Source organism: Pseudomonas sp. 51_B (assembly GCF_017491595.1).
Lineage (GTDB): Bacteria > Pseudomonadota > Gammaproteobacteria > Pseudomonadales > Pseudomonadaceae > Aquipseudomonas > Aquipseudomonas promysalinigenes.
The window spans coordinates 1-110,992 of sequence record NZ_JAFGYW010000016.1; the positions used below are offsets into that span (position 1 = coordinate 1).

General features: G+C 61.8%; 86 protein-coding genes. 38 read left to right on the forward strand and 48 right to left on the reverse strand.

Features of this window, described 5'->3' with window-relative positions:
• Positions 1 to 3,583, forward strand: a 3,583-nt coding sequence (locus J5M56_RS16800) for an NEL-type E3 ubiquitin ligase domain-containing protein (RefSeq protein WP_207937341.1), incomplete at its 5' end; no start/stop codon positions are given.
• Between the two features lie 21 nt (positions 3,584 to 3,604).
• Here J5M56_RS16800 and hutG read toward each other — a convergent pair.
• From hutG to hutC, 7 genes are all read right to left on the reverse strand, one after another.
• Complete coding sequence (hutG, locus tag J5M56_RS16805) at positions 3,605 to 4,408, reverse strand: N-formylglutamate deformylase (protein WP_207937342.1); 804 nt, start codon at positions 4,406 to 4,408, stop codon at positions 3,605 to 3,607.
• A 10-nt stretch (positions 4,409 to 4,418) separates the two neighbouring features.
• On the reverse strand, positions 4,419 to 5,624 hold the full coding sequence (gene hutI, locus J5M56_RS16810; RefSeq protein WP_207937343.1) for an imidazolonepropionase: 1,206 nt from the start codon (positions 5,622 to 5,624) through the stop codon (positions 4,419 to 4,421).
• Positions 5,625 to 5,639: 15 nt separating this feature from the next.
• Positions 5,640 to 7,031 (reverse strand): amino acid permease, encoded by a 1,392-nt coding sequence (locus tag J5M56_RS16815; RefSeq protein ID WP_207937344.1) that lies wholly within the window; start codon positions 7,029 to 7,031, stop codon positions 5,640 to 5,642.
• A gap of 118 nt (positions 7,032 to 7,149) precedes the next feature.
• Positions 7,150 to 8,682: a histidine ammonia-lyase gene (gene hutH, locus J5M56_RS16820; RefSeq protein WP_060479938.1), complete on the reverse strand. Its 1,533-nt coding sequence runs from the start codon at positions 8,680 to 8,682 to the stop codon at positions 7,150 to 7,152.
• Between the two features lie 66 nt (positions 8,683 to 8,748).
• Positions 8,749 to 10,422 (reverse strand): urocanate hydratase, encoded by a 1,674-nt coding sequence (gene hutU, locus J5M56_RS16825; RefSeq protein ID WP_060479939.1) that lies wholly within the window; start codon positions 10,420 to 10,422, stop codon positions 8,749 to 8,751.
• Positions 10,423 to 10,597: 175 nt separating this feature from the next.
• Positions 10,598 to 11,170, reverse strand: coding sequence for a HutD family protein (locus J5M56_RS16830; protein WP_207937345.1), 573 nt, complete (start codon positions 11,168 to 11,170; stop codon positions 10,598 to 10,600).
• A complete protein-coding gene (gene hutC, locus J5M56_RS16835; protein WP_186476463.1) occupies positions 11,167 to 11,877 on the reverse strand; it encodes a histidine utilization repressor in 711 nt (236 codons plus the stop codon). Before hutC ends, J5M56_RS16830 begins: the two co-directional genes overlap by 4 nt.
• 144 nt (positions 11,878 to 12,021) lie before the next feature.
• On the opposite strand from hutC, the gene J5M56_RS16840 reads away from it, so the two are divergent.
• Positions 12,022 to 13,386 (forward strand): formimidoylglutamate deiminase, encoded by a 1,365-nt coding sequence (locus J5M56_RS16840; RefSeq protein WP_207937346.1) that lies wholly within the window; start codon positions 12,022 to 12,024, stop codon positions 13,384 to 13,386.
• A gap of 36 nt (positions 13,387 to 13,422) precedes the next feature.
• On the opposite strand, the gene J5M56_RS16845 is transcribed toward J5M56_RS16840, so the two are convergent.
• Both J5M56_RS16845 and bamE read right to left on the reverse strand, forming a co-directional pair.
• The gene (locus J5M56_RS16845; protein ID WP_060479943.1) at positions 13,423 to 13,995 is read right to left on the reverse strand and encodes a lipocalin family protein; all 573 of its coding nucleotides are present in this window, start codon (positions 13,993 to 13,995) and stop codon (positions 13,423 to 13,425) included.
• Positions 13,992 to 14,246 carry an outer membrane protein assembly factor BamE gene (bamE, locus tag J5M56_RS16850; protein ID WP_207937347.1) on the reverse strand — a complete coding sequence of 85 codons (255 nt, stop codon included), beginning with the start codon at positions 14,244 to 14,246 and terminating at the stop codon, positions 13,992 to 13,994. The genes J5M56_RS16845 and bamE overlap by 4 nt, the downstream gene beginning before the upstream one ends.
• 225 nt (positions 14,247 to 14,471) lie before the next feature.
• Between bamE and J5M56_RS16855 the strand changes: the two genes are divergently transcribed.
• Positions 14,472 to 16,364 carry a methyl-accepting chemotaxis protein gene (locus J5M56_RS16855; protein WP_207937348.1) on the forward strand — a complete coding sequence of 631 codons (1,893 nt, stop codon included), beginning with the start codon at positions 14,472 to 14,474 and terminating at the stop codon, positions 16,362 to 16,364.
• Between the two features lie 47 nt (positions 16,365 to 16,411).
• Here the strand turns inward: J5M56_RS16855 and J5M56_RS16860 are convergent, their stop codons facing one another.
• From J5M56_RS16860 to J5M56_RS16870, 3 genes are all read right to left on the reverse strand, one after another.
• Positions 16,412 to 17,008, reverse strand: coding sequence for a DUF924 family protein (locus J5M56_RS16860; protein WP_207937349.1), 597 nt, complete (start codon positions 17,006 to 17,008; stop codon positions 16,412 to 16,414).
• Between the two features lie 3 nt (positions 17,009 to 17,011).
• Positions 17,012 to 18,022, reverse strand: a complete 1,011-nt coding sequence (locus J5M56_RS16865; protein WP_009681216.1) for a class 1 fructose-bisphosphatase — start codon at positions 18,020 to 18,022, stop codon at positions 17,012 to 17,014.
• Between the two features lie 240 nt (positions 18,023 to 18,262).
• A complete protein-coding gene (locus J5M56_RS16870) occupies positions 18,263 to 20,713 on the reverse strand; it encodes a glycogen/starch/alpha-glucan phosphorylase (protein WP_186476297.1) in 2,451 nt (816 codons plus the stop codon).
• A gap of 187 nt (positions 20,714 to 20,900) precedes the next feature.
• Between J5M56_RS16870 and J5M56_RS16875 the strand changes: the two genes are divergently transcribed.
• Positions 20,901 to 21,305, forward strand: a complete 405-nt coding sequence (locus tag J5M56_RS16875; RefSeq protein ID WP_003259873.1) for a YkgJ family cysteine cluster protein — start codon at positions 20,901 to 20,903, stop codon at positions 21,303 to 21,305.
• Positions 21,306 to 21,500: 195 nt separating this feature from the next.
• On the opposite strand, the gene J5M56_RS16880 is transcribed toward J5M56_RS16875, so the two are convergent.
• The 3 genes from J5M56_RS16880 to thiI form a co-directional block, all read right to left on the reverse strand.
• Complete coding sequence (locus tag J5M56_RS16880) at positions 21,501 to 22,922, reverse strand: PhoPQ-activated protein PqaA family protein (protein WP_279381829.1); 1,422 nt, start codon at positions 22,920 to 22,922, stop codon at positions 21,501 to 21,503.
• A 183-nt stretch (positions 22,923 to 23,105) separates the two neighbouring features.
• Positions 23,106 to 24,926 (reverse strand): translational GTPase TypA, encoded by a 1,821-nt coding sequence (typA, locus tag J5M56_RS16885; RefSeq protein WP_060480640.1) that lies wholly within the window; start codon positions 24,924 to 24,926, stop codon positions 23,106 to 23,108.
• 127 nt (positions 24,927 to 25,053) lie between these two features.
• Positions 25,054 to 26,508: a tRNA uracil 4-sulfurtransferase ThiI gene (gene thiI, locus J5M56_RS16890; RefSeq protein WP_060480641.1), complete on the reverse strand. Its 1,455-nt coding sequence runs from the start codon at positions 26,506 to 26,508 to the stop codon at positions 25,054 to 25,056.
• Between the two features lie 425 nt (positions 26,509 to 26,933).
• On the opposite strand from thiI, the gene glnA reads away from it, so the two are divergent.
• From glnA to ntrC, 4 genes are all read left to right on the forward strand, one after another.
• A complete protein-coding gene (gene glnA, locus J5M56_RS16895) occupies positions 26,934 to 28,340 on the forward strand; it encodes a type I glutamate--ammonia ligase (RefSeq protein WP_060480427.1) in 1,407 nt (468 codons plus the stop codon).
• A gap of 150 nt (positions 28,341 to 28,490) precedes the next feature.
• Positions 28,491 to 29,033 carry a chorismate mutase gene (locus tag J5M56_RS16900; RefSeq protein ID WP_207937350.1) on the forward strand — a complete coding sequence of 181 codons (543 nt, stop codon included), beginning with the start codon at positions 28,491 to 28,493 and terminating at the stop codon, positions 29,031 to 29,033.
• 265 nt (positions 29,034 to 29,298) lie between these two features.
• Positions 29,299 to 30,384: a nitrogen regulation protein NR(II) gene (gene glnL, locus J5M56_RS16905; RefSeq protein WP_186476293.1), complete on the forward strand. Its 1,086-nt coding sequence runs from the start codon at positions 29,299 to 29,301 to the stop codon at positions 30,382 to 30,384.
• Complete coding sequence (gene ntrC / locus J5M56_RS16910; RefSeq protein WP_207937351.1) at positions 30,381 to 31,817, forward strand: nitrogen regulation protein NR(I); 1,437 nt, start codon at positions 30,381 to 30,383, stop codon at positions 31,815 to 31,817. The genes glnL and ntrC overlap by 4 nt, the downstream gene beginning before the upstream one ends.
• A 357-nt stretch (positions 31,818 to 32,174) precedes the next feature.
• On the opposite strand, the gene J5M56_RS16915 is transcribed toward ntrC, so the two are convergent.
• On the reverse strand, positions 32,175 to 32,612 hold the full coding sequence (locus J5M56_RS16915; protein WP_186476291.1) for a hypothetical protein: 438 nt from the start codon (positions 32,610 to 32,612) through the stop codon (positions 32,175 to 32,177).
• Between J5M56_RS16915 and trmL the strand changes: the two genes are divergently transcribed.
• Positions 32,611 to 33,072 carry a tRNA (uridine(34)/cytosine(34)/5-carboxymethylaminomethyluridine(34)-2'-O)-methyltransferase TrmL gene (gene trmL / locus J5M56_RS16920; RefSeq protein ID WP_060480432.1) on the forward strand — a complete coding sequence of 154 codons (462 nt, stop codon included), beginning with the start codon at positions 32,611 to 32,613 and terminating at the stop codon, positions 33,070 to 33,072. The genes J5M56_RS16915 and trmL overlap by 2 nt on opposite strands.
• Before the next feature lie 74 nt (positions 33,073 to 33,146).
• Here trmL and secB read toward each other — a convergent pair whose 3' ends face one another.
• The 3 genes from secB to J5M56_RS16935 are packed head-to-tail and all read right to left on the reverse strand — an operon-like array spanning position 33,147 to position 34,341.
• Positions 33,147 to 33,632: a protein-export chaperone SecB gene (gene secB / locus J5M56_RS16925; RefSeq protein ID WP_186476290.1), complete on the reverse strand. Its 486-nt coding sequence runs from the start codon at positions 33,630 to 33,632 to the stop codon at positions 33,147 to 33,149.
• Between the two features lie 39 nt (positions 33,633 to 33,671).
• Positions 33,672 to 33,926 (reverse strand): glutaredoxin 3, encoded by a 255-nt coding sequence (grxC, locus tag J5M56_RS16930; RefSeq protein ID WP_060480434.1) that lies wholly within the window; start codon positions 33,924 to 33,926, stop codon positions 33,672 to 33,674.
• Between the two features lies 1 nt (position 33,927).
• Positions 33,928 to 34,341 (reverse strand): rhodanese-like domain-containing protein, encoded by a 414-nt coding sequence (locus J5M56_RS16935; protein WP_186476289.1) that lies wholly within the window; start codon positions 34,339 to 34,341, stop codon positions 33,928 to 33,930.
• A gap of 205 nt (positions 34,342 to 34,546) precedes the next feature.
• On the opposite strand from J5M56_RS16935, the gene gpmI reads away from it, so the two are divergent.
• The 4 genes from gpmI to J5M56_RS16955 all read left to right on the forward strand — a co-directional run bounded on the left by gpmI (position 34,547) and on the right by J5M56_RS16955 (position 39,699).
• Positions 34,547 to 36,082, forward strand: a complete 1,536-nt coding sequence (gene gpmI, locus J5M56_RS16940; RefSeq protein WP_207937352.1) for a 2,3-bisphosphoglycerate-independent phosphoglycerate mutase — start codon at positions 34,547 to 34,549, stop codon at positions 36,080 to 36,082.
• 122 nt (positions 36,083 to 36,204) lie between these two features.
• Entirely contained in the window at positions 36,205 to 37,500 is a 1,296-nt protein-coding gene (locus J5M56_RS16945) for a murein hydrolase activator EnvC (RefSeq protein ID WP_060480437.1), read from the forward strand.
• Positions 37,501 to 37,579: 79 nt separating this feature from the next.
• Positions 37,580 to 38,923 (forward strand): S41 family peptidase, encoded by a 1,344-nt coding sequence (locus J5M56_RS16950; protein WP_060480438.1) that lies wholly within the window; start codon positions 37,580 to 37,582, stop codon positions 38,921 to 38,923.
• A gap of 8 nt (positions 38,924 to 38,931) precedes the next feature.
• A complete protein-coding gene (locus tag J5M56_RS16955) occupies positions 38,932 to 39,699 on the forward strand; it encodes a divergent polysaccharide deacetylase family protein (RefSeq protein ID WP_207937353.1) in 768 nt (255 codons plus the stop codon).
• A gap of 5 nt (positions 39,700 to 39,704) precedes the next feature.
• On the opposite strand, the gene J5M56_RS16960 is transcribed toward J5M56_RS16955, so the two are convergent.
• The 3 genes from J5M56_RS16960 to J5M56_RS16970 all read right to left on the reverse strand — a co-directional run bounded on the left by J5M56_RS16960 (position 39,705) and on the right by J5M56_RS16970 (position 51,286).
• Positions 39,705 to 44,375: a DUF6543 domain-containing protein gene (locus tag J5M56_RS16960; protein ID WP_207937354.1), complete on the reverse strand. Its 4,671-nt coding sequence runs from the start codon at positions 44,373 to 44,375 to the stop codon at positions 39,705 to 39,707.
• Between the two features lie 144 nt (positions 44,376 to 44,519).
• A complete protein-coding gene (locus tag J5M56_RS16965; protein ID WP_207937355.1) occupies positions 44,520 to 49,202 on the reverse strand; it encodes a DUF6543 domain-containing protein in 4,683 nt (1,560 codons plus the stop codon).
• 137 nt (positions 49,203 to 49,339) lie between these two features.
• Entirely contained in the window at positions 49,340 to 51,286 is a 1,947-nt protein-coding gene (locus tag J5M56_RS16970) for a BCCT family transporter (protein WP_288440402.1), read from the reverse strand.
• Positions 51,287 to 51,821: 535 nt separating this feature from the next.
• Here J5M56_RS16970 and betI point away from each other — a divergent pair.
• The 7 genes from betI (at position 51,822) to trxC (ending at position 63,052) form a co-directional block, all read left to right on the forward strand.
• Entirely contained in the window at positions 51,822 to 52,478 is a 657-nt protein-coding gene (gene betI, locus J5M56_RS16975) for a transcriptional regulator BetI (RefSeq protein WP_060480469.1), read from the forward strand.
• Between the two features lie 37 nt (positions 52,479 to 52,515).
• A complete protein-coding gene (gene betB / locus J5M56_RS16980) occupies positions 52,516 to 53,988 on the forward strand; it encodes a betaine-aldehyde dehydrogenase (RefSeq protein WP_207937357.1) in 1,473 nt (490 codons plus the stop codon).
• A 77-nt stretch (positions 53,989 to 54,065) separates the two neighbouring features.
• Positions 54,066 to 55,763 (forward strand): choline dehydrogenase, encoded by a 1,698-nt coding sequence (gene betA / locus J5M56_RS16985; protein ID WP_060480467.1) that lies wholly within the window; start codon positions 54,066 to 54,068, stop codon positions 55,761 to 55,763.
• Between the two features lie 245 nt (positions 55,764 to 56,008).
• Positions 56,009 to 57,751, forward strand: coding sequence for a potassium/proton antiporter (locus J5M56_RS16990; protein WP_207937358.1), 1,743 nt, complete (start codon positions 56,009 to 56,011; stop codon positions 57,749 to 57,751).
• Between the two features lie 35 nt (positions 57,752 to 57,786).
• Positions 57,787 to 61,095: a mechanosensitive channel MscK gene (gene mscK, locus J5M56_RS16995; protein ID WP_207937359.1), complete on the forward strand. Its 3,309-nt coding sequence runs from the start codon at positions 57,787 to 57,789 to the stop codon at positions 61,093 to 61,095.
• A gap of 45 nt (positions 61,096 to 61,140) precedes the next feature.
• Positions 61,141 to 62,601 (forward strand): protein adenylyltransferase SelO, encoded by a 1,461-nt coding sequence (gene selO, locus J5M56_RS17000; RefSeq protein ID WP_207937360.1) that lies wholly within the window; start codon positions 61,141 to 61,143, stop codon positions 62,599 to 62,601.
• A 16-nt stretch (positions 62,602 to 62,617) separates the two neighbouring features.
• Positions 62,618 to 63,052: a thioredoxin TrxC gene (gene trxC / locus J5M56_RS17005; protein WP_186476278.1), complete on the forward strand. Its 435-nt coding sequence runs from the start codon at positions 62,618 to 62,620 to the stop codon at positions 63,050 to 63,052.
• A gap of 37 nt (positions 63,053 to 63,089) precedes the next feature.
• On the opposite strand, the gene J5M56_RS17010 is transcribed toward trxC, so the two are convergent.
• Both J5M56_RS17010 and J5M56_RS17015 read right to left on the reverse strand, forming a co-directional pair.
• A complete protein-coding gene (locus J5M56_RS17010; protein WP_186476277.1) occupies positions 63,090 to 63,863 on the reverse strand; it encodes a ParA family protein in 774 nt (257 codons plus the stop codon).
• 96 nt (positions 63,864 to 63,959) lie between these two features.
• Positions 63,960 to 64,859: a LysR family transcriptional regulator gene (locus J5M56_RS17015; RefSeq protein WP_207937361.1), complete on the reverse strand. Its 900-nt coding sequence runs from the start codon at positions 64,857 to 64,859 to the stop codon at positions 63,960 to 63,962.
• 164 nt (positions 64,860 to 65,023) lie between these two features.
• Between J5M56_RS17015 and J5M56_RS17020 the strand changes: the two genes are divergently transcribed.
• Positions 65,024 to 66,211 (forward strand): MFS transporter, encoded by a 1,188-nt coding sequence (locus tag J5M56_RS17020; RefSeq protein ID WP_243430812.1) that lies wholly within the window; start codon positions 65,024 to 65,026, stop codon positions 66,209 to 66,211.
• Between the two features lie 37 nt (positions 66,212 to 66,248).
• Here the strand turns inward: J5M56_RS17020 and J5M56_RS17025 are convergent, their stop codons facing one another.
• The 11 genes from J5M56_RS17025 to pilM all read right to left on the reverse strand — a co-directional run bounded on the left by J5M56_RS17025 (position 66,249) and on the right by pilM (position 81,199).
• A complete protein-coding gene (locus J5M56_RS17025) occupies positions 66,249 to 66,596 on the reverse strand; it encodes a NirD/YgiW/YdeI family stress tolerance protein (RefSeq protein WP_060480556.1) in 348 nt (115 codons plus the stop codon).
• Positions 66,597 to 66,713: 117 nt separating this feature from the next.
• A complete protein-coding gene (hemE, locus tag J5M56_RS17030) occupies positions 66,714 to 67,778 on the reverse strand; it encodes a uroporphyrinogen decarboxylase (RefSeq protein ID WP_207937363.1) in 1,065 nt (354 codons plus the stop codon).
• Between the two features lie 128 nt (positions 67,779 to 67,906).
• Positions 67,907 to 69,325, reverse strand: a complete 1,419-nt coding sequence (locus J5M56_RS17035) for an FAD-dependent oxidoreductase (RefSeq protein ID WP_060479893.1) — start codon at positions 69,323 to 69,325, stop codon at positions 67,907 to 67,909.
• 107 nt (positions 69,326 to 69,432) lie between these two features.
• Positions 69,433 to 73,878, reverse strand: a complete 4,446-nt coding sequence (gene gltB, locus J5M56_RS17040; protein ID WP_207937364.1) for a glutamate synthase large subunit — start codon at positions 73,876 to 73,878, stop codon at positions 69,433 to 69,435.
• A 372-nt stretch (positions 73,879 to 74,250) separates the two neighbouring features.
• Entirely contained in the window at positions 74,251 to 75,864 is a 1,614-nt protein-coding gene (locus J5M56_RS17045) for an AAA family ATPase (protein WP_186476271.1), read from the reverse strand.
• Positions 75,865 to 75,879: 15 nt separating this feature from the next.
• A complete protein-coding gene (aroB, locus tag J5M56_RS17050; RefSeq protein WP_207937365.1) occupies positions 75,880 to 76,977 on the reverse strand; it encodes a 3-dehydroquinate synthase in 1,098 nt (365 codons plus the stop codon).
• A 94-nt stretch (positions 76,978 to 77,071) separates the two neighbouring features.
• A complete protein-coding gene (aroK, locus tag J5M56_RS17055; RefSeq protein WP_060479889.1) occupies positions 77,072 to 77,590 on the reverse strand; it encodes a shikimate kinase AroK in 519 nt (172 codons plus the stop codon).
• Between the two features lie 4 nt (positions 77,591 to 77,594).
• Positions 77,595 to 78,860 (reverse strand): type IV pilus secretin PilQ family protein, encoded by a 1,266-nt coding sequence (locus J5M56_RS17060; RefSeq protein ID WP_207937366.1) that lies wholly within the window; start codon positions 78,858 to 78,860, stop codon positions 77,595 to 77,597.
• On the reverse strand, positions 78,787 to 79,803 hold the full coding sequence (locus J5M56_RS17065; RefSeq protein WP_207937367.1) for a pilus assembly protein PilP: 1,017 nt from the start codon (positions 79,801 to 79,803) through the stop codon (positions 78,787 to 78,789). Before J5M56_RS17065 ends, J5M56_RS17060 begins: the two co-directional genes overlap by 74 nt.
• Positions 79,800 to 80,336 (reverse strand): PilN domain-containing protein, encoded by a 537-nt coding sequence (locus J5M56_RS17070; RefSeq protein WP_207937368.1) that lies wholly within the window; start codon positions 80,334 to 80,336, stop codon positions 79,800 to 79,802. The genes J5M56_RS17065 and J5M56_RS17070 overlap by 4 nt, the downstream gene beginning before the upstream one ends.
• On the reverse strand, positions 80,336 to 81,199 hold the full coding sequence (pilM, locus tag J5M56_RS17075; protein ID WP_207937369.1) for a pilus assembly protein PilM: 864 nt from the start codon (positions 81,197 to 81,199) through the stop codon (positions 80,336 to 80,338). The genes J5M56_RS17070 and pilM overlap by 1 nt, the downstream gene beginning before the upstream one ends.
• A gap of 178 nt (positions 81,200 to 81,377) precedes the next feature.
• On the opposite strand from pilM, the gene J5M56_RS17080 reads away from it, so the two are divergent.
• The gene (locus J5M56_RS17080; protein ID WP_207937370.1) at positions 81,378 to 83,831 is read left to right on the forward strand and encodes a penicillin-binding protein 1A; all 2,454 of its coding nucleotides are present in this window, start codon (positions 81,378 to 81,380) and stop codon (positions 83,829 to 83,831) included.
• A 138-nt stretch (positions 83,832 to 83,969) separates the two neighbouring features.
• Here J5M56_RS17080 and J5M56_RS17085 read toward each other — a convergent pair whose 3' ends face one another.
• The 3 genes from J5M56_RS17085 to rpmE form a co-directional block, all read right to left on the reverse strand.
• Entirely contained in the window at positions 83,970 to 85,238 is a 1,269-nt protein-coding gene (locus J5M56_RS17085) for a malic enzyme-like NAD(P)-binding protein (protein WP_207937371.1), read from the reverse strand.
• Positions 85,239 to 85,406: 168 nt separating this feature from the next.
• Positions 85,407 to 86,237, reverse strand: a complete 831-nt coding sequence (locus J5M56_RS17090; RefSeq protein WP_207937372.1) for a thermonuclease family protein — start codon at positions 86,235 to 86,237, stop codon at positions 85,407 to 85,409.
• Positions 86,238 to 86,239: 2 nt separating this feature from the next.
• The gene (gene rpmE / locus J5M56_RS17095; protein ID WP_054884221.1) at positions 86,240 to 86,455 is read right to left on the reverse strand and encodes a 50S ribosomal protein L31; all 216 of its coding nucleotides are present in this window, start codon (positions 86,453 to 86,455) and stop codon (positions 86,240 to 86,242) included.
• Positions 86,456 to 86,622: 167 nt separating this feature from the next.
• Between rpmE and J5M56_RS17100 the strand changes: the two genes are divergently transcribed.
• The 3 genes from J5M56_RS17100 (at position 86,623) to J5M56_RS17110 (ending at position 91,390) form a co-directional block, all read left to right on the forward strand.
• Entirely contained in the window at positions 86,623 to 88,842 is a 2,220-nt protein-coding gene (locus tag J5M56_RS17100; protein WP_207937373.1) for a primosomal protein N', read from the forward strand.
• Positions 88,843 to 88,950: 108 nt separating this feature from the next.
• Positions 88,951 to 90,687, forward strand: coding sequence for an arginine--tRNA ligase (gene argS, locus J5M56_RS17105; protein ID WP_060479880.1), 1,737 nt, complete (start codon positions 88,951 to 88,953; stop codon positions 90,685 to 90,687).
• Between the two features lies 1 nt (position 90,688).
• On the forward strand, positions 90,689 to 91,390 hold the full coding sequence (locus J5M56_RS17110) for an SPOR domain-containing protein (protein ID WP_207937374.1): 702 nt from the start codon (positions 90,689 to 90,691) through the stop codon (positions 91,388 to 91,390).
• 52 nt (positions 91,391 to 91,442) lie between these two features.
• Here J5M56_RS17110 and J5M56_RS17115 read toward each other — a convergent pair whose 3' ends face one another.
• On the reverse strand, positions 91,443 to 91,862 hold the full coding sequence (locus J5M56_RS17115) for a TM2 domain-containing protein (RefSeq protein WP_060479878.1): 420 nt from the start codon (positions 91,860 to 91,862) through the stop codon (positions 91,443 to 91,445).
• A 166-nt stretch (positions 91,863 to 92,028) separates the two neighbouring features.
• On the opposite strand from J5M56_RS17115, the gene J5M56_RS17120 reads away from it, so the two are divergent.
• Positions 92,029 to 92,658 carry a C40 family peptidase gene (locus tag J5M56_RS17120; protein ID WP_186476262.1) on the forward strand — a complete coding sequence of 210 codons (630 nt, stop codon included), beginning with the start codon at positions 92,029 to 92,031 and terminating at the stop codon, positions 92,656 to 92,658.
• 74 nt (positions 92,659 to 92,732) lie between these two features.
• Here the strand turns inward: J5M56_RS17120 and J5M56_RS17125 are convergent, their stop codons facing one another.
• Complete coding sequence (locus J5M56_RS17125) at positions 92,733 to 93,731, reverse strand: PilT/PilU family type 4a pilus ATPase (RefSeq protein WP_207937375.1); 999 nt, start codon at positions 93,729 to 93,731, stop codon at positions 92,733 to 92,735.
• Positions 93,732 to 93,797: 66 nt separating this feature from the next.
• On the opposite strand from J5M56_RS17125, the gene J5M56_RS17130 reads away from it, so the two are divergent.
• The 9 genes from J5M56_RS17130 to J5M56_RS17170 all read left to right on the forward strand — a co-directional run bounded on the left by J5M56_RS17130 (position 93,798) and on the right by J5M56_RS17170 (position 100,369).
• Complete coding sequence (locus J5M56_RS17130) at positions 93,798 to 94,484, forward strand: YggS family pyridoxal phosphate-dependent enzyme (RefSeq protein ID WP_207937376.1); 687 nt, start codon at positions 93,798 to 93,800, stop codon at positions 94,482 to 94,484.
• Between the two features lie 38 nt (positions 94,485 to 94,522).
• A complete protein-coding gene (gene proC / locus J5M56_RS17135) occupies positions 94,523 to 95,341 on the forward strand; it encodes a pyrroline-5-carboxylate reductase (protein WP_207937377.1) in 819 nt (272 codons plus the stop codon).
• 10 nt (positions 95,342 to 95,351) lie between these two features.
• Positions 95,352 to 95,942, forward strand: a complete 591-nt coding sequence (locus J5M56_RS17140; protein ID WP_207937378.1) for a YggT family protein — start codon at positions 95,352 to 95,354, stop codon at positions 95,940 to 95,942.
• 98 nt (positions 95,943 to 96,040) lie between these two features.
• Positions 96,041 to 97,180: a homoserine O-acetyltransferase gene (locus tag J5M56_RS17145; RefSeq protein ID WP_207937379.1), complete on the forward strand. Its 1,140-nt coding sequence runs from the start codon at positions 96,041 to 96,043 to the stop codon at positions 97,178 to 97,180.
• A 7-nt stretch (positions 97,181 to 97,187) separates the two neighbouring features.
• The gene (metW, locus tag J5M56_RS17150) at positions 97,188 to 97,808 is read left to right on the forward strand and encodes a methionine biosynthesis protein MetW (RefSeq protein ID WP_186476258.1); all 621 of its coding nucleotides are present in this window, start codon (positions 97,188 to 97,190) and stop codon (positions 97,806 to 97,808) included.
• A 22-nt stretch (positions 97,809 to 97,830) separates the two neighbouring features.
• Entirely contained in the window at positions 97,831 to 98,268 is a 438-nt protein-coding gene (locus tag J5M56_RS17155; RefSeq protein WP_060479870.1) for a DUF4426 domain-containing protein, read from the forward strand.
• Positions 98,265 to 98,861 (forward strand): RdgB/HAM1 family non-canonical purine NTP pyrophosphatase, encoded by a 597-nt coding sequence (rdgB, locus tag J5M56_RS17160; RefSeq protein WP_186476257.1) that lies wholly within the window; start codon positions 98,265 to 98,267, stop codon positions 98,859 to 98,861. Before J5M56_RS17155 ends, rdgB begins: the two co-directional genes overlap by 4 nt.
• Before the next feature lie 32 nt (positions 98,862 to 98,893).
• Positions 98,894 to 100,033: a radical SAM family heme chaperone HemW gene (gene hemW / locus J5M56_RS17165; RefSeq protein ID WP_225915554.1), complete on the forward strand. Its 1,140-nt coding sequence runs from the start codon at positions 98,894 to 98,896 to the stop codon at positions 100,031 to 100,033.
• Positions 100,034 to 100,042: 9 nt separating this feature from the next.
• Positions 100,043 to 100,369: a DUF3392 family protein gene (locus J5M56_RS17170; RefSeq protein ID WP_027920975.1), complete on the forward strand. Its 327-nt coding sequence runs from the start codon at positions 100,043 to 100,045 to the stop codon at positions 100,367 to 100,369.
• A gap of 162 nt (positions 100,370 to 100,531) precedes the next feature.
• Here J5M56_RS17170 and trmB read toward each other — a convergent pair whose 3' ends face one another.
• The 4 genes from trmB to J5M56_RS17190 form a co-directional block, all read right to left on the reverse strand.
• Complete coding sequence (gene trmB, locus J5M56_RS17175; protein ID WP_186476255.1) at positions 100,532 to 101,254, reverse strand: tRNA (guanosine(46)-N7)-methyltransferase TrmB; 723 nt, start codon at positions 101,252 to 101,254, stop codon at positions 100,532 to 100,534.
• 9 nt (positions 101,255 to 101,263) lie between these two features.
• The gene (locus J5M56_RS17180) at positions 101,264 to 102,076 is read right to left on the reverse strand and encodes a thiazole synthase (protein ID WP_027920973.1); all 813 of its coding nucleotides are present in this window, start codon (positions 102,074 to 102,076) and stop codon (positions 101,264 to 101,266) included.
• A 53-nt stretch (positions 102,077 to 102,129) separates the two neighbouring features.
• Positions 102,130 to 102,330, reverse strand: a complete 201-nt coding sequence (gene thiS / locus J5M56_RS17185) for a sulfur carrier protein ThiS (RefSeq protein WP_060480087.1) — start codon at positions 102,328 to 102,330, stop codon at positions 102,130 to 102,132.
• Positions 102,331 to 102,432: 102 nt separating this feature from the next.
• Complete coding sequence (locus tag J5M56_RS17190) at positions 102,433 to 102,804, reverse strand: DUF423 domain-containing protein (RefSeq protein WP_207937380.1); 372 nt, start codon at positions 102,802 to 102,804, stop codon at positions 102,433 to 102,435.
• 64 nt (positions 102,805 to 102,868) lie between these two features.
• Between J5M56_RS17190 and mtgA the strand changes: the two genes are divergently transcribed.
• Complete coding sequence (mtgA, locus tag J5M56_RS17195) at positions 102,869 to 103,579, forward strand: monofunctional biosynthetic peptidoglycan transglycosylase (RefSeq protein WP_207937385.1); 711 nt, start codon at positions 102,869 to 102,871, stop codon at positions 103,577 to 103,579.
• A 150-nt stretch (positions 103,580 to 103,729) separates the two neighbouring features.
• Here mtgA and rpoH read toward each other — a convergent pair whose 3' ends face one another.
• From rpoH to ftsY, 4 genes are all read right to left on the reverse strand, one after another.
• Positions 103,730 to 104,584 (reverse strand): RNA polymerase sigma factor RpoH, encoded by an 855-nt coding sequence (gene rpoH, locus J5M56_RS17200; protein WP_060480079.1) that lies wholly within the window; start codon positions 104,582 to 104,584, stop codon positions 103,730 to 103,732.
• A 111-nt stretch (positions 104,585 to 104,695) separates the two neighbouring features.
• Entirely contained in the window at positions 104,696 to 105,721 is a 1,026-nt protein-coding gene (gene ftsX / locus J5M56_RS17205) for a permease-like cell division protein FtsX (protein WP_207937381.1), read from the reverse strand.
• Positions 105,718 to 106,389: a cell division ATP-binding protein FtsE gene (ftsE, locus tag J5M56_RS17210; protein WP_060480077.1), complete on the reverse strand. Its 672-nt coding sequence runs from the start codon at positions 106,387 to 106,389 to the stop codon at positions 105,718 to 105,720. The genes ftsX and ftsE overlap by 4 nt, the downstream gene beginning before the upstream one ends.
• A 2-nt stretch (positions 106,390 to 106,391) precedes the next feature.
• Positions 106,392 to 107,918, reverse strand: coding sequence for a signal recognition particle-docking protein FtsY (gene ftsY, locus J5M56_RS17215; protein ID WP_207937382.1), 1,527 nt, complete (start codon positions 107,916 to 107,918; stop codon positions 106,392 to 106,394).
• A 231-nt stretch (positions 107,919 to 108,149) separates the two neighbouring features.
• Here ftsY and J5M56_RS17220 point away from each other — a divergent pair, with 231 nt between their 5' ends.
• Together J5M56_RS17220 and J5M56_RS17225 are read left to right on the forward strand one after the other, a co-directional pair.
• Positions 108,150 to 109,505, forward strand: coding sequence for a pitrilysin family protein (locus tag J5M56_RS17220; protein ID WP_207937383.1), 1,356 nt, complete (start codon positions 108,150 to 108,152; stop codon positions 109,503 to 109,505).
• On the forward strand, positions 109,498 to 110,982 hold the full coding sequence (locus J5M56_RS17225) for a pitrilysin family protein (RefSeq protein WP_186476251.1): 1,485 nt from the start codon (positions 109,498 to 109,500) through the stop codon (positions 110,980 to 110,982). The genes J5M56_RS17220 and J5M56_RS17225 overlap by 8 nt, the downstream gene beginning before the upstream one ends.
• Positions 110,983 to 110,992: the final 10 nt, after the last annotated feature.

The window sequence follows — 110,992 nt, forward strand, 5'->3', positions numbered from 1 at the left end:
TTTGAGTGCGCATTTCGATGAAACGACACTGCAACGCATCCTCGATATCAGCGCCACCGAGCAAAGCACCTTACGCCGGGTGCTCGCGCAGAATCTAAGGCTGCCGGCGTTGCTCGAAGACACGCTGCAACGCTTCAAGCTCGACCAGGGCGTGCGTCAGACGCCAGGCAACCCAGCCTTGCCTGCACTGTTCACCCAGGCCTACGAGCGTCTTCAGCCATCCCTGCCCCTTCACGGCGAGCTCATCCAGCGTGTCTACCCCGCCCTACCCGGCCTGGTTATCGAGGAATTGCTGGGCAATGCCAATGCCCAGGAACTGCAAGCGCTAGCCTCGGGCAAGGTGCCCCTACGCCTGGCCGAAGAAATCCGCGTGTATCAGCAACAGGTGCGGCTTGCCCGCGCCTACGAGGGCCTGCACCTGGCCGGGGTACAAAGCTGGGACAGTGACCGGCTGATCCTGCAAACCCTGACACAGCTGCCGGGCTGGCCCGTCGAAACCAAACTCAAGCTCCTGCAGCGCAGATTCTGGCCAGATCAACACCATGCCATCGGCCCGCAGGACACCCGGCCCTATATCACCCTGACCCACGCACACGCAGGTTATCTGGTCACCGATACCAGCCAGCCTGGGGCAACGGTGCCCATTCACCCAGACATCTATGATGCCTTGCACCAGGCGCTGCCCCAAGCCATGGCTCAGCTTGGCGCAACCGACGGCAAAGCCCTCCAGCAACTTATGCAGCAGAGCCCACTATTACCCCGCCAAGCCCTGCGCCGGGCGCTGGGCATGCAGCCTGTTCGCCCAGGCTACCGCTCGCCCATGCGCCTTGCCGATGGGCGGCTGGGGTACCCACTGAGCAGCGGCGACGACCAAGCCCAAGGCAGCACACGCCAGCATTTGCTGGCCACCCTCAGAGCAACGGGCATACCGGAGCGCACTGGCAGGCCAGCCGAGCAGCTTCTGTCATCCATTGCCAGCAATGGCCGCAATCGGCTGCAGATTCTTGAATACCTGACCACGCTGCTGGACGAGCGCAACGAACTGCAAAGCCGCCTGGACGACTGGAGCGAAGCCATTTCGCCAGCCTCCGACCAAGCGGCTCGCGCCTATGACGCTCTGCGCGAATCGATCATGCAGCACTGGTACGACACCGCTCTACAAGATGACGCCTCGCGCAGCGCCGAGCTTAGCGTGCAGGGCGTGCCACTGACCGATATCCCGATGACCCTGCCTGGTTTTTTCTATCAGCGTATACACAACCTGCACCTGCTCGATTTGCCAAGTGGCCCGCTCGCGGGCTGGGGGCAGAGTGAGCGCTTGATGCAGCGCTTGTTCCGGTTGATGCCGCAGCTCGAATCGCTGGAAATCAGCAGGCCCTACAATCCTCGCGCCACCCCTTCGCTACTGCAGGCCAGTGTATCGAGCATCCCCACTGCCTTGCCCAACCTGCGTAGGTTGGCGCTGACCAATCAGAACATCGCCCTGACCGGCAGCCATCTGACCGAGCTGGCAGGGCTGGCTCAGCTCAGCCATCTGGACCTCAGTGGCAACCGCCTGCAGCAAAGTGGTGACCGGCCAAGCTTCCATTTGTTTTCCTTGGACTATCTAGGGCTTAACCGAATGCAACTGAGCCAATGGCCGCTGGGTATCGGCAGCGATGCCCTGGCACGCATCGGCCATCTTTCCCTTCAGGAAAACAACCTGACTTCATTGCCCTCGTTCCTGATCACTGAAACCCAAACACTCATCCGGCCACCAGTTATCTCGCTGCAAGGCAACAACATCAATGAAACGCACCTACAGCGCTTACTGCTGAGCGAGCATCCGGCCACTGCACAGGTAGCGCTGGACCAAACCCCGGCACTCGATCAGCGCCTGGCACGCATCCGCAACGAGCGACAACAGTTGCGCGAAGCGATCGACGGCTGGGCCCAAGCGTCGAGCTCGAGCCAACCACTGACCCAAGCCACCCTGGCAGACCGGCAGCGAATAGCCACGGCGATCAACGAATTCTGGGAGCGACAGGAACGTGGTCAGCAGTACCTGCGCCTGGTACTGGAAGACGTGGCGCTGGAGAACTTCCCCCGGCGGCTACCAGCGTTTTTCGGTGAGCGTGTGACGTCGGTGGTGCTCACCCGCCTGCGCGGCGATGCTTCGCAGCTCGACCAGCTGCTCGGGCGCTTTCCCAACGTTACCCGGCTTGTCATCGATGCCCATCAAGGTGCCAACGGCTCGCTGGCCACAGCGCTGCTGCGCCTGCCTCGGCTGGTACACCTTGAGGTTCGCAACATGGGCCTGGAAGTCGACCAGGCCATGCTGGACACCCTGGCCCAGCTGCAGCACCTGACATCGCTCGACCTGTCAGGCAACCGCATCGGCAACATAACCCAAGCCCCTGCAAGCCTGGCCGCGAACCTGACCTCACTGGGGCTGACCAACATGAACCTGCAAGCTTGGCCTGCGTGGTGCAACGACTTGCTGCCTCTGGAACTGTTGGACTTGAGCGCTAACAGCATCACCGAGCTGCCCGAACACATCCTTTCGAACCTGAACAACGCACTGCCGATTTCCTCGATTTCGCTGTTCGACAACCCTCTGCCCATGGAGACCATCTTGCGTGTGCGCGCTTTCTCCGATAGCCAACGCAGCTATTCCTTCGCGCTGGACATTCCGGATAACCTGCTGCTGGCCAGCTCCTCCAGTGAGGGTTCGCTGGACCACCCGCACTTCCCCATGCTCAGCGACGACACCCCAAGGATGGCCGACTGGATGCTGGGCAATGCCGCTCAAAACGAGGCATTGCAAGCCTGCTGGGAACAACTCGAAGGCAGCGACCTGTTGCGCCTGGTTGGCCGTTTGCACAATGCTGCGCCATTCGTCGACCTCACCACCCGGGCCAGCTTCACTGAGCGCGTTCGGCTGATGCTGGTGGCTGCGGTAGCCAACCCCGAGGAGCGCCCACTGCTGGAGAGCATTGCTGCAGCCGCCCTGCCCGACCCCGAAACCGGCTCGCAGACCTGCCACGACGGCGCCCTGCAAGAGTTCAACAACATTGAGCTCTACCTGTTGAGCAAACGCGTGCTGATTGATGCAGGCGATACCCTGCAAACCCTGCGCAGGCGGCTATTGCAGCTGTTTCGCATGGGCCAGCTGGAGAAGCTGGCCAGCACTCGCACGGGCTCCGGCGACCTGGTATCGGTGCGCCTGGCCTACCGCCGTGAACTTGCCAAGGAACTGGACTTGCCGATTGCCGACAGCATGCGCTTTCGAGGTGCAGCCAACCTGGCCCGTGGCGAGCTGTCCAGCGTGCTGGAGCATGTGCGCCAAAGTGAACACGGTGATGCGTTCATCGACTACCTGCTGGCTAACGCCGATTGGACGGCGCGCCTGCGGGCCGAAAACGCGCCCCGCTTCGATGAAGTCGAAGCACGTTTTCGCCAGCGGGTGCTGGACCTTGCCAGCGCCGACCACCCTCTTCAGGTAGAACTCGACCTGCAGCAGGGCCTGCTGGCGGATAAGGCGCAGGAAGAGCAGCAATTGCTGCGCGAGCTGACCATCACCTTCGTGAACAACGACGACTGATCGCCACGCCCTGGCCTGGGTTCAGTGCGCATAGCGCGCCTGGCCCCAGGCCAACAGTGCCTGCAGCAAGGCCTTGAGCACCTGTTGTGTTGGCAGTGCAAGGTCTTCCCGGTAGGTGAAGGGCGCGAATTCATCCATGTAGGTACTTTGCGCCAGCTCCAGCTGCACCGCATGGATGTGCTTGGCCGGGTCGCCGTAATGCCGGGTGATGTGCCCGCCCTTGAAGCGGCCGTTGAGCACATGACTGTAGCCCGCGGCCTGCTCGCATACCGCCCGCAGACGCTCGGCCAGTACTGGATCGCAACTTGCACCGTTGAAGGTGCCCAGGTTGAAGTCGGGCAACTTGCCCTCGAACAGGTGCGGGATCCGCGAACGAATCGAGTGGGCATCCCAAAGCAGGGCGTAGCCGAACTGTTCGCGCAGGCGGTCCAGTTCGCGGCGGAGGGTGTTGTGGTATGGGCGCCAAATCTGCTCCAGGTACCGTTCCCGCTCCTCAGGCGAAGGCTGCAAACCAGCCTTGAACAGCGGCTCTCCTTCGAACAGGGTCGCCGGGTACAGGCCGGTGGTGGCACCGGCATACAGCGGTTTATCGTCGTCCGGGCGGTTCAGGTCGATGACGAAACGCGAGTACTGCGCAGCCAGCACACTGGCGCCCATGTCACGGGCAAAGTCGTACAACCTAGGAATATGCCAATCGGTGTCAGGCAGCCCTTGCGCCTGCTCGACCAAGCCGTCGCGCACCGTATCGCTCAGGCGCAAGCCTGCATGGGGCATGCTGATCAGCAGTGGCAGGCGGCCTTGATGGAAACTCAGTACGTTGTCCATGGCACCTCGCTCAAATACAGATTTCGTGACCCTTGCGCACCACGCGCTTGGGCAGATCGCCGCCTAGCCAGTAGGCCAGGTCGGCAGGACGATCGATTTGCCAGGCAACGAAGTCGGCCACCTTGCCAACTTCAAGGGAGCCGTGGCTGCCCTCCAGGCCCAGGGCAGCGGCTGCGTGTAGCGTGACGCCGGCCAGGGCTTGTTCCGGGGTCATCCGGAAACAGGTACAACCCATGTTCAGCATCAGGCGCAGCGACAAACCTGGCGATGTGCCAGGGTTGAGGTCACTGGCCAGGGCCATCTTCACGCCGTGCCGACGCAGCGCGTCCATTGGCGGCAGCTGGGTTTCACGCAGGAAATAGAACGCCCCTGGCAGCAGCACGGCCACGGTGCCTGCGGCGGCCATGGCGATCGCGTCCTGCTCGGTCATGAACTCCAAATGATCGGCCGACAGCGCCTGGTAGCGCGCTGCCAGGCTGGAGCCATGCAACGAAGACAATTGCTCGGCATGCAGTTTCACCGGCAGGCGCAGCTCATGGGCTTTGATGAACACTTTCTCGACCTGCTGCGGGGAAAACGCCAAGTGCTCGCAGAACGCGTCCACCGCATCCACCAGGCCTTCGGCGGCCAATGCCGGCAGCATGTGATCGCAAATATGCGCGATATAGTCGTCCGCCCGGCCGGCGTACTCCGGCGGCAGGGCATGGGCGGCCAGGCAGGTGGCGCGCACGGTGAGCGGCAGCTCGTCAGCCAGGCGCCGAGCGACGCGCAGCATCTTGCGTTCGTTTTCCAAGTCCAGGCCGTAACCGGACTTGATCTCCAGGGTCGTCACACCGTCGCGCATCAATGCTTGAACGCGCTGGCGCGCACTGGCGAACAGTTCATCCTCGCTTGCCGCACGGGTGGCCCGCACGGTGCTGGCGATACCGCCGCCCTGGGCAGCGATTTCGGCGTAACTGACACCCTGCAGGCGCTGTTCGAACTCATCGCTGCGGTTACCGCCGAATACCACGTGGGTGTGGCAATCGATCAGGCCCGGAGTGACCCAGGCGCCGTCCAGATCCACGGTGCGTTCAAGCGCCGATATCTGCAATTGAGCGCGGGGGCCGATCCACTCGATAAGCCCGGCCTGGGTGACGATGGCCGCATCCTCGATGATCGAGTAACGGCCTTCTACCATGGTTGCCGCTTGGCAGTTATGCCAGAGGGTTCTCATGAGCAATCTCCTTGACTAGCGGTGCAGCTCAACTGGGGTGTGCTTGCCTGCACGGGGCTTGCACCACAGCAGGTAGGACGCCACCAGGAACACCACCCAGACTACACCGACCAGCAAGGCCGCCTGAGTGTCCGGGAAGTAACCGAGCACAGCAAAAATGAACACCATGAAGGCAATGGCCATGGCCGGGCCGTAGGGCCAGAACGGGACCGGGAACTTCAACCCCGCTGCCTCTTCACGGCTCATGCTGCGGCGCATGGCGACTTGGGTGACCAGGATCATCAACCACACCCACACGGTGGCAAACGTCGCGATGGAGGCGATCAACAGAAACACGTTTTCCGGGATCAGATAGTTGAGCAACACACCGATCAGCAACGCCGAGCCCATCACCACTACGGTCATCCACGGTACGCCGTGTCTGGACAGCTTGCCGAAGCTACGTGGCGCATGCCCTTGCTGGGCCAGGCCGTACATCATGCGGCCAGCGCCGAAGATGTCGCTATTGATGGCTGAAACAGCAGCCGAGATCACCACGACATTGAGCACGGCAGCTGCCGAGCCGATGCCCAGATTGTTGAAGATTTGCACGAAAGGGCTGCCTTCGTTGCCGATCTGCGGCCACGGGTACAGGCACATCAGCACGAACAGGGTCAGTACGTAGAACAGCAGGATGCGCAGGGGCACGGCGTTGATCGCTTTGGGGATGACACGCTGTGGGTCCTTGGCCTCACCTGCAGTCACGCCGATGATCTCGATGCCACCAAAGGCGAACATCACCACGGCGAACGAGGCGACCAGTCCGGTGACGCCATTGGGCATGAAGCCGCCATGCGCGAACAGGTTGCCGATGCCCGCTGCATGCTCCCCACTCACCTGGCTGAAACCAAACGCCATGATGCCAAGGCCTGCCAGGATCATCGCCACGATGGCGCCCACCTTGAGCAGCGACAGCCAGAACTCCATTTCGCCGAACACTTTGACGTTGCACAGGTTCAGGCCACCAATCACGAAGACGATGCCCAACACCCAGATCCAGCGCGCCACCTCGGGGAACCAGAAGCCCATGTAGATCCCGAAGGCAGTGACATCGGCGATGGCGACGATGACCATCTCGAAGGCGTAGGTCCAGCCGAGGATGAACCCGGCCATGGGCCCGAGGTAGGTGGTGGCGTAGTGGCCGAAGGAACCCGCCACCGGGTTGTGCACGGCCATTTCGCCCAGTGCACGCATGACCATGAATACCGCCGCGCCGCCGATCAGATAGGCAAGCAGTACCGCTGGGCCGGCCATTTGAATGGCCGAGGCGGAGCCGTAGAACAAGCCAGTGCCGATGGCAGAACCAAGGGCCATGAAACGAATGTGGCGGGCCGTGAGCCCGCGTTTTAGACCTTGAGCTTGTTGCATGTCACGTCCTTGAATTGTTTTTGTGGTCGTGAGGTGGAAGTTCGCGGCTGAAGTCGCTCCTACGCTAATCGTGGGGGCGACTTCAGCCGCGAAAAGGCCGCATGGCGACTCAGGGGCATCACAGGCTAGGCAGTACACCGGCAGGCAGCAGCCCGGTCAGGCTACCTTTGGCCAACAGCTCCACAGCGGCCTCGATATCCGGCGCGAAGAAGCGGTCACGGTCGTAGTGCGGCACTTCACGGCGCAGCGCCTGGCGCGCCTGCTCCAACTTCACCGAGGTCTTCAGGCCTTTGCGCAGGTCCAGCCCCTGGCATGCACCCAGCCATTCGATGGCCAGCACACCACGGGTGTTCTCGGCCATTTCCCACAGACGCTTGCCTGCGGCCGGGGCCATCGACACATGGTCTTCCTGGTTGGCCGAGGTCGGCAGGCTGTCGACGCTGTGCGGATGGGACAAGGCCTTGTTCTCGCTGGCCAGGGCGGCAGCAGTCACCTGGGCGATCATGAACCCTGAGTTCACCCCGCCGTTTTCCACCAGAAACGGCGGTAGCTGCGACATGTGCTTGTCCATCATCAACGAGATACGACGCTCGCTCAGCGAGCCAATTTCGGCGATCGCCAGGGCGATGTTATCAGCAGCCATGGCCACCGGCTCGGCATGGAAGTTGCCGCCGGAGATCACATCACCTTCAGCGGCGAACACCAGCGGGTTGTCCGATACCGCGTTGGCCTCGATGCCCAGCACTTCGGCTGCCTGGCGGATCTGGGTCAGGCAGGCGCCCATGACCTGCGGCTGGCAGCGCAGCGAGTAAGGGTCCTGAACCTTGTCGCAATTTTTGTGCGACAACGACACTTCACTGGCATCGCCCAGCAGGTCACGGAAGCAGGCGGCGGTGTCGATCTGGCCACGCTGACCACGCACTTCATGAATACGCGCATCGAACGGCGAGCGCGAACCCAGCGCTGCCTCAACGCTCAGCCCGCCACAAGCGATGGCCGCGGCATACAGGTCTTCGGCCTGGAACAACCCGCGCAGGGCGTAGGCGGTGGACGCCTGGGTACCGTTGAGCAGGGCCAAGCCTTCCTTGGCGGCCAGGGTCAGCGGCTCGAGGCCAGCCACTGCCAGGGCCTCGGTGGCCGACAGCCACTGGCCCTGATGACGGGCCTTGCCTTCGCCCAGCAGCACCAGCGACATATGCGCCAGCGGTGCCAAGTCGCCGGAGGCGCCGACCGAACCCTTGAGCGGGATGTGTGGGTAGACTTCGGCATTGACCAGGGCGATCAGCGCATCGATGACTTTGCGGCGGATACCGGAGAAGCCACGGCTCAAGCTGTTGATCTTGAGCACCATGATCAGCCGCACCAGGGCGTCGTCGAGCGGCGCGCCGATACCGGCGGCGTGGGACAACACCAGCGAGCGCTGAAGGTTTTCCAGGTCATGGCTGGCGATGCGGGTCGACGCCAGCAGGCCGAAACCGGTGTTGATACCGTAGGCGGTGCGGTCTTGGGCAATGATCTGCTCGACACAGGCAACGCTGGCTTCGATGGCCGCAGCGGCGCTGGCATCGAGCTGCAGGCGTACAGGTGCGGCGTGAATGGCGCGCAGTTGGGCCAAGGTCAGGGTGCCGGGCTTGAGAGTCAATTCGGTCACTTCGCTACTCCAATTCTGTCGGGGCCGCAGCCCCTCTTGTTATTCAGTATCAACCAAGCGCAGCGATCAGCCGGTGATCATCGGCAGGTCCAAGCCCTGCTCCTTGGCGCAGTCGATGGCGATGTCGTAACCGGCATCGGCGTGGCGCATCACCCCGGTACCCGGGTCGTTGGTCAACACCCGGGCAATTCGCGCCGCCGCTTCGTCGGTGCCGTCGCAAACGATGACCATGCCTGAGTGCTGGGAGAAGCCCATGCCCACCCCGCCGCCGTGGTGCAACGAAACCCAGGTAGCGCCGCCTGCGGTATTGAGCAAGGCGTTGAGCAGCGGCCAGTCGGAGACCGCGTCGGAGCCGTCGCGCATGGCTTCGGTTTCACGGTTGGGACTCGATACCGAGCCGGAGTCCAGGTGGTCGCGGCCGATGACCACGGGCGCCGAGAGCTCGCCGCTGCGGACCATTTCGTTGAACGCCAGGCCCAGCTTGGCGCGCAGGCCCAGCCCAACCCAGCAGATACGTGCTGGCAAACCCTGGAAGCTGATGCGTTCGCGAGCCATGTCCAGCCAGCGGTGCAGGTGCGCGTCGTCGGGGATCAGCTCTTTGACCTTGGCGTCGGTCTTGTAGATGTCCTGGGCATCACCGGACAACGCCGCCCAGCGGAACGGGCCGATACCGCGACAGAACAGTGGGCGGATGTAGGCCGGGACGAAGCCTGGGAAATCGAATGCATTGGCCACGCCCTCTTCCTTGGCCATCTGGCGAATGTTGTTGCCGTAGTCGAAGGTCGGGATGCCCTGCTTCTGGAAGTCGAGCATGGCTTGCACGTGCACGGCCATCGACTGCTTGGCAGCCTTGACCACTGCTGCAGGCTCGGTCTGAGCACGGTCACGGTACTGCTCCCAGGTCCAGCCAGCAGGCAGATAGCCGTTGAGCGGGTCGTGGGCACTGGTCTGGTCGGTGACCAGGTCCGGGCGCACGCCACGCTTGACCAGCTCGGGCAGAATTTCGGCAGCGTTGCCGTGCAAGGCGATGGAGATCGCTTTGCCTTCGGCGGTGTATTTGGCGATGCGGGCCAGGGCGTCGTCCAGGTCGTTGGCCTGCTCATCGACGTAACGGGTTTCCAGGCGGAAGTCGATGCGGCTCTGTTGGCATTCGATGTTCAGCGAGCAGGCGCCTGCCAGGGTTGCGGCCAGTGGTTGGGCGCCGCCCATGCCGCCAAGGCCAGCAGTCAGGACCCACTTGCCTTTCAGGCTGCCGCCATAGTGTTGGCGACCGGCTTCGACGAAGGTTTCGTAGGTGCCCTGAACGATGCCCTGGCTGCCGATGTAGATCCAGCTGCCGGCGGTCATCTGGCCATACATGGCCAGGCCCTTGGCATCCAGTTCGTTGAAGTGTTCCCAGTTCGCCCAGTGCGGCACCAGGTTGGAGTTGGCGATCAATACGCGCGGGGCGTTGCTGTGGGTTTTGAACACGCCAACCGGCTTGCCCGACTGCACCAGCAGGGTTTCGTCGTCTTCCAGGCGGGTCAGGGTTTCGACGATTTTGTCGTAGCAGGCCCAGTTGCGCGCGGCGCGGCCGATACCGCCATACACCACCAGCTCTTTGGGGTTTTCCGCAACTTGTGGGTCGAGGTTGTTCATCAGCATGCGCAGCGGCGCTTCGGTCAGCCAGCTTTTGGCGGTCAGCTTGTTACCACGTGGGGCACGGATTTCAACGTCACGGTATTTGTTGTTGTCGGTCACGGGAAGGTCCTTGGCGGTTGTCCGCGGGCAGATGTGTCGTGAGCGATAGATAAACACATCTTTACTTGTATGTACAAGCATGGACAACCAAAATTCACGGACCTCGCCACTGGCCAGGGAAAGGATGCTGGTGCAGGGAACGGGCGGTGCGCATCGTCCCAGGCGCTGTATGACCTTAACGCAGCATCAGTTCGATCAGGCAGAACCGCCCTTGAATACACAGTTCCAGCAACCGCTGGTTACCGTCCACCCGCAAGCAGTCGTACACCCCCAACCGTTGTATATCGTGCCCTGCCACCGCCACCTCGACCTGCCCGCTGGCGGCGAACAGCAACAGCGTCGGTGCCGAGCTATAGACGCGGCTGGTACCGTCGAACCACTGCAAGCGCGCCCGATAGCGCTGCGGTGCATAGATGAGGTTGAAGTCACGGATCGGCCCGCCCAGCAGGTTGCAGCTCACCTGGCTCTGGCCATCGAAGGCATAAGCATCGAACGGCAGCAGGGGCCGGCTCTGCTCACCCTCCACCGTGAGGCGCATGCCCTCACCCTGCAGCACCGTGATGATCCGCTGGTAGCCGGTGAATACTGAAAACCCGCCCGATTCCTCGATATCGGCAATCGACAGACGCCAGCCAAAACCATCGAGCCCTTCGCCATTGTCCCGGGTGATTTCTTCGGTGAAGCCGCCACCGTTCTTCCACGCCATGCGCGGGTAATCCTGGGCACGCAGCAGCTGCATTTGGGTCATTTGCTGAAGCGTCCTTCGAGGCGGTGACGGGAGCCTGGATGAATCAAGCGTGCGGCAGTAACCGGCTGGCGGCCAGACCATGTGCGCCGGCGGATCAGCAGGCAAGGCTCGCCACGTTCGATCTGCAGCAGGCGGCACTCTTCAGGCTCGGCGAGAATCGCCTCGACCACGTGCTCGCCCTCGGTCAACGGCGCAACCTGGGACAGGTAGGCATAGGGCGTCTGCCGGGTGAAGTCCTGCTTGAGGTAATCCGGGGCAATCGAAGCGTTTACGAAACGGTCCTCGATCTGCACCGGCACGCCGTTTTCGTAGTGCACGATCAGCGAATGAAACACCCGCTGCCCCTCACGCATGTCCAACGCCAAAGCGCGCTCCGAGCCTGCCGCTTCCTCGGCCAAGGTGATTACCTGGCAGCTATGCTGGTGGCCACGGCCGGCGATCTCGTCGGCGATATTGTTGACCTCGAACAGCGCAGAGCGGCTTTTGGGTTCGGCCACGAAGGTGCCTACACCCTGCATGCGCACCAGCAGGCCTTCGGCGGTCAGCTCACGCAAGGCGCGGTTGATGGTCATGCGGCTGAAGCCCAGCTCGCTGACCAGTTCACTCTCCGACGGCACCCGGTGGTGCGGCGGCCAGCTGCCGTTTTCGATCTGCTGGATGATCATCTGCTTGACCCTGGCGTACAGCGGCGCCGGGCCCTCGCCCATCTGGGCAACCAGCGCGGAGACAGGAGGTGTCGGCACGGCATTGAGTCCTTAGGCTATGGGGTGAGCGGTAGCTTGCCGCAGTTTACCCGGCAGGCAAACGCCTGTATATGTATATACAAGTTAACAATAACAGGATATTTGCCGATGCCCGCCTATTTCGCCGAACGCGCCCTGCTGCCTACAGGTTGGGCCCGTGATGTGCGCCTGGAAGTGTCCAGCGACGGCTTGCTCAGCCACGTGCAAACCGGCGCCTCGCACGAGGGCGCCGAGCGCCTGGCCGGGCCATTGCTGCCAGGCATGCCCAACCTGCATTCCCACGCGTTTCAACGGGCCATGGCGGGTCTGGCGGAAGTCGCTGGCAACCCTAACGACAGTTTCTGGACCTGGCGCGAGCTGATGTACCGGCTGGTCGGCAAGATCACCCCGGAGCAACTGCAGGTGATTGCCCGCCAGCTGTACATCGAAATGCTCAAGGCCGGGTACACCTCGGTGGCCGAATTCCACTATGTGCACCATGACCCTTCAGGCAAGGCCTACGCCGACCCTGACGAGCTGTCGCGGCGCATCAGTGCGGCCGCCGCCAGCAGCGGTATTGGCCTGACCCTGCTGCCGGTGCTGTACAGCCACGCAGGCTTTGGTGGTCAGGCGCCAAACGATGGGCAACGGCGCTTCATCAATTCCCAAGATCAGTATCTGCACATGCAGGCACGCCTGGCTCCCATCCTGGCGGCCCAGCCGGCACAGCGCCTGGGCTTGTGCTTCCACTCGCTGCGGGCGGTCACCCCCGGCCAGATCGCTGAAGTACTGGCGGCCAGCGACCGGCAAAGCCCGGTGCATATCCATATCGCCGAACAGCAGAAGGAAGTCGATGACTGCGTGGCCTGGAGCGGGCTGCGGCCTCTGCAGTGGTTGTATGAACATGTCGAGGTTGGCCCGCGCTGGTGCCTGGTGCATGCCACCCATGCCTTGGCCGATGAGGTCACGGCCATGGCACGCAGTGGCGCGGTGGCCGGGCTGTGCCTGACCACCGAAGCCAACCTGGGCGACGGCATATTCCCGGCCGTGGATTTCCTGGCCCAGGGCGGGCGCATGGGTATCGGTTCCGATAGCCATGTGTCGCTGAGCGTCGTTGAAGAGCTGCGCTGGCTGGAGTATGGCCAACGCCTGCGGGACCAGCGGCGCAACCGCCTGTACCGCAATGATCAGCCGATGGTCGGGCGCACGCTCTACGATGCGGCGTTGGCTGGCGGGGCACAGGCGCTGGGGCAGCCGGTTGGCGAACTCGCCGTGGGCAAGCGGGCGGACTGGCTGGTGCTCGATGGGCAGGACCCTTACATCGCCATGGCTGAAGGCGATGGCGTGCTCAACCGCTGGCTGTTCGCCGGCGGCGACCGCCAGGTGCGCGATGTGATGGTCAACGGGCATTGGGTGGTGCGCCAGGGCCACCATGCAGATGAAGCGCAAAGCCAGCAGGCATTCACCGAGGTGTTGCGCACGCTTCTGGCCTGAAACCGATCGGGGCCGCCTTCAGCGCCCCCTCGGTTATCAATGCATTTGCACGATCTGCTTGTCGGGTGTCCGCCAGATCAGCCGGCTGGTGTCATAGCCCTGCTGCCGGGCCTTGGCCATGAGGCTCTCGCGCTGCCACTGCGCCAGGGTCGGCGTGCGCGACAGTAGCCAGAGGTACTTGCGATCCGGGCTGCCGACGATCGCCGTACGGTAGTGCTCATCGACGTACAAAATCCAGTAATCGCCCCGGGCGACCCCTGGGACCAAGCGGGTGAACCAGTTGTCGAACTCTACCCACAGCTTGTCGGTGTGCCCCGGCTCCTGGATGTTGGCATGGCCCTCGGCGCGCAGCCACTCGTCACCCAACGTACGGCAGCGGTTGAGCACACCGAACGAGCCATCGGGCTTGAGGTTGTAGTGCGCCTCGGATTGCGCGCAATCGGCCTGGTATTTCATCGGCAGCCGCGCCAGTTCGTACCACTTGCCCTGGTAGCGTTTGAGGTCGACGTTGCCTGCGGTCTTCGGTGCCAGTGGGTCGGTGGAGGTACTGGCGCAGCCACCCAGCAGCATGGCCAGGCACAGCCCCAGCAGTAGGTGCAGACGCCTCATTTAAGGCCCTGCCCGGAGTACATCAATACTTTGTCGGAGGCGTATTGCACGCTGATGAAGCTCTTCTCGTCGCCCCAGGTGCAACTGCTCATACCCAGCGCGCCGGAGCACTCGGTGGGCGTGCCGAGCAGCTGCTCGACCTCGGCCTTGTTCATACCGGCCTTGAGCTTGGAATAGTTTTCCTGATTGATCTTGCTGCACGCAGTCAGCACGACGCACAACGACAACAGGGCGAGGGAACGCAACGACATGAAGGCACACTCCTGGATAGTAGACACAGGCGAGTGGCCTGCAGTGACCTTCGACGGGAAAATCCCTCCCTGGTTCCCCGGCAATTGCGCTTTAGTGGTACGCCGTTGGTCGGCCGGCCGTGGGTATACGATTAATGTTTTGCCCGGATCAGACGACACAGCGAGCACGCTGTGGCCGCGTGGCCCCTGCGCCCTCCTTTGCCTTGCCTTGTGCAGACCAGAAAAATGACCAAGAACCTCAAGTTCAGCCACAAGATCCTGCTGGCCGCCGCCCTGGTGGTGGCCGTTGCCTTTACCTGTTTCGTACTGTTCAACGACTATCGCCAACGCCAATCCCTGCGCAGCGATACACAAACCAACCTGCAGAACCTGGGCACCCTTACCGCAGGCAACATCCGCAACTGGCTCGACAGCCGTATCCAGCTGCTCGACTCCCTGGCCCAGCAAATAGCACTCGACGGGCCAGGCAAAGCCAGCCTTAGCCGTAGCTTGGCCCTGCCCGTGTACAGCAAGAACTTTCAACTCACCTATTTCGGGGGCCAGGACGGCAGCATGCAGTCGGTGCCTGCGGGTAACCGCGCTGCCGATTACGACCCACGGGCTCGCGGCTGGTACAAGGCTGCCACTGCCAGCGGCCAGACCATCGTTACCGAGCCCTACCTTTCGGCATCGGCCGGCAAGCTGGTGATCACCCTGGCGACACCGGTGCAGCAAGCCGGGCGACTGGTGGGGGTCAGTGGTGTGGATACTGACCTGAAGACCGTCAGCGACCTGATCAATGCGCTGAACTTCAACGGCCAGGGCCATGCCTTCATCGTCAACGGCCAGGGCAAGGTCATGATTCACCCCGACGCCGAGCTGGCCTTGAAAACCCTGGCCGATATCTACCCCCAGGACACTCCTCGAATCGGCAGTGGCCTGAAGGAACTCGAAGCAGGTGGGCGCAAGCAGTTCATCAACTTCACCCACATCGACGGAGTGCCTTCGGCCGACTGGTACGTCGCCCTGGTACTCGACCAGGACGCAGCCTTCGCCATGCTGGGCGATCTACGCACCTCAGCGGTGGTCGCTACGCTGATCGCGGTGGTGGTGATCATCGCCCTGCTGGGTTTGCTGATCCGCATGTTGATGGCGCCATTGCACCTGATGGGCCGCGCCATGCATGACATCGCCGAAGGCGAAGGCGACCTCACCCGGCGCCTGAGCATTCATGCACACGATGAGTTCGGCAGCCTCGGCCAGTCATTCAACCGCTTCGTCGAGCGTATCCACCAGTCGATTCGTGAGGTAGCCTCGGCCACCAGCCAGGTCAATGCCGTGGCAGCCCAGGTGGTGAGCGCGTCGAATGCGTCGATCGACAAAGCCGATCAGCAGTCCAGCCGCACCAGCAGCGTGGCAGCCGCGATCAACCAGTTAGGCGCCGCCGCGCAGGAGATCGCCCAGAATGCCGCCCAGGCCTCGCAGCACTCCAGCGAGGCGCGGGGCTTGGCCGAAGATGGCCAGCAGGTGGTCGGCCGCACCATTGAGGTGATGAACCAGCTATCGGCGCGCATCAGCGATTCGTGCGGCAATATCTCAACGCTCAATGAGCACACCGCCAACATTGGTCAGATCCTCGATGTGATCAGCGGCATATCCCAGCAAACCAACCTGCTGGCGCTCAACGCCGCGATCGAGGCGGCCCGTGCCGGCGAGGCCGGGCGCGGCTTTGCCGTGGTGGCGGACGAAGTGCGCAACCTGGCGCACCGTACACAGGAGTCGGCGCAGCAGGTGCAGCGCCTGATCGAAGAACTGCAGGCAGGCGCGCAGATGGCCGTCAGCACCATGAACCAGAGCCGTGAGCACAGTGACCACAGCGTTGGTATCGCCAACCAGGCCGGCGAGCGACTAGGCAGTGTGACCCAGCGCATTGGTGAGATCGATGGCATGAACCAGTCGGTGGCCACCGCCACGGAAGAACAAACGGCAGTGGTCGAGTCGATCAATATCGACATCACCGAAATCAACACGTTGAATCAGGAAGGCGTGCAGAACCTGCAGAGCACCTTGCGCGCCTGCAATGACCTTGAACATCAGGTCGAACGGTTGAAGCACTTGGTGGGTAGTTTCAGGATCTGAATGCGGCGGCGCCTCTTCACGGGTTCACCCGCGAAGAGGCGCTCTGATCAGAACCTGGACCCAGGCTCCAGCAGGAAGTCCATCTCCTCACTGGTACTCGGCCGCCCCAACACCAGGTTACGGTGCGGGAAGCGGCCGAACCGCGCGATCACCCGCTGGTGCTGCTCGGCGTAATCAAGGAAGCCTTCAAACAAACGCCGGTGCTCGTCGGGCTGTTCCTGCAGCAGCGCCTGATAGCGCTCGACACACAGGTTCTGCCAGTCCAACACCTCGGCATGCTCCAGCACCAGCAGCACGAACACCCGCTGGATCGGCAGCAACTGGTAATCCCAGTGCTTCTGCAGGCCCTGCAGAGCCACTACCTGGGCCCGCCGGTCGCCCTCGAAGGCGCGCGGCGTGTCTCGGTAAAGCATGCGCGGCAACTGGTCCAGCAGGATCAACAGGCCAAGCCAGCCTTGCGGGCTCTGCTGCCATTCGTCGAGCCCACCGGCCAGGGCGTGCTCGACCAGGTCGCCGAACAGCGCTTGTGCCTCGGCATCGTAGTGCTTACCGAACCACAGCGTGCTCTTCTCGTCAGCCACGGCCTGGGGACTGGTGCCCCAACCGAACCACCACTCCAGCAACGGCTGCCAAGGTGCGAGCATGATTTACTCCTTGTGGTAGGCGGTGACGCGCTCGACCTCTTCCTTCGAGCCAAGGATTACCGACACGCGCTGGTGCAGGCTCTCAGGCTTGATGTCGAGGATGCGATCGTAACCATTGGTCGAGGCGCCGCCAGCCTGTTCGATGATGAACGACATCGGGTTGGCTTCGTACATCAGGCGCAGCTTGCCCGGCTTGCTCGGCTCACGGGCATCGCGCGGGTACATGAACAGGCCACCGCGGGTCAGTATGCGATGCACATCGGCGACCATCGAGGCGATCCAGCGCATGTTGTAGTTCTTTTTCAGCGGGCCGGTCTCGCCTGCCAGCAGTTCGCCCACGTATCGCTGCACTGGCGCTTCCCAGTGACGCTGGTTGGACATGTTGATGGCGAACTCGGCGGTGGTTTCCGGGACGCGGATGTTTTCGTGGGTCAGGACGAAGCTGCCCAGTTCGCGGTCCAGGGTGAAGCCCTTGACGCCATTGCCCAGGGTCAGGATCAGCATGGTCTGCGGGCCATAAATGGCATAACCGGCGGCGACCTGCTGGGTGCCTGGCTGCAGGAAGGCGTTTTCGTTGAGGGTTTCGTTCTGGCTCAGGTATTCGTTAGGGCAACGCAGTACCGAGAAGATGGTGCCGACCGAAACGTTGACGTCGATGTTCGACGAGCCGTCCAGTGGGTCGAAGACCAGCAGGTAGGCACCCTTGGGATACTTGCCCGGGATCTGGTAGGCGTTGTCCATTTCCTCGGAGGCCATGCCGGCCAGGTGGCCGCCCCACTCGTTGGCTTCAAGCAGGATATCGTTGGAGATCACGTCCAGTTTCTTCTGGACTTCGCCCTGCACGTTTTCAGTGCCCATGCTGCCCAGCACGCCACCCAGGGCGCCTTTGGACACGTGATGGCTGATTTCCTTGCACGCACGCGCCACCACTTCGATCAGGAAGCGCAGATCGGCAGGGGTATTGTTGCTGCGGGTCTGCTCAATCAGATAGCGACTCAGGGTAACGCGGGACATGTATGGCTCCGAAAGGATAGGGGGAGGTAAACCCCCGCAGTTTACAGTGAGAGTGGCGAGCTAGCGAGTGATGAGACTCACCACGGCTCTCTGACGGCACAATAGGTCGGTAGTTCAGCCTGCGCCAGGCAGGTGGTCGGCCCAAGGGCCATTGGCGGATGAACACGCTCCCACCAAGCAGCCGGAGATTGCTGATGGTAGGAGCGGGTTAACTGGCGAAGGTGCCAGCACGGGCTTATATCAATCCAGAGCCTTCCAGATTTCGGTGGCATATTCGCGAATGGTCCGATCCGACGAGAACCAGCCCATCTTGGCCGTATTGAGCACGGCCATGCGCCACCACTGCTCCGGGGTGTGCCACAGCTCTTCGACCCGCTGCTGGGCATCCCAGTAGGCATCGAAGTCCGCGCACACCAGGAAGCGATCATAGGCGACCAGCCCGTCGATCAGCCCGCTGTAACGCGACGGATCGTCAGGTGAGAACACCCCGCTACGGATGGCTTGAAGCACGTCGTTCAGCCGATTGGAGGCGGCAATCGCGGCGCTGGCGCCGAAGTCGTTGGCTTTGCGGCGCGCCTCTACCTGCTGGGCGGTGAGGCCGAAGATGAACATGTTGTCCGCACCCACGTGTTCGCACATTTCGACGTTGGCGCCATCGAGCGTGCCAATGGTCAGCGCGCCATTGAGGCCGAACTTCATGTTGCTGGTACCGGATGCCTCGTAACCGGCCGTGGAAATCTGCTCGGACAGGTCCGCCGCCGGAATGATGCTCTCGGCCAGGCTGACGTTGTAGTTGGGCAGGAATACCACCTTCAGCAGGCCGCGCACGGTCGGGTCATTGTTCACGACCCGCGCGATGTCGTTGGCTAGCTTGATGATCAGCTTGGCCTGTTGGTAGCTGGCAGCGGCCTTGCCGGCGAAGATCTTCACCCGTGGTACCCAGTCGGTGCCGGGGTCGTTGCGCATGGCCTGGTACAGCGCCACGGTGTGCAGCAGGTTGAGCAACTGGCGCTTGTATTCGTGAATCCGTTTGACCTGCACATCGAACAGCGCCTCGGGGTTCACCGTGACCCCGATGCGGTCCTGGATGATGCTGGCCAGCGCACGCTTGCTGTGCAGCCGCTGGGCAGCGAACGCCTTGCGGAAGCTGGGCTTGTCAGCAAACGGCAGCAGCCCGGCCAGGCGGCCTTCGGGGTCGTCCAGCAGCTCTGGGCCAAGCGCTTCGGTCAGCATCGCGGTCAATTGCGGGTTGGACTGGAACAACCAACGGCGGAAGGTGATGCCGTTGGTCTTGTTGTTTATGCGCTCGGGGTAAAGCTTGTGCAACTCGGAGAACACCGTGCTTTTCATCAGCTTGCTGTGCAGCGCCGACACACCGTTCACGCTGTGCGACCCGAGGAACGCCAGGTTACCCATGCGCACCCGGCGGCCGTTGTCCTCTTCGATCAGCGACACGGCGCGCAGCACGTCGAAATCGTGCTGCCCTTTGGCGCGCAGAGCGTCGATGTGATAGGCATTGATCAGGTAAATGATCTGCATGTGCCGCGGCAGCATGCGCTCCATCAGCGCCACCGGCCAGGTTTCCAGCGCCTCCGGAAGCAGCGTGTGGTTGGTGTAGGCCAGGGTGCCGACGGTTAGCGACCAGGCGGTGTCCCAGGGTATTTCATGCTGATCGACCAACAGGCGCATCAGCTCGGCCACAGCAATCGAGGGGTGCGTGTCGTTGAGCTGGATGGCGGCCGCGTCAGGCAGGTTGAGCAGGTCTTTGTGCATGTTAAGGTGACGGCGCAGCAAGTCCTGCAGCGATGCCGACACGAAGAAGTACTCCTGGCGCAGGCGCAACTCCTGCCCAGCCTCGGTGCTGTCGGCTGGGTAGAGCACGCGCGAGATGCTCTCGGCCCTGGCCACTTCGGCGACAGCGCCCAAATGGTCGCCGGCATTGAAGCGTTCCAGGTGCAGCTCTTCCAGTGCCCGCGCACGCCAAAGGCGCAGGGTGTTGACGCTCGAGCCACGCCAGCCCACCACCGGGGTGTCATAGGCCACTGCCCGCACGGTCTCGCCCGGCCACCACACCTGACGCTGTTCGCCATGGGCGTCGTGCACCGTTTCGACGCTACCGCCGAAGCTGATGGGGTAGATCACCTCTGCCCGCTCGAACTCCCAAGGGTTGCCGAAATCCAGCCAGTTCTCGGTCTGCTCCTGTTGCCAGCCGTCGACCACGGCCTGACGGAACAAACCATGCTCGTAGCGGATGCCGTAACCGTGGGCGGCAATGCCCAGTGTCGACATGCTTTCCATGAAGCACGCGGCAAGACGTCCCAGGCCACCGTTGCCCAAGGCCGCATCGGGTTCGAGCAGGCGAATGCGCTCAAGATCCACGCCCAGGCCTTGCAGCGCTTCACGGGCGATCTCCAGGTACCCGAGGTTGCTCAGGCTGTCGTACAGCAGCCGGCCGATGAGAAACTCCAGAGAAAGGTAATAGACCCGCTTCTGGCTGCGACGGTAAGCCTGGCGGGTGTGGTCCATCCAGTGGTCGACCATGTGGTCGCGCGCAGCCAGGGCGATGGCTTCGAACCAGTCATGGTCGAAGGCATGCTCTGGGTCTTTGCCGACCGCGTAGGTCAGTTTGCTCAGCACCGCGGCGCGAAAATCGGCCACCTCGGCGTCACGTGGGTTGGTTTCCTGGGACATACGGCATCCTCGGGCAAATGGACGAATCACAGGGAGAGTGTTGAGACTAGCCACTTCGACACAGAGTGACAGATGACGTTCGCAGTTTTCATGCCCGATTGCCAAATCCGGCAAAAGGTTGTTCACAATTTGAACAACTCCGGTATCATCGCGCGCCCCAAGACCGTGATTCACCTCTTATAAAACGATGAAAACGACCCTGATCGCCGCGGCCGAAGTCGACCGCCTGGAGACTTGGCAGCGCTACACCAGCAATATGTGCCATGGCTGCCATTCGACGTGCTGCACCCTGCCGGTAGAGGTGAAGATCAAGGATCTGATCCGCATCGGCGTAGTGGATGAGTTCGAGAAAGACGAGCCGCCGAAGAACATCGCCAAACGCCTGCAGAAAGACGGCATCATCGAGCGCTTCAACCAGAAGTCGGGGATCTTCACCCTGACCCGCATGAGCAACGACGATTGCCTCTATCTGGATCGTAAAAGCCGGCTTTGCACCATTTATGACAAACGCCCGGACACCTGCCGCAATCACCCCAAGGTTGGGCCGCGGCCGGGTTATTGTGCGTACAAGCCGAAGGTGGTTGGGCGCTGACGCTATTGGCTTGGTTGTGGTGGTGCGGCGCTCGATCTCACAGGCGCTGAAAATGCCGAGGCGAACCCACGCTGGCCTACCCGCAACCTCAAAATAAACCCACCCCGGCACCTGAGGCCAGGCGGATGCGCTGCCGCACCCCTGGCAGCGAACCGGCACCAGCCATCGCCCCACAGCGCCAGCCTCTGAAGCGATCTACGCGGGGAAGCTGCGGCAAGCCCCCCCCTGATCCATCGGAGGGTGCTCGGGGTAGCTCTGCGGCAATACGCTGACCGGGCTGGTTGCGATGAAGCCATCAGCGAACTTCGCTTCGACGAACTGCGCTTGCCACCCAGTAGCTGGCGCCGTACGTTGCAGAACGAAGTGTTGCTCGGGCGCGAGCGTCTCGGACAGGTAACGCACCCCGCAGGCATAGCGGAAATCTCGGTCCCGACTGTTGCTCGCCGTCCATACCTTCACCGCCACTGGCGGTTCGGAAAAGTCGACCAACATCTGCCCGGCCTGCCCGCTTGCTGTCACCTTCACACTAGGCAGTGGCTTGCCATCGCGCAGGCGCGTAACAAGCGGCACCAAGGTGCTGACCACCGCTTTTCGCACCCCACCATGGTCAGAGTTAGGCAACACCCTCAAACTGGTCACGCCAGGTAGGCGCTGCTGATAATCAGTGACCGGGTCAGGTGCGAAGAAGTCGTCGCCGCTGGCGGACACCAGATATTTGGGAATGGCCAGCCGCTGCCCCTCCTCGCCCAGGTACTGCATCGGATCCATCATCATCATCAGCCGCTCGAATGCTGGGGTGCCCAGTTGCTGCAGAACACCGGCCTGCTGGTAAGCACCCAGCGCCAGAGGCCAGTGCCCCCCATAACGCTTGCGCAATCCGCTCAGCATTCCCGAAACGTCCGCGATGTCGATCACACTGGGCACGATGGCCATCACGCGCTCATCGGCCAGTGCCGTCAGCCACGCACTCCAGCCGCGCTTGGAAGCACCGGTGATGATGAAACGCTCCACCGTGAGGCCCTGCTTTCCCAGTTCCTGCTGGGCCAAGTCCATCGCCCGGCTCGCCGCCGCAGCCATCGGCACATGCAGCGGCAGTTCCGGCGCAGCCCCGCGCAATGAGTGGGCCCAGGTGTGGGCCACGGCGTCATCTTCGCGCAATGGCTTGTCGACATCGCTAAAGGTCACGTACTGGTTGGGTACATCGCTGATCATGACCACGGCCATCTGCGCCTTGAGGGCGATTTCGCGCAACGCTTCTCGAGCATAGTCGGGGACTTGCGCCGGCCCGTGCCGCACGCCGTTGTTCACCACCAGCAAGGCTTTGCCAGGCACTGCGTTGTCGGGAATGTGCAGCTCGACATTGTGCACCCAGCGGCGCGGCTCCAGCACCGGGGCTGGCTCCCACACCTGCGAAACCATCTGCAGACGACGCAATGCATAGCCAGGCTCGGAGGCCTGTTCCAACAGTTCTGCTTCCAAGGGTGCCTGGCGCACCTTGTCCATGTGGCACTGGACGACATCCTGCGGTCGCGCATTGGCGCATTCGCGCCCGGTGCAAGCCTGCAGGCCAACCATCAGGCAGGGGATGGCCATTGCCAAGCGGTAATTCATGGTCATGCTTCCTCTCCAAGAAAATGCACGCCACGCTAGGCATGACCAAAAGCGCCCACAAGTCGCAAAATGCACTGGCAGATGCAAACTACACAACCTTGAGACATCAGCTACAAAAACCGCGCACCCTCAAAACAAAAACGCCCCCGGCCTTTCGACCGGGGGCGTTTTCATTCAGCCTGAGCTAACTCAGTTCTTGGCTTTCTTGGCAGCGCGGGTACGCTCGCCTTCGTCCAGGATCTTCTTGCGCAGACGGATCGACTTCGGCGTCACTTCGCACAGCTCGTCGTCCTGGATGAACTCCAGAGCCTGCTCGAGGGTGTGGCGAACTGGCGGTACCAGGGCGATGACTTCGTCTTTGCCCGAAGCACGCATGTTGTCGAGCTTCTTGCCCTTGGTCGGGTTAACGCCCAGGTCGTTGTCGCGGCTGTTCAGGCCGATGATCTGACCGTTGTAGATCTCCTGGCCGTGTTCGACGAACAGCTTGCCACGCGCCTGCAGAGTTTCCAGCGAGTAGGTCAGCGCCTTGCCAGTTTCGACCGAAACCAGAACGCCGTTCAGACGGCCGGACATCTGGCCCGACTTCATGGTGTCGTAGCGATCGAAGATCGAAGTCAGGATGCCTGCACCGTTGGTCAGGGTCAGGAACTGGTTACGGAAACCGATCAGACCACGGGCTGGAATGTTGTACTCCAGGCGGACACGGCCCTTGCCATCCGGAACCATGTTGGTCAGGTCGCCCTTACGCAGGCCCATCTCTTCCATCACCTTGCCCTGGGATTCTTCAGGGATGTCGATGGTGACGTTCTCGAACGGCTCCTGCTTGACGCCGTCGACTTCGCGGATGATCACTTCAGGACGGCCCACGGCCATCTCGAAGCCTTCACGGCGCATGGTTTCGATCAGTACCGACAGGTGCAGTTCACCACGGCCCGATACCTTGAACTTGTCTGGGGAGTCGGTTTCCTGAACGCGCAGAGCTACGTTGTACAGCAGTTCCTTGTCCAGACGGTCCTTGATGTTACGGCTGGTGACGAACTTGCCTTCCTTACCGCAGAACGGCGAGTCGTTGACCTGGAAGGTCATCGAAACGGTTGGCTCGTCAACGGTCAGCGGCTTCATCGCTTCGACCGCATCTGGGGCGCACAGGGTGTCGGAGATGAACAGCTCGTCGAAACCGCTGATGCAGACGATGTCGCCAGCCTGGGCTTCTTCCACGTCGACGCGGTGCAGGCCGTGGTGGCCCATCAGCTTGAGAATACGGCCGTTACGCTTCTTGCCATTGGTGTCGATGGCGACCACTGGCGTGTTCGGCTTGACGCGACCACGGGCGATACGGCCAACGCCGATAACGCCGAGGAAGCTGTTGTAGTCCAGAGCGGAGATCTGCATCTGGAACGGGCCTTCACGGTCAACCGATGGCGCAGGTACGTTGTCGACGATCGACTGGTACAGGGCGGTCATGTCTTCGCCCATGGCGGTGTGGTCCAGGCCGGCAATGCCGTTCAGGGCCGAGGCGTAGACGACTTTGAAGTCCAGCTGTTCGTCGGTGGCACCGAGGTTGTCGAACAGGTCGAAGATCTGGTCCAGTACCCAATCAGGGCGCGCACCCGGACGGTCGACCTTGTTGATCACGACGATTGGCTTGAGGCCGGCTTCGAACGCTTTCTTGGTTACGAAGCGGGTTTGCGGCATTGGGCCGTCTTGGGCATCGACCAGCAGCAGCACGGAGTCGACCATCGACATTACACGCTCAACCTCGCCACCGAAGTCGGCGTGGCCGGGGGTGTCGACGATGTTGATGTGGTAGCCATTCCAGTTGATGGCGGTGTTTTTCGCCAGAATGGTAATACCGCGCTCTTTTTCCTGGTCGTTGGAGTCCATGACGCGCTCGTCGTTGAGCTCGTTACGCTCCAGAGTGCCGGACTGACGCAGGAGTTTGTCGACCAGGGTGGTTTTACCATGGTCAACGTGGGCGATGATGGCGATGTTACGCAGATTTTCGATCACAACTGTATCTCGATCAGAGGATTCGGTTGCCGCCAGTGTAGGCGGCGAATATGTAGAGTTTGAGGCTCAGCGGGCCCGATGGTCGGGAGGGCGATGGCGGATGCTGCCGCCATACAGCCCTGGCGTCTTATGTCGGACGATAAACACGCACATTGGCATGTCCCTCACTGAGCAGGTGGTGTGCGTGCAAACGGCTCATCACACCTTTGTCGCAGTACAGCAAGTACTGGCGTGTAGGGTCCAGATGCTTGAACTTGCTGTTGATCGCGTAGAACGGCATGGCCTGCACATCGACCCCGTCCAGCACCAGAGGTTGGTCTTCCTGGGCATCGGGGTGACGGATGTCGATGACGATCTGGCCCGGCAACGCCTCGGCCACTTCCTCGATTTCGATGTCCTTGCCCAACTCGTCGATCACATGGTCGATGGAGATGAACTTGGCGCGCTCCAAGGCACGCTCCAGCACGGCCATGTCGAACTGCTTTTCTTCATGTTCCATGCGGTGACGCTTGGCATGGGTGGTCGGGTTCACCGAGATGACGCCGCAGTATTCGGGCATGTGCTTGGCGAAGTCGGCCGTGCCGATTTGCGTGGCCTGGTCGATGATGTCTTGCTTGTGGCTGGCCAGCAATGGGCGCAGCACCAGCTTGTCGGTGGCCGAGTCGATGATCGACAGGTTCGGCAGCGTCTGGCTGGAGACCTGGGAAATCGCTTCCCCAGTGACCAGCGCATCGATCTGCAGGCGCTCGGCCATGTGCGCGGCGCCGCGCAGCATCATGCGCTTGAGGGTCACGCCCATATAGCTGTTGTCGACCTTGTTGAGAATCTCGCCGACCACTTCTTCGAACGGCACGCTGATGAACAGCACCCGCTGGCTGCTGCCGTACTTTTTCCACAGATAATGCGCAACTTCCATTACCCCCAACTCGTGGGCACGGCCCCCAAGGTTGAAGAAGCAGAAGTGGGTCATCAGGCCGCGGCGCATCATCTGGTAGGCGGCCACGGTGGAGTCGAAACCACCGGACATCAGTACCAACGTCTGCTCAAGAGCGCCAAGCGGGTAACCGCCAATGCCGTTGTGCTGGTTGTGAATGACGTACAGGCGCTGGTTGCGAATTTCGATACGCACCATTACCTCTGGCGCCTTCAGGTCGATGCCGGCGGCGCCGCATTGCTGGCGCAGCTGGCTGCCGACGTAACGATCGACGTCCATCGAGGTGAAGTCGTGGTGCCCGCCACGTTTGCAACGTACGGCAAAACGCTTGCCTGCCAGCAGATGGCCGAAGTGGTGCTTGCACTTGGCGACGATGTCGTCGAAATCACCCAGCGGGTATTCTTCTACCTGCAGGAAGTGGGTGATACCCGGTGTGCAGGTCAGGCGCTCGATCATCTCGCGCTGAACCTTCTCGTCCTCGACGCGGGTGACCACTTCGAGATTGTCCCAGACACCATCGACCGCGAGCTCGGGATCCAGATCCTTGAGCACGTTGCGGATGTTCTTGCCGAGCTGGCGGATGAAGCGCTTGCGCACCGGCCGGCTTTTGATGGTGATTTCTGGGAAGACTTTGACGATGAGTTTCATTGGTTAACAGCGCGCGCAGGGCCTGCCGAAAATGAGGGGCGCGAATTATAGCGGAAATTGCTCAGGATTTGAGCAACTTTTGATCAGAAGGTTTGATATAGATGAAAGGGGCGGTTTTTGAGGGTGCCTGTGAGATCGAGCGCCGCGCGGGCGGCGCTCAATCGCAAACGCACCACAAAACCGACGCCGAGCACCACAACAGTGCACACCTAACAAAAAACGCATCAAAACCGTGCGCTATTACCCGCGAGCCCGCCACCAAATGCCCGCAAACGCCCCTTTTTATCTCACGCTCGCCATTTTCGGGCACTGGCATGCAATTTGCTCCCTTGTGAGGCAGGTACGCTTGGCCGACTATCCGCGCCCAGCAACACCCTTTTTCCAGGGCGGCGGCCTACCGCGCTCTAGACCATCCGGAGGACAACATGTCGAAGTCGGTTCAACTCATCAAAGATCATGACGTCAAGTGGATTGATCTGCGTTTCACGGACACCAAAGGCACCCAGCACCACGTGACCATGCCGGCGCGTGATGGCCTGGACGAAGACTTCTTCGAAGTCGGCAAGATGTTCGACGGTTCCTCCATCGCTGGCTGGAAAGGCATCGAAGCATCCGACATGATCCTGATGCCGGTCGATGAAACCGCCGTTCTGGACCCGTTCACCGAAGAGCCGACCCTGATCATCACCTGCGACATCGTCGACCCGTCGAGCATGCAGGGCTACGATCGCGACCCACGTGCGATCGCCAAGCGCGCCGAAGAGTACCTCAAGAGCACTGGCATCGGTGACACCGTATTCGCCGGCCCAGAGCCAGAATTCTTCATCTTCGACGAAGTGAAGTTCCAGTCGGACATCTCCGGCTCGATGTTCAAGATCTTCTCCGAGCAAGGCTCGTGGATGACCGGCGCTGACGTAGAAGGCGGCAACAAAGGCCACCGTCCGGGCGTCAAAGGCGGCTACTTCCCAGTTCCGCCGTTCGACCACGACCACGAAATCCGTACTGCCATGTGCAACGCGCTGGAAGAAATGGGCCAGACCGTTGAAGTTCACCACCACGAAGTGGCGACTGCCGGCCAGAACGAAATCGGCGTCAAGTTCAACACCCTGGTGAAGAAAGCTGACGAAGTTCAGGCACTGAAATACGTCGTGCACAACGTTGCCGACGCTTACGGCCGTACCGCTACCTTCATGCCTAAGCCACTGTACGGTGACAACGGCTCGGGCATGCACGTACACATGTCGATCTGGAAAGAAGGCAAGAACACCTTCGCCGGTGAAGGCTATGCCGGCCTTTCGGAAACCGCTCTGTACTTCATCGGCGGTATCATCAAGCACGGTAAGGCCCTGAACGGCTTCACCAACCCATCGACCAACTCCTACAAGCGTCTGGTTCCAGGCTTCGAAGCCCCGGTAATGCTGGCCTACTCGGCTCGCAACCGTTCCGCCTCGATCCGCATTCCTTACGTCGGCAGCCCGAAAGCCCGCCGTATCGAAGCACGCTTCCCGGACCCATCGGCTAACCCATACCTGGCCTTCGCTGCCCTGCTGATGGCTGGCTTGGATGGCATCCAGAACAAGATTCACCCAGGCGATGCTGCCGACAAGAACCTGTACGACCTGCCACCAGAAGAAGCCAAGGACATCCCGCAAGTGTGCGGTAGCCTGAAAGAGGCTCTGGAAGAACTGGATAAAGGCCGTGCGTTCCTGACCAAGGGCGGCGTGTTCTCCGACGACTTCATCGATGCGTTCATCGAGCTGAAGAGCGAAGAAGAAATCAAGGTCCGTACCTTCGTGCACCCGCTGGAATACGAGCTGTACTACAGCTGCTGATCTGATCGGCGCCTGGCGTCGATAAGCTAATCGACACGGCCTCCCTCGGGAGGCCGTTTCTGTTTCTGCCTTCAGAAACTTCGGAAGGCTCCTACCCGCAGCCCAGCCTAGCTTCTGCACACTCGAACCTTCATTCAAAGGAGGTTCAGCATGCGTACACCCCTGCTTGTGGCAACCGCCAGCCTTGTTCTCACCGGCTGCGCGGCATCAGAACCAAACCACCCCGCCTTCGGCCCACTGCTTGAAACCATCGAGCGTCGCCTGGGTTTGGCGCAAGCGGTCGCCTTGCACAAGTGGGACAACGGCCAACCTGTTCAGGCCAGCACCCGTGAACGGCAAGTAGTGGCCAATGTGCGGGCGGCCGCAGCTGAATATGGCCTGGCTGCGGAGCGCGCCGAGGCGTTCTTCGCTGACCAGATCGAGGCAAACAAACTGGTGCAGTACACACTGCTTTTCCACTGGCAACGCGTGGGCGCAGCACCAGACGAGCCGCGCAGCGACCTGCAACGGCAAATCCGCCCTCAACTGGACCAGCTACAGAGCGCCTTGCTCAGGCAACTGGCCGACTTCGACAGGGGCAAACCGCAAAACTGCGCCGTTGAGTTAGCCAATGCCGTGGCCGGCCGCCCTGTGGACCATCTGACTCAGCAGGCTCTGATCCGCGCAACTGGCCGGCTGTGCGACACACACTGAACCACCCATGCTCTATATTGGTGCATGAAATCTGCGAGTGAGCCGGTTTGTACCCCAAAACGGTTCACCGGAATCGATTTATCAGGGCATTCTGGTCCGAATATGCGCATATTCAGGCCGTTATCAGTAAATTCCGCTTCTTTTCGGAGCCTTGGTTTGTTTCTTGCAGTTTCTTGGGCAGAGACTGGCATCAGCGGTTCCACCGCGCGCCCGGCCAATGGCCGCAGCCTGCCCGACAAGTGCCAAAAGAGGTCGACGACGCCTTATGACCATCAGCGATGCACAGCACCGTCTGCTTCTGGACAACCTGACCACCGCCACGCTCCTGCTCAATGCGGAACTGCGCCTGGAGTACATGAACCCGGCCGCAGAAATGCTACTTGCAGTCAGCGGCCAGCGCAGCCATGGGCAGTTCATCAGCGAACTGTTCACCGAATCGACCGAAGCGCTCAACTCATTGCGCCAGGCGGTGGAGCACGCGCACCCGTTCACCAAGCGTGAAGCGCAGCTGACGTCATTGACCGGGCAGACCATCACTGTGGACTACGCCGTGACGCCCATCCTGCACCAAGGCAATACCTTGCTGCTGCTGGAGGTCCACCCGCGCGACCGCCTGTTGCGAATTACCAAGGAAGAGGCCCAGCTGAGCAAGCAGGAAACCACCAAGATGCTGGTGCGGGGCCTGGCTCACGAGATCAAGAACCCGCTTGGCGGCATCCGCGGCGCCGCGCAATTACTCGCTCGCGAGCTACCCGAAGAGGGGCTGCGCGACTACACCAACGTGATCATCGAAGAGGCCGACCGTCTGCGCAACCTGGTCGACCGCATGCTTGGCTCGAACAAGCTGCCGTCCCTGGCAATGACCAACATTCACGAAGTGCTCGAACGGGTCTGCAGCCTGGTCGATGCCGAAAGCCAGGGCTGCATCACTTTGGTGCGCGACTATGACCCAAGCCTGCCGGATGTGCTGATCGATCGTGAACAGATGATCCAGGCAGTCCTGAACATCGTGCGTAACGCCATGCAGGCGATCAGTTCGCAGAACGAGCTGCGCCTGGGCCGCATCACCCTGCGCAGCCGCGCCGTGCGTCAGTTCACCATCGGCCACGTGCGCCATCGCCTGGCGGCGCGGATCGAGATCATCGACAACGGCCCGGGTATCCCCTCGGAACTGCAAGACACGCTTTTCTATCCCATGGTCAGCGGGCGCCCGGACGGCACCGGCCTCGGCTTGGCCATTACCCAGAACATCATTAGCCAGCACCAGGGCCTGATCGAGTGCGAAAGCCACGCAGGGCACACCGCCTTCTCGATCTTCCTGCCCTTGGAACAAGGAGCCAACGCCTCATGAGCCGAAGTGAAACCGTATGGATCGTCGATGATGATCGCTCCATCCGCTGGGTCCTGGAAAAAGCCCTGCAACAGGAAGGCATGACCACCCAGAGCTTCGACAGCGCCGATGGTGTGATGGGCCGCCTGGCTCGCCAGCAACCGGATGTGATCATCTCTGACATTCGCATGCCCGGCGCCAGCGGCCTCGACCTGCTGGCGCAGATTCGCGAACAACACCCCCGGCTGCCGGTCATCATCATGACCGCCCATTCCGACCTGGACAGCGCTGTGGCGTCCTATCAGGGCGGCGCCTTCGAATACCTGCCCAAGCCATTCGACGTCGACGAAGCGGTGTCTTTGGTCAAGCGCGCCAATCAGCACGCTCAGGAACAGCAAGGCCTGGATGTACCCCCAACGCTGGCTCGCACCCCGGAAATCATCGGCGAAGCGCCGGCCATGCAGGAGGTGTTCAGAGCCATCGGTCGCCTGAGCCACTCCAACATCACCGTACTGATCAACGGCGAATCCGGTACGGGTAAAGAGCTGGTGGCGCACGCCCTGCACCGCCACAGCCCACGTGCCGCATCGCCGTTCATTGCTCTGAACATGGCGGCCATTCCGAAGGACTTGATGGAGTCTGAGCTGTTCGGCCATGAAAAAGGCGCATTCACCGGCGCGGCCAACCTGCGTCGCGGGCGCTTCGAGCAAGCCGACGGCGGCACGCTGTTCCTCGACGAAATCGGTGACATGCTGGCCGACACCCAAACCCGCTTGCTGCGAGTGCTGGCCGATGGCGAGTTCTATCGCGTGGGCGGGCATGTGCCGGTGAAGGTCGACGTGCGAATCATCGCCGCAACCCACCAGAACCTGGAATCACTGGTAACCGCTGGCAAGTTCCGCGAAGACTTGTTCCACCGCCTCAATGTGATCCGCATCCATATCCCCCGCCTGGCAGACCGCCGCGAGGACATCCCGGCACTGGCCCGTCATTTCCTGGGCCGTGCCGCACAGGAGCTGGCGGTCGAGCCGAAACTGCTCAAGCCAGAAACCGAAGAGTTCATCCGCAACTTGCCATGGCCGGGCAACGTGCGTCAGTTGGAAAACACCTGCCGCTGGATCACCGTGATGGCCTCCAGCCGCGAAGTGCTGATTGGCGACCTGCCGCCGGAGCTGTTGAACCTGCCGCAGGATGCTGCGCCGGTGACCAACTGGGAACAAGCCCTGCGCCAGTGGGCCGACCAAGCCTTGGCCCGCGGCCAGTCGAACTTGCTCGACAGCGCAGTGCCCAGCTTTGAGCGCATCATGATCGAGACCGCACTCAAGCACACCGCCGGGCGCCGTCGCGATGCGGCACTGCTGCTGGGTTGGGGCCGCAATACCTTGACCCGCAAGATCAAAGAGTTGGGGATGAATGTAGATGGCGGGGATGACGAAGAAGGTGACGACCACTGACCCAGTGCTTCGTCCGTGAACTCACTAAGGCCCCTTCGCGGCCTTAGACGTTTTTGCCCTGTGATGCACCGTTGCTGTGCCCGATGCACCTCACCAAGGCACAAACCCCCTGTAAAAACGGCCAAATTGCCCTCAAGGCCCAGTAATCACGGGTTTTGCAAAACTGGCACGCCACCTGCAATGGTAGGTACATACCCAGTTTCGGGGGCCCTGGTACAGGCAGGCCGGGTGACCCCTCTTTTATTCGCAGTAGCCGTTTTCGGGGACCTCGGTACAGGCAGGCCGGGCCATCCCCTCTTTAATACGCAGTAGCCCCCTTTGGGGACCTCGGTACAGGCAGGCCGGGAATCCCCTCTTTTATTCGCGCAGCCTCACCTGCACCCGCCAACGCCCAGCGTCCTCTGCACCGGCCCATTCACCGTGCAGGGGGCGCGCGGCAATCAGTGTCAGTAACAGCCCCTTGTCGCTGTCCTGCAAACGCCAGCCCACCGGCTTACCCTGCAAGTCCAGCTGACCGCGCTGAGCCTTGCCTTGGGCCTCGAACAGCACAGCCACGGTGCCCTCGACATTTTCGCCATGCAGCTTGGGGGCTTCGTTGAACCACAGGTCCAGGCCACCCTGTACCACCTCGACCTGCTCCAGTACACGCTCATCCGGGGCCGTCAGGCGCCCGATCATCAGGCCCACCAGCACGCCAAACAGCGCCAGGGAAAGCAGCATCCGCGGCCAGGCCTTCGAACGCAGGTCCGGTTCGAGGGTAGAATGCTCGTCATCTTCACGTTTGGAGCCGTGCATGTTTCACGTCATCCTTTTTCAACCAGAAATTCCGCCCAATACCGGCAACATCATCCGCCTGTGCGCCAACAGCGGTTGTGCCCTGCATCTGATCGAGCCAATCAGCTTCGAACTCGACGACAAGCGCCTGCGCCGGGCAGGGCTGGACTACCACGAGTATGCCACGCTCAAACGCCACCAGAGCCTGGCTCAATGCCTGGAAAGCCTGGGCAACCCGCGCCTGTTCGCCTTCACCACCAAGGGTTCGCACCCTTTCGATGAGGTGGCTTATCAGCCAGGGGATGCATTTTTGTTCGGGCCTGAGAGCCGAGGCCTGCCCGCAGAAGTCCTGGATAGCCTGCCAGCGCAACAGCGCTTGCGCCTGCCGATGCGGCCAGGGTGCCGGAGCCTTAACCTGTCCAATACCGTGGCGGTGACCGTCTATGAAGCCTGGCGGCAGAATGGGTTTGCCGGGAGCTGACCGTTAGCCCGCGAACAGGTCGGCACAGGCATTAAAAAAGCGCTCCGAGGAGCGCTTTTTCGATACCGGCAGAATTATTGCACGGTAGGCGTTTCGCCAGTTTCCTGCATGCGCTGCAGCTCTTGAGCGTACAGGGCGTCGAAGTTGACCGGCGACAGCATCAGGGCCGGGAACGAGCCGCGGGTCACCAGGCTGTCCAGGGTTTCACGGGCGTACGGGAACAGGATGTTCGGGCAGAACGCGCCGAGGGTGTGGCTCATCGACGAAGCGTCGAGGTTCTTGATCAGGAAGATACCGGCCTGCTGAACCTCAGCGATGAATGCGACTTCGTCACCGTTCTTCACGGTAACCGAAAGGGTCAGCACCACCTCGTGGAAGTCACCCTCAAGGGCCTTCTGTTTGGTGTTCAGGTCCAGGGCAACGCTCGGCTCCCAGGCCTGACGGAAGATCTGCGGGCTTTTCGGGGCTTCGAACGACAGGTCACGCACGTAGATACGCTGCATGGAGAACTGCGGGCTGTTGTCTTCTGCAGCAGCGCCGTTGGTCTGTTGGTCAGTCATGGCAGATCCTTATCCTAATGGTTTTGAATGCAGGGCAAGTCAGGGCGCCAGCAGCGCGTCGAGCTTGCCGGCGCGCTCCAGGGCGTAAAGGTCATCGCATCCACCGACGTGGGTACTGCCGATCCAGATCTGCGGCACGGAGGTACGGCCCGCCTTCTGGCTCATTTCGGCACGCACCTGCGGCTTGCCGTCGACCTTGATTTCCTCGAAGGCCACGCCCTTGCTCTGGAGCAGGTGCTTGGCGCGCATGCAGTAGGGGCAATAGTCGCTGGAATAGACGATGACAGGCTTCATATCACTTCACCAAGGGCAGGTTATCGGCTTTCCAGCTGGAAACGCCACCGCTGAGCTTGGCGGCGGTGAAACCAGCCTTGATCAGCTCGCCGCAGACCGCGCCGGACTGCTGGCCCATCGCGTCGACGACGATCAGGGTCTTGGCCTTGTGTTTTTCCAGCTCGGTCATGCGGCTGGCAACTTTGTCCTGTGGAATGTTCAGTGCACCGACGATGTGGCCGGCCGAGTACTCCTTGGACGGGCGAATGTCGATGACCAGTGCCTGCTCGGCATTGACCAGCGCGGTCAGTTGGCCATTGCTCAGGCTCTGGCCACCACGGCGCAGTTCGTTGACGAGCAAGGCAACCAGCAGAATCACGAAGATCGCCACCAGGATGTAGTGATCTGTCGCGAATTGAATCAGGTGAGCAACCATCAGCGGTGTTCCAGGCGATTGAAAATGCCGGCCAGTATACACAGCCCCCCTGTGCCACCAAAGCCCGATGGGCCGGTGGTAAAGGTAGGTTCATGTTGCTGCAGGCCTGCGCCGGTCGGGTGGCAGGACGATTATTCGCCGCAGATGGCGCATTTGCCCTAAAATGCGTGTCTTTATCATCTTTGAACAACCGTGAGTTTGATTGATGACGAGCACGCCCAAACCCCTGGTCCTGATCATCCTGGATGGATTCGGCCATAGCGAAAGCCACGAATTCAACGCCATTTACGCCGCCAACACCCCGGTCTACGACCGTCTGCGCGCCACCCAGCCGCATGGCCTGATTTCCGGCTCCGGGATGGATGTCGGCTTGCCAGATGGGCAAATGGGCAACTCTGAAGTCGGCCACATGAACCTCGGCGCCGGGCGCGTCGTCTATCAGGACTTCACCCGCGTGACCAAGGCTATCCGCGATGGCGAATTCTTCGAAAACCCCGTGCTAAGTGGCGCGGTGGACAAGGCAGTCGGCGCCGGCAAGGCCGTGCATATCCTCGGCCTGCTGTCCGACGGTGGCGTGCACAGCCACCAGGACCACCTGGTCGCCATGGCCGAACTGGCCGCCCAGCGTGGCGCCGAGAACATCTACCTGCACGCCTTCCTCGACGGCCGCGATACCCCGCCACGCAGCGCGCAGTCGTCGATCGAACTGCTCGACGCGACTTTCGCCAAGCTCGGCAAGGGCCGCATCGCCAGCCTGATCGGCCGTTACTTCGCGATGGACCGGGACAACCGCTGGGACCGCGTTAGCGCGGCCTACAACCTGATCGTCGACAGCGTGGCCGACTACAGCGCCGACACCGCATTGGCAGGCCTGGAAGCGGCCTACGCCCGCGAGGAGAACGATGAATTCGTCAAGGCCACGCGCATCGGCGCACCGGTCAAGGTCGAAGACGGCGATGCGGTGATCTTCATGAACTTCCGCGCCGACCGTGCTCGTGAGCTGTCGCGTGCCTTCGTCGAACCGGACTTCAACGAGTTCCCACGGGCGCGTCTGCCAAAGATGGCCGCCTACATCGGCCTGACTCAGTACTCGGCCAAAATTGCCGCTCCGGCCGCCTTTGCACCGTCCAGCCTGGACAACGTGCTGGGTGAGTACCTGGCGAAAAACGGCAAGACTCAGCTGCGTATCGCCGAAACCGAGAAGTACGCGCACGTTACATTCTTCTTCTCCGGCGGCCGCGAAGAGCCATTCGAGGGCGAAGAGCGCATCCTGATCCCGTCGCCGAAGGTTGCCACCTACGACCTGCAGCCGCAGATGAATGCGCCTGAAGTGACCGACCGCATCGTCGAAGCCATCGAGCAGCAGCGTTTCGACGTGATCGTGGCCAACTATGCCAACGGCGACATGGTCGGCCACACCGGTGTCTTCGACGCTGCAGTCAAGGCTGTCGAAGCCCTGGACACCTGTGTCGGGCGCATCGTTCAGGCGCTGGAGAAGGTCGGTGGCGAGGCCCTGATCACCGCCGACCACGGCAACGTCGAACAGATGGAAGACGCCTGCACAGGCCAGGCCCACACCGCGCACACCAGTGAGCCGGTGCCGTTCATCTATGTCGGCAAACGCAAGGTCAAGGTCCGCGAAGGCGGCGTACTGGCCGACGTGGCGCCGACCATGCTGAAGCTGCTGGGCCTGGAAAAACCGGCTGAAATGACCGGCACCTCGATCCTGCTCGACGCCTAACGCTGCCAGCTGCACGCGGCAAGATCAGGCCTGCCATTGCTCGCTTTTTCTTGCCGCAGGTAGCTTGGCGCTTGCCGCTGCTCCATACTAGGCCAGTCTTCATCCCTGGTACGCCGAACCCCATGCTACGCGCCCTGATCCCCTTAGCCCTGTCCTGCCTGCTCAGCCCGGCCTTCGCCGATGAGCGCGCACAGACCCAGCAGCAACTGGATGCCACCCGCCAGGACATTGCCGAGCTCAAAAAGACGCTAAGCAAGCTGCAGGAAGAAAAAGCCGGAGTGCAAAAAGACCTCAAGGCCACCGAAACCGACATCGGTAACCTGGAGAAGCAGGTGGAGGCCCTGCAACAAGAACTAAAAAAGACCGAGGGCGAGCTGGAGCGCCTTGATACCGAGAAAAAAAAACTCCAGAGCGCCCGCGTTGAACAGCAACGGCTGATCGCTATACAAGCTCGCTCGGCCTACCAGAACAACGGCCGCGAGGAATACCTCAAGTTACTGCTCAACCAGCAGAACCCTGAGAAGTTCGCCCGCACCCTGACGTACTACGACTATCTGAGCAAAGCCCGCCTGGACCAGCTAAAGGCCTTCAACGAAACCCTGCGCCAGTTGGCCAATGTCGAGCAGGACATCTCCCGCCAGCAGGAACAACTGTTGGCCCAGCGCGCCGACCTCGACACCCGCCGCCAGGCCCTGGACGCCGAACGCAGCAAGCGTCAGCAGGTGCTGGCCAAGCTCAACAACGACGTGAAGAGCGGCGACCAGAAACTGCAGGCCCGCCAGCAGGACCAGGCGGATCTGGCCAAAGTGCTCAAGACCATCGAAGAAACCCTGGCCCGCCAGGCCCGCGAAGCCGAGCAAGCGCGGCAGAAGGCTCTGCTCGCCCAGCAGGAGGCCGAGAAGCGCCGGCAGCAAGAAGCCTTGGCCGCACGGGCCGACAAAGACGATGCCGAGCCCCCGAAAAAGGCTCGCACCACCCTCGGCCCGATGGTTTCCAGTGATGGCGCCAGCTATGGCGGTGCATTTTCTGCTGCACGGGGAAAACTTCCGTGGCCAGTCAACGGTCGACTGCTGGCACGCTTTGGCGATGCCCGCGGCAATGATGCCCGAGCCAAGTGGGACGGGGTGATGATCAGCGCCAACCCCGGCACGCAAGTGCACGCCGTGCATGGCGGGCGAGTGGTGTTCGCCGACTGGTTGCGTGGCGCTGGACTTCTGGTCATTCTCGACCATGGCAATGGTTACCTGAGCCTGTACGGCCATAATCAGAGCCTGCTCAAGAGCGCCGGCGACATCGTCAAGGCCGGCGAAGCCATTTCCACCGTTGGCGACAGCGGTGGCCAGGACAGTGCAGGGTTGTACTTCGCCATCCGCCAGCAGGGCCGGCCGACCGACCCCGCACAATGGTGCCGCGGCTGACACACAACAAACGGTATAGCGCCAGGCGCCGCACCGATGCTCCCCAGGGAGCGCTTACAGGATCAGGAGTTCGTTCGACATGCTGCACTCGCCTCGCCTCACCCAGCTGGCCCTGACCATCGCTCTGGCGATCGGTGCGCCCCTGGCCTGCGCCGCGGAGCCGGCGAAAGCACCCGCCAAATCCGCCGCGATGCCCGTCACCGAGGTGACCGCCAAGGCCCCGCTGCCGCTGGAGGAGCTACGCACCTTCGCCGAGGTCATGGACCGCATCAAAGCCGCCTATGTCGAACCGGTGGACGACAAGACCCTGCTGGAAAATGCCATCAAAGGCATGCTCAGCAACCTCGACCCACACTCGGCCTACCTTGGCCCTGAGGACTTCCAGGAGCTGCAGGAAAGCACCAGCGGCGAATTCGGCGGCCTTGGCATCGAAGTGGGTCAGGAAGACGGCATGATCAAAGTGGTGTCGCCAATCGACGACACCCCGGCTTCCCGCGCCGGGGTCCAGGCCGGTGACCTGATCGTCAAGATCAACGGCGCCCCCACCCGCGGCCAGACCATGACCGAAGCGGTCGACAAGATGCGTGGCAAGGTTGGCGACAAGATTACCCTGACCCTGGTGCGCGACGGCGGCAGCCCGTTCGATGTAACCCTTGCCCGCGCGGTCATTCAGGTCAAAAGCGTGAAAAGCCAACTGCTCGAAAGCGGCTATGGCTACATCCGCATCACCCAGTTCCAGGTCAAGACCGGCGATGAAGTCGGCAAAGCCCTGACCAAGCTGCGCAAGGACAACGGCAAGAAGCTGCGCGGGGTGATCCTCGACCTGCGCAACAACCCAGGTGGCGTGCTGCAGGCGGCCGTGGAAGTGGCCGACCACTTCCTCACCAAGGGCCTAATCGTCTACACCAAGGGCCGGATCGCCAACTCCGAGCTGCGCTTCTCTGCCGACCCGGCCGACGCCAGCGAAGGTGTTCCGCTGGTGGTGCTGATCAACGGTGGCAGCGCCTCGGCCTCGGAGATCGTCGCTGGCGCCCTGCAGGACCACAAGCGCGGCGTACTGATGGGCACCGACAGCTTCGGTAAGGGTTCGGTACAGACCGTACTGCCATTGGCCAACGATCGTGCGCTCAAGCTGACCACCGCGCTGTATTACACCCCCAACGGCCGCTCGATCCAGGCACAAGGTATCGTGCCCGATATCGAAGTTCGTCAGGCCAAGCTCACCGCCGATGCCAGCGACAATGACAACGACACCTTCAAGGAAGCCGACCTGCAGGGTCACCTGGGCAACGGCAACGGTGGCGCCGACCGCCCGACCGGCAGCAGCAAGGCCAAGCGCCAGGACCGCCCGCAGGACAGCGACTATCAGCTGAGCCAGGCGCTGAGCTTGCTCAAGGGCCTGAACATCACCAAGGGTGACTGACCCAACCCATGCGTTATCTGCTGTGTATTCTGTTCTGCCTGATGGCCGGTGCTGCGCAAGCGGCACCGGCCGGCAAGGCCTACCTGAGCATCATCATCGACGATCTGGGCCAGAACACCGAGCGTGACACCCGCACACTCGCCCTGCCAGGGCCGGTGACCATGGCGATCATGCCCGATACCCCGCATGCCACTGACTTCGCCCGCCAGGCCCACAAGGCCGGCAAGACGGTGATCCTGCACATGCCCATGGACCCAGCCACCGGGCCCTACGCCTGGCACCCAGGGATCGCCATCGAAGAGCTGGCGCGGCGCTTGGACGCGGCCTTGGCCAAAGTGCCGTACGCTGCGGGCATCAACAACCATATGGGCAGCCGCATGACCGCACAGCGCGAGCCAATGACTTGGTTGATGGGCGAACTGCAGCGCCGGCACCTGTTCTTCGTCGACAGCCGTACCAGCGCAGCTACGGTCGCCGCGGCCCAGGCGCAGGCCGAAGGCCTGGCCCATGTTTCACGGGATGTATTCCTCGACGACGTGCGCACTCCTGAAGCCATTGCCGCACAATTGCAGCAAGGCATCGCCCTGGCGCACAAGCAAGGCTCGGCGGTACTGATCGGCCACCCATACCCGCAAACCCTGGCGGTACTCGAACAGCAACTGCCGCGCCTGAAAAGCCAGGGCATCGAGTTGGTAAGGCTGCAGCAGATGATCGCCGAGCGCGGTAATCAGGCCATGCCAGCCCATGGCAAGCATGGCCGTTACCAGAACCGCTGACCCGGTCAATCGAAAGGAATGATGCCCTCGACATCGTTCAGCCGCACCTCACCCCGGTAGATCGCCAGCAAGTCCTTGCCGGTGGCTGCCGCCTGAAGCTGCGCTTTGCGGCCCAGCTTGCGCTGCGACCAGAGCTTCAGATGGCCCTTGCTGAACTGCCGTGCGCCAGTTGTGGCCGTGGGGTAATGGAAATGCGCCTCCCACAAACCTTCGCCCTCCTGCTCGCCAGCCCTGACGCGTCGGCGAATCTCGTAGACATCCAGGTAGTCCTTCGCCGATAGCATGCGCCGGGGCCCGGCACGGTGAACGGTCACTTCCTGATGCTCGACCAAAAAGCGCAAACTTTTCGCCGTCGGGTGGAAGGTGACCAGGTACATCCCGGTCAGCAGAGCACGCTGGGTTGCCTGCAGCCTGGTCACTGCCTGGCTCAGGCTGTCGAACAGTTCGTCTTCGGGGGTCAGCCTGGGTAGCTTGGCCTGCGCTTCTTTGATCTTATCGATATGCTCTTCCACGACCGTGGAGAGCCCGAGCGCTTCATCCGATTTGACATACAGGCGAGCCAGGGAAATCACCGAATCCACCTGGTCCACCAGTGCCTGTGCACGTTGACGCGCGATGCGCGGGTCCTTGGGCGAGAAAGGTGGCAGTTCGCTGCCGCCTAATCCAGCGGCTTGCTCGACCCATTCTTCACCCTGTTTATGAAACGTCTTGATGACGTTCTGGGTGCGGAAGTCTCGTTGCTGAACCACGGCAACGCCGTCGATCTCTACCTCTTCACCCAGAACGCTGCGGCCTCGGTTGGTCCTGACCACCTTGCGCCGGCCACCGCGCGGCGCATAAGTAGGGGGCTGCCGTGCGGGCGGCTGCTCAAGTTCTTTTTCCCGTACAGCCTCGGCCATATCCTTTTCCGCCAAGCTCTGAAGGCCCTCGAGCCTGAGCTTGTACTGCTGCAGACGATCTTGCCGGATCGCCGGGCCACCCAGGCTGGTCAGGTAGTCCGCCATGCCCCTGGCTTCTTCGTAAACCTCCAGAATGCCTGCCAGCACCTCGATCCTTTCAGCGGCCGAGAGCTCGCTTGAAGCCAGATCGCCATGGGCATTGCCCGCGCTGATCAAGGTCTCGCTGCCAAGGTAATCCAGGTATTGCTCCAAGGTGCGCTCGTCGACGTCCACCAACCGGTCGAGGCTGGCCTCGGCCAAATCGAGCAGCAGACGGAAGTCCAGGTCGATAGCAGATAGCCGACGCCGCTCGATGGTTTCCTTGAGCTCCAGGTCCTTGTTGATCCTTGCGCCACTCCCCTCGTCCCTGTACAGGATCGAGCTATCGTTGAGGGTATCGACCAGTAACTTGTCCAAAACCCGGGAAATATCGACCAGGTCGGTTTCCCACTTGATGACATTCTCCAGCATCCCCAGGAAGTCTTTGTAGTGCTGGATTTCGCGCTCACCTTCGGGGCGTACGGCGATGTCCTTGGAAATATCATCCAAGCCCTCGTCATTGATCATCTTGGCCATCTCGTTGTAGTAAACCGAGAGGTTCTGGATCAGTGCCTGACGAACGCTGCTGCGCTGTTCGCTGAGCGAGTCGAGCAGCGTTTTCTCGTCGATGCGCATGGCGTTCAGCCGCGCCAACACTTGATCATGCTCTATGCCATTCTCGACCACTGCCTTGAGTTCGTAGATGACCTTTTCGTTGAGCTTCTTGCGCAGGCGACGAGTCAGGTCGAGAAGGTTCTGGCTCAACTCGTCCAGCTCCGGCCGTGCTAGCAAGGCTTCGATCTGCTGGTCTTTTTGGATAAGCATTTCGCGATGCCCCTCCAGTTGCATACCCAGCCGGTTATTGTTCCTCGCCAAGTCTGCTTCGGTATGCCGCAGGCTTTCGAGCAGCTTCTGGTTTTCTTCTCGCATTGCCTTCAAGCGACTACGCGGCATGCCGGCGCGCAACCGCAGGGCATGGTCGATTCGCCACTGACCATCGACCAACGCCACCCAGGGCCCCGCTCGCCCAGCCTGGTCTACGATACGAACGCCTTGGTCGGTAACGCGCGCGCCGTAAACATCGCCAGCCAATTGCAAGTAATGCTGCCCATCGAGCGCGTAAAGGCCATGGTGCTCACCGCTTTCGATCATTTCCAGCCCACTGAGCGATTGGCGCACCCGCATGCTTTGCAGCGCCTTGCGTCGTTCGGCCGAGAGCACATTCAGGCCTTGGGCGCCACGCCAGGAAAAGTCCAGTTGCGTGGCCTGCTCTGCCAGGGCACCTGGTAAACCGACCTTGCCTTGGGCCGGCATGGATGCCTGAGCACGACTGGCCGGATGCACCCTCGGCCATTGCTCGATGGCCGAAGCGGGCAGGACCGATGCCGTTGCTTGCGGTGCGCCTGGCAGGCGCAGATGCATCAAAGCCATGGATGCATTGAGCAGCAGATCCACCACGGCAGCAGAGCGCTGGAATGCATCGCTGCCACGCAACGCCGCCACATCGTTTTGCAAAGCCCCAAGAGCCTGCACCAACCATGCTACCGAAGCCACCGGGCCGCGCAGCCACAAGCTGACCAAATCGAACAACAGCCAGGCGCCCTGGGTGAGAATGGCCCAACGGCTTTCCTGGTTGGAAACCGTCTGGCGGTCGGCCAGCTCCACCAGCAGGTCCCGGTTGGCCTGGTACAGCTGAGCATCGACATCCCGCTGCCAGAACTGGGCTTCGAACGAGGCAGGCTTGACCCGCGCAGGCAACACTGAGGTATCGAAAATTGGCTTGAGCAAATGAGGCTCAAGGAAACCACCCCAGTCATAGACACGACGAGCTTGCGGGCTCAGCCAGTCAAGGACGCTAGTTTGCAGCGCACCGGCCTGGCCTATCGCCGCCATCATCGCCTCGATGCTGGGGTACTCGGTGATCGCCACATCGCCGTATAACGGGCGATACAGCAGCACACATGCAGGCTGCGTGGAAAACAGCACGTACATGCCAGTTGCCTGGTCGCTGGCCGGCGCCGTAGCTTCGCGCTTGAACGCCAGTGGCATCAGCATCTGCGCAGGTAATTGGGGGTCAACCACACCCCGGCAGTAGTCGACAACGCAATGCAGGCCAGCTTCGCTGAGGTCATTGGCCAAGCGGGCCGAAAGCGCACTGAACAACAGCGAGCAACGCCATTCACGCCCGAACCGGGCCACCCGCTGTGGGCGCTGTTCGGGGTCATCCAGGCATTGAGCGACATACGCCGGGTAGTGACCACCAATGTCGACCTTTTGCACCAGGGCCTGCACATAGGCTGGGTTCATCCAGTCCATGATCAACTGCCCTTGGCGGTGGTGCACAGCGCTGAGCACTGCGCCTTGCAAAGCGCTGAGATTGCCAATGGCGAACTCGGTCAAGCTCAGGCGCCGATGCTCCACACTGCCGCCACCCACGCCTGCGCCAGCACCGCCCGGCGTGCCGCGGGCGATGGTCAGGGTCAATTCAAGGTCGTCGGGGAAGTAGTTGGCGTCATCGGGATGGTCGGCCAGCAACTGCGCCCGCAGCTGCTGGCGTGTGTAGGCGTGCAGGTCCAGCACCCCCTCCAGGGCGCCGATACCATCGGACTGTGCTTGGGCCAGGGCTAGGTCGAACAATGCGCACTGGCAAGCGAAGCTATCGGCCGCCGCTGCATGCAGAAAGCGCGGTGGCAATAGGGTGCTGGCGCGTGGTTCGGTCAACCGATAGCCATCGATAAAGTAGCGTGATGGATCGCACAGGCCAGCGAAACACTGCTCAAGCGCGTCAACGTCAGCTAGTTGCCAATAGCGCACGCGGGTCACAGGCTCAAGCAGCGCCTCGAGCATCAGCGCGCTCAACTGGGCGAAAGCATCGCCCTCCAGTTCAAAGCGGTCCCAAACGAAACCCTCGAATGCATGCCGCTGGGCGAACGTATCCTGTAGGGCCAAGGCGAACTCGTCCAGCGAATCGAACGCACGGATCACACTGCACGGCGCGCACCACAGCAGTACCTTGCGCGCATCGCTTTCCCCCATGATCAGCAAATGAGGCAACAGGCAGCGATAGCTCTGGCTGCCTTGGCTCAGTCGTACCTGTACCACGCTAACACTGGGCGATCGCTGGCCGCCCTGAAGCGCACCGTGGATGTAGCTCTGCTGCTCGGCATCCAGGTTCTGCATAGGCAGGTTGGCCAACCAGGCGGCTTTGATCGTCTGTTGCAGCCACAGGTCACGGCTGACACCGCTGACGCCCAGCGCTTGCCAGTAGTCGGCTTGCGCCTGGCAAAACTGCTCGGGCAACAGCAGCAACAGATCGTTGAGCGCGGCGGTCAGCGCTTGGGGCCTGACCACATCGTCATCGGAGCTCTGGAATGGGTCAGGGTTGGCATAGAAACGGTAGGGGACTTGCAGGCTGAGGCGATAGTCCAGGCCGGCCACCCAGGGAAAATCCAGCACACGACGCGTCAGTAGCGCTTGCAGGACGTAGTCGACAAAAGGCTGGTGGCTCCAGGTGCCATCGACTTGCGGAATCATCAAATACAGCGCTTGAGCAGAGGTCAGTTCAGGCCGGTAGTGGGCAATGGCCGGGTACTGTGCGATCAGCACCTGCATCAGTTGCTGCCCCGCGACCTGGCGCAGAGTCGGGCGGCTAGCGAAGTGCGCGGCCACAGCATGTTTGTCATCGTTCAGGGGGGGCATGGGCGCTTGTCTCCAGGTTGAGAATAGCCTGGAACCCTATAGAGCCAGCCTGACCGGCCAGGCCTAAATATTGCTCGCAACGACTGACGGCTGAGGGCGATCAGGCCCGCTCGTCAGAACCGGGCCTGCACTTTCGGTTAACTATCAGTTCAACGCAATGATGCCCTGCACATCGGCCTGCTCTAGCCGCCCACGATGTACGCGCTGACCGCTCACAGACTCGAATTGCCGCCCCATCTGGCGCTGACTCCAACGCTTGAGATGGGCGTAAGTGAAGTCGGCCAGGTTCGCGGTTTGCGACGGCAAATGGAAGTGCGCAGCCCACAGCGGTCGCCCTTTACTGGCGCCTGGGGCGTTCAGGCGCATGATCTTGAACTCGTCGAACGGGCTGGTATTGGCAGAAACCTCGCGGCGCACGTACTCAACCTTGATCAAGCGCTGCTCATGCAGGAAGCGCAAGGCTTTGGCGGTGGGGTATGGGGTTTTGCTGAATAGCGCAGTCAACTGTTCGACCCGGTAGGCGCGCAGCGCAATCAGCGCTTGGCTCAGCGGTGCTGTCGCCGCGCTCTGCGCACCCTGCTCGGCGAAGCTTGCCAAGGCAGTTTCCAGCACGTTCACCTGGTCACTGAGCAGGCGATCGAGCAACCCGCCACTGACATCTTCCAGTACATAAGCCTGGGCGGCGACGAGCACCTCCTGGTGGTCCAGCAGCAACGCCTTCACCTGGGCGTCGACATCCACTGCTGGACCTGGCTGCGCCCGAGCAGGAGCTGGCTTGGCAACACGCTCGACCCAGGCGTCCCCCTGGCGCTCGAACACCTGCAGGATTTTATCGCTGATCGACTGACGCACCTGCAGGACGACTTGCCCTTGATCCTCGACCTGCGTGGCAATCAGCAACTGGCCATCGCGGTTGCGAATCACCTGCTGCGGCTGCTGTGTGACAGGGTACGGCACCCGCCCTGAAGCAGTCGGCTTGCCGTCCTGCTCAGCCATGGCATCGACCAACCGGCGCCCGGCGTCTTCCTTGAGCAGGATCATCTGCGCCCGGTAGCGCCGCAACATCACAGGGTCCAGCAATACACCGGCCTGGGGTTCGATGTGCAGGGAGTGCACGATTGCGGCGGTGTATTCATCCCAGGCCTCCTGCAAAATGCTGATCCGATCCGAGGCCGACAGGTTGGCCATCAGTGAGTCGCCGTGTGCCGACGAGGCGCGGTTCAGAGCCGGGTTCATCAACCCATTCTGGAACCGCAGCAGGCGCCGGGGCATGGCTTTGGACTCCAGGCGCAAAGCGGCCTCGGCAAGGTTCAACGCGTGCTGGAAACGCAAGTCGATGGTGGTGAAGCGCCGGCTTTTGATCAACTGCGCCACGCTGCGCGGAGTCGTCGAGACGCTGATGTCCAAGGTGTCCGGTGCATCGCGCAACAGCACGTCGAGCTCGCCGTGAAGGGCCAGCACGCGTTCATTGAGTTCGATGTGGGGAATGAGTTCTGCGCGGAACTGTTGGTATTGCTCGGCCATTTCATGCAGGTACTTGCCACTGAACTGCCGACGTCTCTGGCTGATATAGCTGTAGTCGGCCAGCAGGTACAGTTCGCCGAGGGCGAAGTCAGCGTTGCGAATCGTCGACTGCAGCAGCAGCTTGAGCTGACGCTCCAGTACATCGCCCATTTCATGGGGGCGATAACGGCCATACTTGGGTTCGAGCATTACCTTCAGCTGGGCGATTTGCTTGCGGTCCAGGGCGATGACCGCTTCCAGCGTAGCCACGACTTCGTGGCGTTTTGCCTTCACTTGCGCATCCATTTCGCTCAGGCGTGCCTGGTAGCGGCTTATCAGGTGGTCGGAGGCGGCACGATCGAAACCGCCCTCCCCTGCGGCCTCAGCATCCTGGCGCCGCGTTTGCTCCGTGGCTTCAAGCGCAGCCAACTGCGCCCGCTTGCGTTGTAGCGCCTGCACCTCGTCAAGGGCCGTTTGGAACAGGTTGGCAGCCTGGTTGGACTCATGGCTTAACCGATCGACCTGTGCGAGCATCCTGCTGAACTGCGTCTGCAGTGACGCCTTGGGCATGCCGCCGCGCAAGCGTAAGCGGGTATCGACCCGCCATGCGCCGCCTTGATAGAGAAGGTACGGGCCATGTCCACCGGCTGGGTCAACCACGCGGATACCGTCGCGCGTAGCAGTCACGGCAAATACCTCACCAAGCATCGAGATGTAGTCTTGGCCTGCGACCTGATAAATACCCGTTGCCTGCGGTTGCTCCCCGTCCAGTGCGATTTTGGCGCGCATGGCCATCAGGGCCTGGCGCCGCTGGGTTGGCAAATCGTTGAAACCCTGGTTGCCACGCCAACTGAAATCTATCTGCGCCGTGCCCTCCAGCGGCGGCACCGGCCATGGCAGCGGCCCAGGGGTCGTCACCTTGCCTTGGCTAGGCACAACGTAGAGGCCCTGGTAGCGGCCATCCTGGGCTGGCAACTGTGTGAATGCCGCTGCCTTTGGTAGCGGCTGGGGGTCGCTCGCTGCGGCGCTGGGCAGATGGGCATGCAGCAGGGTCATGCCAGCAGTGATGATCAGGTCGACGGTTGCCGCCTGGCGAGCGAAATCGTCGCCTTGGGTCAATGCCTCCAGCTCTGCGTCCAACGCGCTGAGGCTCTGTACTAGCCAAGACACCGAGGCCACAGGGCCGCGCAGCGCCAGGCTGACCACATCGAACAATAGCCAGGCGCCGCGGCTGAGCAGCGCCCAGCGGCTTTCGGCGGTGGACGTGCTTTGCAAATCGGCCAATGCAATACGCAACTCCTGGTTGGCGGCATACAGTTTTTCATCCACACCCGTGGCCCACAGCAAAGTTGCCAGTTGGGCAGGCGCGGGTTTTTCCGGCAGGTTGTAGGGGTCGATGCCGATGCTGCTGATGTGCGGCTCACCGATGCCGCCGTGGTCATAAATTGGGCGCGCCGCCGGATCCATCCACGCCACCATGCTCTGCTGCAGCTCGGGCGAAGCGCGGATCGCCACCAGCATGGCATCCAGGCTGGGGTACTCGAGCAGCGTATCCTTGGCATAGAGCGGGCGGTACAACAACACCCGCGAGGGCTGCGCGCAAATCAGCAGGTACATGCCTTGAACACCATCAGATTGGCTAGCCTCGGGACGGCGCTTGAAAGCCAGGGGCATCAGCACGCTGCTGGGTGACGGTTGGCCCTGGCGGCCATGGCAAAAGTCGACCACACCCTGCAGACCGAACTCCGTGACCTTGTCATCGAGCTTGGCAGCAAGGGCACTGAACAGCAGGCCCTGGCGCCACTCGCGGGCGAAGTAGTGGGTGCGCTGCGGCCGGCTGGCCAGGTCGCTCAGGGCAGTTGCCACGTAGTGTGGGTACTGGCCACCGATGTCGACCCGCTGAACCAGGCCCTTGAGGTAATCCACGCTCAGCCAAGGCATGATCAACTGCCCGGTACGGTGCCGGACGCCGGTGATCACCGCCGTACTGAGGGAGCTCAGATTACCGATGGCGAATGCCGTGAGGGTCACCTCCCCCCTGTGGACCAGCGGTTCGCCGCCACCTGCCCCGCTCGCAGCGCCTCCCGCAATGCCCTGGGCCGAGGCAAGCGAAAGCAGCAGGTCGTCGGGAAAATAGTTCGCCTCCACCGGGTAGTCGGCCAGCAATTGCTCACGCAAACGCTTACGTGCAAAGGTGTGTAGATCCTGCACGCCATCGAGCGCCGAGCCCCCCTCTGACTGCGCCTGTGCCAGCGCCATGCCCAGCAGCGCCTGCTGAGCCGCGAAACTGTCGCTGGCCGAAGCGCCGAGCAAGCCCAAAGGCAGCTTGGCCTGCAGGCCATCGTCGTCGAAATAACCGGCAACCAGCCACTGCGCAGGATCGCTCAACTGTGCGAACAGAACCTGCATCTGCGCCACATCAAGGCCATGCAGGCGTAGTTGCGTGATCTGCTCGCACATCAGGGTCAACAGCAGCGCCGTGAGCTGGGCGAATACATTGCCCTCCAGGCCATGACGGTCCCAACTCAGGCGCTCGAAACCATAGTCCAGCGCCAAGGTGTCGCGTAAGGCCAGACCGAAGGCATCGAGCGATGCGAAGGCCGTGACCTGGCTCGACGGCCTGTACCACAGCACTACCTGTTCCTCATCCCACTCACCGACCAGCAGCAAGCCCGGTTGCACCAGCGACACCGCCTGCTCATCCCACATCAGGTTGGCCTGCACCGCAAACACTGCCGGCTGCCCGATACCACCTTCGATCAGCGCGCGCACACACGCCTGCGCTTTGGTATCGAGCCCTTGGCGCGGAAGGTTGCTGAGCAGCGCCATCTTCAGCAGCCATTGCAACCACTTGTCGCGGTTATTATTGGCGTTGCCCTGGCCCTGCCAGTAAGCAACCTGGGCATGGCAGAAGTGTTCGGGCAAATCCACCAGCAGTTGGTTGAAGGCATCGGTCACGCCGCTCAGGCGGCGGGTATCGAACTCGCTATCGGCACCGGCGAAGCGGTGGGTCGCGGCCAGCGCAAGGTTATGGTGACGCCCGTCGAGCGCCTCCAGGTTCATCGGCTGGTCCGCCACCATCGCCTGCAGCACCCGATCGACCAAAGGCTCAGTGGTGTAGTGCCGGGTGCCCAGCACAGGGCTGTCGAGCATCAGTGGCTCGGCATCGGTCAGTGCTGGAGTGACGTAAGCCAGCCAAGGCAGCTTTTCGAGCAACAGATTCAGCACCTGGGTGCTGACCACCTGGCGCAGGGTCGGCCTGCCGACGAACTGCCGGGCCACAGCGTCTTTGAAATCGAACAGCGTTGTCGAAGGTGTAGTCATGGTGAGCGCTTCTTGGTGGGTGGGCCGCCACCATGCCGTCACGCCCAAGCCCGCTTGGCTGTACATATTGCGACTGCGCACAAACGAAAAAGGCCTGATGCTTTCGCACCAGGCCCCTGCTCGCTGCGGCTCAGCGATCAGCTATAGACACGCCCCAGCAACTGGCGGTGGCTTTCGAACTGATCGAGCACGTCACGCACGATCTGCTCCGGCGCAAAGCCCATCAGGTCATACTCCTGGCTGCCATCGTGCAGGTACACCTCGGCCCGGTAGAAGCGCTGACGCACCTGGGGCTCGCCCTCCACCGGTGCCTCGCTTGGCGCCGCCAAGTAGCCATCGAGGCTCACTTCGTAAACGAACGGGTTGCCCTCCTCCATCATCACCCGCAGGCCCATCATGCTGCGCGACTGGCCAACACGGGTTTCCACTTCAAAACCCAGGGTCTGCAACTGAACGGCGGCTTCCTTGAGCGCCGGGCTGACCTGTTTGTCCATGAACCGCTGCACTACGGCCTGGGTCGGCTGCAGGTCGAGCTGGGTCAGCCGCTCACTGAAGCCGCGGCGGCCACGGGCAGCCAGCTCGGCGCGTTCGCTTTCGACGGCAACGTCGTGCTTCATGGCTTTGTACAGGCCGAACATGAACAGCACCAACACCACCGAGAACGGCAGCCCCGCCAGTACCACCATGGTCTGCATGGCTTCGAAGTTACCGGCGAACAGCAGGCCGATGGTGACCAGGGTAATGACCACCGACCAGAACACCACCATCCAATGTGGGGCATCTTCGTCGACCTTGCCGCCTTTGCACGACAGGTTGGCCATCATCACCGCACCGGAGTCGGCGGGGGTGAGGAACAGCACAAAGCCCACGAACACTGCCACACCGATGACGATCTTGGCTGCCGGGAAGTACTCCAGCAGCTGGTAGATCGACATCGAAGGCTGCTCCAGCGCCGTCTTGCCGAGCTCGACAGCGCCGTGGTTGATCACCAGGTCCAATGCGGTATTGCCGAAGATCGACAGCCAGGCCAAGGTGAAGCCCAGTGGGATCAGCAGCACCCCGCTGACTAGCTGGCGCACGGTGCGGCCCTTGGAGATACGGGCGATGAACATGCCGACGAATGGACCCCAGGAGATCCACCAGGCCCAGTAGAACACCGTCCACAGGCCCAACCAGCGCTCGGACTGGCCGTTCTCGCCTTCATACACGTACAGGTCGAAGGTCTTGAGCACGATGCCATTGAGGTAGTCCCCGACGTTCTGCACGAAACCGTTGAACAGATGCAGGGTGTTGCCGGCCAGCAGTACGAAGATCAACAGGCCGCTGAACAGCAGGATATTCAGGTTGGACAGGCGGCGGATGCCGTTTTCCACGCCAGACACTGCGGCAACGGTTGCCACGCCGGCCATCACCAGGATCACCACTAACAGGTTGGTTTTGCTGTGGTCCATGCCAAACAGGTATTCAAGCCCAGAGGCCACCTGCATTGCACCGATCCCCAGGTTGGTGACCAGGCCCAGCAAGGTGACGAACATACCGAAGATGTCCACGGCATTGCCTGCAGCGCCTTTGACCCAACGCTCACCAACCAGCGGGTACAGGGCCGAACGCAGCGCCAGCGGCTGGTTATGGCGGTAGGCGAAGTAACCCACGGCCAGGCCCACCAGCGCATAGATCGCCCAGCCATGCAGCCCCCAGTGCAGGAAGGTCAGTTGCAGGCCCTGGCGTGCGGCCTCAAGGCTGGCAGGGGTGCCTTGCGGTGGGTTGAAGTAGTGGTCCAGTGGCTCGGAAGCACCGAAGTACAACAGCGAGATACCGATGCCGGAAGAAAACAACATGCCGGCCCAGGCACCGTAGCTGAAATCGGGCTGGTCATCCTTGCCGCCCAGCTTGAGCTTGCCGTAATCGGAGAAGGCCAGGTAAACCACGAACAGCAGGTAACCGCAGATCACCAGCATGTAGTACCAGCCGAAGGTGCGCGTAAGCCATGTCTGGGCGACGCCCAGCACACGGCCAGCGGTTTCGGGTACAGCGATCAGCAAGGCAGTCAAAACGAGAATCATCAGCGCGGAGGTGAAGAACACCACGCGGTTGACCCGTACCCTCTCGGCGGGGGGCTTGGTAAGGGAGGCAGAACTCATTGCACGAATGCTCCGGGCAGTGCGGCTGTGGAGGCTAATCAGTCTTTCCCGAGCAATTGGTGGAATATCCCCACTGCATCAGGTGTTATAAAAGCAACTTGGAAAACGCGATCCCGAGTCGATACGTTGCAAAAAACAGACAGGCGGCCTGTTGAAAACTGCTGCATCACCGCTTAGGTGCGCGCATTGGTCACAGACTACCCCGCCCGCTCCAAGGGCCTGTCGCAGGGCCAGTGACCGTACGGCAGAATCTGAATTTCGCATCGCCCATGCCCGTCAACGCCTTGTATTCCGGGGGTTTTCGCGATTTCCTGGGGTGTCAATTCGCGCCTCACCGATCGCTTTGAACAGTGTCAATGGCACAAATTGTCGCAGAGCTTATTCTTTATTGATTGAACGTTCAATCAAAACAAAATAGACTGGTCTTCGCCGAGTCAGCCGTCTGTCGTCTGCTGGCAGGACCTGAGGAGATAGCAAGATGCCCAAGGTCGGTATGCAACCCATCCGCCGTCAGCAGTTGATCGAAGCCACGTTGCAGGCGGTCGATCAGGTCGGACTGGGGGACGCCAGCATTGCGCTGATTGCCCGTTTGGCCGGCGTGTCGAACGGCATCATCAGTCACTACTTTCGGGACAAGAACGGCCTGATCGCAGCGACGATGGGTTACATCATGAACATGCTCAACGAAGGCGTAAGAGCACGTCGCCAGGCCCTGATCGACGACAGCCCGCGAGCCCACCTGAAGGTGATCATCGAGGGCAACTTCGATGCCAGCCAGGTGAACGGCCCGGCGATGAAAACCTGGTTGGCCTTCTGGGCTTCCAGCATGCACCAGCCCGATTTGCACAGGTTGCAGCGAATTAACGACCACCGTCTGTACTCCAACCTGTGTTGCCAGTTCCGCCGCGCCCTGCCGCTTTACCATGCGCGCAAGGCAGCCCGCGGCCTGGCGGCCTTGATCGATGGCTTGTGGCTGCGTGGCGCGCTGTCGGGTGATGCATTCGACACCGACCAGGCAATACGGATTGCCAACGAATACATGGATCTACAACTGGCTAAACAGCACACCCTGGGCACAACCGACCAGGTGGCTGACCAAGCACGCACGGCGCTTGCCACACCGGCAGGAGCGTGACGCGCAGCCAATCACACACTGCACTTGCGAGGACACTATGGCCCGTTTCGGAACGCAAAAACTCTACATTGATGGTGCTTACGTCGACGCTGGCAGCGATGCCACCTTCGAAGCCATCAACCCGGCCACCGGCGAAGTCCTCGCCCACGTGCAGCGCGCCACCGAGGCTGACGTCGAGAAGGCCGTGCAAAGCGCCGAGCGCGGCCAGAAGGTCTGGGCTGCGATGACCGCCATGCAGCGTTCGCGCATTCTGCGCCGTGCCGTCGACATCCTGCGCGAGCGCAATGACGAGCTGGCCATGCTGGAAACCCTGGACACCGGCAAGTCGTACTCCGAAACCCGCTATGTCGACATCGTCACCGGCGCCGATGTGCTGGAGTACTACGCAGGCCTGGTGCCGGCCATCGAAGGCGAGCAGATCCCGCTGCGCGAGTCGTCTTTCGTGTACACCCGTCGCGAGCCGCTGGGCGTGACCGCCGGTATCGGCGCGTGGAACTACCCGATCCAGATCGCGCTGTGGAAATCCGCACCCGCGCTGGCCGCCGGCAACGCAATGATCTTCAAGCCGTCGGAAGTCACCTCCCTGACCACTCTGAAACTGGCCGAAATCTACACCGAAGCCGGCCTGCCCAATGGCGTGTTCAACGTGCTGACCGGCAGCGGCCGCGAAGTGGGCACCTGGCTGACCGAGCACCCACGCATCGAGAAAATTTCCTTCACCGGCGGCACCACCACCGGTAAAAAGGTCATGGCCAGCGCCTCGAGCTCGTCGCTCAAGGAAGTCACCATGGAACTGGGCGGCAAGTCGCCGCTGATCATCTGCGCTGACGCCGACCTGGACAAGGCCGCCGACATCGCCATGATGGCCAACTTCTACAGCTCGGGGCAGGTCTGCACCAACGGCACCCGCGTGTTCGTCCCGGCCGAAATGAAAGCGGCCTTCGAAGCCAAGATCGTCGAGCGCGTTGCCCGCATTCGCGCTGGCAACCCGGAAGACGAAAATACCAACTTCGGCCCACTGGTCAGCTTCCAGCACATGGAAAGCGTGCTGGGCTACATCGCCAAGGGCAAAGAAGAAGGTGCCCGCGTGCTGTGCGGTGGCGAGCGTCTGACTGAGGGTGAATTCGCCAAGGGTGCCTTCGTGGCCCCGACCGTGTTCACCGATTGCCGCGACGACATGACCATCGTCAAGGAAGAGATCTTCGGCCCGGTGATGAGCATCCTCACCTACGAAAGCGAAGAAGAAGTCATCCGCCGCGCCAACGACACCGACTTCGGCCTGGCCGCCGGTGTCTGCACCAACGATATCTCCCGCGCCCACCGCATCATCCACCAGCTCGAAGCCGGTATCTGCTGGATCAACGCGTGGGGTGAATCGCCAGCCGAGATGCCGGTTGGCGGCTACAAGCAGTCGGGCGTAGGCCGTGAGAACGGCGTCAGCTCGCTGGCTCAATACACTCGCATCAAGTCGGTGCAGGTCGAGCTGGGTGGCTACACCTCGGTTTTCTAAAACCTGTCTAGCCACGCCCGTGCCTCTGGGCACGGGCGCTCCCGCTCCCCGATCACCGCCAACACGAGGGTACGTTCATGTCCCAAGAATTCGATTACATTATCGTCGGTGCAGGTTCGGCCGGTAACACCCTGGCTACCCGCCTGACCGAAGACGCCGGTGTCAGCGTATTGCTGCTGGAAGCCGGTGGCCCCGACTACCGCTTCGACTTCCGCACCCAGATGCCCGCTGCCTTGGCCTTCCCGCTGCAGGGCCGCCGCTATAACTGGGCCTACGAGACCGACCCAGAGCCGCACATGGATGGCCGCCGCATGGAATGTGGCCGCGGTAAAGGCCTGGGCGGTTCGTCGCTAATCAACGGCATGTGCTACATCCGCGGCAACGCCATGGACTTCGACGGCTGGGCAGAACTGCCAGGCCTTGAAGACTGGACCTACCTGGACTGCCTGCCGTATTTCCGCAAAGCCGAAACCCGTGACATCGGCCCGAACGACTATCACGGTGGCGACGGCCCGCTCAGCGTGGCCACGCCCAAGCCGGGCAACAACCCGCTGTTCAACGCCATGGTCGAAGCCGGCGTGCAGGCCGGTTACCCGCGTACCGAAGACCTCAACGGCTACCAGCAAGAGGGCTTCGGCCCGATGGACCGCTCGGTGACCAAGAACGGCCGCCGTTCCAGCACCGCTCGCGGCTACCTGGACCAGGCCAAGAAGCGCCCGAACCTGACCATCGTCACCCACGCCCTGAGCGACCGCGTACTGTTCGAAGGCAAGCGTGCCGTAGGCGTGAGCTACCTGGTCGGCGACAGCGAAGAACGCGTGGAGGCCCGCGCCCGCAAGGAAGTGATCGTCAGCTCCGGCGCGATTGCTTCGCCGCAATTGCTGCAGCGTTCCGGTGTTGGCCCACGCGCCCTGCTCGAAAGCCTCGACATTCCCGTGGTGCATGACCTGCCAGGGGTTGGCGAGAACCTGCAGGACCACCTTGAGCTGTACCTGCAGTACGCCTGCACCCAGCCGGTTTCGCTGTACCCATCGCTGCTGTGGTGGAACCAGCCGGCGATCGGTGCCGAGTGGCTGTTCAACGGGACTGGCATCGGCGCCAGCAACCAGTTCGAGGCCGGCGGTTTCATCCGCAGCCGTCCTGAGTTCAAGTGGCCGAACATCCAGTACCACTTCCTGCCGGTGGCCATCAATTACAACGGTTCCAACGGTGTGAAGGAACACGGCTTCCAGGCCCACATGGGTTCGATGCGCTCGCCCGCCCGCGGTCGCGTTCAGGCCAAGTCCAAAGACCCGCGCCAGCACCCAAGCATCCTGTTCAACTACATGTCCACCGAGCAGGACTGGCAGGAGTTCCGCGACGGCATTCGCCTGACCCGCGAAATCATGGCCCAGCCAGCGCTGGACCCGTACCGTGGCCGCGAAATCAGCCCGGGCGCGCACGTGCAGACCGATGAAGAGCTGGACAAATTCATCCGCGAGCACGCCGAAACCGCCTTCCACCCATCCTGCTCGTGCAAGATGGGCACCGACGACATGGCGGTAGTTGACGGTGAAGGCCGAGTGCACGGTATGCAGGGGCTGCGCGTGGTCGATGCCTCGATCATGCCGCTGATCATCACCGGTAACCTCAATGCGACCACGATCATGATCGCCGAGAAAATCTCCGACAAGATCCGTGGCCGCAAGCCGCTGCCGCGCAGCACTGCCAAGTACTATGTGGCAGGCGATGCACCGGTCAAAGGCAAACCAATGCGTGAAGTGAAGCAGGCTTGACCCTGACGCCACTCAGCCAAGCCATTTGAGGCTGCTGCGGATGAGTCCGCTCCCACACTGTATCTGTAGGAGCGGCTTTAACCGCGAAAGCGCTCATTAGGCCACCCAAATAGAAGGCACCCTCGCGGTGCCTTTTTTTCATCTGCAGAAACGCTTTACAGGCTGCCAATTCATCAGGTTAGAATCGATTGGCACGCGACTTGCCAGTCAAGTCTTTCCCCGCCCCGCCCCCCGGAGTACTGCCTTTGGATGCCAGCACCATCAACAGCCTGTTTCTGATCGGCGCATTGCTGGTGGGTGCAAGTATCCTGGTCAGCTCGCTGTCGTCGCGACTGGGCATTCCGATTCTGGTCATCATCCTCGCTGTCGGCATGATCGCTGGCGTGGATGGTGGCGGCATCATCTTCAACAACTACCCAACCGCGTACCTGGTGGGCAACCTGGCACTGGCCGTGATTCTGCTCGACGGCGGCCTGCGCACACGGGTGGCGAGTTTTCGAGTGGCCCTGTGGCCAGCGCTGTCCCTGGCCACGGTCGGGGTGATGATCACCACGGCGCTGACCGGCATGGTCGCCGCCTGGCTGTTCGATCTGAGCCTGATCCAGGGCCTGCTGATCGGCGCCATCGTCGGCTCGACCGACGCCGCCGCGGTGTTTTCGCTACTGGGCGGCAAAGGCCTGAACGAACGGGTTACCGCCACCCTGGAAATCGAGTCGGGCAGCAACGACCCGATGGCGGTATTCCTCACTGTCACCCTGATCGACATGATCGCCAGTGGCCAGACCGGCCTGCACTGGAGCCTGTTGGGCCACTTGCTGCGCGAATTCGGCATCGGTGGCCTGGTCGGCCTGGGTGGGGGCTGGCTGATGCTGCAATTGGTCAACCGCATCAACCTGGCCGGCGGCCTATACCCGATTCTGGTCATCGCTGGGGGGCTTGTGGTGTTCTCGCTGACCAATGCCCTGCACGGCAGCGGGTTCCTGGCCGTTTATCTGTGCGGCCTGGTGCTGGGCAACAGGCCTATCCGCAGCCGCCACGGTATCTTGCACATGCTTGACGGCATGGCCTGGCTGGCCCAGATCGGCATGTTCCTCGTGCTGGGGCTGCTGGTTACGCCCCACGACTTGCTGCCGATCGCTCTGCCGGCACTGGGCCTGGCGCTGTGGATGATCCTGGTGGCACGGCCGCTATCGGTGGTCGCCGCCCTGTTGCCGTTCAAGGCCTTCCACGGCCGCGAAAAAGCCTTCATCTCCTGGGTTGGCCTGCGGGGTGCGGTGCCGATCATTCTGGCGGTGTTCCCGCTGATGGCGGGCCTACCGGACGCACAGCTGTTCTTCAACCTGGCGTTCTTCATCGTGCTGGTATCACTGCTGGTGCAAGGCACAAGCCTGCCCTGGATGGCAAAGCTGCTGAAAGTCACCGTGCCGCCAGACCCTGCCCCGATCTCCCGCTCGGCCCTGGAGGTGCACGTCACCAGCGAGTGGGAGCTGTTCGTCTACCGTTTGGGCGCGGAGAAATGGTGCATCGGCGCCGCCCTGCGCGAGCTGAAAATGCCCGAAGGCACGCGTATCGCTGCGCTGTTCCGTGGCGAGCAACTGCTGCACCCTTCCGGCAGTACCGTGTTGGAAGTCGGCGACATGCTTTGCGTGATCGGCCACGAGCACAATCTTCCGGCTTTGGGCAAACTGTTCAGCCAGGCACCCCAACGTGGTTTGGATCTGCGTTTCTTCGGCGACTTCGTGCTCGAAGGCGATGCCGAGTTGGGTGCGGTAGCCGCCCTGTACGGCCTGAAACTCGATGGTCTGGACGTGAAAATGCCGCTGGCGCAGTTCATCCGACAAAAGGTCGGAGGCGCTCCAGTAGTAGGCGACCAGGTGGAATGGCACGGCACGATCTGGACCGTGGCGACCATGGACGGGAACAAGATCCAGAAAGTCGGCGTCAGATTCCCCGAGGGAACGCGACCCGGACCAGGATTGTTCCTCTAAACTGCGTGTTAGCCTGATCCATAAGTAGTCTGCCTATGTCCTTGCGTGTGTACCTTCGCGCGGCCCTGCTTGGGTTGTGCCTTTCCCTTTCGTTCGCGGCCACCGCGGCAGAAGCCCCAACCACCGCCAGCATCCAGAACAGCCTCGACAAGATCGCCGAGCGCAAGCTGCCCGAAGCTGACCAGAAGGCTCTGCAGCAGGTGCTCGAGCAGACTTTGGCGCTGCTAAACAGTAAAGAAGACAGCGAGAGCAAGCTGGCCGCGCTCAAGCAGCAACTGGCCGGTGCGCCCAAGCAAACCAGCGATAGCCAGAAAGAGCTGGCAAGGCTCAAGGAAAGCAAACCCCAGCCGGTCACCCAGCGCTATGCCAACCTGAGCGTGCCGCAGCTCGAGCAAATGCTCAGCGAGCGCAATACCCTGCAAGGCGACTTGCAGAAGGCGCTGTCAGACGCCAATAGCCTGATCATCAACTCACAAACCCGCCCGGAGCGGGCCCAGGCCGAGATCAGCCAAAACCAGACCCGCACCCAGCAGATCAACAACATCCTCAAGAGCGGCAAAGACGCTGGCAAGCCGATCAACGCCGACCAGCGCAATCAGCTCAATGCCGAATTGGCCTCGCTCAATGCCCTTACCCAACTGCGGCGTCAGGAGCTGGCCGGCAATGGTTTGCTGCAAGACCTTGGCAATGCTCAGCATGACCTGCTGATCGAGCGTACCGCACGCCTGGAGCAGGAAATCCAGGACCTGCAGACGCTGATCAATGACAAGCGCCTGGCCCAGTCCCAACAAACCGTCACGCAACAGTCGATCGAGGCGCAGAAGGCTGGCGGCAGCAGCTTGCTCGCCACTGAGAGTGCGGCCAACCTCAAGCTTTCGGACTACCTGCTCAAAAGCACCGACCGCCTCAACGAGGTGACCCAGCAGAACCTGCGTACCAAGCAGCAGCTCGACAGCCTGACCCAGGCCGACCAGGCGCTGGACGAACAGATCAACGTTCTCAAAGGCAGCCTGCTGCTGTCGAAGATCCTCTACAAGCAGAAACAGGCGCTGCCGCACCTGAAGCTCGACCGTGACCTGGCTGATCAGATTGCCGATATCCGCCTGTATCAATTCGAGATCAACCAGCAGCGCGAGCAAATGAGCAACCCGGTGGGCTACGTCGATAAGCTGCTGGCCAACCAGCCGCAGCAAGACGTTACACCGCAGCTACGCAAGGCGCTGCTCGAAGTGGCGATCACCCGCAGCGACCTGCTCGAGCGCCTGAACCGTGAACTGTCGGCGCTGCTCAACGAGTCGATCACTCTGCAGCTCAACCAGAAGCAGTTGCTGGGCACCGCCCAGGGGCTGCGCAACACGCTCGATGAGCAGATGTTCTGGATCCCCAGCAACAAACCGCTGGATTGGGACTGGCTGAGCTTCGTGCCGACCCGCCTACCCGAACAGATCGCAAGCCTGCCCTGGGGTTCGGGTATCAAGGAACTGGCCGACGGCCTGAGCCAGCGCCCGCTACTGTTCCTGCCCCTGCTGCTGGTCATTGGGGCCCTCTTGTGGCGGCGCAAGTACCTGTATGAAAGGCTGAACAAGGTCCACCAGGATATCGGCCATTTCCGTCGCGACAGCCAATGGCACACGCCACAGGCCATCCTGATCAATGTACTGCTGGCGATGCCGGTGAGTCTGGGCCTGGCCCTGTGCAGCTATGCACTGCAGATCGACGCCCGCGGCCAGAACGCCAACCTGGGCGCCGCGCTGTGGCAACTGGCCCAGGCCTGGCTGGTGTTCTATACCGCCTACCGTATCCTCGCCCCGGGCGGGGTGGCCGAGATCCATTTCCGCTGGCACAAGCCGCAGGTCGAGTTTCTACGCGGCTGGGTGCGCCGGCTGGGCATCGTGGTGCTGGCGCTGGTCGGGGTGGTTGCCGTCGCCGAGCACCAGCCTTCGGCGCTGGCCGACGACGTGCTGGGTATCGGCGTGGTGTTGACCTGCTATGCCCTGATGGCCTGGCTACTGAGCCGCCTGCTTTTGAGCAGCCCGGCGCACCGCAATACATCGCTGTTCCGCAAAGCAGTCGGGGTGGCCTTCACGGCGCTGCCGATCGCGTTGTTCGTGGCGGTGTGTTTCGGCTACTACTACACCGCGCTCAAACTTACCGACCGCCTGATCTATACCCTGTACCTGCTGCTGTTCTGGCTGGTGATCGAGGCGGCATTCGTGCGCGGCCTGTCGGTGGCGGCGCGGCGCCTGGCCTACCAGCGCGCATTGAGCAAGCGCCAGGCAGCCAAGGAAGGGCTCGACGGTGAAGTCATCGTCGAAGAGCCGACCCTGGACATCGAACAGGTCAACCAGCAGTCGCTGCGCCTGATCCGCCTGGCACTGCTCGGCGGTTTCATCGCCGGCCTGTACTGGGTCTGGTCTGACCTGCTTTCGGTCTTCGCCTACCTCAACAACGTCACCCTGTACGAATACACCAGCGGGACCGGTACCTCGGCCAGCATGGTGCCGATCAGCCTCGGCGACCTGCTGGGCGCCCTGGTGATCGTTGGCATCACCTTCGCCCTGGCTGGCAACTTGCCTGGCTTGCTGGAAGTGCTGGTGCTTTCACGCCTGAACCTGGCCCAGGGCAGCGCCTACGCCACCACCACACTGCTTTCCTACACCATCGTCGGCGTAGGTATTGTCAGCACCTTATCTACCCTAGGGGTGAGCTGGGACAAGCTACAGTGGCTGGTGGCAGCGCTCTCGGTGGGCCTGGGCTTCGGCATGCAGGAGATCTTCGCCAACTTCATCTCCGGCATCATGATCCTGTTCGAGCGGCCGGTGCGCATCGGCGACACCATCACCATCGGCAACCTTTCAGGGACGGTCAGCAAGATTCGCATTCGGGCCACCACCATCACCGATTTCGACCGCAAGGACATCATCGTACCCAACAAGACCTTCATCACCGGCCAGCTGATCAACTGGTCGCTGACCGACACCGTCACTCGGGTGACGTTGAAGCTGGGCATCGACTACGGCTCGGACCTGGACTTGGTGCGCGATCTGCTGCTCAAGGGCGCCCACGAGAACCCGCGCGTGCTCAAGGACCCAGAGCCGCTGGTGTATTTCCTCAATTTCGGCGAAAGCTCCCTGGACCACGAACTGCGCATGCATGTCCGTGACCTGGGTGACCGCAACCCGACGCTGGACGAGATCAACCGCTACATCAACCGCGAGTTCAAGGCCCATGACATCAAGATCTCGGTACGTCAGGTCGAGGTGTTCCTGATGGACTCCAAAGGTGGCAAGCAACAGCTGATCCCGATGGAACAACCCAAACCCGATGGCACCCCATCGGCCTGAGCAGGCTCGAATGCTTTATTCTGTGCTGAACCCCAGGAGCAGCCCGTGAAAGCCCTCGACCAACTCACCTTCGACAACCGCTTCGCCCGTTTGGGCGATGCGTTCTCTACCCAGGTCTTGCCCGAGCCGATCGCCGAGCCGCGTCTGGTGGTGGCGAGCACGTCCGCCATGGCCCTGCTCGACCTTGACCCGGCCCAGGCCGAACTGCCGTTGTTCGCCGAGCTGTTCAGCGGCCACAAGCTCTGGGAAGAGGCCGACCCACGCGCGATGGTGTACTCAGGGCACCAGTTCGGCGCCTACAACCCGCGCCTGGGTGATGGCCGTGGCCTGTTGCTGGCCGAGGTGCTGAACGACCAGGGCGAGCACTGGGACCTGCACCTCAAAGGAGCCGGCCAGACCCCGTACTCGCGCATGGGCGACGGCCGTGCGGTGCTGCGCTCATCGATTCGTGAATTCCTCGCCAGCGAAGCCCTGCACGCACTCGGCATCCCTACCAGCCGCGCCCTGTGCGTGGTTGGTTCAAGCACGCCGGTTTGGCGCGAGACCCGCGAAAGTGCCGCCATGCTCACCCGCCTTGCCCACAGCCATGTGCGTTTTGGGCATTTCGAATACTTCTACTACACCAAGCAGCCAGAGCAGCAGCGCCTGCTGATCGACCATGTGCTGCAGCAGCACTACCCCGAATGCCGCGATGCCGAGCAGCCCTACCTGGCAATGTTCCGCACCATCGTCGAGCGCAATGCCGAACTGATCGCCCGCTGGCAGGCTTATGGCTTCTGCCATGGGGTGATGAATACCGACAACATGTCGATTCTTGGCATCACCTTCGATTTCGGGCCTTACGCCTTCCTCGACGACTTCGACGCCAACTTCATCTGCAACCATTCCGACGACCGCGGCCGCTACAGCTACGCCAACCAGGTGCCCATCGCCCACTGGAACCTCAGCGCCTTGGCCCAGGCCCTGACCACGGTCATCGAAGTGGAACCGTTGAAGGAGGCGCTGGGCCTGTTCCTGCCGCTGTACCAGGCACACTACCTGGACCTGATGCGCAGCCGCCTGGGGCTGACCACGGGCGAAGACGACGACATGGCATTGATCGAGCGCCTGCTGCAGCGCATGCAGAGTGGTGGCGTGGACTACAACCTGTTCTTCCGCAAGCTGGGTGAACGGCCAGTCGCCGAGGCTCTGAAGCTGGTACGCGACGACTTCATCGACCTCGCCGGCTTCGATGCATGGGGTGCGGACTACCTGGCCCGGTGCGAGCGCGAAAGCGGCAACGCCCAAGGCCGTCGTGAGCGTATGCATGGCGTGAACCCCCTGTACGTGCTGCGCAACTATCTTGCGCAGCGGGCCATCGAAGCGGCCGAAGCGGGCGATTACAGTGAAGTACGCCGCCTGCACCAGGTACTGAGCACGCCGTTCGAGGAACAAGCCGGCATGCAGGCTTACGCCGAGCGCCCACCTGAGTGGGGCAAACACCTGGAAATCAGCTGTTCTTCTTAATGTTCAAGGAGCCTTGATGTCCGAGCCACTGATAATCCCCTGCCCCCACTGCAACGGCCTTAACCGTTTGCCGGCGCAGCGCCTGGGTGACACACCCAAATGCGGGCGCTGCAAACAGGCTGTGCTGTTGAGCCAGCCGTTCGAACTGAGCGAAGCGAACTATGGCAGCCAGATCAAAGGCGACGTGCCGCTGCTGATCGACGTCTGGGCTGACTGGTGCGGCCCGTGCAAATCGTTTGCCCCGACCTTCGAGCAGGCTGCCCGCCAGCTCAGCGGCCGCTGCCGCCTGGCCAAGCTGGACAGCGAAGCCAACCGTAACTTGGCGGGGCAACTGGGAATCCGCTCGATTCCCAGCCTGATCCTGTTCAAAAACGGTCGTGAAATCAGCCGCCAGGCTGGGGCGTTTGCGCTACAGCCGTTGCTGGAGTGGTTGCGCGGTCAGGGGGTTTGAAGCGCCAGTCTTGAGCTGATTGGTGCCTGTGAGATCCTCAACCATTCTCCTCGAGCAAATCGTGCAGTTCGACAAACTGCTGGGTCAGCTTGTGCCGCGGTTCCAAGTGAATCAGCGGCAGGCTGGCATGGTGCGATTCGCGCATCTTCACCGAACTGCCCAGGTACACCGGTAACACCGGCAGCCCCTCGGCCAGCAGTTCGTCGAGCATCTGCTGGGGCAGGCTGGCGCGTGACTGGAACTGATTGACCACGATACCTTCGACCAGCAGGTCTTCGTTATGGTCGTCCTTGAGCTCTTCGATCTCAGACAGCAAGCCGTACAGCGCCTGGCGCGAGAAGCTGTCGCAATCGAAGGGGATCAGCACGCGATCAGCGGCGATCAATGCAGAAACCGCATAAAAGTTGAGGGCCGGTGGCGTGTCGATGTAGATCCGTTCGTAGTCTTCGTCCAGCTGGTCGAGCAACTTACGCAACTTGTTGATTTTATGCTTGGCCTCAAGCTTTGGCTGCAGGTCGGCCAGCTCTGCAGTGGCGGTGACCACATGCAGATTGTCGAACGGTGTTTCGTAGATATCGACTTGGTTCTTCTTGCTGAACGGGCCACTGGAAAGGCTTTGCTTGAAGAAATCGGCAATGCCCATGGGGATATCGTCGCCGGTCAGGCCAGTGAGGTATTGGGTGGAGTTGGCCTGGGCATCCAGGTCGATCAGCAAGGTCCGGTAACCTTCGCTGGCACTCACTGCTGCCAGGTTGCAAGCGATGCTCGACTTGCCCACACCACCTTTCTGATTGAACACCACGCGCCGCATGATAGACCTCCGTGTATCAACGAATGCCCGAGTATGTGGTGGTGCAGCGGCAATGACCAGTGCCATTTGCCCCTTAGCCTGCCTGTATCCCCCCGATCAACCCTGGCTCGCCATCAGTCCGGTCAGCAACTCGGCGAAGGCCCGAGCCATCACCGAAGCCCCCTGCTCACGCTGCACCAGCCAAACCGCCGACATGGCCCCTTCATCCAGCAGCGTGCGGTACACCACGCCCTCGATTCGCATCCGCTGGAACGAAGCCGGCAGCACCGAAACCCCCAGGCCTGCAGACACCAGGCCAATGATGGTCATCGCCTCCCCTGCCTCCTGGGCGAAATGTGGGCTGAAGCCGGCTTGGCGGGCCAGGCTCAGCAACTGCGCATGCAAGCCACTGCCGTAGCTGCGCGGGAAGAACACGAAAGGTTCATGGGCCAGTGCGGCCATGTGCACACCCTGTCCCGAGCCTTCTGCCAAGGGGTGCGAGGCGTTGATCACCGCCACCAACGGCTCGCGGAACAACTCGATGGCCACCAGGCCCTCGGGTAAGGGCATCGGTCGCATCAGCCCAACCTCGATGGACTCATCGAACACACCTTCGGCAACATCCCGGCTACTCATTTCCTTGAGGTTCAAGTGCACCGCCGGAAATCGCTGGCGAAAGGCATGGATGGCTTTGGGAATCTTCGAGGTGAACGGTGCCGACGAGGTGAAGCCAATCTTCATCTCGCCCAACTCGCCCAACTGCGCGCGCCGCGCCACGTCGGCAGCTTTCTCCACCTGGGCCAACACCTGCCGCGCCTCATCGAGGAACAACCGGCCAGCCTCACTGAGCTCGACACGACGGTTGGTTCGCTCGAACAGGCGAGCCCCTAGCTCTTGCTCCAAGGCCTGGATCTGCTGGCTCAAAGGTGGCTGGGAAATGCCCAGCTGTTGAGCCGCGCGTCCGAAATGCAACTCCTCGGCAACAGCGATGAAATACCGCAAATGGCGCAGCTCCATGATCAGCTCCAATTAGGTCGTTTGACGTCTTAAATAGGTCGAACAATATATTGGATCTAATTATTAGCCAGCTATATGCTTTTTTCATTGCACCAGAGGTACCGTCCGTGAAAACTGCTGTAGCACCCCTTCCTGCCAACACTGAACCTGCCGGCCTGACCGAAATGTGGATCGAGAAAGGCACCCCGGCTTTCATCAAGACCGTCTTGGCACTGTTCAGCGGCGGCTTTGCCACGTTTGCCCTTCTTTATTGCGTGCAGCCGATGATGCCCCTTTTATCGAAGGAGTTTTCCATCAATGCGGCGCAAAGCAGCCTGGTCTTGTCGGTGTCGACGGCGATGCTGGCAATCGGCCTGTTGGTGACTGGGCCAGTCTCCGATCGAATCGGACGCAAGCCGGTAATGGTATTCGCACTGGTGTGCGCCGCACTCTCGACCCTGGCCAGCGCGGTGATGCCGAGCTGGGAACTGGTACTGGCGAGCCGCGCACTAGTCGGCCTGTCGCTGAGCGGCCTGGCGGCAGTGGCAATGACCTACCTGAGCGAAGAGATTCACCCGCAGCACATCGGCCTGGCCATGGGCCTGTACATCGGCGGCAATGCCATCGGTGGCATGAGCGGGCGGCTGATCACCGGCGTATTGATCGATTTCGTCAGCTGGCATACGGCGATGTTGACCATAGGCGGCCTGGCCCTGCTGGCGGCGTTGGTGTTCTGGAAGGTGCTGCCGGAGTCGCGTAATTTCCGCCAGCAATCGATGAATCCACGTAGCCTGTTGGACGGTTTCGTCATGCATTTCAAGGATGCCGGCCTGCCGTGGCTGTTCCTTGAGGCCTTTCTGCTGATGGGCGCCTTCGTCACGCTCTTCAACTACATCGGGTACCGCCTGCTGGCCGAGCCCTACCACATGAACCAGGCCTTGGTCGGCTTGTTGTCGGTGGTCTACCTGTCGGGCATCTACAGTTCAGCGCAGGTCGGTGCCCTGGCCGACAAACTGGGCCGACGCAAGGTGTTCTGGGCCAGTATCGTGGTTATGGCAGGTGGCTTGCTGATGACCTTGGCGACCCCTTTGGCGATGGTGATCGTTGGCATGCTGGTGTTCACCTTCGGCTTTTTCGGTGCGCACTCGGTGGCCAGCAGCTGGATCGGGCGGCGGGCGCTCAAGGCCAAGGGACAGGCTTCGTCGCTGTACCTATTCAGCTATTACGCAGGGTCCAGCGTGGCGGGTACGGCGGGCGGTGTGTTCTGGCACCAGTGGGGCTGGAATGGGATCGGGTTGTTCATCGGCAGCTTGCTGGCGGTGGCGTTGCTGGTGGCGTTGCGCCTGAGTAAGCTTCAGCCCAAAGCGGTGTGAGGCCCCTTCGCGGTTTGCCCGCGAAAGGGCCAGTGGATCAGTTGATGATCTCGACAATATCCACGTCCACCTCACGGCTCATAAGGTGTTTCTCGACCTCGCCGGTCAGCTTGACCTTGGTCTTTTCATTGAACGGCGTCGCCGGCAGGTCTTCGTCATCGATCTCGACGGTAATTGTGCCGGTGTTGTCCTTGAATTCGTACTTGTCGTCGTTGTTGATTTTCTTGGTCACAAAGCCTTGCAGCACAACCGGCGTATCATCGGCAGCGTCATTGGCTGCAGCCACTGTGGTAACCGGTGTGGCACCGGGGCCGGTGTAAGTCGCAGCCAGTGCTGCAGTGCTGAACAGAGGCGCAAGAATCAAGGCAAGGTAACGTGCTTTCATGGTGATTGGGTCCTGTTTGATGTTCAATGGGACCAGATTAGCGACGATCGCTGAATTCAAACTTAATGACATGAAAAAGCCCGGCATATCGCCGGGCTCTTCTTTTCTGCCTTCAAATCACTGGTGATACTGCGCCGACAGTTCGTGTACGGCGTTAATGAACACACCTGCGTGCTCCGGGTCGACCTCCGGAGTGATACCGTGGCCGAGGTTGAACACATGACCGGTGCCGTGGCCGTATCTGGCCAAGATGCGCGCCACTTCCTGGCGGATGGCCTGCGGCTTGGCGTACAACACGGTCGGGTCCATGTTGCCCTGCAACGCCACTTTGTCGCCCACACGGCGGCGGGCGTCACCGATGTCGCAGGTCCAGTCCAGGCCCAGTGCATCTGCTCCCGCTTCAGCGATGCTTTCCAACCACAGGCCGCCGTTCTTGGTGAACAGAATCACCGGCACTTTACGCCCCTCATGCTCGCGGATCAGGCCGCTGACGATTTTGCGCATATAGGCCAGTGAGAACTCCTGATACGCCGCCGCCGACAGGTTGCCGCCCCAGGTGTCGAAGATCTGCACGGCTTGCGCGCCTGCGAGGACCTGGCCGTTGAGGTAGCTGGTGACCGACTGAGCCAGCTTGTCCAGCAACAGATGCAGGGCTTGCGGGTTGTCATAGGCCATGGCCTTGGTCTTGCGGAAGTCCTTGGACGAGCCGCCTTCGACCATGTAAGTGGCCAAGGTCCACGGGCTGCCGGAGAAGCCGATCAGCGGCACCCGGCCGTTGAGCTCACGGCGGATGGTACTGACCGCGTCCATCACATAACCCAGGTCTTTCTGCGGGTCAGGAACCTGCAGCGCCTCGATATCGGCCGGGGTACTGACGACTTTCTTGAAACGCGGGCCTTCGCCGGTTTCGAAATACAGGCCCAGGCCCATGGCGTCGGGGATGGTGAGGATGTCCGAGAACAGGATCGCCGCATCCAGCGGGTAGCGGTCCAGCGGCTGCAGGGTCACCTCGCAGGCAAACTGCGGGTTCATGCACAGGCTCATGAAATCACCCGCCTTGGCACGGCTGGCGCGGTACTCCGGCAGGTAGCGGCCGGCCTGGCGCATCATCCACACGGGGGTGACGTCCACGGGTTGCTTGAGCAGTGCACGCAGGAAACGATCGTTCTTCAGGGCAGTCATGTCGGCATCCGGAAAAATAGTGCGGGCATTTTCTCAGACGCACAAAGAAAAGGCACGGCTGTTTGCCGTGCCTTTTCTTAATAGGTATGTCGTGGATCAATAGATTTTGTATACAAAACCTAGTGCTCTTAGACCTCCAGGTAGTCCAGGATGCCTTCGGCAGCGTTACGGCCTTCGAAAATGGCTGTAACCACCAGGTCAGAACCGCGCACCATGTCGCCGCCAGCAAACACTTTGGGGTTGCTGGTCTGGTGTTTGAACTTGGCTTTCTCTGGCGCTACAACCCGGCCCTGGCTGTCCAGCTCGATTCCATGCTGCTCGAACCACGGGGCTGGGCTTGGGCGGAAGCCGAAGGCGATCACCACGGCGTCAGCCGGCAGGATTTCTTCGGAACCTGGGATCGGCTCTGGGCTACGACGACCACGAGCATCCGGCTCGCCAAGACGGGTTTCGACGACTTTCACCCCTTCGACCTTGTCTTCGCCGACGATGGCGATAGGCTGGCGGTTGTAGAGGAACTTCACGCCTTCTTCCTTGGCGTTCTTCACCTCTTTGCGCGAACCCGGCATGTTGGCTTCGTCACGGCGGTAGGCACAGGTGACCGACTTGGCGCCCTGACGGATCGACGTACGGTTACAGTCCATCGCGGTGTCGCCACCGCCGAGCACCACGACCTTCTTGCCCTGCATGTCGACGAAGTCTTCCGGCGCTTTTTCGAAACCGAGGTTACGGTTGACGTTGGCGATCAGAAAGTCCAATGCGTCGTGCACCCCAGGCAGGTCCTCACCCGGGAAACCACCTTTCATATAGGTGTAGGTGCCCATGCCCATGAACACGGCGTCGTATTCGGCGAGCAACTGTTCCATGGTGATGTCCTTGCCAACCTCGGTATTGAGGCGGAACTCGATCCCCATACCGGTGAACACCTCGCGGCGGTTGCTCAGCACGGTCTTTTCCAGCTTGAACTCAGGGATGCCGAAGGTCAGCAGGCCGCCGATTTCCGGGTTCTTGTCGAACACCACAGGGGTCACGCCGCCGCGCACCAGCACGTCGGCGCAGCCCAGGCCGGCAGGCCCGGCACCGATGATGGCAACGCGCTTACCGGTTGGCTTGACCTTGGACATGTCAGGGCGCCAGCCCATGGCGAAGGCGGTGTCGGTGATGTACTTCTCGACCGAGCCGATGGTCACCGCGCCGAAGCCGTCGTTCAGCGTGCAGGCACCCTCGCACAGACGATCCTGCGGGCATACGCGGCCACAGACTTCCGGGAGGGTGTTGGTCTGGTGCGATAGCTCCGCCGCGGCAAGAATGTTGCCTTCGGAAACCAGCTTCAGCCAGTTGGGGATGAAGTTGTGGACCGGGCACTTCCACTCGCAATAGGGGTTACCACAGCCCAGGCAACGGTGGGCCTGCTCTACGGACTGCTGGGGCTTGAACGGCTCGTAGATCTCCACGAACTCTTTCTTGCGCTGGCGCAGCAGCTTTTTCTTGGGGTCCTTGCGGCCCACTTCGATGAACTGGAAGTCGTTGTTCAGACGTTCAGCCATTTTTCAAAACCTCTTTACCGCAGTTGCCAGCCTTCAGGCTGCAAGCTGCAAGACGATCACTTGAGCACGACGGGCCCCGCGCACGGGGCCGTCACTTGCAGCTGTTCTTACTGCGGGTTGGCACGGGTGCTGGACAGCAGTTGCTTGAGGTTGGCCGCCTTGGGCTTGACCAGCCAGAAGCGCCGCACGTAGTCGTCCAGGTTCTCGAAGAGCTCACGCCCCCACTCGCTGCCGGTTTCTTCCACGTACTCGCCCAGGACCCGCGCCAAGTGGCTGCGGTAAGCTTCCATCGCCTCACCACTGATGCGCTGGATTTCCACCAACTCGTGGTTGAGCTTGTCGACGAAGCTGTTGTCCATGTCGAGCACGTAGGCAAAGCCGCCAGTCATGCCAGAACCGAAGTTGTAACCGGTCTTGCCCAGAACGCAGACAAAGCCGCCGGTCATGTATTCACAGCAGTGATCGCCAGTACCCTCGACAACAGCGTGGGCGCCGGAGTTACGTACAGCGAAGCGCTCGCCCGCAGTGCCAGCGGCAAACAGCTTACCGCCGGTTGCGCCGTACAGGCAGGTGTTACCGACGATGGCGCTATGCTGGGTGGCGAATGGGCTGCCGGCTGGCGGCACGATGGTCAGCTTGCCCCCGGTCATGCCTTTGCCGACGTAATCGTTGGCGTCGCCTTCCAGGTGCAGGTTCAGGCCGCCGGCGTTCCACACGCCGAAGCTTTGACCGGCAGTACCTTTGAAGCGGAAGGTGACCGGCTTGTCGGCCATGCCCTGGTTGCCGTACAGCTTGGCAATTTCACCGGAAACTCGCGCACCGATGGAGCGGTCGCAGTTGCAGATATCGAGGCTGAACTCGCCGCCGGCCTGGTCGCGGATCGACGGCAGGGCCATCTCGACCATTTTTTCAGCCAGCTCGCCTTTGTCGAACGGCGGGTTCTTGTCGACTTCGCAGAACTGCGGCTTGTCGGCCGGAATGTGCGAGCTGCCCAGCAGGGGCGTCAGGTCCAGGTACTGCTGGCGCTCGGTGTCGCCTGGCAGCACTTCGAGCAGGTCGGTGCGACCAATCAGCTCGCCGAGGCTGCGAACGCCCAATTTGGCCAGCCATTCACGGGTTTCTTCAGCAACGAAGGTGAAGAAGTTGATCACCATGTCGACGGTGCCGATGTAGTGATCCTTGCGCAGCTTTTCATTTTGCGTAGCTACGCCAGTGGCGCAGTTGTTCAGGTGACAGATGCGCAGATATTTGCAGCCCAGGGCGATCATCGGTGCGGTACCAAAGCCGAAGCTTTCGGCGCCGAGGATGGCCGCTTTGATCACGTCCAGACCGGTCTTCAGGCCGCCGTCGGTCTGGACCCGCACCTTGCCGCGCAGGTCGTTGCCGCGCAGGGTCTGGTGGGTTTCGGCCAGGCCCAGTTCCCACGGGGCGCCGGCGTACTTGATCGAGGTCAGCGGCGAGGCGCCGGTGCCACCGTCGTAACCAGAGATGGTGATCAGGTCGGCGTAAGCCTTGGCCACGCCCGCGGCGATCGTGCCAACACCGGCTTCGGCCACCAGTTTCACCGAAACCAGGGCCTGCGGGTTGACCTGCTTGAGGTCATAGATCAGCTGGGCCAAGTCTTCGATGGAGTAGATGTCGTGGTGCGGCGGAGGCGAAATCAGGGTCACACCCGGCACGGCATAACGCAGCTTGGCGATCAGGCCGTTGACCTTGCCGCCTGGCAGCTGGCCACCCTCACCGGGCTTGGCGCCCTGGGCGACCTTGATCTGCAGTACCTCGGCATTGACCAGATACTCTGGGGTCACGCCAAAGCGGCCAGTGGCGACCTGCTTGATCTTCGAGCTCTTGATGGTGCCATAGCGCGACGGGTCTTCGCCGCCCTCACCAGAGTTGGAGCGCGCGCCCAGGCGGTTCATCGCCTCGGCCAGGGCCTCGTGAGCCTCTGGCGACAGTGCACCCAGCGAGATACCGGCGGAGTCGAAGCGCTTGAGGATGGCCTCCAACGGCTCGATCTGATCCAGCGGCAGGGCCTGGTCGGCCACTTTCACTTTCAACAGGTCGCGGATCATCGATACCGGGCGCTGGTCCACCAGCGTCGTGTATTCCTTGAACTTGGCGTAGTCGCCCTGCTGCACAGCAGCTTGCAGGGTGTTGACCACGTCAGGGTTGTAGGCGTGATATTCGCCACCGTGGACGAACTTCAGCAGGCCACCTTGCTGGATTGGCTTACGGGCACTCCAGGCTTCGGCGGCCAGCAGCTTCTGGTCGCTTTCCAGATCGACGAAGCGCGCACCCTTGATGCGGCTGGAGACACCCTTGAAGCTCAGGCCAACCACTTCCTCGGCCAAGCCAACGGCTTCGAACAACTGGGCGCCACGGTACGAGGCAATGGTGGAGATCCCCATCTTCGAAAGGATCTTCAACAGGCCTTTGGAGATGCCTTTGCGGTAGTACTTGAAGACTTCGTCGAGGTCACCCAGCACTTCACCGGTACGGATCAGGTCGGCCAGCACTTCGTAGGCCAGGTACGGGTACACGGCCGAGGCGCCGAAGCCCAGCAGCACGGCGAAGTGATGCGGGTCGCGGGCAGTGGCGGTTTCGACCAGGATGTTGCTGTCGCAACGCAGGCCCTGCTCGGTCAGGCGGTGGTGCACGGCGCCCACGGCCAGCGATGCATGCACCGGCAGCTTGCCAGGTGCGATGTAGCGGTCGCTCAGCACCAGCTGGGTCTTGCCGCCACGCACGGCTTCTTCGGCTTGGTCGGCAATGTTGCGGATGGCCGCTTCCAGGCCGACGCTCTCGTCGTAGTTGAGGTCGATCAGTTGGCGGTCGAAGCCTTCGCGCTCCAGGTTCATCAGCGAACGCCATTTGGCGGGCGAGATGACTGGCGAGCTGAGGATCACCCGAGATGCGTGCTCCGGGGACTCTTGGAAAATGTTGCGCTCGGCGCCCAGGCAGATTTCCAGGGACATGACGATCGCTTCGCGCAGCGGGTCGATCGGCGGGTTGGTCACCTGGGCGAACTGCTGACGGAAGAAGTCATACGGCGAACGCACACGCTGGGACAGCACCGCCATCGGCGTATCGTCACCCATCGAACCGACCGCTTCCTGCCCCTGCTCACCGAGCGGACGCAGCACTTGATCACGTTCTTCGAAGGTGACCTGGAACATTTTCATGTACTGCTTGAGCTGGTCAGCGTCATAGCTGGCCACGCCCTGGTCGTCGGTCAAGCTGGCCTGAATGCGCAGGGCGTGCTGGCGTAGCCAACGCTTGTAGGGGTGACGCGACTTCAAGCGGTTGTCGATGGCATCGGTGTCGAGAATCTGGCCAGTTTCGGTGTCGACAGCGAAGATCTGCCCCGGGCCGACACGGCCTTTGGCGATGACGTCTTCAGGCTTGTAATCCCATACGCCAATTTCCGACGCCAGGGTGATGTAGCCATTCTTGGTGGTTACCCAGCGTGCAGGACGCAAGCCGTTGCGGTCGAGCAGGCACACCGCATGGCGGCCTTCGGTCATGACGATACCGGCCGGGCCATCCCACGGCTCCATGTGCATGGAGTTGTACTCGTAGAAGGCGCGCAGGTCGGCGTCCATGGTCTCAACGTTCTGCCAAGCTGGCGGTACCAGCATGCGCACGCCACGGAACAGATCGATGCCGCCTGTGACCATCAGTTCGAGCATGTTGTCCATGCTCGACGAGTCGGAGCCGACGCGGTTGACCAGCGGGCCCAACTCTTCCAGATCGGGGATCAGGTCGTTGGCGAACTTGGTGCGACGGGCCATGGCCCAGTTGCGGTTGCCGGTGATGGTGTTGATTTCGCCGTTATGGGCGAGGAAGCGGAACGGCTGCGCCAGCGGCCATTTCGGCAGGGTATTGGTGGAGAAGCGCTGGTGGAACACGCAGATCGCGGTTTGCAGGCGCTCGTCACCCAGGTCTGGGTAAAACGCCGCGAGATCGCGCGGCATCATCAGGCCTTTGTAGATGATGGTCTTGTGCGAGAAGCTGCAAATGTAGTGGTCGGCGTCGTGGGCGTTGGCCACGGACGAGCGGCGACGAGCACTGAACAGCTTGATGGCGAATTCCTGATCGCTCAGGCCTTCACCGCCGATGAACACCTGCTCGATCTGCGGCAGGCGCTCCAAGGCGAGGCGGCCGAGCACGCTGGTGTCGATCGGCACCTTGCGCCAACCGACCAGCTTCAGGCCGGCAGCGACGATTTCGCGGTCCATGTTGGCGCGGGCAGCTTCGGCTTTGACCGGGTCCTGGTTGAAGAACACCATACCGACGGCATACTGCCTGGGCAGCTCGGCGCTGAAGTGCTCCTGGGCCACGGCACGCAGGAATTGATCAGGCTTCTGCATGAGCAGACCACAACCGTCACCGGTCTTGCCGTCAGCGTTGATGCCGCCGCGGTGGGTCATGCAGGTCAGTGCCTGCATAGCCGTTTGCAGAAGGTGGTGGCTCGGTTCGCCCGTCATATGGGCAATCAGGCCAAAACCACAGTTGTCCTTGAATTCTTCGGGATGGTACAGACCTGTTTTCATAGACACTTTCTCACCAGGTTCACCTCTCAACCGGAGGCAAATCTCTTTTATGTACAACCACTTACCATCCACGCCGATCAAACGCCAGCTTTTTTGCGGTGGCCATGGAAAACCATTGTTGCACAGCGACAGTCATACCCACAAATTTTCATGTCTCACCATTGAAAATTTATGTCGCATTTTTGAATGTTTTTGCGCCGAGAGCCGTGATAACGGCTGGGTTGTATCTGAAGCGCTTTGCCATGACTGCTAGGGAGGCTTGTGGCCAGCAGTCCGGGACAGAAAAGCCTGCCGCGCTCGGGCGCAGCAGGCTATTCGGATGTCTTTAATCGCTCAGCAACTGGGCGGCGGGGGTGATGCCGCCCGGCAGGATCAGCGGGCCGAGGCCAGCTCTTGTTGGACGCTGGCGACGGTTCGTGGCCAAGGTTTACCAGCCTGGACCTTCGCTGGCAAGTTCTTGATTGCCGCGACCGCAGCGTCGCGATTGGCAAAGTTGCCGTAGGTGACCACGTAAAGCGGTTTGCCCTGCAGGGTTTTCTTGAAGTAGCGATAGTCGCCACCCTGCGCTTTTACGAAGGCCTGGGCCGAAGCCTCAGAGCTGGTACCTAGGATCTGCACCACATAGTTGCCTGGTTTCTGACCCGAATACCAACCACTGTTCCCAGTACCGCCAGCGGCAGGCTTTTCCGCGGCCTTGGCGGCTGGCTTGGCGGTGGCGACTTGAGTAGGCGCTGGCTTGGTTGGCGCAACCGGCTTGACCGGCTGAGACGCCGCTGGCTTGGACGCAGGCGCAGCAGGCTGCGTGGGAGCAGTGGCCTGGGCCATGCTCGGTGCGGGACCGGCAGGTACACCTTGAGGAGGCGCGATAGTGGTTACTGTAGGCGGATTGCCAGGCTGCAAAGCGGTATTGCCGGCAGGGCCGCCTTCGTCCCCATCACCCATACCCGCAGCCTCGGCCAGCGGTTCGCGCATGACCGGCTGGGACTGGCCGACCAGTGGCAGCGGCATCGGCTGCGACTGGCCGGAAAATTCGATGGCCGGGCTGCCATTGTTGGCTTGCTCAGCGCCTTGCTTGCCCTCGCCCAATGGCAGCTGGGCCTGGGCCACAGGCGCCTCGGCAGGGGCCTTGTCGCTCTTTTTGGGCATCAGCACCGCAGCGCCTACGGCGACCACGACTACTGCGGAAAGCGCAAGTACGTGTTTCTTAGGCATTTTGAACCCCATGGCTGGTCGCTTGACCGTGGTACGGCTGGCGATCATGGCTTCGATCAGAGTATCGCGGGCGACCTGATTGATGTTGCCAGGCCACCCGTCGGAGTTTTCATGAATATCGACAAGCTGTTCACGGGTGAACACCTCGATACCCCGGCCAGCACCTTCCAGGCGTTGTTCAAGGTACTCGCGGGTTTCTTCCTCGCTGTAGGGGGCAAGCTCGATGACGTGGAAGCGCTCTTCCTCGATCTGGATCTCATCCAACCCGGCAATCAGCGAGGGCTCGCCGAACAGGAACACGTGCGGGCGCCCTTCCGGGAGCCCTGCCGCCAGTTCCAGCAACGCTTGGAGTGCCGACTCGTCGAGTTGTTCCGCATCGTCCACCAGCAGATAGACTTCCTGCCCGGTTAGCGCCAGTTGCACGACCTTGTTCAAGATCGCCTGCATTTCAGGCTGCGGCACTTCCAGCGTCTGCGCCACCTGCCCCAGCACGCTGGCAGCGTCGCTGGCGCCGCGGGCCGATACCACCACGCTCTGTACCGACTGCTTGTTGGTACTGGCCACCAGGGCTTGGCGCAGCAGGGTCTTACCGCTGCCCACGGGGCCTGTGACCACCAGCATCAACTGGCTGTAGCGGGCCAGGTGATGCAACTGGCCCAACACCGGCTTGCGCTGGGCGGGGAAAAACTTGAAGCCGGGCACACGCGGCGCGAACGGATCGTGGCTCAACTGGTAATGTTCGAGGAACGCCTCATCGGCATGCAAACTGGTCATTACGCTGTCACAACCTCAAAGCTGGGCCACGATCGCGCGGTAATCCGCCGACAGCGTGGCCTGAAGAATCTCTTTCGGATAGTCGTCGGTGATCACGGCCTCCCCCAGCTGGCGCAGCAGCACCAGCCGCAAGCGACCATCAAGCACCTTCTTGTCGACCGCCATATGCTCCATGAAATGCGCCGGGGTCATTTCCTCTGGTGGCACCACCGGCAAACCTGCATCCTGCAACAGGCGTATTGCGCGATCACGTTCGGCCTGGTCGATCCAACCCAGGCGCATGGACATCTCCAGGGCCATGACCGTGCCTGCGGCTACGGCCTCACCATGCAGCCACACTCCGTAACCCATGTGGGTTTCGATGGCGTGGCCGAAGGTGTGCCCGAGATTGAGCGTGGCACGCACACCGGACTCACGCTCGTCGGCACCGACCACTGCGGCCTTGGCCGCGCACGAGCGGCGGATCGCCTCGGTCAGAGCTGCGGGCTCGAGGGCACGCAGTGCCGGCATATTGTCTTCGAGCCAGGCCAAAAAGGGCTTGTCGCAGATCAGCCCGTACTTGATGACTTCAGCCAGGCCTGCCGAAAGCTCGCGCCCAGGCAAGGTCTTGAGGCTGGTGGTATCGATCAGCACGGCATTAGGCTGATAGAAAGCCCCGACCATGTTCTTGCCCAGGGGGTGGTTTATACCGGTCTTGCCGCCGACCGAAGAGTCGACCTGTGACAGCAGAGTGGTCGGCACCTGGATGAAGTCGACCCCCCGCTGATAGCAGGCCGCTGCGAAGCCGGCCATGTCGCCGATCACGCCGCCGCCGAGCGCCACCACGGTAGTACGGCGGTCATGCCGCGCAGTCAGCAGGCCATCGAAGATCAGTTGCAGGGTTTGCCAATTCTTGTGTGCTTCGCCGTCCGGCAGGATCACTGACACTACCGAATAGGCGCCAAGGGTTTTGCTCAGGCGATCGAGATACAGAGGCGCGACGGTTTCATTTGAAACGATGGCGACCTGGCGCCCGCGGATATGCGGCGCCAGCAGTTCGGCCTGGTCCAACAGGCCTTCGCCAATGTAGATCGGGTAGCTACGCTCACCGAGATCGACCTTAAGTGTCTGCATGTATCCCCACAATGTACTTGGGCGCGGCGCCGGCTGTGCGCGCCGCGCAGGAACGTTGAACGTCGCCTCGGCGCTGGCCGAGAATAGTCCCGGCTTAACGGGGCGGCAACTGCTGCAGGCGCTCGAGGATATCGAGCACTACCATGCGTGGCGGCCGTTCGTCGGTTTCCACCACCAGATCGGCAATTTCGCGATAGAGCGGGTCGCGAGCCTCGAGCAAGCCGCGCAAGGTGGCCTCCGGGTTCGCTGTGCGCAGCAGTGGGCGATTGCGATCGCGTGCGGTACGCCCCACCTGCTGCTCCACCGAAGCATGCAGGTAGATGACTCGCCCGCCCGCGTGCAGTGCTTGACGGTTTTCCGCGCGCATGACCGCGCCGCCGCCGGTGGCCACGACGACGCCATCGAGCGCGCACAATTCGGCGATCATCGCCTGCTCACGGTCACGAAAGCCCGGCTCGCCTTCTTTGTCGAAGATCCACGGGATGTTGGCGCCGGTTCGCAGTTCGATTTCCTTGTCGGAATCCTTGAACAGCAGGCGCAGCTCTTTGGCCAACAGGCGCCCGATGGTGCTTTTACCAGCACCCATGGGCCCTACAAGTATCAAATTTCGCACAGAATCAACGACTCACAGCAATCGCCTGGTCACTCATGATACGCGGAGTCAGGAAGACCAGCAGCTCGGATTTTTTCTCTTGTAATGCATCGCGTCGAAATAGCCGCCCAACATACGGCAGATCGCCGAAAAATGGCACCTTGTCGACCACATTGTTTTGCGCGGTCGAGTAAACGCCACCGATGACGATGGTCTCCCCATTCGCTACCCGAACCTTGGCATTGACTTCGTTCTTGCGAATCGGTGGTACGTCGTTGAGGGCATTGACGAAATCGGGCTCATCCTTGGTCACTTTGACCGTCATGATGACATTGCCGTCCGGCGTGATCTGTGGAGTAACTTCCAGTGACAGCGAGGCTTCGCGAAAGGCTACCGAGGTCGCCCCGCTTTTGCTGGTTTCCTGGTACGGCACTTCGGTGCCTTTGAGAATCCTGGCGGTTTCCTTGTCAGCCGTAACCACCTTGGGCTGGGAAATGATTTCGCCGTTGCCGCTTTTCTCCATCGCGCTGAGCTCCAGGTCCAGCAGCACACCGCCGCGCAACAACCCTACGCCAATGCCAGCTGCGGCCCGGTCCATGCCCAGGTCGACGAATAGGTCCTTGCCCAACAGTGGTGCATCCCCGTACAACTGCCGCCCCCAGCGCACCCCCAGGCCTTTTTCGTAATCGACATTGGCCTCCACGATACGCGCCTCGATTTCCACCTGCTGGACCGGTACATCAAGCTGTGCGACCAACTGGCGCAACTCGGCCAGGCGCTCAGCCGGCTGGTGCGCGACCAGGGTGTTGGTGCGCGTATCGACACTCAGGCTGCCACGGCCGGTCAAAATACCGTCATCGGCGAGCGTCGCCAGCAGCAACTCGGCAAGGTCCGAGGCCTTGGCGTGATGAATCGGTAGCAGCTCACGCCGCAAAGGCTCCAGTTGTGCGTCGAGCTCCTGTTTGATACGGGCACCGCGAGACTGCTCGGCCAACTCTGCGGCGGGCGCGACCAACAACACATTGCCCTGCTCACGTCGCGCCAGCCCCTTGCTGTGCAACACCAAATCCAGCGCTTGATCCCAGGGCACATCATGTAGCCGCAAGGTGATATTGCCTTGCACAGTGTCACTGGCCACCAAGTTGATCCCGGCATAGTCAGCCAGCACCTGAAGCACTGAGCGCACCTCCACATCCTGGAAGTTCAGGGTTATGGCCTCACCCCGAAAGGGCGCTGCCAGACACGCCTGACTGGCCATCAAGCCCACCACTAGCCATTTCGACAGCCTCATCGTCGCCCTCCGTGGCCTCAGTTTTCATGCTCTTCCTGAGCTTCAGCGTTACCGTGCGCTCTCGCCACACGCCTCCTACGAACAGACGCTCGCGGACCTCGAATTGCCGTTCGCCAACCTGCACCACTACCCCTCCCTCGCGCCCCAGCCGGTCCCCTGGGCGAACGCGGTACACACGCCCAGCCGACAACACAAGCGCTTCGCTCTGCTCACCGCGCTGCAGGCTTCCGACCATCTGCAGCTGTGCCAGCGCAACACTGGCAAGCCCTGTGCGCACTACACGAGCCGGCGAGGAAGAAAACGGATCCAGGCTCACAGGTTGCATCTGACCGCGAGCAGGCACATCGGCCAGTGATGGCGGCTGTGGTACGGAGCCGTCGGCTTGATAGACATACACTCTCATACCAAGGCTCAACAGCCCTGGCCGATCCTCCGTTGGCTCCAGCCGCATCGTCTCGGCACGCAGCAGGCGAACCTGGCCAAGCCAGTCGTCCAGCCACACCCGAAGCCCTGCATACCCCCCAACTACGCGTATATCCACAGGCGTCTGCCAGTAGCCAGGTCGCTTGACCTCCTCGCCCACATCCAGTTGCTCGAAGTGCAGGCCATGGGCATGCCCTGAAGCGGCCAACTGATCCAGCAAATCGCTCATGCCTGCGCCGGCAGCCAGGCGCCAGCGAGCATCCTGCAACTGCATCAGCTCAGCCTCGTAGTTTTCACGAAGTTGCCCGAGCGCCTTCACCTCGCCAATTGCAGCTTGTTGGTCTTCCAGCAGCCCCACATACCGAGCACGTGCCACCTCCTCACGCTGTAGCCATTGAGGTAGAAGAAGCAAGCACCCAAAACCGAACACAACAATGCACAAAATGCCCGGTAGCGCACTGCGAGCCAGTGGCAAGCGCTCTATCAATGCCAGCAACTCTCCACCGCGCAACAGGTTCATGACCAGACTGCCGATACGCGCGCCAGCAGCAGAAACTCGTCGCCGCCCGGCTGCTGCCTGATGTGTTTGAGCTCCAGGTCGCGTAGCACGCCAGAGCGCTCAAGTTCACGCATCAGCTGCGCCACTACAGCGCTGGAGGCAGCTATCCCGGCCATGCGCAATTTCGAGCCGTCCATCTCCACGTGGCGCAGACGAACGCCCTCCGGCATTGCCCGCTCGAGGTCGGCAAACACTGCGCTTGGCAGCCCTTGCTGGGTACGCAAGCCTGCCAAGGCCGCAACCTGATTGCGCACGTCGGCGTAAGCCTGGGTGATGCGTTCGTGTTCAGAGAGCTGCGCCTGGAGTGCCTGTATTGCGACCTGCTGGGCGTGGCTGGCCGTGGCATGCTGGCGAACGCGCTGACGAGCCAATTGGTCCATCAACAGGACGGCGCACAGCGCCAACACTGCAGCCCCTACCAACATCAGGCGTAAACGCTGGATCGCCGCTTGGCGCTGCCGCTCTCGCCAGGGCATCAAATTGAGGCGCAACATCAATGTAGGCTCCCAAGCGCCAAGGCAAAGGCCAACGCCATGCAGCCGTCCTGGCAGTGCACACCTGCCACAGGCGGCAACGGGTGGCACGGCAAGCCAAAGCGCTCACTCAGGCGAAGCAGCGCGTCTTGACCGATTGCCGACGCACCGGCCACAAGCAGTTCAGTCGGCATCTGGCCATCTGCCAGTTCATCGAGCAGCTCCAGGCCTGCCCCCGTCTCCAGCGGCCACTCAAGCCGGACAGGCAGGGTATCGCCAAGCCAGCCATGCAACGTTGCGCTTCCCGGCTCGATGCGCAGCAGCGCTGCGCCACTGTGGCCTTGACCCGGCAGCAGGCGACGCAGGGCAATTGTGTCAACTTCCACCACCTCGAGTTCCAGATCCGCGGCTTCGAAGGCAGCGACCAAAGGCTGCAGCGAGCTTTGCCGGCTGGCCGCAACCAATACATCCTGACATCCCGGTTGCAGCAGGGAGTCCCCCAGTACCTGAAAGTCCAATGCCAGATCTTCGAGTGGGAAAGGGAAGAGCTGCTCCGCATCACCCAGCAGTTGCGCCTCCAGCTGGCTGGGGGCCTGACCCTCAGGCAAGCGGCACAGCTTGCAGATGACCTGCGAGGCGGGCAGTGCCACTGCGGCTCTACGTAGGCGCCTGCCCGATTGCTGACACGCGTTGCGCAAAGTAGCTATCAAGCGCTCTGGCCCCTGCGATCGGTTGCCAGGCGCGAGCGGCTCGAACTCATGCACCGCCCAGACAAGCGGCTCATAACGCCCCCTGTGGCGCCGCAGTTGGGCAACCCGCAGTGAATCCGAGGTGATTTCCACCCCCAGCAGTGAACTGGCATCCTTGCCAAAGCGTCCTAACATCACGATTTCCTTGTTACAACCATGAACCGCCACACTGCCGGGCCCTGAAGGGCCAAACGGTGCAGCGAGCCGCCTGGCCGGTCACCCGGCGAAGCGAAAAGTGCTTATAATGCCCAGCGTTTTTTTCGTCCGCCGGCCCCGTGCGCAATTCACCTCTCAACCTGGACACCGAAAAGCCTTGATACGCCTGCTGAAGTTCTTCTGGTGGTCTTTCGTCGCAGTCATCTGCGCGCTCGTACTCGGTGTGAGCGGTGCGTTTCTGTATCTTAGCCCCAACCTGCCATCGGTCGATTCACTCAGAAGCATCCAGTTGCAGATCCCACTGAGGGTCTTTAGCAGTGACGGCAAGCTGATCGCCGAGTTTGGCGAAATGCGGCGCTCGCCGATCCGCTTCGCGGACATTCCGCCACAGTTCATTCAGGCACTTCTGTCAGCGGAGGACGACAATTTCCTCAATCACTACGGTGTGGATCCGAGCAGCCTGATGCGTGCTGCTACCCAGCTGGTGAAGTCCGGTCACATTCAGACCGGCGGCAGCACCATTACCATGCAGGTGGCAAAAAACTACTTCCTCACCAGCGAACGCAGCTTCTCGCGCAAGACCAGCGAAATTTTGCTGGCTCTGCAGATCGAGCGCGAACTGACCAAGGACGAAATCCTTGAGCTGTACGTGAACAAGATCTACCTGGGCAACCGCGCCTACGGTATCGACGCCGCGGCTCAGGTTTACTATGGCAAGTCGATCCGCGACGTGAGCCTGGCACAGATGGCAATGATCGCCGGTCTGCCGAAGGCACCCTCACGTTTCAACCCGCTGGCCAACCCGGCCCGTGCCAAGGAGCGCCGTGACTGGATCCTTGGGCGCATGTACAAGCTCGGCAAGATCGACGAAGCCAGCTACCAGGCTGCCCTGGCCGAACCGCTCAACGCCAGCTACCACGTACCGACCCCTGAGGTGAACGCACCTTACGTGGCTGAAATGGCCCGCGCCGAAATGGTCGGCCGTTATGGCGGTGATGCCTACACCGAGGGTTTCCGCGTGACCACTACGGTGCCTAGCGATATGCAGGAAATGGCCAACAAGGCCATTCTCAACGGCCTCACCGAGTACGACGAACGCCATGGCTATCGTGGCCCGGAGGCGCGCTTCCCAGGCAAGACGCATGCTGCCTGGCAACAAGAGCTGAACAAGCAGCGTAACCTCGGCGCGCTGGAGCCGGCCATCGTCACCCAGGTCGAGAAAACCGGCATCAAGGTGCTGACCCGTGACGGCAAGGATGAAGAGGTTGCCTGGGACACCATGAAATGGGCACGCCCCTACATCAACACCAACGCCCAAGGCCGTTCGCCGCAGTCGCCCGCTGACGTCGCGCAGGTCGGCGACCTGGTGCGCCTGCAGCGCCTGGACGATGGCAAGCTCAAGTTCAGCCAAGTCCCCACCGCGCAGAGCGCGCTGGTCACCCTCGACCCGAACAATGGCGCCATCCGCGCGCTGGTAGGTGGTTTCTCGTTCGAGCAGAGCAACTACAACCGCGCCATGCAGGCCAAGCGCCAGCCAGGTTCGAGCTTCAAACCGTTCATTTACAGCGCAGCCCTGGACAGCGGCTACACCGCCTCCAGCCTGGTCAACGATGCTCCGATCGTATTCGTCGATCAGTATCTGGACAAGGAATGGCGCCCCAAAAATGACACCAACACCTTCCTTGGCCCGATTCGCTTGCGCGAGGCGTTGTACAAGTCCCGTAACCTGGTTTCGATTCGCTTGCTGCAGGCCATGGGGGTGGATCGCACCATCGATTACATCACCAAGTTCGGCTTCAACAAGCAGGACCTGCCGCGCAACCTGTCGCTTGCACTGGGTACCGCAACCCTGACACCGATGGAAATCGCGACTGGCTGGAGCACCTTTGCCAATGGCGGCTACAAGGTGAACCCGTATCTGATCGACCGTATCGAGAGCCGCAGTGGTGAAACGCTGTTCACCGCCAATCCAGCCCACGTCCCTCAAGGGGCTGAGGACAATGCAGGGTTGCCTGCTGCGGAGCAACCGATCAGCACTTCCGCCCTGCCAGGCGAGGCGCCCTCTGCCCTTGGCGAGGTTGCGCCACCACCGCAAACCCCGGCCGTCGCTGAACGAATCGTCGACAATCGCACTACTTACATCCTCACCAGCATGCTGCAGGATGTGATCAAACGCGGCACCGGCCGCCGGGCCCTGGCTTTGGGCCGTGACGACCTGGCCGGCAAGACCGGCACCACCAACGAGTCCAAAGATGCCTGGTTCTCAGGCTACAACGCCGATTTTGTGACCACCGTGTGGGTTGGCTTCGACCAGCCAGAAAGCCTCGGCCGTCGCGAGTACGGCGGCACGGCGGCACTGCCTATATGGATGAAATTCATGGGCGCGGCGCTGCATGGCAGGCCAAGCCATGCGCCAGCGGAGCCGGACGGCATCCTCAGCCTGCGAGTCGACCCGGTGAGCGGACGCGCGGCCTCGCCAAGCACGCCTAACGCCTACTTCGAACTGTTCAAGGCCGAGGACTCGCCACCGTCGGTGGACGAACTAGGCAATGGCGTTGCGCCAGGTAGCCCGCTGCCAGCCGATGAAGCGGCGCCTATGGACCTGTTCTGACCCTCAACTTGGGGTGATGCATCTATCAAGCGCCGCCCGCGCGGCGCTCGCTCTCACAGCCACCACAACCCTCAAGACGAACACAAAAAAGCCCCGACTCTCGCGAGCCGGGGCTTTTTGGTGCCGCACGGGCTGCTATCAGCCGTTGAACACTTCATCCACGCTGTTGAGCGGGTAGTGCTTCGGATACGGCAGCGTTGCCACACCGGACTCGATGGCGGCTTTGGCCACAGCGTCGGAGACGACGGTGATCAGGCGCGCGTCCAGCGGTTTCGGGATGATGTACTCGCGGCCGAACTCCAGGCCTTCAACACCGTAGGCTTCGCAGACTTCCTTAGGCACCGGCAGCTTGGCCAGGTCTTTCAGGGCGATAGCGGCAGCGATCTTCATTTCTTCGTTGATGCGCTTGGCGCGAACGTCCAGGGCACCACGGAAGATGAATGGGAAGCCCAGTACGTTGTTGACCTGGTTCGGGTAGTCGGAGCGACCGGTCGCCATGATCACGTCGTTGCGAGTAGCGTGGGCCAGCTCTGGGGAAATTTCTGGGTCCGGGTTCGAGCAGGCGAACACGATCGGGTTGGCAGCCATCGACTTCAGGCCTTCCGGGCTCAGCAGGTTCGGGCCGGACAGGCCAACGAACACATCAGCACCGTCCAGAGCATCGGCCAGCGTGCGCTTGTCAGTGGCGTGGGCGAACTGGGCCTTGTACTGGTTCAGGTCGTCACGGCCAGCGTGAATCACGCCGCTGCGGTCGATCATGAAGATGTTTTCGACCTTGGCGCCCATGCTGACCAGCAGCTTCATGCAGGAGATGGCAGCAGCGCCGGCACCCAGGCAGACGATCTTGGCATCTTCGAGCTTCTTGCCGGCGATTTCCAGGGCGTTGATCATGCCGGCCGCGGTCACGATTGCGGTGCCGTGCTGGTCATCGTGGAACACTGGAATATCGCACTGCTCGATCAGGGTGCGTTCGATTTCGAAGCACTCAGGAGCCTTGATGTCTTCAAGGTTGATACCACCGAAGGTGATCGAGATACGCTTGACGGTGTCAATGAAAGCCTGCGGGCTTTCCGAGTCGACTTCGATGTCGAACACATCGATACCAGCGAAACGCTTGAACAGAACGCCCTTGCCTTCCATCACTGGCTTGGATGCCAGTGGGCCAAGGTCACCCAGACCCAGGATAGCGGTGCCATCGGAAATGACCGCGACCAGGTTGCCCTTGCCGGTGTACTTGTAAGCCAGCTCAGGATCACGGCCGATTTCACGCACAGGCTCTGCAACACCTGGGCTGTAGGCCAGGGCGAGATCACGGGCGGTGGCAGTAGGCTTGGAGAGCTCGACGCTCAGTTTTCCCGGACGGGGCTGAGCGTGGTATTCGAGAGCGGCAGTTTTCAGGTCTGACATGGTGGGCATTCCGCTATTTACTGTTCTGACGGGCCGCCGAGGATACGCAAAGAGCCGGGGAGTCACAAGACTGGTCAGTCACTTGTGTCAAGGCCTTTAGCCTACGACTTTAAGCTATCACACACGGGGCATGCGGCACTCAGTGTGTACAATTCAATAGCGAAATGTCTACATCTTTCGGCTTGATGTGCGCTCAAGCATACTGGGGTCTGTCAGAGGTAAAACCCAGCGCCGCTGCCCTGGCTTGAGCCCGCCCTGGCGGGATCGATCCTTCACCCAGCCCCGCACCTCGACCTGGCGCCCTTTGAGGTTATCGAAGAACCGCGCCGGGAAGGAGGGTTGCAGACGAGCGGGAATCTGCAACACCACACGCCTGTCCAGTTCCAGCCAGACGCCACCACGATTGCGTTCGATGTTTCCCACAGTGCCAGTCAGCACGGCGAAGCCCGATTGCTTTACACGTTCGGCCCTGAGCACGGGCGAGTTGCCCCACAGACCGGCCCGCTTGTTGCGCGCCACCTGCTCGGCCGCGCGCTGGCAGCCCACCAACCGCACATTGGGTGCGACCGCGACACGAAACCCAAGCCCTTCGCTGAGCAACTGTGCTTCCAGATTGTTGCCACTGCGGTCATAAACATGCGCCAGGGTGCGGCCATATTTGTCCCTGCCCTGCACGCCTGGCACCAGCCCCAAGCGCCCGTCGCTGGCTTTGACCAGTGCTTGCAGGCGCTGCCTGGCGGCCTCGGCATAAGGCTCGCTGGGTTGTGCTTTGCGCCCGATCTCTGGGGCATTGATGCCGATCATGCGAACGCTACGACCGTCTGTCAGGCGCAGGGTGTCGCCGTCGACCACTTGGCGCACCGCTACCCGCTGCGGCTGGTCAGGCACCGGGCAGAACGCCAGGGCTGGGAGGTGCCAGATTGCGCCCACAAAAAAAGCGCCCACAAGGGGCGCCTTTTTCAGCAACACTGCGAAGCCCGAAGGGTTCGACATGCGCATGATTACTTCTTGGTACCGAACATACCGAAGCGATCGGCGAACTTCTGTACGCGGCCGCCGGTGTCCAGAACTTTCTGCTTACCGGTGTAGAACGGGTGGCACAGGTTGCAAACGTCGATCGCCAGGGTGTCGCCCAGGGTCGAACGAGTTTCGAACTTGTTACCGCAGCTGCAGGTGACTGCAACTACTTCGTAGTTCGGGTGGATACCTTCTTTCATGGTCACTTCCTCAAGCTGCGTGCCGCCACCCAACACCTATTGTTGAATACCGCACGTAATTAGGCGGCAAATAATACCAGAGCATCGCGCCAACGCAAGTTGTCGCTTGCACCGACCGTCGTCTGCTAGGCTCGCCAGTCTTCGAAACGCCCTGCGAGACCTCACGCGTGCCCGACGTCATTCTGCGCCTTGCCCTGCCCTCCCCGTTGCGCCGCCTGTTCGATTACAAGGCGCCTGCAAGCATGGCGCGCCAGGCACTGACCCCCGGCATGCGCGTTCGCGTGCCATTCGGGCGTCGCGAAATGATCGGTGTGCTTGTGGAGGTGTGTGCACAGAGCGAGGTGCCCGCCGACAAGCTAAAGCCCGCCAGTGCCTTGCTCGACTCGGTTTCGCCGATCCCGCCAGCGCTGTTCAAGCTGTGCCTATGGACCGCGCAGTACTACCAGCACAGCTTTGGCGACACTTTGAGCTGGGCCCTGCCTGCGCTGCTGCGCCAGGGCGAGCCCGCCGAGATGCGCCAGGAGCGCTTCTGGCACGTAGCACCCGACGCACGCCTGGAGGACCCACGCATCGCCCGCGCGCCCCGTCAGCGCGATGCCCTCAAGACCCTGGCCCAGCACCCGCACGGCGTGGCGCACAGCCTGCTGAGCAAGCTGAACCTGAATAAGGACAGCCTCGACCTGCTGCTGGCCAAGGAGCTGGTTCAACTTGAGGTACGCCGCCACCAGCCGGCGCCACGCCATGAACATTTGCTGGCGCAGCCGGAATTACCGCTGAACGACGAACAACGTGATGCGTTCGACGCCGTGCGGGAGGGCTTTGATGCGTTTGCTGCCTTCCTGCTGGCCGGCGTCACCGGCAGCGGCAAGACCGAGGTGTACCTGCAACTGATTCGCGAAACCTTGGAGGCCGGTAAGCAGGCCCTGGTACTGATCCCGGAAATCAACCTAGGGCCGCAAACCCTGGCGCGCTTCGAGCAGCGCTTCAACGCCCGCATCGCCTTGCTGCACTCGGCCGTGAATGATCGTGAGCGCCTCGACGCCTGGCTGGCCGCTCGCGACGGCGAGGCCGACATCATCATCGGTACGCGCTCGGCGCTGTTCACGCCGATGAAAAACCCAGGGCTGATCATCATCGATGAAGAACACGACGGCTCCTACAAACAGCAGGAAGGCCTGCGCTATCACGCCCGCGACCTGGCGCTGGTACGCGCCCAGCAAGAGAACATTCCGATCTTGCTCGGCTCCGCGACGCCGTCGCTGGAAACCTTGCACAACGCACTTACCGGCCGCTATCGCCTGCTGCGCATGAACCAGCGCGCCGGTGGTGCCCGCCCGCCGCGCATGTTGCGCCTGGATGTGAAGAGCCTGCCGTTGGACAGCGGTATCAGCGGCCCTTTGCAACAGGCCATTCGCCAGACCCTGGAGGCCGGTCAGCAGGTGCTGGTGTTCCTCAACCGCCGCGGCTTCGCCCCAACCTTGCTGTGCCATGACTGCGGCTGGCTGTCCGAATGCCCGCGCTGCGATGCACGCATGACCGTGCACCAGCGCTCTGGCGTGCTGCGTTGCCATCACTGCGGCTACGACGAGCGCCTGCCGCAGCAGTGCCCGCAGTGCAATCATGTCGACCTGCGCCCGGTTGGCGCCGGCACCGAACGCGCAGAAGAACGCTTGAAAGTGCTTTTTCCGGACTATCCGATTTTGCGCGTGGACCGCGACAGCACGGCCCGCAAGGACGCCATGCATACGCTTTTCACGACCATTCAGCGCGGCCAGCCGAGCATCCTCGTGGGCACCCAGATGCTAGCCAAAGGGCATCATTTCCCTCGGGTGACCTTGGTAGCCATCCTCGATGCCGATGGCGGCCTGTTCTCCGGCGACTTCCGCGCCAGCGAACGCATGGCCCAACTGATCGTGCAGGTAGCGGGCAGGGCCGGGCGCGCCGAGGAACCGGGCAAGGTGGTCATCCAGACGCACTTGGCCGACCACCCACTGCTGGTGCAATTGACCGAACAAGGCTACTTCGCCTTCGCCGAACAGGCTTTGGACGAACGGCGCAATGCTGGGCTGCCGCCGTTCTCTCACCTGGCCCTGCTGCGCGCCGAAGCGCACAAGCCCGGCCAGGCCGAAGGCTTCCTCGACCAAGCCTGCGCCGCGGCCGAGCGCCTGGTGGCAGAACAGCAACTGCCCGGCATCGAGCTGCTTGGCCCGGTGCCTGCGCCCATGGAGCGGCGCGCCGGGCGCTTCAGGGCGCAACTGTTGGTTCAGGCCAATACCCGAGCCCCCTTGCATCGACTGATCAGTGCCTGGTTGCTAGTGTTGGAGCAACTGCCGAGCGGGCGCCAGGTACGCTGGTCGCTGGACGTCGACCCGGTGGACCTTTATTGAGCATGTGCCCTAAAGGTTGGCAACCCGCGCCCAGCAACGGATAATGCCCAGTTTTTCCACCAGCGCATCCAGGCGCCCTACCGCGCTTGCGGTCGAAAAGAGATCCCAATGAAAGACACCATTCGCCAGCTGATCCAGCAAGCCCTCACCCAACTCGTCACCGACGGTGTGCTGCCTGAAGGGCTCTCGCCGGCGATTCAGGTGGAAAATGCCCGGGACAAGACCCACGGCGACTTCGCCAGCAACATCGCCATGATGCTGGCCAAGCCAGCTGGCATGAAGCCGCGCGAGCTGGCAGAAAAACTGATCGACGCATTGCCGGCCAGCGCCGACATCAGCAAGGTCGAGATCGCCGGCCCTGGCTTTCTGAACTTCTTCCAGAACACCGAGGCCCTGGCCCAGCGCCTGGACGCAGCGCTGGCCGATGCCCGCCTGGGTGCACGCAAGGCAGGCCCTGCGCAGAAGGTAGTGGTCGACATGTCGGCGCCGAACCTGGCCAAGGAGATGCACGTTGGCCACCTGCGTTCGACCATCATTGGTGATAGCGTCGCCCGCGTGCTGGAGTTTCTTGGTGACCAAGTCGTTCGTCAGAACCACGTAGGCGACTGGGGCACCCAGTTCGGCATGCTGCTGGCCTACCTGGAAGAAAACCCGATCACCAGTGACGAACTGTCGGACCTGGAAAACTTCTACCGCGCCGCCAAGAAGCGCTTCGACGAGTCTGAGGCGTTCGCCACCCGCGCCCGCGGCCTGGTGGTCAAACTGCAGGCCGGCGACCCAGACTGCATGGCACTGTGGACCCGCTTCAAGGACATCTCACTGTCGCACTGCCAGAAGACTTACGAGCTGCTCAACGTCAAGCTGACCATGGCCGACGTGATGGGCGAAAGCGCCTACAACGCCGACTTGGCCAACGTGGTCGCCGACCTCAAGGCCAAAGGGTTGCTGGTCGAAGACCAAGGCGCCCAGTGCGTATTCCTCGAAGAGTTCAAGAACAGCGAAGGCGAGCCACTGCCGGTGATCGTACAGAAGGCCGATGGCGGATACCTGTACGCCACTACCGACCTGGCAGCCGTACGCTACCGCAGCAACGTGCTGAAGGCCGACCGCGCCTTGTACTTCGTCGACCAGCGTCAAGCCCTGCACTTCAATCAGGTATTCGAAGTGGCCCGCCGTGCTGGCTTCGTCGGCCACCCAATGCAGATGGAGCACATGGGCTTCGGTACCATGAACGGCGCCGATGGCCGCCCGTTCAAAACCCGCGATGGCGGGACCGTGAAGCTGATCGACCTGCTCAACGAAGCCAAGGATCGCGCCTACGCGCTGGTCAAGGAAAAGAACCCGAGCCTTGGCGAAGATGAACTGCGCCGCATCGGTGAGGTGGTTGGCATCGGCGCGGTGAAATACGCCGACCTGTCCAAGCATCGCACCAGCGACTACAGCTTCAACTTCGAACTGATGCTCAATTTCGAAGGCAACACAGCGCCGTATCTGCTTTATGCCTACACCCGCGTGGCTGGCGTGTTCCGCAAGCTGGGCAAAGGCTTTGACCAAGTCGATGGCCACATCGTGCTGCAGGCCGCCCACGAGCAGGACCTGGCGGCACGCTTGGCGCAATTCGGTGAGGTGCTCAACAGCGTGGCCGAGAAAGGCACCCCGCACGTGCTGTGCAGCTACCTCTACGACCTGGCCGGCCTGTTCTCGAGCTTCTACGAGAACTGCCCGATTCTCGCCGCCGACACCCCAGAACAGCAGCAGAGCCGCCTGCGCCTGGCTGCACTGACTGGCCGCACCCTCAAACAAGGTCTGGAACTGCTCGGCCTGGAAACCCTGGAGCGCATGTAAGTTGGCTGCCAAGAAAAAACCAGCACCCAAACGCGGGGCCAGCCGCCAGACCGCACCAGCCAAGCAGCCGATTCCGGGCTGGATATGGTTGGCCGTAGGCCTGACGGTCGGTGCATTCATCGTCTTTCTTATGAAGCTCGAACCGGGTGGCGGCGAGATCAAGCGCACCAAGCCCGAGCAGCAGAAACCCGAGAAAGTGGCCGAGGCCGGCAAGTCGACCACGGCGGCCCCTGCACAGCAGCCGGTCAAGCCCAAGTACGATTTCTATACGCTGCTGCCCGAATCCGAGGTCATCGTGCCGCCGGAGGCTGTACCCGAAAAAACCCCGCCAGTCCCTGCCCAGCCCGTCACTCCAGTGACACCGGCGGAGGCTGCGAAAATCGATACCGCACGCGCTCAGGCCGCCTTGCTGGGGCAAACCCCGCCCCCGGCACCTCCGGTGATCAAGCCCGCCGCTACCACGCAGTACTTCATGCAGGCGGGTTCGTTCCGCAAGCAGGCCGACGCCGACAAAGTGCGTGCCCAGATCATCCTGCTGGGCCTGGCGGTCAAGGTCGAGTCGGGTACCGTGAAGGATGAAACCTGGTACCGGGTGCTGGTCGGGCCGTTCAGCAACCGCGAACAGCTGACCGGGGCACAAAAGCAGTTGTCGGGGGCAGGCTTCAACAACCTGCTACTGCAGCAGCGACAGACCCGCCAGTAATGAAAAAGGCCTTGCCGTACAACGCGACAAGGCCTTTTTTACGCGCAGGCGTTTAGCGATTGCGGGCGTTGGCTTCGGAAATCTGGCCGTTGAGGGTCCAGAAATCGTAGAGCACCCCAACGAGGAACAGGCCGCCGGTAAAGAAGTAGATGATCGCCGTGATCCACTTGCCCTGGTAAAGACGGTGTACGCCGAAAATGCCGAGGAAGGTCAGCAGTATCCAGGCGATGTTGTAGTCGATACGGCCCGATTGGAAGCGCATGTCCGCCTCACGGTCCATCGACGGGATCAGGAACAGGTCGATCAGCCAGCCGATGCCGAGCAGGCCCAGCGTGAAGAACCAGATCGTCCCGGTTATGGGCTTGCCGTAGTAGAAACGGTGAGACCCGGTAAAGCCGAAAATCCACAACAGGTAGCCAATGACCTTGCTGTGGGTGTCGTGATACGGCACGCCCTGTTGATAACTGTTCATTCATAGCCCTCGTCGGTTATCCGAAAATTTTCTAAAAAAAGTTGTGACTTTTTCGCCGCAGGGCGACGTACGGCAACATGACAATCGACCAACGGCCCAGAAAGGAGCCAAAAAGCTGTTATAAAGTTGCCCGCCAAACACATAATCACTCATAAGAGCTTCATCTATGCCGCCTTTATTCAAGACATGGCTGACCCTCTGCCTATTATTGCCCCTGGCCGCCCACGCCACCAACCGTGAGCAACGTCTTCCCAATGGCTTCACCGGTTACACCAGCAATGCATCGGTGAAACACGCGCCCACCAAGCAAACCTCGCTGCGCGCACGCTCGGCCTCTTCGAGCAAAAGTCACCACCTGCCTGCTGTTGCAGCCATGTCGCCCAAACAGAGCAGCAATGTACTGAGCCGTGCAGTCAATGTGCTAGGTACACCTTATGTTTGGGGCGGCAGCAACCCGAAAAAAGGCTTCGACTGCAGCGGGTTGGTAAAGTACGCGTTCAATGACGTGGCAGACGTCGACCTGCCGCGCACCTCCAATGCAATGGCTCAAGGCCACGGCGTGAAAGTCGCCAAAAGCGACCTCAAGCCCGGCGACCTGATTTTCTTCAACATCAAAAGCCGCCGAGTGAACCACGTTGCCATCTACCTGGGTAACGATCGCTTCATCCATGCGCCTCGCAGGGGCAAGCGGGTGAGCATCGACACCTTGAGCAAGCCGTACTGGCAGCAGCACTATGTGGTGGCCAAACGTGTACTGCCAAAAGAACAGCAAGCACTGAGCCTGGCCAAACGCTGATCTGATCAGCGCGAGTGAACCGCTCCCACAAGCCCTGTGGGAGCAGGTTCACCCGCTGTACGTCAGCACAGCCGCTACGGGTCACTAATCAACCCCCGCTCCCTCAGCCCCCGAATCGCTCCCTCCATCGTCCGCATGCCCTCCGCCGCCCCGGCCTGCATCACCGAACATAACTGCGCCATGCGCCCCTCGCGCACCAGATTGCGCACAGCAGGTGTCGCCGCCAGCACCTCACGCGCCGCGACACGGCCACCACCCACCCGCTTGACCAGCGCTTGCGCCACCACCAAGCGTAATGACTCTGCCAGCATGGCCCTAACCAGTGGCTTTTCCGGCGCCTCGAAAACCTCGACCAACCGATCGATGCTGCCTGCAGCAGAGCGCGTATGCACCGTGGCCAGCACCAGATGGCCGGTCTCTGCGGCACGCAACGCCAAGCGGATGGTTTCCAGATCGCGCAGCTCGCCAATCATGATCACATCGGGGTCCTGACGTAGCGCACTGCGCAAGCCTTGCGCGAAGTCGCGGCAGTGCCGGCCTACTTCACGCTGGTTGATCAGGCTGCATTGGCTGGTGTGGATAACTTCGATGGGGTCTTCAAGCGTGATGATGTGCAGCGCCCGTTCCCGGTTCAGCCGGTCGACCAAGGCCGACAGGGTGCTTGACTTGCCGCTGCCGGTCGGGCCGCCTACCAGCACAAGCCCATCCGAATATCGCGCAACAGCTTGATACACTTCCTCGAGGTCGAGCTCATCCACGCAGGCTATGCGCTGAGCAATCAGCCTGATGGTGGCGGCCAGACCATTGAACTGCCGAAACAGATTGAGACGAAATCGCCCCAGGCCAGGTAACTGCAAGGCCAGGTCCAGCTCATCGCCATGCTGCCATTGCCGGCACTGGCTCTGATCGAGCAAGGGCGTTATCGCATCGCCCAACGCGGCTGCCGTAATCTCTGGCAGCGGCATGCGCCGTAAGTCCCCATCCACGCGCAGCATCGGTACCTCGCCCGTTGCCAGGTGCAGGTCGCTAGCCCTTGCATCCATGGCCCGGGCCAACAGGTCGGTCACATCCATGAGACTCCCCAATAGCCATCAAGCAGGTAGAATGCCGAAGATCTTCAGAGCAGACGGCATCGATCCATGTCCACCATAGCAGACAACCTTCGCGCCCTTGCCGCCCGAATCTACGACGCAACCCAGGCCGCCGGGCGTGAGCCGGGCAGCGTGCAGCTGCTGGCGGTCAGCAAAACCAAACCCGCCGCTGCCATCCGCGAAATCCACGCCGCCGGTGTGCGCGACGTGGGTGAAAACTACCTGCAAGAGGCACTGGCCAAGCAAGCGGAACTGCGCGACCTGCCCTTGATCTGGCACTTCATCGGCCCCATTCAGTCGAACAAGACCAAAGCCATTGCCGAACATTTCGACTGGGTACACTCCGTGGACCGCTTGAAGATCGCCCAACGCCTGTCCGAGCAGCGCCCTGCGGGCCTGGCGCCGCTGAACATCTGCCTGCAGGTGAACGTCAGCGGCGAAGACAGCAAGTCCGGTTGCGCCCCTGCCGACCTGCCAGCGCTGGCCAAGGCGGTGGCGGCATTGCCGAATCTGCGCCTGCGGGGGCTGATGGCGATACCTGAGCCCAGCGAAGATCGCACCATCCAGGAGGCGGCCTTTGCCAGCCTGCGCCAGCTCCAACAAGGCCTGGACCTTGGCCTCGATACCCTGTCGATGGGCATGAGCCACGATCTGGAGGCAGCCATCGCCCAGGGAGCGACCTGGGTACGTATCGGTACCGCCCTGTTCGGCGCCCGCCAGTACGGCCCCGCCTGATTCCATGCTTTACTCACTCTTTCCTTCAAGGACCTGACATGAGCAAGACACGTATCGCCTTTATCGGCGCCGGCAACATGGCCGCCAGCCTGATCGGTGGCCTGCGTGCCCAAGGCCTGGACGCGGCGCAGATCCGTGCCAGCGACCCGGGCGCCGACACCCGCACCCGCATCCAGGCCGAACACGGTATCGAGGCGTTCGAAGACAACGCCCAGGCTGTCGAGGGCGCCGACGTCATCGTGCTGGCGGTCAAACCGCAGGTCATGAAAGATGTGTGCGCGGCGCTCAAGCCAAACCTCAAAGCGGGGCAACTGATTGTCTCCATCGCCGCCGGCATCACTTGCGCCAGCCTGCAGGCCTGGCTTGGCGATGTTGCGCTGGTGCGTTGCATGCCCAATACGCCGGCCCTACTGCGCCAAGGCGTCAGCGGCCTTTATGCCACCGCCCAGGTATCCGCCGAACAACGTCAGCAGGCCGAACAGCTGCTGTCGGCGGTCGGTGCCGCCCTGTGGCTTGAGCAGGAGCAGCAACTGGACGCGGTCACTGCGGTATCCGGCAGCGGCCCGGCCTACTTTTTCCTGCTGATCGAGGCGATGACCGCTGCCGGCGAAAAATTGGGGCTACCTCGTGAAACCGCCTCTGAGCTGACCCTGCAAACCGCCTTGGGCGCCGCCCACATGGCGGTCGCCAGCGATGTAGATGCCGCTGAACTGCGCCGTCGTGTCACCTCGCCAGCCGGCACCACCGAAGCGGCCATCAAGTCCTTCCAGGGCAATGGCTTCGAGGCCATCGTCGAGCAGGCGTTGCAAGCGGCGTCAAAACGGTCTGCAGAGCTGGCCGAACAACTGGGCAAATAAGGAGCTGTCGATGAATGCACTGTCCGGCGCCGCGATCTTCGTGGTGCAAACCCTGGTCAGCCTGTATCTGGTGATCGTGCTGCTGCGCTTCGTGCTGCAGCTGGTGAAGGCCAACTTCTACAACCCCTTGAGCCAGTTCGCCGTGCGCGCAACTCAGCCGCTGCTCAAGCCGATCCGTCGAATAATTCCGAGCATCGCTGGCCTGGACACTTCCTCGCTGCTGCTGGCGATCGTGATTCAGGCGCTGTTGATGGGCTTCGTGTTGATGGTCACCTACGGCACCTTCGGCGACATCCTGCACCTGCTGATGTGGGCCATCATCGGGGTCACCTCGCTGTTCCTGAAAATCTTCTGGGTGGCGATGATCGTCATGGTGATCGTCTCGTGGGTTGCCCCTAACAGCCACAACCCCGCTGCCGAGCTTGCCTGGCAGATCAGCGAGCCGGTGCTGGCGCCCTTCCGCCGCATCGTGCCCAATCTGGGCGGCATGGACATATCGCCGATCTTCGCCTTCCTGGCGATCCAGGTGATCCAGTCGTTCGTCATGCCTCCGCTGGCGGCCTACGCAGGCATGCCACAAGAACTGTGGCGCATGACCTAAGCGCCTGGCCCTGCTGTTGCCTCCAGAGGCAAGCCTTCGCTTGCCGCTGGGGGTAGCGCTCTTTAGACTTACGCCTCCGTCAAGCGTGAGCAGGGTCGATGTCCACTGTCCTTCCCGAAGATTCCGTCGGTCTGGTTACACCTCAGATTGCCATGTTCGATGAACCGCTGGCCCTGGCCTGCGGCCGTTCGCTGAACAGCTATGAACTGGTCTACGAGACCTACGGCACACTGAACCCCAGCGCGAGCAATGCCGTGCTGATCTGCCATGCACTGTCCGGCCACCACCACGCTGCTGGCTACCACGCCACCACCGACCGCAAGCCAGGCTGGTGGGATAGCTGCATCGGCCCTGGCAAGCCGATCGATACCAATCGCTTCTTCGTGGTCAGCCTGAACAACCTCGGTGGCTGCAACGGCAGCACCGGCCCAAGCAGCACCAACCCGGCTACCGGCAAGCCCTACGGCGCCGAATTTCCGGTGCTGACGGTGCAAGACTGGGTACACAGCCAGGCACGGCTGGCCGACCGCCTGGGCATCGGCCAGTGGGCTGCGATCGTCGGCGGCAGCCTCGGTGGCATGCAGGCGCTGCAATGGACCATCACCTACCCCGAGCGTGTGCGTCATTGTGTAGACATCGCCTCGGCGCCCAAGCTGTCGGCGCAGAACATCGCTTTCAACGAGGTCGCACGCCAGGCCATCCTCACCGACCCTGAGTTTCACGGCGGCTCGTTCCAGGATCAAGGTGTGATTCCCAAACGTGGCCTGATGCTGGCACGTATGGTCGGCCACATCACTTACCTATCCGATGACTCGATGGGTGAGAAGTTTGGCCGTGAACTGAAAAGCGACAAACTCAACTACGACTTCCACAGCGTCGAATTCCAGGTCGAAAGCTACTTGCGCTATCAGGGCGAGGAGTTTTCCGGCCGTTTCGACGCCAATACTTACCTGTTGATGACCAAGGCTCTGGACTATTTCGACCCGGCCGCTGCCCAAGGTGGCGACCTGGCGGCCACCCTGAGCCATGTCAAAGCCGATTACTGCATCATCTCGTTCACCACCGACTGGCGCTTCTCGCCGGCCCGCTCGCGAGAGATCGTCGATGCCTTGATGGCCGCACGCAAGAACGTCTGCTACCTGGAGATCGATTCACCTTATGGGCACGATGCCTTCCTGATCCCCACGCCTCGCTACATGCAGGGTTTCGCGAACTACATGAACCGCATCGTCATCTGAGGACAGCATGAGAGCCGACCTGGAAATCATCCACGAGTGGATTCCCGCCGGCAGCCGGGTACTGGACCTGGGCTGCGGCAGTGGCGAGCTTCTGGCCTCGTTGCGTGACCGCAAGCAGGTCACCGGCTATGGCCTGGAGATCGACGCCGACAATATCGCCGCTTGCGTGGCTAAAGGTGTCAACGTCATCGAGCAGGACCTGGACAAAGGCCTGGGCAACTTCGCCAGCAACAGCTTCGACGTTGTGGTCATGACCCAGGCCCTGCAGGCTGTGGAGTATCCTGACCGCATCCTCGACGAAATGCTGCGAGTGGGCCGCCAGTGCATCATCACCTTCCCCAACTTCGGTCATTGGCGCTGCCGTTGGTATCTGGCCACCAAGGGCCGCATGCCAGTGTCGGACTTCATGCCCTACACCTGGTACAACACGCCGAACATCCACTTCTGCACGTTCGCCGACTTCGAACAGCTGTGCCGCGAGCGCCGGGCCAAGGTGCTGGACCGCCTAGCCGTCGACCATTTGCATCGCAACGGGTGGGCTGGCCGGCTTTGGCCTAATCTTCTGGGTGAAATCGGCATCTACCGTGTCAGCAGCCCGGGCTTGCGGGAGCACCACCTGGCGGTCTGACGCTTTCCGGAGGAATCGCACCATGCGTCGTCGCCTAGCCCTGTTACTGATCAGCCTGTGCCTGGCTCTGCCAGCACTGGCGTCCGAAGCTGCTCGCCCCGAGCGCAAGGAAGTCTTCGGCGACGTTACGGTGCACTACAGCGCTTTCACCTCAAGCATGCTGCAACCGGACATTGCCGCTGCCGCCGGGCTGAACCGCAGCAAGAACCAGGGCGTGCTCAACATTGCCGTGCTCAAGGGCAACAAGCCTTCTACGGCGGTGGTCAGCGGCACTGTCAAAGACCTGACCGGCCGCACCAGCGCGCTGTCATTCAAGCAGATGACCGAACACGGCGCGGTGTATTACATCGCTCAGTTCAAAATCGAGCAGGCCCAGACCCTGACCTTCGACATCACGGTCGAAACCGGCGGGGTCAGCCATTCACTTAGTTTCAACCAGGAAGTCTTCCCAGGCGAATGATGAATCTCCAGCAACTCGTACTGGCCAGCCATAACGCTGGCAAACTCAAGGAACTTCAGGCGATGCTCGGCCAGTCGGTGCAGCTGCGTTCGATTGGCGAGTTCAGCCAGGTCGAACCCGAAGAAACCGGCCTGTCGTTCGTGGAAAACGCCATCCTCAAGGCGCGTAACGCCGCGCGGATTTCCGGCTTGCCGGCGCTGGCCGACGACTCAGGCCTAGCGGTGGACTTTCTTGGCGGTGCGCCAGGCATCTACTCGGCGCGCTACGCGGACGGCAAGGGTGATGCAGCCAACAACGCCAAACTGCTCGATGCGTTGAAGGATGTGCCACAAGACCAGCGCGGCGCACAGTTCGTCTGCGTGCTGGCGCTGGTACGCCACGCCGACGATCCGCTGCCGATTCTTTGCGAAGGCTTGTGGCACGGCAGCATCCTGTTCGAGGCCAGCGGGGAGCATGGTTTCGGCTATGATCCGCTGTTCTGGGTGCCTGAGCGCCAGTGCTCCAGCGCTGACCTCGCACCTGTGGATAAAAACCAGCTCAGCCATCGCGCCCGCGCCATGGCCCTGCTGCGCCAACGTCTGGGCCTGGCATGATCGCAGCGCAGTCCCAACGCTGCGTGGCAGCAATGACCAGCCTGCCGCCGCTGGCGCTGTACATCCACATTCCGTGGTGTGTACGCAAATGCCCGTATTGCGATTTCAACTCCCATGCCGCGGGGCCTGAGCTACCAGAAGAGGCATACGTCGACGCGCTGTTGACCGACCTCGATCTGGAGCTGGCTGCCGTCCAGGGGAGGCCCCTGTCGTCGATCTTCTTCGGGGGCGGTACGCCTAGCCTGTTCAGTGCCAATGCCCTGGGGCGCCTGCTGCGCGGGGTCGAGCAGCGCATCCCGTTCGCATCGGACATCGAGATCACCCTGGAGGCCAACCCGGGGACCTTCGAGCAAGAGAAATTCAAGGCCTATCGGCAAACGGGCATCAACCGCCTGTCGATCGGGGTGCAGAGCTTTCAGCCTGCCAAGCTTCAGGCGCTAGGGCGCATCCACAATGGTGACGAAGCGGTTCGCGCTGCCGGCATGGCGCGCGCTGCTGGCTTCGACAACTTCAACATGGACCTGATGCACGGCCTGCCCGAGCAATCGCTTGACGATGCCTTGGGCGATCTGCAGCAGGCCATCGACCTCGGCCCTACCCATCTGTCGTGGTACCAGCTGACCGTCGAGCCAAATACGGTGTTCTGGAACCAGCCACCGGAACTACCAGAGGACGATATCCTCTGGGACATCCAGGAGGCGGGCCAGGCGCTGATGGCAGCCAACGGCTTCAAGCAGTACGAAGTATCGGCCTATGCTCAGGCTGACCGGGCCGCCCAGCACAATCTCAACTACTGGCGCTTTGGCGACTTCATTGGCATCGGTGCCGGCGCCCACGGCAAGCTGACGTTTGCCGACGGCCGCATCCTGCGTACCTGGAAGACCCGCCTGCCAAAGGATTACCTGAATCTGGCCAAGCCATTCAAGGCCGGCGAAAAGCTGTTACCCGTAGAGGAGCTACCGTTCGAGTTCCTGATGAATGCGCTGCGCCTGACAGATGGCGTGGAGGCCGAGCTGTTCACCCAGCGCACCGGGCTGCCCCTGGCGCAACTGGCCGAAGCACGACGTGCTGCCGAACAAAAGGGTCTTTTGCAAGTCGAACCGAATCGGCTGGTAGCCACACCGCGAGGCCAGCTGTTCCTCAATGACCTGCTGCAGTATTTCTTGACCTAAGGATGACCCATGGATCTGGTACTCGATCTGCTCGCTACGGTTTCTCGCTGGAGCCGCAGCAATCTGTCTGAGATTTCCCTTGCCTTGGTAGGCTGCCTGCTGGTGTTGTTCGGCACCGATATCAAAGGTTGGGTAGACCAGCGCCTGGGCGCTCTGGCGGGTGCGCTGCGCGTGCCGGTGATGGCGGCACTGGTGATGATCGGCAGTGGTGCGGCGCTGATCTATGCTACCCCCTGGGTGGTGAAGGGGTTGGGGCAATTCAACAACTATGCGCTAGCACCGGTGTTGCTGGTGGTGCTGGTGCTGATTGGCGTGGTGGCTGATCGCCGAGGGTGAGGCGCCACCAGCGTGTCAGCCTGGGCCGGCCTCATAACGGCGCAAGCCGCTCCCGCTGGTCGAGCATCACCTCAAAGCATGGGCGCTAAGGGAGCGGGTTCACCGCGAACACGGGCCAAAGCCCGTGATCACTGCGGCGTATCGAAAGGCTTGATACGCCGGTCAGTCCACCTTCTCGAACTTCAGATCCCAGACCCCATGGCCCAGGCGTTCGCCACGACGCTCGAACTTGGTGATCGGGCGCTCCTGCGGGCGCGGCACGTAAGTACCGTCGTCAGCCTGGTTGCGATACCCCGCAGCGGCGCTCATCACTTCGAGCATGTACTCAGCGTAAGGCTCCCAGTCGGTGGCCATGTGGAACACGCCGCCGGGCTTGAGCTTGCGCCGTACCAACTCGGCAAACTCCAGTTGCACGATACGGCGCTTGTGGTGACGCGCCTTGTGCCACGGGTCCGGGAAGAACAGCATCAGACGGTCAAGGCTGTTGTCGGCTACGCAGCGGTTGAGTACTTCAATCGCATCGCAGTCGTACACCCGCAGGTTCGTCAGGCCCTGAGTCAGCACGCCGTTGAGCAGCGCGCCGACACCCGGACGGTGCACTTCGACACCGATGAAGTCCTGCTCCGGCGCAGCGGCGGCCATTTCCAGCAGGGAGTGCCCCATGCCGAAGCCAATCTCCAAGGTACGCGGCGCCGAACGGCCGAATACCTGGTCGTAGTCCACCGGGCTGTCGGCCAGCGGTAGGATGAACTGCGGGCCGCCCTGGTCGAGGCCACGTTGCTGGCCTTCGGTCATGCGCCCGGCACGCATCACGAAACTCTTGATGCGGCGGTGTGGGCGCTGGTCGCCGTCGGCGGAGATCGGCGTATCTTGCGAGTCAGTCATCAGGGGCTCTTACTTGATCAGACCATCCAGCGGCGAAGATGCGCTGGCATAAAGTTTTTTCGGCATGCGGCCGGCCAAATAGGCCATACGACCGGCGAGGATGGCGTGCTTCATTGCCTCGGCCATCAACACCGGCTGCTGTGCGTGAGCAATGGCCGAGTTCATCAGTACGGCCTCACAGCCCATTTCCATAGCGATGGTGGCGTCGGAGGCCGTGCCTACGCCAGCGTCGACCAGCACGGGCACCTTGGACTCCTCGAGGATGATCTGCAGGTTGTACGGATTACAGATACCCAAGCCAGTACCAATCAGGCCAGCCAGTGGCATCACCGCGATGCAGCCAGCTTCTGCCAACTGACGGGCAATGATCGGATCGTCGCTGGTGTACACCATTACGTCGAAGCCGTCCTTGACCAGCACTTCTGCGGCCTTGAGGGTTTCGATCACGTTGGGGAACAGGGTTTTCTGGTCGGCCAAAACTTCCAGTTTCACCAGTGTGCGCGACTCGTGGGACTTGTGCCCATCGAGCAGCTCGCGAGCCAGGCGGCAGGTACGCACTGCCTCGACCGCGTCGAAACAACCGGCGGTATTGGGCAGGATGGTGTACTTGTCAGGCGACAGCACGTCGAGCAGGTTCGGCTCGCCTGCATTCTGGCCCAGGTTGGTCCGGCGTACGGCCACGGTGACGATCTCGGCACCCGAAGCCTCGGTTGCCAGGCGGGTTTCTTCCATGTCACGGTACTTGCCGGTGCCCACCAGCAGGCGCGACTGGAAAGTGCGCCCGGCCAGGATGAAAGGCTTGTCGCTGCGAACGTTGCTCATCGATGTTCCTCTGGAAAGGGTTGCAGGCTATCGGGTGAATTGCCGGAGAGTGCTCAGCCGCCACCGATGGCGTGGACCACTTCGACCTGGTCGCCCTCATTGAGCGGCGTGCTGTCGTGCTGGCTGCGCGGCACGATATCCAGGTTGAGTTCCACCGCCACCCGGCGCCCGGTCAGTTCCAGGCGAGCAAGCAGCGCCGCAACGCTCTCGCCAGCGGGCAGTTCGTAAGGTTCACCGTTCAGTTGAATGCGCATGCGCACGGCCACCATTGTACTTTGGGGCCCGCATTCTAGCGCCGATCCACGCGCGAACCCAAGGGCACTGCACACCATTAGTCGCGATTGTGGACCGCTTGGTCAGCCAAGGCGCCAGGCAGCCAGGCCTAGGGTCAGCCAGCCGGCGAGCATGCATAGGCCACCGAAGGGAGTGATCACCCCAAGCTTGCTGATGCCTGTCAGGGTCAGCAAATACAGGCTACCGGAGAACAGCACGATACCGACGGCGAACAGACCGCCGGCCCAGCCGACCAGGCGCCCTGGCAGGTGCACCGAAAGCACGGCGACGCCGAAGATCGCCAAAGCATGTACCAATTGGTAGGTCACCCCGGTGTGGAAGATTGCCAAATAGTCGGCGCTGAGGCGGTTTTTGAGCCCGTGCGCGGCGAACGCGCCAAGTGCGACGCCTGTGAAGCCGAAAAAGGCGGCGAGCATGAGGAAGCTGCGAAGCATGGGACGACTCCTTCTATCGGGTCTGTATAATGGCCCGTTCCACTGGTCCGGCCAAGCCATCGCCATGCTGTCATCCATTCTTCGTCGCCTCGCCCGTGCCCTGCTCTGGTTCGCTGCCGGCAGCATCGTACTGGTGCTGGTGTTTCGCTGGGTTCCACCGCCAGGCAGCGCATTGATGATCGAGCGCAAAGTGCAGTCCTGGGTGAGTGGCGAACCGATCGAGCTGCAGCGCGACTGGGAGCCATGGGAAAACATTTCAGACGAGCTGAAAGTTGCGGTAATCGCCGGTGAAGACCAGAAGTTCGCCAGCCATTGGGGGTTCGACATACCGGCCATCCAAGCGGCGCTGGCTTACAACGAGCGCGGGGGCAGTATTCGCGGTGCCAGCACCCTGACCCAGCAGGTGGCCAAGAATCTGTTCCTGTGGTCGGGGCGCAGCTGGTTTCGTAAGGGGCTGGAGGCCTGGTTCACCGCACTGCTCGAATTATTCTGGTCCAAGGAGCGCATCCTTGAGGTGTACCTGAACAGCGCCGAATGGGGCAAGGGTATATTCGGCGCCCAGGCCGCGGCCCGATACCACTTTGGCGTCGATGCCAGCCAACTGACCCGCCAGCAGGCTGCTCAATTGGCCGCAGTGCTGCCGAGCCCGATCAAATGGAGCGCCAGCAGGCCCAGTGCCTATGTCGCAAGTCGAGCGGGCTGGATTCGTCGGCAGATGAGTCAGCTGGGTGGGCCGAGCTACCTCATGCAACTCGACTCGACGCGCAGGCCTTGATGCACTCTTCGCGGGTAAGCCCGCGCCCACAGGTTCGCTACTGACCATTAGCTGTTGCAGTGCACCCGCCAAGAGGGTGATAAACCAGCACAAACGAAAAAGCCGCTCATCCTCCTCGGATAAGCGGCTTTTCAGCGTAACTTGGCGCAATCAGATGGTGATCAGCGCCTTGACCTTGTTCATCGCATTCTTCTCCAACTGGCGGATCCGCTCAGCCGAAACGCTGTACTTCTCAGCCAGCTCGTGCAAGGTAGCTTTTTCCTCAGCCAACCAGCGCTGATAGAGGATATCGCGACTGCGATCATCCAGCCCTTGCAGGGCTTCGTGCAGATTGCTAGTGGAGTTGTCACTCCAGTCGGCATCTTCCAACTGCACAGCCGGGTCGTAGCGGTGGTCTTCAAGGTAATGGGCAGGCGACTGGAATGCGCTGTCGTCATCGGCTTCTGCCGCCGGGTCGAAGGCCATGTCCTGGCCGCTCAGGCGGCTTTCCATCTCGCGCACTTCACGGGGCTCGACACCGAGGCTTTCAGCCACGCGGTGCACCTCGTCATTATTGAGCCAAGCCAAGCGCTTCTTCTGGCTACGCAGGTTGAAGAACAGCTTGCGTTGCGCCTTGGTGGTAGCCACCTTGACGATGCGCCAGTTGCGCAGGATGAACTCGTGGATCTCTGCCTTGATCCAGTGCACGGCGAAAGACACCAGGCGCACACCCATTTCAGGGTTGAAACGCTTTACCGCTTTCATCAGGCCAACGTTACCTTCCTGGATCAGGTCGGCCTGGGCCAGCCCGTAGCCAGCATAGCTACGTGCGATATGTACGACGAAACGCAGGTGGGCCATCACCATTTGCCGAGCGGCCTCAAGATCCTGCTCGTAATAGAGACGCTCGGCCAGATCACGCTCCTGCTCGACAGACAACAGCGGGATGCTGTTGACCGTGTGCACGTAGGCTTCCAGGTTTGCACCGGGCACCAGGGCATAGGCAGGTTGCAACGATGTGGTCATTCAAGAACCTCCGACTTACTGAATTTGCGCCTTGTGAGCGCTACCAACATAGACACGGCACGACCGTACAAGTTCAGCCGTGAACAACGTGTCAATGCTGGCAGGTAAAAACTATCGCGGGGCCAACTCGTTCAAATGGCGAGCGACTGCGATCCATGCACCGATATACCCCAACAACACCGCTCCGATCAAGAGCGACAGACCATCGGAAGCGGGCACCCCGCCCAATGCGAAGTCACTGCCATACAGCCCCGAGAGCCCTACCACGGCCTCGTTCAGCCAGTTCAGGCCGAATGCCAGAATTGCCCAGGCCAGTACCCCTGCACCCAGGCCATACAAGGCTCCCATGTACAGGAAAGGCCGGCGTACGTAGCTGTCGGTGCCACCGACCAGCTTGATGACTTCGATCTCGATACGGCGGTTTTCGATATGTAGACGAATTGTGTTACCGATTACTAACAACAGCGCAGAAATCAGCATCACCGCCAGGCCGAAGACGAAGCGATCACCCAGTTTGAGGATCGCCGCCAGGCGCTCCACCCAGACCAGGTCCAACTGCGCATTCTCGACTCGCGGCAATTCCGACAGGCGCTGACGCAGGGCTTCGAGGGCGGGCTTGTCGACTTCGGTAGGGGTCACCACCACCACCCCGGGCAACGGGTTGTCAGGCAGCTCGCGCAGCGCTTCGCCCAGCCCGGATTGCTGCTGGAACTCCTCAAGGGCCTGCCCAGGACTCACGTACTGGGCATCGGCAACACCCGGCATACGCTTGATCTCATCGCGCAAGGCCTCGCCCTGCTGGCTACCGGCATCGAGCTTCAGGTACAGCGAAATCTGCGCAGCACGCTGCCAGGAGCCCCCTAGCACTTCGATGTTCTTGAGCAGCAACGAAAGGCCCATGGGCATGCTCAAAGCCACCGCCATCACCAGGCAGGTGAAGAAGCTACCGATAGGTTGTTTGCCCAGGCGCCGCAGGCTGTCGGCAAGGCTGGCCCGGTGGCTCTCCAGCCAGGCGTGCAGCAAGGTGCGAAAATCTGGGCCGTCGTCGTGATCGCCACCCTTCTTCTTCGCCGGCTGCGGGTCGGCGGCCTTGGGCGCGACGCGCTCGGAAACCTTGGGTGTACGTGTAGTGCTCATTGCCCGGCCTCCCCATCGCCGATCAGACGGCCGCGCTGCAACGTCAGCATACGGTGGCGCATGCGCGCAATCAGTGCCAGGTCGTGACTGGCGATCAGAACGGTGGTGCCCAAGCGGTTGATGTCCTCGAACACGCCCATGATCTCGGCCGCCAGACGTGGGTCGAGGTTACCGGTGGGCTCATCGGCCAGCAGCAACGCCGGCTGGTGGACGATGGCCCTGGCAATACCGACCCGCTGTTGCTGGCCGGTGGACAGGTCCGCCGGGAACAGCTCGCCTTTGTCCGCCAGCGAAACACGCTCCAGCGCAGAGTCCACGCGCTTGGCGATCTCGGCCTTGGAAAGGCCGAGGATTTGCAGTGGCAAGGCGATGTTGTTGAACACTGTGCGGTCGAACAGCAGTTGATGGTTCTGGAACACCACGCCGATCTGCCGGCGCAGGAACGGGATCTGGGCGTTGCTGATCTGCCCTAGGTCTTGCCCGGCCAGCAGCAGTTTGCCACTCGTGGGGCGCTCCATGGCCAGCAGCAGGCGCAGCAACGTACTCTTGCCCGCACCCGAGTGGCCGGTGACGAACAGGAATTCGCCCCGGCGCGCCCGGAAACTCAGCTCATGCAAGCCGACATGGCCATTGGGGTAGCGCTTGGCAACCTGTTCGAATCGGATCATGGTCAGTCTCGCTCGGCGAACAGAGCCTTGACGAACGGCTCGGCTTCGAATGTGCGCAGGTCATCGATGCCTTCACCCACCCCGATGAAGCGGATGGGCAGCTTGAATTGCTTGGCCAGGGCGAAGATCACCCCGCCTTTGGCCGTGCCGTCCAGCTTGGTCAGGGCAAGGCCTGTCAATTCGACGCTCTGGTTGAAGTACTTGGCCTGGCTGATAGCGTTCTGCCCGGTGCCGGCATCCAGCACCAGCAGCACCTCGTGCGGCGCATCGGCATCGAGCTTGCCGATCACCCGGCGAACCTTCTTGAGCTCTTCCATCAGGTTGTCTTTAGTGTGCAGGCGCCCGGCAGTGTCAGCGATCAGCACATCCACGCCACGGGCCTTGGCGGCCTGCACGGCGTCGAAGATCACCGAAGCGGAATCGGCGCCAGTGTGCTGGGCAATCACCGGGATCTGGTTGCGTTCGCCCCAGACCTGCAACTGCTCGACAGCAGCGGCACGGAACGTATCACCGGCAGCCAGCATCACTTTCTTGCCCTCGAGCTGTAGCTTCTTGGCCAACTTGCCGATGGTGGTGGTCTTGCCGGCGCCGTTCACGCCAACCACCAGAATCACGTAGGGCTTGTTCTGCGCCTGGACCTTGAGCGGTTGCTCGACCGGACGCAACAGGGCGGCAAGCTCTTCCTGCAGCGACTTGTAAAGCGCGTCGGCATCGGCCAACTGCTTGCGGGCGACCTTCTGCGTCAGGTTCTGAACAATGGCGGAGGTAGCCTCCACGCCCACGTCGGCGGTCAGCAAACGGGTTTCGATTTCGTCGAGCAAGTCGTCATCGATGACCTTTTTGCCCAGGAACAGGCTGGCCATGCCCTCGCCGATACTGGCGCTGGTCTTGGACAGGCCTTGCTTGAGGCGGGCAAAGAAGCCGGGCTTGGACTGCTCGGTGGCGAGCGGCGCGGCAACCACGGCAACCGGCTCAGGCTCCATTGGCACAGGAGCCGCAACCGGGGCGACAACCGCCGGCTCAGGCGCCGGGCGTTCCGGTATTACCGGCGGTGCCTTTGGCTCAAGATCCGGGACCAACGCGACCGGCTCTTCGGCAACCGGCAACACCAGGTTGCTGACAGGCGCAGGCTGCTCAACCACCGCAGCGGCCTCTGGCAGCGCGGCTTGTGAGGGGGTGGAAACCACAGGCTCAGGTGCAACCAGCGGCGCAGACGCCACCGCAGGTTCAGCAGGGACCGGTTCAGGTACAGATTCTGGCTCGCGCGCAGGCGCTGAAGCGACAGGCTCTGGCACGGGCGCCTGCACTACCGGGGCGGCAGGTTCGGGCTGCGGCGCCTCCACCTGCGCTTGCTCGGGGGCAGGCTGCGGCGCTACAGGTTCGGCCGGCGGCACCTCGGGCGCTTGAGGCTCGGGCGTTTGAGGCTGTTCGGCGACAGGTTGCTGCGGCTTCTTGCGAAACCAGCTGAACAGGCCTTTCTTCTCGCCAGCCTCGGCCGGCGCTTTTTTGTCGTCGTTGGAACCAAACATGGAAGACGGCTATCTCAGGGTAGCGATGGGCCAGCAACTGGCGCATCGGGAATTCTCTAAACGCAGAACAGACTATTTTGAATCCGACTGGTTCATGCGCAATGTTTTGTCTTAAGGTCCTGTGGGCCAGAACGGCGACAGGCATGGTCGCCAGGCAACCGGATCAGTATCCTAGCACCTCCTGGCCCGCAGACGCTAAACCAGCGGGCCGCCGAACAGGTTAATCACCGTATGAATGCCCTAGCCCGCCGTGCCGCTGGCCTGTTGCTCAGCACGCTCTGCCTGCCGCTCGTGGCTTTTGCCGCCGACGTGCAACCCACTCACGAATTTATCCTCGACAATGGCCTGAAAGTGGTGGTGCGCGAAGACCACCGCGCGCCAGTGGTGGTATCCCAGATCTGGTACAAGGTCGGTTCCAGCTACGAGACGCCCGGGCAGACGGGCTTGTCCCATGCCCTTGAGCACATGATGTTCAAGGGCAGCGCCAAGGTCGGGCCAGGCGAGGCCTCGCGCATCCTGCGCGACATAGGTGCAGAAGAAAACGCCTTTACCAGCGATGACTACACCGCTTATTACCAAGTCCTGGCCCGCGACCGTCTGCCGGTTGCCTTGGAGCTGGAGGCCGATCGTCTGGCGAGTTTGCGCTTACCGGCTGACGAGTTCGCCCGCGAAATCGAAGTCATCAAAGAAGAGCGCCGCCTTCGCACCGACGATCAGCCCAGTGCCAAAGCCTTCGAATTGTTCCGTGCCATGGCCTTCCCTGCCAGCGGCTATCACACGCCGACCATCGGTTGGATGGCTGACCTGGACCGCATGAAAGTCGAAGAACTGCGTCATTGGTACGAGTCTTGGTACGCGCCGAACAACGCCACACTGGTGGTCGTCGGCGATGTCACCGCCGACGAAGTCAAGGCGCTGGCACAGAAGTATTTCGGCAGCATTCCCAAGCGCGCCGTGCCGCCGGCCAAACTTCCGCTCGAGCTTGCCGAGCCCGGCCAGCGTGTGCTGACGCTGCATGTGCGCACACAGCTGCCTAGCCTGATCTACGGGTTCAACGTTCCAAGCCTGGCAACCGCCAAGGACTCACGCACCGTCCACGCCTTGCGGCTGATCTCGGCACTGCTCGACGGCGGCTACAGCGCGCGCATGCCTGCTCGCCTCGAGCGCGGTCAGGAGTTGGTGGCCGGCGCCTCGTCCAGCTACAACGCCTTCACCCGCGGTGACAGCTTGTTCCTGATCTCGGCAACGCCCAATGTGCAGAAGCAGAAAACCCTGGCCGACGTAGAAGAAGGCGTCTGGAAGCTGCTCGACGAGCTCAAGGCAACTGCCCCAAGTGCCGAGGAACTGGAGCGCGTGCGTGCCCAAGTGATCGCCGGGCTGGTCTACGACCGTGACTCAATCAGCAGTCAGGCCACCACCATTGGCCAGCTGGAGACGGTCGGCCTGTCCTGGAAACTGATCGACAGCGAGCTGGACGAACTCAAGCAGGTCACCCCGCAAGACGTGCAGAACGCCGCACGCACTTATTTCACCCGCGAACGCCTGAGCGTTGCCCATGTTTTGCCCGAGGAGTCCGCTCATGAGTGACCGCAGCGCACTACGCTACCCCTTGATCGGCTCGTGCATCATCGCGCTGGTGGTGGCCGTGGCCGCCGTGCTCCCCCGTTCTGGCCATGCCGGCGACCAGGCCAATGCCGCGCGCCCGGCCAACACCTTGCAGTCGCTGGCGGAACTGGATGGCAAGGCACCTGGCCGCCGCCAGCTGAACATCCAGCACTGGACCACCACCGAAGGCGCCCGGGTGCTGTTCGTCGAGGCTCGCGAGCTGCCGATGTTCGACCTGCGTGTCACCTTCGCTGCCGGTAGCAGCCAGGACGGCACCACTCCCGGCCTGGCCACCCTGACCAATGCCATGCTCAACGAAGGTGTAGCCGGCAAGGATGTGACCGCCATCGCCGAAGGTTTCGAGGGTCTGGGCGCCGATTTCGGCAACGGCTCCTACCGGGACATGGCGGTGACTACCCTGCGTAGCCTGAGCGCCAAAGACAAACGCGAGCCGGCGCTCAAGCTGTTCGCGCAAGTGACCGGCCAGCCGACCTTCCCAGAGGAAGCTCTCAAACGCATCAAGAACCAGTTGCTGGCCGGGTTCGAGTACGAGAAGCAGAACCCTGGCAAGATCGGCAGCAAAGCCTTGTTCAGCAAACTTTACGGCAACCATCCATACGCCCAGCCTAGCGATGGCAGTGCCGAAAGCGTGCCAGGCATCACCGTCGAGCAACTGCGCGCCTTCCACGCCAAAGCCTACGCCGCTGGCAATGCGGTGATCGCCCTGGTAGGCGACCTGAGCCGCCAGGAAGCCGAAGCCGTGGCCGCGCAAGTTTCCGCTGCCCTGCCCAAAGGCCCGGCGCTGGCGGCACCTGCCCAGCCGGTGGAACCCAAAGCTGGGATTACCCACATCGACTTCCCGAGCAAGCAGACTCACCTGATGCTGGCCGAACTCGGCATCGACCGCCAGGACCCTGACTGGCCGGCCCTTTCGCTGGGCAACCAGATTCTCGGCGGCGGCGCATTCGGCACCCGGCTGATGAGCGAAGTTCGCGAAAAACGCGGCCTGACCTACGGGGTATACTCGGCATTCAGCCCGATGCAGGTGCGTGGCCCGTTCATGATCAACCTGCAAACCCGGGCCGAACTCAGCGATGGGACGCTCAAGCTGGTACAGAGCATTCTCGCCGACTACCTCAAGAGTGGCCCGACCCAGCAAGAACTGGATGACGCCAAACGCGAATTGGCCGGCAGCTTCCCGCTGTCCAACGCCAGCAACGCGAGCATCGTCGGCCAACTGGGCGCCATCGGCTTCTACAACCTGCCATTGACCTGGCTGGAAGATTTCATGCAGCAATCACAGGCACTGACCGTCGAGCAGGTCAAAACCGCGATGAACAAGCACCTGGCAGCCGACAAACTGGTGATCGTCACCGTCGGCCCGAAGGTGCCACAGCAGCCGCTGCCTGCCCCTACTGACAAACCGTCCGAGCAACCGCTCGGCGTACCGGAGCACTAATGCCTAGATC

Coding starts and splice junctions, on each gene's coding strand:
- trmL (WP_060480432.1), top strand. CDS start 32,611: ATGTTTCACGTCATCCTTTTTCAACCAGAAATTCCGCCCAATACCGGC.
- thiI (WP_060480641.1), bottom strand. CDS start 26,508: ATGAAACTCATCGTCAAAGTCTTCCCAGAAATCACCATCAAAAGCCGG.
- hutG (WP_207937342.1), bottom strand. CDS start 4,408: ATGGACAACGTACTGAGTTTCCATCAAGGCCGCCTGCCACTGCTGATC.
- J5M56_RS17035 (WP_060479893.1), bottom strand. CDS start 69,325: ATGGCTGAACGTCTGAACAACGACTTCCAGTTCATCGAAGTGGGCCGC.
- glnA (WP_060480427.1), top strand. CDS start 26,934: ATGTCGAAGTCGGTTCAACTCATCAAAGATCATGACGTCAAGTGGATT.
- J5M56_RS17070 (WP_207937368.1), bottom strand. CDS start 80,336: ATGTTGCGCCTCAATTTGATGCCCTGGCGAGAGCGGCAGCGCCAAGCG.
- J5M56_RS17180 (WP_027920973.1), bottom strand. CDS start 102,076: ATGAGCAACGTTCGCAGCGACAAGCCTTTCATCCTGGCCGGGCGCACT.
- J5M56_RS17085 (WP_207937371.1), bottom strand. CDS start 85,238: ATGTCAGACCTGAAAACTGCCGCTCTCGAATACCACGCTCAGCCCCGT.
- J5M56_RS16860 (WP_207937349.1), bottom strand. CDS start 17,008: ATGCTCGCACCTTGGCAGCCGTTGCTGGAGTGGTGGTTCGGTTGGGGC.
- J5M56_RS17115 (WP_060479878.1), bottom strand. CDS start 91,862: ATGAACAGTTATCAACAGGGCGTGCCGTATCACGACACCCACAGCAAG.
- aroB (WP_207937365.1), bottom strand. CDS start 76,977: ATGCAGACACTTAAGGTCGATCTCGGTGAGCGTAGCTACCCGATCTAC.
- ntrC (WP_207937351.1), top strand. CDS start 30,381: ATGAGCCGAAGTGAAACCGTATGGATCGTCGATGATGATCGCTCCATC.
- hemE (WP_207937363.1), bottom strand. CDS start 67,778: ATGACTGCCCTGAAGAACGATCGTTTCCTGCGTGCACTGCTCAAGCAA.
- mscK (WP_207937359.1), top strand. CDS start 57,787: ATGTCCTTGCGTGTGTACCTTCGCGCGGCCCTGCTTGGGTTGTGCCTT.
- J5M56_RS16845 (WP_060479943.1), bottom strand. CDS start 13,995: ATGAGGCGTCTGCACCTACTGCTGGGGCTGTGCCTGGCCATGCTGCTG.
- hutC (WP_186476463.1), bottom strand. CDS start 11,877: ATGGGCGAGGGCCCGGCGCCGCTGTACGCCAGGGTCAAGCAGATGATC.
- J5M56_RS17065 (WP_207937367.1), bottom strand. CDS start 79,803: ATGAACCTGTTGCGCGGTGGAGAGTTGCTGGCATTGATAGAGCGCTTG.
- J5M56_RS17010 (WP_186476277.1), bottom strand. CDS start 63,863: ATGCGGCGCGTGGTGTTCAATCAGAAAGGTGGTGTGGGCAAGTCGAGC.
- J5M56_RS17045 (WP_186476271.1), bottom strand. CDS start 75,864: ATGACCAGTTTGCATGCCGATGAGGCGTTCCTCGAACATTACCAGTTG.
- J5M56_RS17090 (WP_207937372.1), bottom strand. CDS start 86,237: ATGCGCATGTCGAACCCTTCGGGCTTCGCAGTGTTGCTGAAAAAGGCG.
- J5M56_RS17140 (WP_207937378.1), top strand. CDS start 95,352: ATGAATGCACTGTCCGGCGCCGCGATCTTCGTGGTGCAAACCCTGGTC.
- trmB (WP_186476255.1), bottom strand. CDS start 101,254: ATGACTGACTCGCAAGATACGCCGATCTCCGCCGACGGCGACCAGCGC.
- trxC (WP_186476278.1), top strand. CDS start 62,618: ATGTCCGAGCCACTGATAATCCCCTGCCCCCACTGCAACGGCCTTAAC.
- J5M56_RS17015 (WP_207937361.1), bottom strand. CDS start 64,859: ATGGAGCTGCGCCATTTGCGGTATTTCATCGCTGTTGCCGAGGAGTTG.
- J5M56_RS16960 (WP_207937354.1), bottom strand. CDS start 44,375: ATGCCCCCCCTGAACGATGACAAACATGCTGTGGCCGCGCACTTCGCT.
- rdgB (WP_186476257.1), top strand. CDS start 98,265: ATGATGAATCTCCAGCAACTCGTACTGGCCAGCCATAACGCTGGCAAA.
- J5M56_RS17145 (WP_207937379.1), top strand. CDS start 96,041: ATGTCCACTGTCCTTCCCGAAGATTCCGTCGGTCTGGTTACACCTCAG.
- rpmE (WP_054884221.1), bottom strand. CDS start 86,455: ATGAAAGAAGGTATCCACCCGAACTACGAAGTAGTTGCAGTCACCTGC.
- J5M56_RS16840 (WP_207937346.1), top strand. CDS start 12,022: ATGCCCGCCTATTTCGCCGAACGCGCCCTGCTGCCTACAGGTTGGGCC.
- glnL (WP_186476293.1), top strand. CDS start 29,299: ATGACCATCAGCGATGCACAGCACCGTCTGCTTCTGGACAACCTGACC.
- J5M56_RS17020 (WP_243430812.1), top strand. CDS start 65,024: ATGTGGATCGAGAAAGGCACCCCGGCTTTCATCAAGACCGTCTTGGCA.
- J5M56_RS16945 (WP_060480437.1), top strand. CDS start 36,205: ATGCTACGCGCCCTGATCCCCTTAGCCCTGTCCTGCCTGCTCAGCCCG.
- argS (WP_060479880.1), top strand. CDS start 88,951: ATGAAAGACACCATTCGCCAGCTGATCCAGCAAGCCCTCACCCAACTC.
- grxC (WP_060480434.1), bottom strand. CDS start 33,926: ATGAAGCCTGTCATCGTCTATTCCAGCGACTATTGCCCCTACTGCATG.
- bamE (WP_207937347.1), bottom strand. CDS start 14,246: ATGTCGTTGCGTTCCCTCGCCCTGTTGTCGTTGTGCGTCGTGCTGACT.
- J5M56_RS16950 (WP_060480438.1), top strand. CDS start 37,580: ATGCTGCACTCGCCTCGCCTCACCCAGCTGGCCCTGACCATCGCTCTG.
- hemW (WP_225915554.1), top strand. CDS start 98,894: ATGACCAGCCTGCCGCCGCTGGCGCTGTACATCCACATTCCGTGGTGT.
- J5M56_RS16935 (WP_186476289.1), bottom strand. CDS start 34,341: ATGGTTGCTCACCTGATTCAATTCGCGACAGATCACTACATCCTGGTG.
- J5M56_RS17220 (WP_207937383.1), top strand. CDS start 108,150: ATGAATGCCCTAGCCCGCCGTGCCGCTGGCCTGTTGCTCAGCACGCTC.
- J5M56_RS16830 (WP_207937345.1), bottom strand. CDS start 11,170: ATGACCCAAATGCAGCTGCTGCGTGCCCAGGATTACCCGCGCATGGCG.
- J5M56_RS17125 (WP_207937375.1), bottom strand. CDS start 93,731: ATGGATGTGACCGACCTGTTGGCCCGGGCCATGGATGCAAGGGCTAGC.
- J5M56_RS16875 (WP_003259873.1), top strand. CDS start 20,901: ATGAAAACGACCCTGATCGCCGCGGCCGAAGTCGACCGCCTGGAGACT.
- mtgA (WP_207937385.1), top strand. CDS start 102,869: ATGCTGTCATCCATTCTTCGTCGCCTCGCCCGTGCCCTGCTCTGGTTC.
- J5M56_RS16965 (WP_207937355.1), bottom strand. CDS start 49,202: ATGACTACACCTTCGACAACGCTGTTCGATTTCAAAGACGCTGTGGCC.
- J5M56_RS17170 (WP_027920975.1), top strand. CDS start 100,043: ATGGATCTGGTACTCGATCTGCTCGCTACGGTTTCTCGCTGGAGCCGC.
- J5M56_RS16880 (WP_279381829.1), bottom strand. CDS start 22,922: ATGACCATGAATTACCGCTTGGCAATGGCCATCCCCTGCCTGATGGTT.
- betB (WP_207937357.1), top strand. CDS start 52,516: ATGGCCCGTTTCGGAACGCAAAAACTCTACATTGATGGTGCTTACGTC.
- J5M56_RS17190 (WP_207937380.1), bottom strand. CDS start 102,804: ATGCTTCGCAGCTTCCTCATGCTCGCCGCCTTTTTCGGCTTCACAGGC.
- J5M56_RS17060 (WP_207937366.1), bottom strand. CDS start 78,860: ATGAGGCTGTCGAAATGGCTAGTGGTGGGCTTGATGGCCAGTCAGGCG.
- gpmI (WP_207937352.1), top strand. CDS start 34,547: ATGACGAGCACGCCCAAACCCCTGGTCCTGATCATCCTGGATGGATTC.
- J5M56_RS16915 (WP_186476291.1), bottom strand. CDS start 32,612: ATGCACGGCTCCAAACGTGAAGATGACGAGCATTCTACCCTCGAACCG.
- betA (WP_060480467.1), top strand. CDS start 54,066: ATGTCCCAAGAATTCGATTACATTATCGTCGGTGCAGGTTCGGCCGGT.
- pilM (WP_207937369.1), bottom strand. CDS start 81,199: ATGTTAGGACGCTTTGGCAAGGATGCCAGTTCACTGCTGGGGGTGGAA.
- J5M56_RS16855 (WP_207937348.1), top strand. CDS start 14,472: ATGACCAAGAACCTCAAGTTCAGCCACAAGATCCTGCTGGCCGCCGCC.
- J5M56_RS16870 (WP_186476297.1), bottom strand. CDS start 20,713: ATGTCCCAGGAAACCAACCCACGTGACGCCGAGGTGGCCGATTTTCGC.
- J5M56_RS17130 (WP_207937376.1), top strand. CDS start 93,798: ATGTCCACCATAGCAGACAACCTTCGCGCCCTTGCCGCCCGAATCTAC.
- ftsY (WP_207937382.1), bottom strand. CDS start 107,918: ATGTTTGGTTCCAACGACGACAAAAAAGCGCCGGCCGAGGCTGGCGAG.
- J5M56_RS17120 (WP_186476262.1), top strand. CDS start 92,029: ATGCCGCCTTTATTCAAGACATGGCTGACCCTCTGCCTATTATTGCCC.
- thiS (WP_060480087.1), bottom strand. CDS start 102,330: ATGCGCATTCAACTGAACGGTGAACCTTACGAACTGCCCGCTGGCGAG.
- ftsX (WP_207937381.1), bottom strand. CDS start 105,721: ATGAGCACTACACGTACACCCAAGGTTTCCGAGCGCGTCGCGCCCAAG.
- metW (WP_186476258.1), top strand. CDS start 97,188: ATGAGAGCCGACCTGGAAATCATCCACGAGTGGATTCCCGCCGGCAGC.
- hutI (WP_207937343.1), bottom strand. CDS start 5,624: ATGAGAACCCTCTGGCATAACTGCCAAGCGGCAACCATGGTAGAAGGC.
- ftsE (WP_060480077.1), bottom strand. CDS start 106,389: ATGATCCGATTCGAACAGGTTGCCAAGCGCTACCCCAATGGCCATGTC.
- J5M56_RS16900 (WP_207937350.1), top strand. CDS start 28,491: ATGCGTACACCCCTGCTTGTGGCAACCGCCAGCCTTGTTCTCACCGGC.
- gltB (WP_207937364.1), bottom strand. CDS start 73,878: ATGAAAACAGGTCTGTACCATCCCGAAGAATTCAAGGACAACTGTGGT.
- proC (WP_207937377.1), top strand. CDS start 94,523: ATGAGCAAGACACGTATCGCCTTTATCGGCGCCGGCAACATGGCCGCC.
- J5M56_RS16815 (WP_207937344.1), bottom strand. CDS start 7,031: ATGCAACAAGCTCAAGGTCTAAAACGCGGGCTCACGGCCCGCCACATT.
- J5M56_RS16955 (WP_207937353.1), top strand. CDS start 38,932: ATGCGTTATCTGCTGTGTATTCTGTTCTGCCTGATGGCCGGTGCTGCG.
- J5M56_RS17155 (WP_060479870.1), top strand. CDS start 97,831: ATGCGTCGTCGCCTAGCCCTGTTACTGATCAGCCTGTGCCTGGCTCTG.
- J5M56_RS16865 (WP_009681216.1), bottom strand. CDS start 18,022: ATGTCCCGCGTTACCCTGAGTCGCTATCTGATTGAGCAGACCCGCAGC.
- rpoH (WP_060480079.1), bottom strand. CDS start 104,584: ATGACCACATCGTTGCAACCTGCCTATGCCCTGGTGCCCGGTGCAAAC.
- J5M56_RS17225 (WP_186476251.1), top strand. CDS start 109,498: ATGAGTGACCGCAGCGCACTACGCTACCCCTTGATCGGCTCGTGCATC.
- secB (WP_186476290.1), bottom strand. CDS start 33,632: ATGACTGACCAACAGACCAACGGCGCTGCTGCAGAAGACAACAGCCCG.
- J5M56_RS17025 (WP_060480556.1), bottom strand. CDS start 66,596: ATGAAAGCACGTTACCTTGCCTTGATTCTTGCGCCTCTGTTCAGCACT.
- betI (WP_060480469.1), top strand. CDS start 51,822: ATGCCCAAGGTCGGTATGCAACCCATCCGCCGTCAGCAGTTGATCGAA.